Below are 115,343 nucleotides of genomic sequence, written 5' to 3'. Positions count from 1 at the left end.
AATACGCCTGAGACGGCAGATTGCGCAACGGGCCGGGGCGAAAGCGGGCACAGGGCAGCATTTCCCGTGTGAGGCTCGGCACCCGGCGCGATCGGGCCGCATGAAGAAGAATGCCTTCGGCGCGCATTACCGGAAGAACCCCTTGTTGGATTCGCTCATCGCGAGAATCGCACCGCTGAGCAACTTCACCAGATTCTCGTTCGTGGCGTTGGCCGTGGCAAAACGCTGGGACAATCCCTGCACCTGCGTCTTGACGACACTTTCCTGCCCCATGAAACCGGTACGCCAGATTTCGAGTTGCTGGGTCGTCATCCGGGCTTTGCCGTTCTCGCCTTTGGGCAGCGACGTGATCATTGAGTCGATCGTGCCCGTATCGACCACGACAACGTAGTTGTCACTGCCCTCCGGCTGGGCTTTCACGCTGCCTTCCGGCAGGCCCAGATCCTTCGCCCACTTCTCGGCGTCTTCCTTGCTTCCGCCCTTGATATCACCGTCGCCATCTTCCTGCTTGGGCCAAAGCACGGCGTTCTTGCTCGGCAGCGAGTATTTCTCCTTGAGGGCCTGGAGCGCCTCCTCCAATTTACCGACGTCCAGATCGACTTCCTTGCCGTCCTTCTTGTTCTCGATCCATCCCGACAACTTCGAGATGATGTCGGCAAGCTCCTTGCTGAAGTCCAGATACTTCTTGGCCGCGTCGGCGAAGATCTTGAGGAACTCCTCCTTCATGTGGCCGATCACTTCGACGAGTTTGTCCCAAATCTGTCCGTCGGTTGGGGGCACATAGTCGTCGTCGCCCTTTGTTTTGTCGTCGTCTGCGTCGTCCTCCTTATTTTCGGGCGCGTCATTGTTATTGACGCCGGTCTTCGGCGCATCGTCCGCCGACTTTGTGCCTAACCCATCCGGATCGTTGCCCTTGCCAGCGCCGGGACGCTCGGTGAAGCGATCGACCAGCTGCTCCTTTAGCGCGTCCGGCACGGGAATATCGCTGCCTGCCAACCCTTTCAGGCGCGATCCCAGGTCGAGCGCGGCGATGCGCGCATCGTCTAGCGTCTCGTCGAGCGCAGCGGCAAGCACCCGGCCCTGTTTCAGATCGCTCATCGAATCGTCGACGCTTCGCAGCGCCGCACCCAACCGGTCCGCACTCTTGACGACCCCGGCGAGCAGGGACGCCATCGGCGACAGGTCATCGCTGGATTGCTGGCCCGGCGCATTGTTCTCCTTGCGGCCTTCCACGCCCGGGTCCTTGACGCTCGCCTCCTGGAACATGAGCCAGGGGACGAAACGGTCGCTCACACTTTCGGTCATTCATCCGTCCTTTGAGAATTGCCCTGTTTCAGGCACGCACGTTGCCCGCGATGGCGGATCCGGTGCCGGTCTTCGCTTGCGACACGGCGTCGCACACCTTGAGCATTTCTCGCGAGAGCGTGAGATCGATGTTCGCCTGCTCCTGCGAGTTGGTCGTGCCGTCACGGCTAAGCTGTGCGCCACTGTCGGCCAGCTTCTGATTCTGCTGCTCGAGCGCTGCGGCATATTGCGCAGTCCCGTTCATCATGTTGGCCAGCGGTCCTGCGACCATCGAGAAGATGCCGCCGACGGCGGCGTCGCTTCGTGCATTCAGATTCAACGCGTCAGGACCCGGTCCGTCCGGGATATCCGGCGGGGTCGCATTGCCGGATGTCGGCGATGGCGGAACACCGGGGGTATCGGGAACATCGTCGGACGCGTTCACGCGCGGCGGCGGCGCGGTGTCGAGGATATCGTCGGCGTCCATGCCCGGCGCACGCGTGCCCGGCAGTTGCCCGTCCGGCGTATTGGCTGTCGACGGCGCATCGGGCGAGGGTGTGACGGGCGGCGATGCTGGCGGCGTATCCGGCTTCGGCGACTGCATCTTCAGCGCGCTGCGCTCCTTGGACACCGCCGAGAAGTTCTTGAAGGCGCCAAAGCCGCCGAGCAGGCCCTGCGTGAGACCGGAGGAAATGCCCCCCCACATTTGCGCCTTGCCGGCCTCCTTGATGGCGTCGCTTCCCGCGATCACCGACTTCAAATTCACGTCCGCCATCTTGTTGCGCAATTCGATGCCGTTCTGGAACGACTTCTGGAAGAACTCGAAGAACTTGCCGAGCAGCACCACGTCCGCAGAAATCAGGCTGCCGTACTGCGACCCTCCGTCCTGGTTACCGGGTTTGTCCTTGGCATCGAGGCCCCTGAGCCAGTCGAGCGCACCGTCTCGGTCGGCATCGAGCGGTGGACTCAGCAACGATGGGCGGTATCCGCCGTCATCGTCCTCTTCGTCATCGAGGTATGGCGTGAAAACGTTGTGCAGCAGCGCCGGCGGTGGTGCGTCCTTCGCGTCAAGCGAGTCCAGCGGCGGTACGACGGGCTTGTGACTGACTTCGAGAATGTTCATGAGAGGGCTCCTTAAACGACAGCGCGCACGTTGTTCATCACGAAGCGCTGCGATTCCTGTGCGACGCGGCCCGCATCGGACATCTGAGTCACGAGATTCATGACAACGTCCTGTGTCGCCGCGAACTTGTCCGCCGACTGCTTCACCGAATCCGTGATCTTTTCCAGTGTGTCTTGCGACACCATCATGTCGGCAGCCGCATCCGACGCGTTTTTCGCATAGATGCCGGTGACCGTGCTGCCCGTGGCCTGCACCGTGGCGTTCGTCAGTTCTCCGGCCGTTACGATCTGGCGAAGGACGTTGGCGAGCATCTGGGCATTGCCTTCCTTCACGCCCAGCTTGGCGGCGGCCGCCGTCAGGTTCTGCGTCAGATACTTGCTGCCGGCCTTGCCGGCTTCGCGCAGCAAATCGGGCACGAGTTTCTTGACGACATCGCCCACCATCTGGCCGAGCATCTTGCCCATGTTGGTGGCAGCGGCCGCGCCTCCCACGGCGACCGTGACGGCAACGGCGGCAACCACCACGACCGCCGCGGCCACGACACCCACGATGTTGCCGATCAACTCGGCCGTATCCTTGGCGACGCCGAGTTCTTCGAGCATCGATCCGACGAAGCTGCCGATCTTTTCCGCCAGTGGCTGCACGACATGCGTCATCACCGGTTTGATCGCTTCACCGACCAAAGAGAAGCCGGTCGCAGCCCCCATGATCGAGTCCGCCATCAACCCGACGCCAATCACGGTCAGCGTGGTACTCATGCCGCCGGTGAACACTGCGCCGACCACGCCAACGACCGCCAGCACGGCGCCGAGAATCTTGCCGAAGATGCCGAAGATCTTGTTCATCTTCTCGGCCTTCTTCACTTGCTCCTCGTACTCCTCGTTCTTCTTGATCATGTCGGCTTCGCGCGCCTTGCGAATCTTCTCGAAGAACTTCATGTCCTCCTGGATGGCATCGTTCGCGGAATCGCCGAGCAACTTTGCAAGTTGCGCCATCAGGTAGATGAGGTTGGTCGTATTGTCGAGATGGTCTTTGCCGGAATTCTGGTTGAGCTGCCCGAACGGATGCTCGCTCAGGAATTTGTCGAGCAAGTCGTCGGCCTTCTTTACCGCGTCTTTTGCCGCGTCGTTCGCTTTGAGCGCATCCTGCTTTGCCGCGTCGTACTTGCCCTTGGCCGTGTCGTATTCGGACTGCGCCTTGTCGTACGCCTGCTTGGCCGCATCGTGCTCCGGTGTGCCGGGCGTGGTCGCATCGAGTGCGGCTTTCGCGGCGGCAAGCTTGTCTCTGGCGCTATCGAGCGATTTTTGCGCCTTGTCCAGGTTATCGGCTGCGGCCTCGTAGGCGGCGAGCGCGTCGTTCGCGTCGGCAACGGCGTCGTCGAACGCCTTCTGGCTCTCCTCGGCCAACGCCTGCTGCGCGGCGGCTCTCGCCTCGAGTTCCTTGAGACGGCCCTGAAGATCGGCCAGCGATGACTCGCCGAACAATGCCGTGATGCGACTGAGCAGATAGGTCAGCGTCACCCGTGTGTCCGTCGGTGGCGGCTTCAGGTCCGGGACATCGTCTAGCTTGTCGGACGTCCCGTCGCCTTTCCATGCCATGTTCTCGACAATTTTCTTGATCACCGAACCGAAGTCGAACTTTTCGACAACCGGCGGCTTGCCGGTACCGTCCGGACCGTTCGGACCCACGTCCCCTTCGGGCCCCGGCGCGGGCGGCGTGAGACCGTATTGCGAAACCGTCGACGTGTTCATGCTGCCTCCTTGTCGTCAGGTGTCCCTCCACTGCCTGAAGGGTCGGGCGAATCGCCGGCGCCCGATGCCTTCCGGTCATCGTCGCCAGGGCCGATCGCGTCGAGATACGCACGGGCTTTGGTGCGCAGGTCCGCATCGCAACTGCTCTCGCACACGAGCGAGAAACACTCGCGCGCCAGCGGCAGATTGCGCATCATCATCTGGCACTGCCCTGCGTAAAAGACCGGTCGATAATCATTCTTGCCGACAGCGAACGCCATCGCATAAAGATCGACCGCTTTTTGATACTCCTCCTTGAGCTGGCACACCGCCGCGAGTCCCACGATGTACTCGGGGTTGTAGAAGTCATAGATGCACAGGAAGCGGAAGAACGCTTCGGCCTGCGCCAACTGACCGTTGGTGTAGAAGTCGTAGGCATGCGCGTAAAGGCCGTCCATGGTTTCGCTCGGAATGCCATGAATAACCTTGAGACTCGCGCCGGCGATTACGGCATTCCAGATTGCGTTGGTGACGCGACCTTCGTCCGTGTCTGATTGCGTTGCCGCTTGTGTCATCGAATTACCTCCTTCCGATACCCGAAAACGGGTCAATCTTCTGTTTGCCAGCCGGGTGACTGGAATGAATGCGAGCCGGGACACCGCAGCACGACGGCACCCGTTCGCCGGACGTCCCCAGAAGGCCCGGTGCTCGCCCCGGGTGTGGTTGCCGGGACGGTTGCCCCTGGACGAAACCGCGCGCGCCTGCGAAAAGTCGGGCAGCCACGCCAGATGCCGAATCCACGGCTCCACGCTGCTCTCGCGCAGGCGCCGATATCCCTGATCGGCCAGGGTCGCCGCGTCCCGCGCCTCGGCAAGGGCCGCGTGGCGCTTGCGGCTCGCCCGCGCGTATTGCGGGTCGTTCGGAGAGAGGATCTCGAGCACCACCTGAATCTCGGTGAGCACCGCGTCGGCCTGCATCGCTCGCGCCTGACTGCGCTCGAACGCCGCCCGCGCGCGAGCGTGGGAGGCGAGCGAAACGCGGGCAGCGTCGCTAAGTCGCATACGGGCGATACGACGGCCGACACCGCACGACATACCGGTCGACAAGCGTTGCAACAAGCGCGGCGTCGACGGATCGGGAAACAGCTCGCGCTCGGCGGGAAGCGCGACGCCCTCGAGCGACGCGCGCTTCACGAGCTCCGCATATACCTCCTGCGCCATGACGCGCAGACATGCCCGCGCCGGCACGGCGTCGTCGCTGCCGGTCTCGTTCGCAGGCATGCCGACGTGATTTCCGGTCTCGTTGCCAACGGTATGCAGCCGCCAGAGATGGCGCATGTCCTCACGTTCCATCGTTCCTCCCGGGGGACTCTTCAAAGTGGGGACTGCGCCGTGTTGCTCGTCGTCATTGCCGGCATCCCGATAACTAGCATTTAAGCAACGCGTCCTTTGGGAGACTTCCAAAAAGCGTTCTATCGAATGTGGTCACCAATGCCGGGTTTCGTCCGTTCCTCACCCTGTGATTCCTGATGGGGGGCGATGACGCGTGAGGCCCCGTACGGCGGGCCTTGCGCGTTACCTTCGGCGTCGAAGCGCATGTCGCGCGCCATTTGCGCCGTTTCCTTTTCCATTCCCATGACGCCGTCGTTGTCTTTGTTCACGCCTTCATCTGTGCTAGGCGGACGATCGGCCTGCGTCGCGTCGACCGGCTCGCCCCATATTTCGGTGTCGGCGGTGTCGGCGGTGTCGGCGGTGTCGGCGGTGTCGCTGGCGTCGCTGGCGTCGCCGGCTTCGGCAGCATCGCCGACGTCGTGCATCCCTGCCCTTTCCACGTCTTCGAGCCAGACGAGCAGGCGCATGATGGCGTCGATCTCGTCGATGGACACGAACGTGTACCGACGGTGCGTGGCATACAGACGACGCGCGAGCGCCACGTCGCCGATCACCGGCACACCTTGCGACTCCGCGTAGCGGCGCACGGCGAGCGCCCGTGCGTTGGTCTCCATCACGGAGATGAATGGCATGACGACGAGGTCGGGCCGGAAGTAGATGCCCACGGCGATGTGGGTCGGATTGGCAATAATCAGCCGGGAGTCCCGAATGTCGGATTTCACGCCTTCGGAGAGCAACTCCGTGTGCATGGCGCGACGCCGTTGCTTGATCTCGGGGTTGCCGTCCGAGTCTTTGTGCTCGCGTTTGACTTCGTGTCGTTCCATGCGCTGCTCCCGTATGAACAGCCAGAACTCGACCATGGCGTCGAGCACCGCAATGGGGACCACGCAAACCAGCGCAATCCATACCAGCTTCGCCGTCAACGCAATCCAGGCGGCGGCCACGCCCGCCGGACTCATGTGAATCTGCGCGAACAGCAAGCCTTTGCCAGTGCTCCACAACGCCACGGTGATCGCGCCGAAGCTGAGCAGATAGAGCACCGACTTGAGCGCGTCCTTGAGCGTTCGCAGGCTGAAGATGCGCTTCATGCCCTGCAACGGATTGACCGCGCCGAGATTGAGCTTGAGCGCCTGACTCGCCCAGAGAAATCCGGTCTGAAGCAACGTGGGCAGCACCGCCGCCACGATGCACACGAGCAACACCGGCATGAACGCTTCGAGCCCGTGCTTGAACAACCTCACGGCAAACGCTTGAGGATTGGCGAACTGTCCGTCGGCCAGCACCTGGCGATACTCCTGCATCAGCCACAACAGTGGATCGGTCGAGAGCACGAAGAGCAGTCCGCCGAACACGAGCGTGACCATCGTCAATTCCTTGCTCTTGAACGACTGTCCCTTTTTTGCGGCATCGCGCAGCCGCTTTTGTGTCGGCTTCTCTGTTTTCTCCCCCATCGCGCCTAGGCTCCGGGTACGGAAGGGGAGAGCCAGCGAACCACGTCGTCCGGGCGCATGAAGAGCGCAACGATGGCGTCGGGCAGGGTGGCGGCGAAATAGATCAGCAGGATCGTGAAACCGATGAGACTCTTGATCGTCAGCGATAGCGCGAACGCATTGACCTGAGGCGCGAACCGCGAGAGCAGCCCCAATATGACTTCGGACAGGAACAGCGCGCCCACGACCGGCGCCGAGAGCGCAATGGCGTGTCCGACCAGCACGTCGAGGAACGCATGCACACGCGCCGCCGATAACGTGCACGCGCCGAACGGCGCACATACGCGGTAGCTTCGGGCGAGCACTTCGAGCAACAGCGTCATGCCGCCCAAGTGCAGATAGATCACCGCACCGAACCACTGAAAGAAGCCGGCCAGTTCCGACGTGTCGACACCGTTGGCCGGGTCGATCACGCTGCTGAGCGTGGCGCCGCGCTGGTTGTCGATGTACGCGCCCAGGGCGTGGAACACCCAGAACGGAAAGGCGACGGCCACCGCGATGACCAGTCCGATGGCGGCCTCGCGCAGCAACACGACCCAGACCGGCGCATCGAGCGCCAGCGGGGCGCCGTACGCGTATGGCCAGACACCGATCGCCATCCACATGGAGACCACCGTACGTACCACGCCGGCGAGCACATTGCCGTTGAGAATCGGCAGCAGGAACACCGACGGGGCCACGCGCGCGTATGCAATGGCGGTGGCCATGACGCCGTCGTGGTGCGCAAATACCAGCGACAGGTCCATCTCAGGCTTTGCCTGCCATGGCCAGCCGCATCATTTCCGCACCGAACGCCACGAGTGTCTCGCCGTACCAGTCGGCCAGCAGGAACAGACTCATGGACACCGCGAGCAACTTCAGACCGAACGGCAACGTCTGCTCCTGCACCTGTGTCACGGTCTGGAGCAGACCGATGGCGACGCCCACGAGCGTGGCCACCGCCACCGGCCCGGCCGAGAGAATCAGCACGAGGTAGAGCGCACGATTGCCCGCGAAAATCAGGTTATCCAGCACGACAGGTCCTCACGGCAGGTACTGGCGAACCAGCCCCTGCGACAGCAGCGACCACCCGTCCATCGCAACAAAGAGAATTAACTTGATCGGCACCGAGATCGTGACCGGGCTCATCATCATCATCCCGAGCGAGAGCAGCACGCTCGAGACCACCAGATCCACCACCACAAACGGCAAATAGAGGTAGAAGCCGATGGTGAACGCATTCTTGATCTCGGTGAGTGCGTACGCCGGGAGCAACGCGAAGATCGACGGCGCCGACGCGTCGACCGGCATGTCCGCGCTGTCGCGCGCCAGCTCCTGACGGGCGAAGAACTGCGTGAGTTGCGGGTCGGCGTACTTCACCAGATAGTCGCGGTACGGAGACAGCCCGTCGTCGAGAAAGCGTCGCACCGAATTCGGATCGGCAAAGTTGACGGGGCTCGCATGATAAGCGTCGAGGACAGCGGTCGCGATCGGCAACATCACGAATATCGAGATCAGCAGCGCAGCGCCGTTGAGCGTCATGTTGCTGGGCACTTGTTGCAAGCCCAGCGCATTACGCACCATCACGAACACGATGGAGAACTTGACGAAGCAGGTGCCCGACGCCACCAGAAAAGGCAGCAGCGTGAAGAAGCTCAGTATGCCGATGACCGGCATGTCACTCCACATGATCGGGCTCCTGCGCGCCTCGCGCGAGCGTCGCCTCAAGCAGCCACTCGGAGACTTCCACCCCGAGCCTGCCGTCGAGCTGAACGAGTTCGCCGCGTGCGAGCAACGTGTCGTTCACCCGCACTTCCACACGCTGCTCCGCACCGGCATGCAGCGGCAGCACGCGCGTGCGCCCCATTTGCTGCAATTCGGCGAGTGTCATCCGTTCGCGTTGCAGCACGAAGACGAGCTCCACGGGGAGCCGCTCGAAGGGCATCGTCATCGCCTGCGGAGCGGGTTCGCCGTAGCCTTCGCTGCGTGCGCCTCGCGCGGCGTGCTCGTAGCCGTCGTCCGGCAATGTATCGTCGACGTCGTCATGCAAATAGGTTTCCAGCATCGCATTCCCTTCTTCATGTTGATAAGCGCCGATCACCTGTCCGGCAACGCTCAACGTGCGTCGCAGGTCGCGCACGATCAGCACATCGCCTCGCCTGACGGTGCGTAGCGTCGCCAGACGCGCACGGCTGCGCCCGAGCTCCACGTTCATCCAGAAGCGCACGCCATGCAGATCGAGCGGCAAGTGGCTACGCACGTCCGGCACGCGTGTGAGCCACACGGGGCATTCGGCAGCGCGCACCTTGAGCAACATCGTTTCCGGCAGCGCGGCCCCGTCCACCGGGGCACTGACATCGAGTACGTCGTAACGCAGCTCCGGCATCGGCAAATGCAGCGGGTTGGCGGTGACCGCGAACAGGCGGGCGGCCAGTTGCTCGGAGTCGGCACTGCAAGCGAGCGACGCGAGTTCGTGCGCCACGCCTTCGAGCCACATCCCCGGCTCCACCCACCCTTGCCAGGTGTGCGCCGTGTCCTGCACCAGCATCCACGACCCCATGCGCGGCAAATATTCCAGCGACGCGTGCCAGCCACGCGCGCGCCAGGCCTGGGCCGCCGCATCCAGACGCGTCAGGTCATCATCGATACGACGCAGTTTGAGCATCACGACGCCTCGTCGGCGTTCTCACCCATCGATTCGATCGCCTTGACGGCATGCGGATCCATGCCCTGCGGCCCCCTTGGCAACGAGACACCGTCCGCCGCGCCCGGCAATGCCGCCGACAGACGTCGCTGCACGACGAGGTCCGACGCACCGAGCACAAAGCTACGGCGGCCGTCCGTCTGCACGACCTGAACGTTGACGAAATGCCCTCGTCCCCAACTGCCGAACGCGTAGCGCAGGCTCTCTCCCGCGCCCGGGGTCCGCGTAGCGCCTTCGTCTCTCGGCAGCAGCAGGTGTGCCGGCGACTGCGCACCCCGAGGCAGGCGTGGGGGCGCGCTTTGCGCCGGCCGATGCAGGGCGGGTCGTTGCGCGTTGGGCAGCGCAAGTCCGGGCATGCCGGACGGGCCCGGTTCGGCCATGCCATGGCGGCGTGGCCTGGACGCCTCGCTCTCCGGCATCGCCTGCGCGCTCCGTGCAGCGTCGGTCGCGGACGGGACCGTTTGTGCCTCCTTCGCGTTTGCCACGGCCTGCTCACCCGCGTGCGCCGCTGCGGACGGATCCGCCGTACCTCCGCCGGCGTCTCCGGGTCCTGACGGCGCCCCCGCTGCGTGTGCGTCCCCCGTGCGCGCCAGCGGGGGCGGCGATTCGCTCGCCTTCGCCGCGCGTCGCTCGGCGGCAATGCCCGCCTCGTCGCGCAAACGGCGCTCAATGCGCTCAACGCGCTCGGCTCGCTCAGCGTCTTCAGCAGCGCGCTTGCGCGACGAAGCCTCGCTGTCGTTGTCCGTTCGTGGCGCACCACGCCGCTCGTCGAACGACAGGGGCGCCGCGCGCTCCTGCGGCACGTGCATTAACCAGACGAGCGCTGCGTCGAGCGGCGTCTCGTGCTCACGGCGATCGGAATCGTGCTGGCGTCGGGCTTCGTCAACCCGATCGCGCATCGATTTTTCGTCGGACTGCTGCAAACCCGGCGCCGTCGGTCCGACCGACGCCGCTACCGTGACTGCTTCGCTCATGGGCCCCATGACTGACGCTCCTCAAGTTCACCACTCTCAACGAATGCCTGACGTTTGTGCGCTTCGCTGCGCAGCAGCTTCGCCAGACGTGTGTACTTCGTCTCCTTCCTCCACCAGCGGCGCCATTCGTTTTCCGCCAGATCCCGGTCGGTTGCGAGTTGCTCGCGCGACTCCGCCAGTGTCGTCAGCGTGACTTCGATGTCCCGCACCTGCTGTCGCAGCATCGACGTCGTGCGCATGCCGCCGCGCAGCCCCGCCATATCCGATTCGCACTGCGACGGCTTCGAAGACGCGATCAGTGCGAGGATCGCGTCGCGTTGCGACGCCAGCGCGGCATACCGGTCGGCGAGCGCCGTGTCCTGCACCGCGATGCTTTGCAATTCCCGCTCCTGCAATCGCTTCATCTGTGAGGACCCACGGCATAGACGTCTCGCCTCAACCCACGATTTCATAAAGCCTCTCCAGCGTTCGCTCCGCCGACGACCACTCCCCTCTCGCTTGCCGCAAGAAGGCGTCGATATGCGGCTTCGCTTCCATCGCGCGGTCGTCCTGCGCATTCGCGCCCGGGCGGTATTCGCCCAGATCCACGAGCGTCTGCAACGACTCGAGCCGCGCCAGACAAGCCCGTAACGCACCGGCGGCGCGCAGATGCTCCTCGCTCGAGACACGCGTTGCGACCCGGCTCACACTGCGCAGTACATCGATGGCCGGGTAGTGGTTGCGGTGAGCGAGTTGCGCGCTCAGATGAATGTGGCCATCGAGAATGGAGCGGATCTCTTCGGCCATCGGGTCGGGCATCTCCTCGTCTTCCATGAGCACGGTGTAGAAGGCCGTGATGCTGCCGTGCCTGGACGCACCGGCGCGCTCGAGCAATTGCGGCAGACTGGTGTAGACGGAGGCGGGCACGCCGGCGCGCATTGGCAACTCGCCGGTCGCGAGGGCGAGATCGCGACACGCGCGCACATAACGCGTGAGAGAATCGACGAAGAGCGCCACGCGGTGCCCCTGATCGCGGAAATGTTCGGCGACCGTGGTGGCGAGCAACGCGGCGTTGCGACGCGTGACCGCTGGCGCATCCGAGGTCGCGAAGATCACGACACAGCGGTGCGCGCCCGGCGACGCACGCAATTCGTCGACGATTTCCACCACTTCACGACCGCGCTCGCCGATCAGCGCGATGACGGTCGTGTCCACTTCCACGCCGGCCATCAGCGCACTCAGGAACGACGTCTTGCCGCACCCCGCCGGCGCGAAGATGCCCACACGCTGACCGATGCCACAGGGCATGAGCGCATCGATGGCACGCAAACCGGTATGCAGGCCCGTATCGACGCCGACACGGTTGTCGTAGGGCAATGCGGGGGCGAGCAGCACCCGCTCCGGCGTCGATGCACGCAATGGCGTCCGAGGTCGGCCGTCGATGCGGTCCACCACGCCGCCCCCCGCATCGAGCACCGCACCGCGCCATTCGTCGTGGGGACGACAGGTCGCCTGACGCCCCGTGGGCATCAGCGCCGAATCGCAGGACAATCCCTGCGTAGCGGCAAACAGACTGAGCACTGCACGGTCGTCGTGCACGGCGATGACTTGCGCCTGCCCGACGATGTGCGCGTCGCGCCACGTCCGGCGAATCTCGCAGATCTCGCCTATCGTCACGCCCGGAATGCACGCTTCCGCCGTATGCCCTGCGATACGCGAGATGAGCGACAGCTGCCGCACGAGCCGCGGTGGGCGCTTCAATGACTCCATGGCGTGTTCTTCCATATGGCTGCTTTCGGCGATGTCGGCGATGTCGATGTCTTCACCGTTCAGATCGTGCTGATGACGTTGACGGACACGCCGTCGACCAGTTCGCCGAACGACAGCACTTCCAGATCGCGGAACCGTGTCTCGGCCAGCTTCTTCACGAAGCGACGCACGTCCACCGAGGCGAGCAACACCACATCCTTGTGCGGACGTCCCGACCCGTCGAGCGCCAGCGCCACACGGTCGAGCAGCGACTCGGCATCCTTCGGGTCCATGTTCACGAACGCGCCGCCCGCCGTCTGACGAATCGAGCGGCGCACGCTCTCCTCGATCTCCGCGGACAACATGACGACGCGCAGTTCCCCGTTGCGCAGAAACTTGTTGCAGATGTAGCGGCCAAGCGCACCGCGCACGTGCTCGACAAGATTGAGCACGTCCTTTTCGCGGGGCGCCCACATGGCGAGCACTTCCATCACGAGTTTCATGTTGCGTACGGAAATGCGCTCCATGACCAGTCGCTGGAGGATTTCCGACACGCGCTGCAAGGCCACGTGACGCAGCACCTCCTTGACCAGATCGGGGTAGTGCTGCTCCACGAGATCGAGTAGCTTCTTCGTTTCCTGGATCCCAAAGAACTCGTTGACGTGGCGGGTGAGCAATACCGCCAGGCTCTGATACAACTCGTCGGCGGGCGCATGCGTCAGGTGACGCATTGCGGCGAGCGTCTCTCCCTGTTCCGGCGTCACCCACGCGCATCGGCCACGCTCCGGCCCCGAGAAGACGGGCTCGAAACCCAAAGACGCGATTTCACCGGTGTAGGCGTCGACACGCACGCGGTCGTAGAAGATGACGAACTCGTCGGCACGAACCTCGTTGATGTACACCGCCGCTCGCGAAGCGTTGAGCGCGGGCGATCCCTGCAACAACACTTCCGGCAGGTGCACGCCGAAGTCGGTGAAGAACTGACTGCGTACGCGCTGTGGGAAGTTCGCACCTTCGAACGCCGGCACCTGAGCCGAGGGAATCACGACCGCGAGCGGCGCGGTCGACGGCGCCACGTTGTCGAGATTGTCGATGGACGCCAGCGAGCTCTGGGCCTGCGGCCCGGCGCCGGGCTTCTTCCCCTTGCCGGAGGCGTCTGCGGCAGCACCGGCCTTGCTCGTTCTGCCATGCGATGCCGGCGCGGATTTGGCGAAGTAGCACGCCAGCGCCAGCAGACAGGACAGCAGCGTAAACGTGACGAACGGAAAACCCGGCAACGTGCCGATGATCAGCGTGAGCAGTGCGGTCGCACCGAGCACGAAGCGGTTGCCCATCAACTGGCTGATGATGGTGCGCCCCATGTTGTCGGCCTCGCCATTCACACGGGTGACGACGAAGCCCGCCGCGACCGAGATCAGCAGCGCGGGAATCTGGGCGACGAGGCCGTCGCCGATGGTGAGCGTCGTGTACGTCGTGAGTGCACCGCTGAGTTCCATGCCGCGCTGCGTCATGCCCACGATGATGCCGCCGATCAGATTGACGAAGATGATGACGATGCCCGCAATGGCATCGCCCTTGACGAACTTCATCGCGCCGTCGAATGAGCCGTACAACTGACTTTCTCGCTCCAGCACGCTGCGCCGCTCTCGCGCGCCGTCGTTGTCGAGCGTGCCGGCCTTCACGTCGGCATCGATGCTCATCTGCTTGCCCGGCATGCCGTCGAGCGAGAAACGCGCCGCGACTTCCGCCACACGCTCCGAACCCTTCGCAATCACGATGAACTGCACGATCGTGACGATGGCGAACACCACGAACCCGACCGCCAGACTGTCGCCTATCACGAACTGCCCGAACGAATCGATGATCTTGCCCGCGTCGGCGTCGATGAGAATGAGGCGCGTCGTACTGATCGACAAAGCCAGCCGGAACAGCGTGGTGATCAGCAGCATCGACGGGAACGACGAGAAGTTCAGGATCTTCTCGATGTGAAACGCCCCCAGAAACAGGAGTACGGAAATCGCGATGTTGATGCCGATGAGAAAGTCGACCAGATACGTCGGCAGCGGGATCACCAGCATGGCGATCACGCATGACATGAGAATCAGGATGACGATCTCGGGACGCCCCCGCAGATCGTTGAGCAACGCTGCGGGCATTACACGCTCCGACGATGCCGCGAAACGGGATCGGCTGCCGCAGCGCTGCTTTCTCGGGCATAGGCAGCCGTGCCCAGCTCGCGAAGTCCGGTGATGATGGCATCGCGATCCTCCTGGCTCTGCAATGGCTCGCCGGGCAACTTCTGACACGCGAACAGCAAGAGATTGAGTAGCTGGCTGTGTTCGCGAATCTCGCGCGTAATCGCGCCCACGCCCATGGTGTAGCGCAGCGATTCGTCCAGTGCCGTGGGGTCGGTCAGAACGACGAGCAGGAAATGCAGCCAGTCCTTCTCTTGCGAATTGAACGGCGCCGCCAGCGCACTGCCGCTCACGAGCAGCACGAAGCCATGTTCGAGCGTGCGCAGGCTGCGCAATGTCGTGAGACGCCCGAGCGACGACGCGAATTGCCCCGGCGTGCTGCTGGGGTCGTCGGCACGCATGTCGTCGACGATGGCCCCTTCCATGAAGTCGAGCACCTGTTCGCGCCGCTCGAAGCCGAAGCCCGAGATCCATGTCTGATAGATCTCGATATCCGGCGCTTCGGCCGTGAGAAAGCTTCGGTACGCCGCGCGCAGCAGATTCGGCGCAAATTCGAGCGTCATGGCGTGGCCGTAGAGTCGCGCCTTGATGGCGCAGTGCACGCCCGCCTTGCGCGCGCGAATCTCCTCGGGCGGGGCTGCCTCGGCCTGCGCGATGACGGTTTCGAGGGCAAGTTGCTGCGCGACACTGAGCAGGTGACGCTGCGTGTCGAGCGCCTGCAGGGCGAGCCAGCGGTCGCTGACGTCGTCAAACGCCTTGTGCAACAAACGCGTCAGTTCCTCGGGGGATACCCACGCCGCGCCGAGGATCTCGCGAATCTTGTTCGGGGCGTCCTCTTCGAGAATGTAGTCATAGCTCTGCGCCATGCCCCGGTTCTCTTCCTTGCGATTGGCGCGCAGACGGAATTGGGCCATGGCGGACGACATTTCGTCGCTCGACTCCGACGCGCGTCGAATATCGGCGACAGGCCCGCCGGTGATCAGGCGCTGCGGACCGTCGTCGTCGTCCGACGTTCGCGTGGCGCGCTGGCGGCCCGAATAGGTTTTGGCGGAGGCGTCGGAATATGACGATGGCGAGGGCCGGTGGACATTAAGATCTGGCACGGTCGACTCCCGTGTAGTGAGGGGTGGCATCGCCGGGGGCGAGCAACTCGGTGCCGGCTCCCGTCGACAACTGTGAGGGTTGTGCCTCGGCAGGCGCGTGCGCCGGCAGCGGGTCCGGCGCCTGGGCAGACGCATCGGGGGACACGTGGGACGGTGCCTGAGGGGGCGCTGCGGCCGCACCGGCGGCGGACACGTCCGAGGCCGGGTCGGCGACACGGTTCGTCGCGCCGTGCGTATCCAGCCCGGTAATGCGCCGCAGATCTTTCGGTACGTCCTGCGTCGGATAAGGCAGCGTCGCCAGGGTGTCGGCAGCGATATCGCTCGCATCGCGCATGAGCGGACCGTCGATCTCGCGTGGCTGAATCAGAAAGACGCGCACGTTGTTGTTCTGCGACGTGCTGTTGTAGCGAAAGACGCGTCCCAGCCAGGGAATGTCGCCGAGCAGCGGAATCTTCTTCTCGACCGTATCGCCGCTGTCGCGCGTATAACCGCCGATCAGCAGACTCTTGCCCTGCGGCACGCGTGCGATGGTGCTGATTCGTGTGCGCGACACCGTCGGCAGCACCGTGTACTTGCTGCTGTCGCCATCGGACTCCTTACCCGGCGCGCTCGTCCCGTCTTCGATGTTGAGCGTCATCTCGATTTCGTCGTGACCGGCAAAGCGCGGCCACACGCTGATCATGGTCCCGTACGTCACGCTGCGCAGGTCCGTCGTGCGCTCGCCTTCGAGCGGCACATAGAACGTCTGACTGCCGTCGAACAGCGCGGGAATGTTCTCTTGCGTGAGAATCACGGGACGCGATACGACCGTCGCCTGCCCGGTCGAGGCCATCGCCTGGATTTTGGCAAGGAAGCGCACGCCATCGAGCGTGCTGACGGGCGCGGTTGCATTGAGCAACACACCGAACTTCGAACCGATGCCGACGCCACCCGACCAGTCCACGCCCAGGGCATCGAGCGCTTCTTTGCGCACATCGATGATCCAGAGCGAGAGCTCGATGTGACGGCGCGGCGCATCGAGCCGGGACACGAGACGTCCCACCCGCTCGACCTGCTCGGCCGTGCCGCGCACGAGCAGGCTGTTGCCTGCGGTGTAGGGCTGCACGATGACCTGTCCGTGCCCCGGCGCCCGCTCCCCGGGCACGCCCGGCGACGTGGCAGGATTGAGCGCCGCCGGCGCACCCAGCCCCGGAATCGGCGGCGGCAATGCGCCGGCGTTGGGATTGGCAGCATGACGCGTGTCTTGCGGCGAGAGCGGCAGTTGCGTCGCGGGCGGTGTCACGCTGCCGGCACCGGCGCGCGACGATTGCACCAGTTGCGTAATGACCGACGCCATGCCGGGAATGACGATTTTCTCGTCGCGCATCTGATAGGTGCGATCGGACACGAATGCGTTATCCATGCGCACCACGCCGATCTGATCGGGGCCTGCCGCCGGAATATCGCTGACCATGACACGGTCGATCGAGCGCGACGCGGCGAGCACCAGGTCGACGAATACGGGCGGTCCCGAGACATAAAACACTTTGCTGCCGGACTCTCCGCGGATCGGATAGCGGCGGTCGTACAGCCCCGCGCTGCGCAGATACGACTCCAGATCGCCGAGCGACGAGTAGTTCATCGAGACGGTGGCATTGCGAATCTCGGAGGCGTCGTAGACGAAGATCGACTGGCCGTCGTGGTACCAGATCAGGCCCAGCTTCGTTGCCATCGATTCGAGTAGCGTGCGGGCATTGGACAGATCGAAGTCGCCCGAGACCTGTTTCTTCGCGGCAAGGTTGCTGACGATCACCGGACGACCCAGATAAGGCGACAGCGCCGCGAAGAACTCGCGCAGATTGTCGTTGCGCGCAACGTAGCCGCCACGCCCGGACTCGCCGGCCGGCAGCACGTTCGACGGCGCCTTTGGCGCTTTGGCCGGCGCCGCTGTCGGCACCGGCGTCGGTGCTGTTGGCGTGGGCGCCCGGACCTGAGGCGTGATCTGAGGCGGGACCTGCGGCGCAGGCGCGCTCGTGCCCGTGTTCGCCGGGTCCGCGCCCATGGGCCGTCCTTCGAGCGCCCCTGCCGACGACAGCGCCATGGCCCAGGACGCGACGGCGGCCTTCGACACGCCTGCTGCCGCCAGGGCGCAGGCGACGTAATACGCCCTGTTCATCGAGCCAGCGTTCGCAACGCACCGGCGGCACTGGTCGGCGACATGCCGATCAGTTCCTTGATTTCGGTGGAGAAGTGCGACGACGACGCGTAGCCGTTGCGCAGCGCGATCTCCGTAAAGCTGTCGTTGCCCTGGGCAACTTCCAGCATGGAACGCGCCATGCGCCAGTCGCGCAACGCGATTTTGGCGGATTCGCCGAGCGCGCCTCGGCACAGTCGCCGGAAGTGCGAATAGGACACACCGTATTTGGTGCACATGTGCCGCAACGTGCCACCGGTCGGTGCGCGTGTGAGCAAGAATCGGATCAGGTCGTAGGATTCGCAACGGCGCAGCATGTCGAGCATCGTGCGAAATCCCTCTCCGGGCGCAGCGATCTGGTTGAGGAACCACAATTCGCACTGGCGGCGGTCCGACCACGGCTCACGCACGGGCACCCGATGCAACGCAGGCACCGCAGTGCGTCGATAGTTGTCGTGCGGGTCCGTTCCCGTCGCATTCGCTTCGTCCATGAACGCCAGCAGCTTGACGAGCACATCGCAATGGATCCGGTGATAGTGCAGCGTACCGCCTCTGACGAGCAGATTGCCTTTGCTGACCATCAGCAAGCCGCAGTAGTTCGGTGGCAACTCCAGTCGCGCGGCGCTCGCGTTGCCGGTCGGTTGGAGTTCAAGCAAAAGACTTCGGGCAGACGGCGGCGAGCAGACGAACCACACGCCATCGCACGCCAATGCTCTCGCCTCGTTCGCGCCCAACGCCTGCGCGTCTTCCATGATTTGCATACTTCTCATCGCCACCTCGCTTCCCGCCGGCACCCGACGGCTCATCTGTTTCGCCACTGTGTGACGCCTGCACCCGACGCGGCTAACGCCGACTTCTCCGACATCGATCGACTTCCCGCCCAAGTTGGCCCTTGCAGGCGCCACGCATGCCCCACCAACCGTTCACTACACGCTCATTCGCCGTTGTCGACCATCTCTTGTGCGCGTTCCATCCATCCGTCGAACCACTCCAGCGTCAGGATCTTGTTGAAGAACTCGGGCCACTCCATGGGTTCGTCGTCACCCCGCTTGCCGCTGTCGTCGGGCTCCGGCGACGGGAATAGCGATGACGGCGGCGGGGGCGACGGAGTCGTCAGTGGATCGATGTCCAGCGCCGATGCCTCGTCCGACGGCATCTCCCTCACCCGCTGCGCCAGCGTCACGTATGGCATCCCTTCGTCGATGGCGTCGGGCAATCTCGTGGTGGGTCCCTCAATCGCGGTCGTCATCCTCACTCTCCGTTGCGAAATGGCTCGTCTTGCGGTGCGAGCGCGTCACCCGGCATTTCGGCTTGCCCCATGGCGCGCCCACCGGCGCTCACCTCATGCGCTTGCGTGTGCGAGCACCCGCTCAGTTCGTTCACGCGCTCGGTCAGCGACGACAACGACGCCGCGAGCAGATCGCGCAGGTCCTGCCTGGGTGCGCGCGGGTCGATATCGAGCGCGGCCTCGGCCCGCGCGACGTAATCCTGTGGGTCGTACTCGATGACGGCGTCGCCCCGCATCACCGAAATGCGCGCGTCTCTCGCCCGGAATTCGAGCGTCACCGGCATCTGTGCGACGGCGCTCACGCGCGCCAGAATTTCCTCGCGACGTGGCTTGAGCCGCAGCGGCAAGACGATAGTGATCGAGGTCGCGCTGCGCGGACCTGCAAGTGTCTGCACCGCATCGTCGAGCGCGGCGAGCAGCGCGTGCGGATGTTGCGATGCCGACGTCAGCACCTCGCGCACCTGCTCCGTCATGTCGCTGCGCCACTTGTCGCACAGGTGTTCGGTGCGCATCAGATGCGCCACCACATCTTCCAGCGCGGCTGCCAGGCCGTCCCGATACCCTTCGCGCATCGCCTGCAGGCGTTGCGCGTCCAGCACGCGCTGCGACTCGACGACGCGGCGCTTCGCCCAATGACGAATGTCGTCGTCGACACGTGCATGCATCACGCCGCGAACCAGTTGGGCCTGCGGAACGATCACCCCGTCAATGACCGGTGTCCGGGGGGGAATGGGGATGCTTCTTGGCATATTGCAGCGCGGTCACGAACAGTCGCACGTCGCGCGTATCGGGCACGTCTGCGGCGTACGAATCAATGGGAGGAAACAGCAAGGGCAAGCGCTGGCGCAGTGGCTCGCGCAGCGATGCCCCCAGCGCCATCAGACGCACGTACCCCTCGGCGAGCAGGTCCGCATGCGACGGTGGCACATCGGTGACCGACGGCTTGGCGTCGAGCACCGGCAGTTGGGTATAGGCGTATGCCCACGCGGGAAGCCGCAGCAACGCGGCACGTCGGCACAGACTCGCCTTGCGTGCCTGACATCCCATCAGATAGGCCACCTGTGGCAGTCGTCGCCAGTTCAGCACCCACGGGCGCTCCACGATCCCGATCTGATCGAGGGGCCAGTGACTGTCGAGCCGGAAGCCTTCCAGAAGCATCTCGTTGATGACCGCACGCTGGCGGGGCGACGAGAATTGCGCCGGGTAGACGAAGCGGGCCGCATGGATATAGGACGCCGGGTCGAACATCATCGTGCGCCAGCCCACCGCGATGGCGCTTTGCGACTCGTGCAGGCCGGGGGGGAGCTTCATCGACATGGTCAGCGCTCCTTGCCGTCGGACATGCCGGACATTGCAGATACGCCGGCGGGCCCGGACGCGCCAGCGGTATCGCCCCTACCGACGGTCCTGCCCGACCAGCCCGACGCGCGCACCTTCATGCCCACGCCGACGGCCGCGACGAAGCACGCGAATACGCCGATCACGACAAATGGCCAGATCGCGACGCCACTGTCCTCGGGCCGGGCGAGCGGCATCGGCGCTTGTGCCCCGAGCATGGCTGGCTGCTGCGACAACACGACAGAGATATTCTCGTAGCGCAGGTCCTCGACGCTGTTCTTCAGGAATCGCCGGATATCGTTGATGAGTTCGGTGCCGTTCGCACCACTCTGATAGACGACCACTGCCGAGATGTGCGGACTGCGCTTCGCAGGTTCGCCGTTTTGCCCATCGACGTCGTAGCTCACATGCACCCGCGCGGCAAGCACGCCCTGCATCAGGCGCACCGATTGCTCCAGACGCTGCTCGATCGCCGAATACAGGCGCGCGCGCTCGGCCCGGGGGGAGGCAACGAGCGAATCGGGCGGAAACATCTGCGCAATCTCCATGCGCGGGCGCGGCGGCAGATCGTAGGTCTTGAGCCAGTCGACCGCCTGCGGAAAATCCGCCGCATCTACCGTGATCGTGTAGCCCGCCTTCCCCCCGTCGATTTTCTCGGCCGCAATGTTGTGGCGCAGCAGTACGGCGGCCACTTCGTTGGCCTGCTGCTGGTCGAGCGCGCTTAGCAGCGTCTCGGCCTTGCGGCAGCCCGTCAGAAGCAGCACCACGACGAAGGGGAAGACGAAGCGCGACATCACCGCAGCAATGCCTCCACGGCGCCCACCGTTTTACGCGCTACGGTGGCCACGAACTGCACCCCGATACCGTAGTCGGCAAGTTTCGTCTGCAACTCGACGGCGCTGCCGACGTCGGTGACGTCGAAGTTGGCGGTGACGTTCGCGATGTCGGCACGCTGTGCCTCGAACCCGGCAGACATGGTGGACAGCGCGTTCACGACGCGCGACTCCAGCGACTGCCCGGCGCCGGGGTCGGCGGCAAGCACCGGTTCCGATGATTTGTACATCGCGGAGATCGACGACAACGAAGGATCAAATGACATGGCAACCTCGTTCGGAAACGCTCGATAACATTCGATAACGTTCGGTGTTGGGTAGCAAGCGACGGCGACGACGCAGGCCTCGTCAGTATTTGGAGACGACGCCCTGGACAGCGTCCTTGAGCGACTTGACGGTCCCGGACTGGGCGGCGCGCAATGAGGTATAAGCGGCCATGGCGGATTGGAATGTCGCCATCGAAGCAGAATCGGTCGGATCGTTCTTGACCGCTTCCAATGCGTCTTCCATGCGCTTTTTGAGCGTGTTGACGGGCTCGTTGAAGCCATACGAGATGAACTCGAGAAGCGTTGCGTCGTCCGGCAGGGGCGGCGGGGTATAGGGGGGCGGGGTCGACATGTGCGTCTGGTCTCCTGTCTTACTGTCGATTGATGAAGCGCCACTGGTGTGGCCCGTCTTTCACATACGCTGCTGTGCCGTACGCATACGATTGCTGGGCGGTCCAGTCGTCGCGCAGGTCGATGTTGAAATGCACCAGGCGTTTTCCCCAGCGCTTCTCGAACGTCTGCATGAAGCCGTAGAGCCGGCGTAGTTGAACGTCGTCGAGCTCGGTACTGATATGGAACGTCACGCCTTCGGGCGTATCGGTGCGAAGGAATGGCACCATCTGCCGCCTGAGCGCGTCTTCAGCCTCACCACTCGCTTCGCTCTCGTCGTGCAACGTGATGCTCACGCGCCTGGCGTAGGGAATCTTCTCCAGCAGCGACTCGCGAAACCGCGCCATGTCCGCTTCGGACAGGCCGTTCTTCTTGCGGTTGATCCACAACTCCGGGGACGCGGGGTCCTCCAGAGACAGCTTGAAATACAGCACGTCGGTGCGCGATGCGTCGATCCACTGGGTGATGCGTGCGTTCTCTTCGTCGAGCGCCATGAGCACCAGCCGTTCACGCTTGATGACCTCGGTGCCGAGCGCACGTGCGAGCGCATTGCGCTCCTCGCGGTTTTCGCTGAGGACATAGATGTGGCCGTCGTTGCCCGGCAGCACCGTGGCGCGCCCGCCGAGCGATTCGAGATAGTCGGCAACGCTTTGGGCCTGCCGCTGCGGGCCGGCTTGCCAGTAGTAGTACGCGCCGCCCACCAGCAGCATGAGGACCGTGCACGACACGAGCGTTCGCGTCCAGCGGCGTTGCCGTGCCGCGGGGCGGGTCACGTCGTCCAGTCGCGCATCGGCACACAGGCTGCGCTGCACGTCGTCCGACCAGGGTTCGTCGATACGCTTCACGCCGACCCGCACGTCGCCCATGCGGGCGATCTGCGACGCATCGATGGCGACCTCCGCTCCCGCCCCTTCATTGAGCACGCGAACGAAAAGTCCCTCACGTCCTCCCTCGTCGACGAGCACTTCGAAGTTGTCGCCGCCGTCGCCGTCCATCGGCACATAGATGGCGTTGGGCGGCATCTCGGTTTGCCAGCCACGATCGAAGGTCGGGTCGCTCGGGCCGACGACGAACAACGTCACACCGGGCGAGAGCGAGAATTCGCAGCCGCGCATCGGCCCGGTCAGCAGACGCAATACCGCGCCTGGGGGATGGCTGTCGATCTCTGCGGGTCGGGTGTCTGATTCCATCATCTCTTCGCGAGCGTGCGACGCCGGCCAGTCGTCAGACTCCGGCGTGGGTCGTCGTTCGCGCTCCTCAACAATGAATTCGTTGAGGTTGAGAATACCGACCGTCGATCAGCGATTCATGATGGGATTCTTCGCAACCGGATTGAGACCGATCAAGATTTGCGAATCACGTTGCGCTATCTCGCGGCGGGCGTTGGCGGCGTTGCGCCCGCCGTCGGCGCCGCCTGTCGGGCGAGCTCGCGATTCATCGCGTCGAGCTTGCCCTGTGCGGCCACGTCGCCCTGCGCGGCGGCCTTGCCGTACCACAACCGTGCGCGTTCGAGATCGGGGGTGACGACACCGTAACCACGTTCGTAATAACTCGCGACGATGTATTGCGACGGGAGGTCGCCACCGCGTGCCGCCTTCTCGTACCAGGTGAAGGCGGTCTTGTAGTCTCTGGGGACACCGCGTCCGATGAAGTACTCGTTCGCAATGGCGGCCTGCGCTTGCACATGGCCTTGTCGAGCCGCCTTTTCGTACCAGAGGTTTGCCTGAGGGATGGATTTGCCGACAACATAGCCGTCGTCGAACATCTTGGCGTAGACGTATTGCGCCTGCGTCATGCCCGCGCTCGCTGCACGTTCGAGCCAGTGCACCGCGCCGTCCGGATCCGCGTCTGCCCCCTCGCCGTTGAGCAGCATCATGGCGTAATCGAACTGTGCAAGTCGATTGCCTTGCTCGGCGGCGCGGCGGAATTCTTCGCGCGCTTGCGTCTGTTGCCCCGCTTCGTAGTGATGCACGGCCTGATCGGTGAGCGCCTGTGCAGGCGCCTGCGCGGCGGCAACGGCGTAGGGAATCGGCGCGCACGCCACGCCGCTGAGCACAAGCACGCTGCCGGCGAGCAAGCGGCGCACAGCGGGCGTCGTCGGAACGGGACTTCTCATGGGGCACCTCCGGGGGCGGACGTGCGCCTATTGTGCGCCAAATAAAAAGGCTCTGCCCTCAGGGCTGCCGGCGACGTGTCGCGCACGCCCGTCGATGGTCGTTCTCCCCAAAACGTTCCGCAGACAGACAAAAACCCCGGCGCGAGGCCGGGGCGTCTTCGTCTGTGTGCAGAATGGCTTACGGCTTAATGTACGCGTAGCCCTTTTGCTGCAAGCGCGTGAGCTCGACCACGCCGGACGGGGTGAAGTCCGCATCGAGCACGAACTGGTCCTTCTTCAGATTACGTTGCTTGAGCGTGATCTCGCACACCTCGAATTTCACGCCGCGCGCATGCAGCGCGGAGATCAGCGGGCCCACGGTGGCGGCGTCCTTGTAGCTCTCCATCAGAAAGTCGACACCCTGCGAATGTGCGACGACCACGACCTTGGTGTCCGGCGCGGTATCGAGCTGATTGCGAACGTTGCGCAATCCGGCAAGTGCCTGATGCTCCGCATCGTTGATGTGATACACGACCTTGTCTTCTGCGAATGCCGATGTCGCCGGCACGGCAAAAACGGTGAACAGAAATGCGGTCATCAGGCCGCGCAGCAGTGTCTTCATGTTGGAGTCCCCCTCTCGTTATTTCGGGTTTCGTGCCGGGTTTCGTGTCGGGTTAAGGTGTGCCAGCCGCATCATAGCGCGACGCGCGCTCTCACGCGCTGTTCGGCAGGACGCACGATCGATCGCCGCAGCCAGTTGCGTATTGATGCGTGGCGAGTCGTATCGTTGGGTGTCGATTCGTCCCTATTCGTCCCTATCGTCCCTGTTCGTCCCTGTTCTTGCCGATTCGGCACGCGATGCCTCAGACATCGGCGCGCGGATAGCCCTGCCGCAAATACCAGTCGAGCGAGGGACGCGCGTAGGCCGGCGGTAGGTCGGGCAGCATCGGGCCGCTCACGAGCATCGCCTCGTGCGACATGTATGGCGGCGGTGCGCACGGAGGCAATGCCGGGGGGATGTCTCCCGGCGGCGCATACGGCGGCGGCGGATCGCCCCACGCGGGCCCGGACTGCCCCTGCGTCACATGCATCGCAGGCGCGGGTGCGCCGGCCGGGGGCGCGCTGGGCGCAACGATTGCCACGCGCGCCCGAGCGCCACCGTGACATTCACAACGACGCAATCGCCTCACAGCAGCGATTTCCCGGTGAAATTCCCCATCGTGGACGCCCACGCGATACGGTATCTCCGTCGCGGCGGCACACGCCTCCCGGCGATTGGCGACGTGGTCCAACGAAAGCAGGCTCTCTCGCGATCCGACACGGCGCACGGCGCAAAGCCGGACGCCGGTCGGCAGATCGTGGGCCACTACTGCGGACGCTGAAATTCTTGTCATGACTTCTCCGAAAAATAAAAAACCCGCCAGATGCCTGATCTGGCGGGTTTGCACTTTCGGACATGCGGTCCGCGCACGCCGCCGCGATTGCGGCCAAAGTATCGAATCCGTCTCCTCTCGGGTTTCGTCCCAAGGCAATGGCACGGGCGCCGACACGGGCACGCGGGACTGCCGGCGCTCAGGCCGTGACTTCGGACCAGCAGTTCGGCGTCTCGTACAGACGCAGACGCACGAGGCGCAGGTCACGGCCGTAATGGGCGTCGAACACGTGGCTCAGTTTGTCGAACGCCGCCGCCGCGAGGTTTTCGACGGTCGGCACGCGATCGAACACCACGGTCTTGTGATCCGGCATCGTCTCGAGGAAGTTGCGCACGGCGGTGTCGCCCTCGTACACGAGAAACGCGTGGTCCCATACGGAGACAAGGTGCTCGTTCGCAAGCGCCTTGACGTCGGCGAAATCCATGACCATGCCGTTATCGGACGCGCCGCTCTCTCGGCTGACTTCGCCCGCGAGCGTAATTTCCAGCACATAGCGATGCCCATGCAGATTGCGGCACTGGCTTCGGTGATCGGGAATGCGGTGGCCCGCATCGAATTCGAGTTTCCGGGTAATCGTAATCACGGCAACGGCTCAGGGAATATTCAGGTATTTGTGCGTCTGCATCGACAGCGACCAGCGCGGATGCGACTTGCAGTAGTCGATCGCCAGCTTCGTATTGGTGTCCCGCAACGGGCCATCCATCGGCTGAAGATAGAAGTGCGTGAAGTCGAGGGTTTCGTAATCGGCCAGACGCTGACGATCCTGCGGCACCACGACTTTCAATTCGTCCCCGCGCTTGACGATCATCTCGGCATCGGCCTTGGGGCTCACGCACACCCAGTCGATCCCCTCGGGAATGACCTGCGTGCCGTTGGTTTCCACGGCGATGCGAAACCCCTCGGCATGCAGCGCGTCGATGAGCGGCGCATCGAGCTGGAGCAGCGGCTCGCCGCCCGTGCACACGACGAAGCGGTGCGCGCGATCGCTCTGCGGCCACAGCGCCGCGATCTGGGCGACCAGATCGGCCGGCGTGCGGTATTTGCCGCCGTTCTCGCCATCGGTGCCGACGAAATCCGTGTCGCAAAACTGGCACACGGCCCCAGCACGGTCCTCTTCGCGTCCCGTCCACAGGTTGCAGCCTGCAAACCGGCAAAACACGGCCGGGCGGCCAGCGTTCGCGCCCTCGCCCTGCAATGTGTAGAAGATTTCCTTTACCGCGTACGTCATGATGTTCTCGACTCTCTTGATGATGCTCTCGGCTGCGACGCCGGGCGACAGGATCAGACGGCGCCGCCCGTGCCACCTGCGCCGCCTGCGCCGTCATTGCCGCGCGCACGCCACTGCTCGTAGCCACGCTGACGCAACTGGCATGCCGGGCACTCGCCACACCCGTAGCCCCACGCATGCAGCACGCTGCGCTCGCCCAGATAGCATGTGTGCGTATCTTCGCGCACCGTCTCCACGAGCACGTCGCCCCCCAGATCCTGTGCCATCTGCCAGGTATCGGCCTTGTCGATCCACATCAGCGGCGTCTCGATGATGAAGCGCTGGTCCATGCCCAGATTGAGCGCCACCTGGAGCGCCTTCATCGTGTCGTCGCGGCAATCGGGATAGCCCGAAAAGTCCGTCTCGCACATGCCGCCGACCAGCACGCGCAGACCGCGACGATAGGCAATGGTCGCACCAATCGTCAGAAACAGCAGATTCCGGCCCGGCACGAACGTGTTCGGCAACTGGTTGGCCGCCATCGCGATCGTGGTTTCACGCGTGAGCGACGTCTCACTGATCTGGCCGAGAATCGACAAATCGATCATATGATCGTCGCCCAGGCGCGGCGCCCACTGCGCGAACCGTTCGCGCAGCTTGGCCAGCACATCGGTGCGGCACTCCAGCTCAACGCTGTGGCGCTGGCCGTAGTCGAAACCCAGCGTCTCGACGCGCGCATAGCGCGAGAGCGCCCATGCGAGGCAGGTAGTCGAATCCTGTCCACCGGAGAACAGAACCAGAGCGGAATCGGTGCTTGTCGTCATGATCATGCGCTAGCAGTATCGCCTTTGCCGTCAGGGCATTGAGCCATCAGGACGACAAGGGCCAGGGCACGCGCTTGCGGCTGCCGTCGGATACCAAGCGATTCGGGCCTGTCGGGCCCTCCGGGGCAACCCGCGTGCGGGATATGTCACGCGATTTTGAACCGCGTTGCCCCGCGTCGCTATCGCCGGGCCGTTATACCCATCATCGGGCAGCGTTTTCGTTCAAACGCAAAAAGGGCTTGCGATATGCGCAAGCCCTTCGAATTTGGTGGCCTGGGTCGGAATCGAACCAACGACACGCGGATTTTCAATCCGCTGCTCTACCAACTGAGCTACCGGGCCAAGAGAAAAGCGATTATAGAGACTGAATACGCTTTGCGCAAGCCCTTAATCGAAAAAATCTGCATGAAACGGTATGAATCAGCATCAACGTCGACATTCATGCGGCGCAGCGACGCGCCGTCGCGCGCCACACGTCCACGCCGTCAGGTCTTGCTCTTGGACAATTCCACGCCCAGTTGCTTGAGCTTGCGATACAAGTGCGTGCGCTCCAGCCCGGTCTTCTCGGCCACGCGCGTCATGCTGCCGTGCTCCTTGGCCAGATGGTAGGCGAAATAGGCACGCTCGAAGGCGTCGCGCGCTTCGCGCAACGGCACATCGAACGAAATGTCGGCCGACATGCCCGTGCCGGTCGCACCGCTCACGCCGTCTGCATCATTACCTCCGAGCGGCACATGATGTGAAGCCGCACCGTTGAGTCCCGTGCCCGGGTGGCGTGTTTCGCTCTCGCCGAACACGCCGGTATCGAGCGCCTCGTCGTCGCCATCGAAGGTGCTCGCCGCACCGCCGGACGCCTCGCGTTTTCCTCGCGCCAGCCCCTGCTCCACCGCCTGCAGCAGTTTTTGCAGGGCGATGGGCTTCTCCAGGAAGTTGAGCGCGCCGATCTTCGTGGCTTCCACGGCCGTATCGATCGTGGCGTGCCCCGACATCATGATCACAGGCATGGTCAGCAATTGCTGAGCCGCCCATTCCTTGAGCAAGGTCACGCCGTCGGTATCGGGCATCCAGATATCGAGCAGCACGAGATCGGGCGTGTGTGCGGCACGGAAGGCGCGCGCTTCCTGCGCGTTCTCCGCCACCTCCACGACATGCCCTTCGTCGCTCAGAATCTCCGAGAGCAGCTCCCGGATCCCCATTTCGTCATCCACCACCAAAATGGTTGCCATTTACGCTACCTTCGTGTGTTCTGCCGGCTTTGTGCGCGGCAGTTCCTGGTCGTCAGCCAATTGAGTAAACAAGATCGAAATCTGGGCACCTGCACTGCCTTCGCCCTCGGGCAAGGACCGATTGCGAATATCAATGCGCGCCTGATGCTCGTCGATGATCTTCTTGACCATCGCCAATCCGAGTCCGGTGCCCTTCGACTTGGTCGTCACGTACGGTTCGAAGGCGCGAGTCAGAATGCGTGCCGGGAAACCCGGCCCATTGTCCGTGATCGTCAGACGCACTGCCGTGCGCTTCGGTTCACCGGGCTGAACATCCGTTCCTGCGTATTCTACTGTCTTCGTTTCCACCGTGATAAGAGGGTTTTCGGTTCCGCCAACCGCATCTTGAGCATTCTGAAGCAGATTATGGATAACCTGACGCAATTGCGTCGAGTCTCCGCGAATCTCCGGCAGATCGGTATCGAGATAAGGCCGGATGGCGCCACGCCCTTCGTCCACCCCGTATAGCGTCAGCACTTCGCCGATCAATTCATTGAGTTGCAGCGGATGCATGATCGCCGGGGGCAGGCGCGCGTAGTCTCTGAAATCGTCGACCATGCGCTTCATCGCCGCCACTTGATTGACGATGGTCGTCGCGCCTTTTCGCAGCACCTCGGCCTCGGCCGGCGGCAACTTGTCCGAGAGCTTCATCTGCAAGCGCTCCGCCGAGAGCTGAATCGGCGTGAGCGGATTCTTGATCTCGTGCGCCAGACGCCGCGCCACTTCGGCCCACGCCACCGAGCGCTGCGCCGAAATGACATCGCTGATGTCGTCGAACACCACGACATAGCCACCGCCCGCGCGGGTCGGCACACCCGCTACAGCGACCATCGGCTCGGGCAGGTGCGAGCCGCGCACCAGCAACGTGACACCGTCCGTTTCGCCCGGCAGCGTCAGACCGATCTGCTGCTGCCAGTGGCCGCCCGGCCCGAGATCGGCATTCGCATCGCGATCGGCGAACGCGCGACGCAGCGTCTCACCGAACTCTACCAGCGCCGGAATATGGGCGGGGGAACGGTTGAGCTCTTGCTGAAAACTCTGCTTGAAGATGCGCTCGGCGCCGGCGTTGGCGGTCGTGAGCCGGAAGTCGCGATCGAACACGAACACGCCGGCCGTCAGACTCGACAGAATACTTTCCAGGTGGGCCTTCGAGCTTTCCAGCGCCAGTCGATTGCGCTCGACGTTGGCGCGCGCGTCGGACAATTGACGCGTCATCGCATTGAACGCCTGCGTAAGGAAGCCAAGTTCGTCGTTGGTGCGCACCTCGCCCTTGGGCGACAAGTCTCCCGCTGCCACTTCCTGCGTGCCGCGCGCGAGCAAAAACAGGGGGCGGGCGAGCTGACTGCCGAGCGCGAGCGCGAGCATCATCGCCACGAACGTTGCGAGGAACAGCGACAGCGTCAGCGTGCCGATGTACATCTTGCGCAACCCGGTGCGGCCGAGCGCCTTTTCCTGATATTCACGATACGCGTTCTGCACGGCTTCGGCGTTCTGCGCCAGATTCGCGGGCACCAGTTGCGTGACTTGCAGAAAGCGTTCGTCGTCCTGCAACGACGACGAATAGGTCGACGGAATCCGTATCACCACGCGCCAGCGCAGCTGATCGTGCCCCTCGTTCTTGTCGTAGCCTTCGCTGCCGCCTTCGATCGCGGTATAACCACGCGATTGCGTGCGTGCCTGACGCAACATGAGCGGCGTGGGCAAGTCCGGCACCAGCGCGTTGAAGTTGCCGGACGCGGACGCTAGCACACGACCGTTGCCGTCGACGATGGTCGCGTCCTGCAACCCGAACTGATCGCGCATGCGAAGCAGCGTAAGCGTGCCGCCCTTCTCACCGCTGGACGCAAGGTTATCGGCGACCAGTTGCGCCTTTGCGCTCAGATCCGACAGACCGTTGTTCAGAATGGCGCGGCCAAGTTCGAGGCCCGAATCCAGCGCGGTTTCCACGCGCACGTCGAACCATGACTCGATACTGCGCGAGACGAACTGCAACGACACGAGATAGATGATGCCGCCCGGCAGCACACCGACGAGCGCAAAGAAAATGGCGAGCTTTGCCAGCAGGCGCGTGCCGAAGCGCCGCTGACGCAACCGGACCAGAATGATCCAGACGAGCGCGCCAACGATGAACACGAAGATAATCGCCACGGCAATGTTCGCCGTGTAGAGCAGCGAATAGTAGCGATCGAAGAATTCGGTATTGGCCGACGCAAGCGCGAGCAGGCCGAACAGCCCGATGGCGACCAGCGCCATCGTGACGATCAACGTGCGAATGACGATGTGTTTGAGCAGGCCGCCGCCATTATTTGACACGGGCAGCTCCGGGCGGCACCGCCGCATTGAAGGCGAGCGGCAGCTTGCCGGGCGTTCGCGACGCGTCAGGCGACGCCGTTGCCGCCGCCGTGAGGCCCGCCAGACCGATGCCGAACGTCGAGCCCGGTGGCGCAATCGTCATGGACGCGGCAGCGCCCGACGATGCGGAAGCTGCTGAGGCAGCGGCCGACGCGGATGAAGCGGACGTAGCGGACGAAGCGGATGCGCCCGCCAGCGAGGTCGTCGGCAGATTCGCGGCAGCCGCCGGCTGAGACGGCGAGAAGAGGAAGCGCGCCCAGTCGGAGCTCAGGTTCCAGTCGCGATTGTTCACCGCGTCGATCTGGAACGGCTTGGGCATGAGCGCATTGTCCAGCCGCATCCGCACGGACGCCTGATACTGCGTGCCAGGCTTCACGACGCCCTTTTCGATCACGCGCCATCCGCTCACATTGCGCACGAGCGCCAGCGCATCGCGCAGTGAACCGAAGCCGAGTTGCAGCCCACCGCTGTTGCTGTTGCCGTTATTGCTCGAGACACGATACTGACGCGTGAGCGGCTGGAACCACAGCCGCACGCTTTGAGACGTATTCACGACCTTCTCGTCGAACCAGTACCAGCGCGAGCGCGTGAGTTCGAAGTCGGTCGTGAAATAAAGAGAGACGCCCCGATTGACGGCGTCCTCGAGACTGCTATTGAGCTCGAATGCAAAGCGCGCGTCGAGCGACCAACCGCCATCGGACGGTTCCAGCCGGGCTTCGCGCACCTGGATTTCGTTGTCGGCACGCGCGGGTGCCGCATAGCCGAGCGCAAGCGCGCACAGCAGCGGCAGCAGGCAGGCCAGTAGCCGTTGGGAGAAGGTCACCGTTTCTGGAAGCGAGCGTAGTAGAAACCGTCATGGGCGCCGCCAGGGGTCATTAGCAATTGCCCGGGAGCGTCCAATCGTACCGCATCTGGGCAAACACGTTCAAACCATTGCGCCTGCTGTTCGTTTTCCGATGGAAAGACGGAGCATGTCGCATAGATCAGCTCGCCGCCCACGGCCAGCGTGTCCCAGAGCGCGAGCAGGATTCGGCGCTGCTCTTCGACCAGCGCCGCGATGTCGGCCTCGCGACGCAACCAGCGAATGTCCGGATGACGGCGCACGATACCGGCTGCCGAGCACGGCACGTCCGCCAGAATGCGATCGAACGGCACGCCGTCCCAGCCGCCACCCGACCATTTCGACGGGTTGCCTGCATCGCCGATACGCACGTCCGCTTCGAGCCCCAGACGTTCGAGGTTTTCGTAGATGCGCGGCACTCGCGTGCGATCCGACTCCAGCGCCGTGACCTGAACGTCGGCCATCTCCAGCAGATGGCCGGTCTTGCCGCCCGGGGCTGCGCAGGCGTCGAGCACGCGCATGCCCGCGCGCGGATGTTCGCCGAGCACCAGCGGCGCGGCGAGCTGCGCACCCGCGTCCTGCACCGAGACCCAACCGTCTGCGAAGCCGGGCAGACGCTCCACCGGCACCGCCTGCTCGAGCCGCAGCGCCACCGGGCCAATCACCTCGGACGCCATGCCCGCTTGCGCCAGACTCGCCTGCATTGCCGCCACGCTGGTGCGACGGGTGTTCACACGCAGCGTCATCGGCCCGCGGCTGTCGCCCGCGGCAAGCAACGTCTCCCATTGGTCGGGATATGCCTCGCGCACGGCGTCGATCCACCAGACGGGATAATTCCAGCGCGCCTCGGGCTGTTTGGCGATCTGCGCCATCAGGTCCTGACGCTCGCGCAGGAAGCGGCGCAGCACCGCATTGGCAAGTCCCTTGGCGGCAGCCGTGCGGCGTTGCGCGGCAATCGCTTCGACCGCCTGATCGACGACGGTAAATTCGGTATAGGCCGCCCCTTCGGGGTCATCTTGCAGCAGCGCGAGCGCACACAGCAGAATGTCGCGCACGCGCGCTTGCAGGGCGGTTTTGACGAGCAGCGCGAGCAACGCACGGCTGCTGCCCAGACGCCGCACCGCGCGGTACGCGAGATCTTGTGAGGCAGCCCGCACGGTCGGAGCGCATTGTGTGGTGGCCTGCGCGAGCGCCTGTGGCAACGCAGTGCCCTTCTGAACGGACTCGAGGGCCTGCGCGGCGCGCTGAAGCGCGTAGGCCAGGGATTCGGTGGGCAGACTCGGTTGCGGCATGGGCTTCTACAAACAAACATGCCCGCACGACGGCGGGCATGGGAGGCTATCGGACGATCGTCGGGCCACAGGATAGCAGACTGACGACCCGGCTTTGCGAGCGTGGCTCGCTCGGTCGGCGAGCGTTGGCTTCGCAAGGAAGTCCGGTGACGCCAGTCCTGTTCAGGGCTTACTCGTAGCGCCCGGTGCGCGCCATTTCCATGAGGCGGGCGATACGCTCCTCGGTCGCCGGGTGGGTGCTGAAGAGATTCTGCAACCCGCCGGCGCGCAGCGGATTCATGATCATCATCTGCGCCGTGGCCGGGTGTTGCTCCGCCGTGTCGAACGGAATGCCCTGCGCGTAACGGTGAATCTTGTCGAGCGCCGCCGCGAGCGCCTGCGGATCGCCGGAGATTTGCGCACCGCCGCGATCCGCCTCGAACTCACGGGCACGCGAGATCGCCATCTGAATCAGCGATGCAGCCAGCGGCGCCAGAATCGCCACGGCAATGCTGGCGATCGGATTGGCCGGACGGCCGTTCTCGTCACGTCCGCCGAAGAACATGGCGAAGTTGGCGAGCGCCGAAATCGCACCGGCCATCGTGGCGGAAATCGTCGAAATCAGAATGTCACGGTGCTTCACATGCGCCAGTTCGTGCGCCATCACCCCGCGCAACTCGCGATCCGAGAGCACACGCAGGATACCGGTCGTTGCCGCGACGGCGGCATTTTCCGGATTGCGGCCGGTCGCGAAGGCGTTCGGGGCGTCCTCGTTGATCAGATACACCTTCGGCATGGGCAGCCCGGCACGCTGCGACAGCTCGCGCACCACGTTGTAGAACTGCGGCGCGCTGGTTTCGTCCACTTGCTGCGCGTTATACATGCGCAGCACCATCTTGTCCGAGAACCAGTACGAAAAGAAATTCATCGCGAGCGCAAACGCCAGCGCGAGCATCATGCCCTGCTTGCCGCCGATCATGCCGCCCACCACCATGAACAACGCGGTGATGGCCGCCATCAGCAGGGTGGTCTTCATCCAATTGAACATGGTGTTCTCCTCTGCAAAATCTTGATGACCTCAGGGAATCACGCACTTTGCGTGTCCTCGGGCGTTAGATGGCGTCGCATGGTGAAAATTCAACGTCCGCGGACTTCGGATTGGACTTTTTTCCGACGTTCAGCGCGATTCCATACGACTTCGATGGCGTTTTACGACATTTTCGCGCTGTTTTGGTGCCCGGAACCTGCATTTCCCAGCGCATTCACCCTGCCGCGCCGGACGTGAATACGTCGCCCTGTGCGAGCGCGAAGCCCGCGAGGAACTCACGCACCGGCAGGCGCTTGCCGCCCGGCTTCTGGCATTCGGTCACGCGTAGTGCGCCGTCACCGCATGCGATCACGATGGCGTCAGCGCTCACTTCCAGCACCGTGCCCGGGGCACTCCCGGGCCGACCGGCGACGGCGCTCGCGCGCCAGAGCTTCACGGGCGTGTCGTGGACGGTGCCCAGTGCCCCGGGGAACGGATCGAACGCCCGAACCTGTCGCGCCAGCGTTTGCGCCGGCTTGCCCCAGTCGAGCACCGCTTCGTGCTTGGCGATCTTTTCGGCGTACGTCACGCCGGCTTCCGGTTGTGCAACGCTCGGCAGATGGCCGTCGCGCGCCAGTTGGCGCAGCGCGTCGACGATCAGCTTGCCGCCCAGCGCCGCCATGCGGTCGTGTAGCGTCGACGTCGTATCTTCCGGGCCGATGGGCTGCGCTTCACGCAGGATCATCGCGCCGGTATCGAGGCCTGCGTCCATCTGCATGATGGTAATGCCGGTCTGCGCATCGCCGGCCTCGATGGCGCGATGGATCGGTGCAGCGCCACGCCAGCGCGGCAACAGCGAGCCGTGGATGTTGAGGCAGCCGTAACGCGGCAGATCGAGCACTTCCTGCGGCAGGATCAGGCCGTAGGCAGCCACGACCATGACATCGGGGGCCAACGCCCGCAGTTGCTCGATGGCCGCGGCGGCGTCTTCCGGATACTTGCCGTTCCGACGCAGCGACGGCGGCTGTGCGACCGGCATGCCGTGCGCCAGTGCGTAGCGCTTGACCGGGCTGGCCTGCAATTTCATGCCGCGTCCGGCAGGACGATCGGGTTGAGTGAGCACCAACTCAACAGAAAAGCCGGCGGCATCGATGGCGGCGAGCGCGGTTTGCGCGAATTCCGGCGTACCGGCAAAAACGATGCGAAGCGTCATGACGAACTTCCTCCTGCTGAACGCTTTAACTTATTTGACGGCAGACGGCACGAATGCGCGGAAGCGCTCGTTCGTATCGCCCGCACGGCCCCCCTGCCAGATCGGGTCCCAACCTTCGGGCACGGTAATCCGTGCATTGGCCTTGTCTAGCACGAGCAGCACGCCGCAGCGCGAGGCGTCCGCCAGACTCGGCAACTGCACCGGGCGGACGTCGATGAAATAGTCGAGCATGCCCCGCTCCGACTCACCCACATTGAACGAGCCGATGCAAGCGCTCGCTGCGGGGGAAGTTGCGCGCGGCACCTTCGCCAGCGCGTCGTGCAGCGCGGCAAACGGCGTGCGGTAGCTGCGCGCTTCGTTGATCCACGGCAACAGCAATGTCGACAGCGTGCCCCAGACGAACATCAGTCCGGCAAAGCCGAAAACGAGCGCGCCGAGCTCCCGGCGACGCACGATGGCGCCGACCCACAATCCTGCAATGACGACTGCGGCGAGCACCAGCCCGGGCGAGAACGGCAGCACGTAATCGAGCGGCAGCCATTTGCCGATCGGCCCGGCCGCGACATGTCCGTTACCCGTCAGCTGCAGGCCCCAGCGCACCCACAGGAACAGGCCGAGCACGCTCATGAGCACGAGCGCCACGCCCGACCATGCCTTCTCAAGCCATGACGGCAAACGCACGCCAGCGCCGAGCACGGCAATGGCGGGGAACAGCGACAACATATAGATATCGCGAATCGCCGACGAGACGACCAGCGTCAACACGAACAGCGCCACGTAGAGCCACAGCATGGCGAGTTCGGGCCGCTCGGTCACGAAGCGTCGCCCCCCGGCTTGCCGCCACTGCGCAACCATGGCGCCGAGCGCCAGCCATCCCGCAGGGAAGGTCAGTCCGAGCAGGCTCGTCACGTCGTTCCAGTACGACTTGCGCTCGCCGCCCAGATGCACGAAGCCAAAAAAGCGGCCGAAGTTGTTATCCCAGAACCATTCGATGAACAGCGGCTGCGACGCGTGCCAGAACAGCACCGGCCAGACGATCAGCCACGGCAGCGCGGCCAGCATCGCCCAGCCCAGCGCCGCCGCGTAGCGGCGCGTGCGGTACGCGGGCAGCATCAGCACGGCCAGCGCCGTGAGCGCCAGCACGCCAGGCACGAGAAGCCCCTTGCTCAGGAACGCGATACCGGCGCCCGTGCCGAACAGCAGCCCCCATTTGCGCGCGCAATTTTCGGATTTGGCCAGACGCGCCAGCGCCGCCAGGGCGAGCGCCGCCCCCGCGAGTTGAGGTATGTCCGCCGTCAGTTTGTGGATGTTCTCGATGGCCCCGAAGCTGCCGACCATGAGCATTGGGGCGAGCCAGTTGAAGGTGTCCCTGCCGTACAGGCGCTGGGCGAGACGGCCGACACAGAGGATCGCGACCACAAGCCACGCCAGCACGGCCAGTTGCGCACCCTGGAAGACGGGCAGCACGCCGGCAGTCAGTCGCGCGAAGATCGCGCCCGACCAATACATGACGGGCGGTTTCTCGACGAACGGGTCAGCGGCCACGCGCGGCACGATCAGATCGTTGCCGCGGAAAAAGTTGAGCACCATGCCGACGGAATACGGCTCGTCGGCTTTCCAGGGATCACGGTCGAACAGACCCGCGAGCACGAACGCGAAAAGCAGTGCGGCGCTCAGCCAGAAGAGCGTGCGGGTGCGAACCGACGACGAGGAGGACGAAGACGACGAAGTGGTGGCGATGGACATCTCGGCAGACAGTCGGGAGTTTGGCCCGACGGCAGACGTTCGAGACGCCCCGTCGCAGCGGCAGAAGGCGGGCCGTGGCCCGCGAGCGCTGCAAGTATAGAGGACTTTACCGGGCGCGCCCAAGCGTGGGCGTCCCCCCGCAGATCAGGCGCGTTCGGCCTGCTTCTTCATCTTCGCCTTGATGCGGTTGCGCTTGAGCGGCGAGAGGTACTCGACGAACACGCGGCCCTTGAGGTGATCCATCTCGTGCTGAATGCACACTGCGAGCAACTCGTCGGCGTCGATGACGAACTTCTCGCCGTTCTCGTTCAACGCTTCGACGCGCACACGATCGGCCCGCTCGACTTCGTCATAGATGCCGGGCACGGAGAGACAACCCTCTTCGTAGACCTTTTGCTCGTCACTGCGCCAGACGATCTTCGGGTTGATGAAGACGCGCAGTTCGTCGCGCGTTTCCGAGAGATCCATCACGATGACTTGCTCGTGGACGTCGACCTGCGTGGCTGCGAGGCCGATGCCGGGGGCGTCGTACATGGTCTCGGCCATGTCCTTGACGAGTTGACGGATCCGGTCGTCGACTTCGGCGACCGGTTTGGCCACTTTGTGCAGACGGGGATCGGGGTACTGAAGAATGGGTAGTAATGCCATGATGAAAACGGGAATTCGCCGCATTGCCTCCTGGGCGCACGCCACCGCACAATCTTGCGATGGCTGATGGGCACGGCGACGATCTCGCCACGTGCACGGCCTGCTCTGGCCCCCCGGTCAATGCTTACCGGATGATGAAAAATTTTAGCATAGCGCTCCCGCCCATGCTGGCGGCGCAAACCCCGCGGCGCACGCCTGACGCCCGTGCTGCGGGTGCCGCAGCCATCTCACCGGCGTCGACCGACGCGAACGAACCGGCCGCGCCGCATGAATCCACACGCCCGGACAGGCCGATCGGCGCATCTCCCGACGAGATCAGGGACTGGCTGCGGTTATGTCATGCGCCGGGAGTGCCGCCTGCGGCCGTGAGACGCCTGCTCGCAACGCTCGGGCCGCCCGGCGCCATCTTCGCCGCGTCGCGCGGCGTATTGACGGAGGTCGTGCCCCGCGAGGTCGTCTCGCGCCTGCTTGCGCGCACGTCGGCCGAACTGGAGACCCAGATCTCCTGCACCCTGGCCTGGGCCAGACAGCCGGGATGCACGGTGCTCACGCTGTCCGAGGCGGCGTACCCGCGGGCACTGCTCACCCTCGGCGACGCGCCGCCCATTCTCTATTGTCGGGGCGATGCCGCACTGATGAACCGTGCACAGGATGCGCGGGACGTCGCAAGCGGCACAGACAGCACGGGTGGCATGGGTGGCAGGGGCGACATTGGCGAAATGGCAGCGGCGCTCGTCGGTAGCCGCCGTGCCACGCCGCAGGGGCGCGAGAACGCCCGGCACTTTGCCCGCGTGCTGGGGGACGCGGGCGTCACTGTCGTGTCAGGCCTTGCCGCCGGCATCGACGCGGCCGCGCACGAAGGGGCACTGGAGACGGCGGGCCGAACCTGCGCGGTAATCGGCACCGGCGCGGACATCGTCTATCCATCCCGCCATCACGCGCTCGCCGAGCGCATTGCCGAGCGCGGCTTGCTGCTCTCGGCGTTCCCGCTGGGCACGCCACCCCGGCCGGAACACTTCCCGCGTCGTAACCGCCTCATTGCCGCGCTCGCCCGATGCACCGTCGTCATCGAGGCCACGACGCACTCCGGGTCGCTCATCACGGCGCGTCTGGCAGGGGAACTGGGGCGTGACGTGCTTGCCGTGCCGGGTTCGATCCACGCCCCGCAAAGCCGGGGCTGTCACGTGCTGATCCGGGACGGCGCCACGCTGGTGACGTCGCCCGAGGATGTCTTCGAGGCGATGGGTATCGCGGATGTCCCGGGTCGCCCCCGGCCGCAGTCCCCGGAAAAGACGGCGGACAGCCCGGCCCGACAGGGCGGCAGACGACGGCGCGGTGCGACCGGGCGCCGCGCTTCTGTCGCCGACACCATCACCGACACTGACACTGACACGACATCGGATCCGGGCGACGAGCCAATCCTTCGCGACCCCAGCCACGAGAACGCCCTCATTGCCCCGGATGTCCTCACCGCCACAAGATCCGCCCCCCCGGAACCCGCCTCAACGGCCGGGCCGCCGCAGGGCACCGCAGCGGTCCTGGAGGCGCTGGGGTATGATCCCGTCAACGCCGACACCCTCTGCGAGCGCTCCGGCCTTGGCATTGCTGCCGTGCTCTCGCAGCTAGGTGCGCTTGAACTCGACGGCCTCGTCGCCCGATTGCCGGGTGGCCGGTTCGCGCGGCTCGATCCCGGGCCGGCGCGCTAATCGGCAGGCGCGAGCCCCGCCCCCAATCCCGGATACCGACATCACCGACACCATGCCCGTTTTCGATCCCGTCGCCGACCGCTCCGCGCTTGCCGCTGCGCTGGCCGGCGGCAACACGCGCCTCGTGGCTTGCCTGTGCGCGGCGTGGTGCGGCACATGCCGCGAGTATGCGCAGACGTTCGAAGCGCTCGCGGCCAGGCATCCGGAGCTGTGTTTCGTCTGGGTGGATATCGAAACACATGCCGATTGGCTGGACGACCACGACATCGAGAATTTCCCGACACTGCTGGTGCAGGACGCCCGACAGTCGCCCGGCCAGGCGCGGTTCTTCGGGCCGGTGCTGCCGGCGATCGGGATTTTGGAGCGGATGCTCGACGCCGACGTGCTGGGCAATGCCGCGGTCGTCGCCCCGGCGCTGCGCGAGCATTTGCTGGCAGAGTGATTCCGCGAATCCCGGCTATCCTGACGCGCCGGACCCGCATCGGCCTCAGGCTGGTCCCGAGTCGGCCCCGCGTCGGCCCCACGTCGGCTCCATGTCGGAATCGCGCCGGTTCGATGCCGGACCGCCCTGCCCTACCGCCGACCGAACCTGCCGGGACCGGCGGCCGGCGGAGTCGGAAGCGCCACCGTGCCACGCCATGGCGCCGCCCGCGCCGCGCCGCGCCCGCGCTTGCCGCCGGCTTGCGACGCGCTTATGATGTGCCGCTTTCAGGCGCGCCTTGTGCCCGATCCGACGGCAACGCCGGATTGGCTATATGTTATAAAGCCAACGAATGTCGCCTGGCGACACCCCCTCAACATTACTTAACGTCATGTCAAAAGCTCTGATCATTGCCGAGAAACCGTCTGTCGCGAATGACATCGCGCGGGCGCTGGGCGGCTTTACCAAGCATGACGAGTACTTCGAGAGCGACGATTACGTCGTCTCGTCGGCGGTTGGCCACCTCGTCGAAATCGGCGCGCCGGAAGACTATGAAGTCAAACGCGGCAAGTGGAGCTTCGCCAACCTTCCCGTGATTCCCCCGCACTTCGACCTCAAGCCGATCGCCAAGAGCGAATCGCGCCTGAAGGTGCTGACCCGCCTGATCAAGCGCAAGGATGTCGACATCCTGATCAACGCCTGTGACGCGGGACGCGAAGGGGAGCTGATTTTCCGCCTGATCGCCCAGCATGCGAAGGCCAAGCAACCGGTCAAGCGTCTGTGGCTTCAGTCGATGACGCCGCAGTCGATTCGCGATGGCTTCAAGCGCCTGCGCAGCGACGACGACATGCTGCCGCTGGCGGATGCCGCACGCAGCCGTGCCGAGGCCGATTGGCTCGTCGGGATCAATGGCACCCGCGCCATGACCGCCTTCAACAGCAAGGGCGGCGGCTTCTTCCTGACGACGGTGGGTCGCGTGCAAACGCCGACGCTGTCGATCGTGGTCGAGCGTGAAGAGAAGATCCGCAAGTTCGTCTCGCGCGACTATTGGGAAGTCAAAGCCGAGTTCGTCGCCGCCGCCGGCTTCTATGAAGGCCGCTGGTTCGATCCGAACTTCAAGCGCAACGAGTTCGATCCCGAGCAGCGTGATTCGCGCCTCTGGAGCGTGGCGGCCGCCGAGTCGGTCGTCGCCGCCGTGCGCGGCAAACACGGGACGGTCACGGAAGAGTCGAAGCCGTCCAGCCAGCTCTCGCCGCTGCTGTTCGACCTGACCAGCCTGCAACGCGAGGCCAACAGCCGCTTCGGCTTCTCCGCGAAGAACACGCTCGGTCTGGCGCAGGCGCTGTACGAAAAACACAAGGTGCTCACGTACCCGCGTACCGATGCCCGCGCGCTGCCCGAAGACTACCTGGCCACCGTTAAAGAGACGATGGCCGTGCTCAAGGAAAGCAATAACTATCATCAGTTCGCCAACCAGATTCTGAACAAGGATTGGGTCAAGCCGAACAAGCGGATCTTCGACAACAGCAAGATCAGCGATCACTTCGCCATCATCCCGACGCTGCAAGCGCCGAAGAACCTCTCCGAGCCGGAACAGAAGCTTTACGACCTCGTGGTCAAGCGCTTCCTGGCAGTGTTCTTCCCCGCTGCCGAGTATCAGGTGACGACCCGCATCACGGAAGTGGTCGGCCATCACTTCAAGACCGAGGGCAAGGTGCTCGTGCAGGCCGGCTGGCTCGCCATCTATGGCAAGGAAGGCGCTGACGACGGCAAGGACGCGAAGGACACCAAGGAAGACCAGCCGAACCTCGTGCCGGTCGCCAAGGACGAAAAGGTCGGCGTGGACAAGGTGGCGGCCGTCGGCCTGCAGACCAAACCGCCCGCCCGCTACAGCGAAGCGACGCTGCTCTCCGCCATGGAAGGCGCGGGCAAGCTCGTCGAGGACGGTGAACTGCGCGAAGCCATGGCCGGCAAAGGTCTGGGCACCCCGGCCACGCGCGCGGCCATCATCGAAGGCCTGCTCACCGAAAAGTACCTCGTGCGCGAAGGCCGCGAGTTGCATCCGACGGCCAAGGCCTTCCAGTTGATGACGCTGTTGCGTGGTCTCGGCGTGGACGAGCTGACGCTGCCGGAACTCACGGGCGAATGGGAGGCCAAGCTGTCGCAAATCGAGCGCGGCGGCCTCAAGCGCGACGAGTTCATGCACGAAATCGCCCAAATGACGCAGACCATCGTCAAGCGCGCGAAAGAATACGACTCCGATACCATCCCGGGCGACTACGCGACGCTCAGCACGCCGTGTCCGCATTGCGGTGGCGTGGTCAAGGAGAACTATCGTCGTTTCGCCTGCACGAACTGCAACTTCTCGATCTCGAAGATTCCGGGCGGACGCCAGTTCGAAATCCCGGAAGTCGAAGAGCTCCTGACGAACAAGACGATCGGGCCGCTCTCGGGCTTTCGCAGCAAGATGGGCCGTCCGTTCTCGGCGATCATCAAGCTCTCGCCCGACGACGAAATGGGCTACAAGCTCGAATTCGACTTCGGTCAGGACAACGGCGACGAGGATGGCGAAGCCCCGGATTTCACGGGTCAGGAGCCGGTCGGCCATTGCCCGAAGTGCAACGGGCGCGTGTTCGAGCACGGCATGCGTTACGTCTGCGAGAACGCCGTGGCGAACCCGAAGACGTGCGACTTCACCTCGGGCAAGGTGATTCTTCAGCAGGAAATCTCGCGTGAGCAGATTCACAAGCTGCTCACCGAGGGCAAGACGGACCTGCTGACGAACTTCAAGTCCTCGCGTACCGGCCGCACGTTCAAGGCCTATCTCGCCAAGCAGAAGGACGGCAAGATCGGCTTCGAATTCGAGGCCAAGGCCCCGAAGAAGACGGCGGCAAAGCCCGGCGCAGACGCGGATGAGGGTGAGGAAAAGGCCGCACCGGCGCGCAAGACGGCGGCAAAGACCGCTGCCGCCAAGGCGCCGGCCAAGAAGGTCGCCGCCAAAAAGACGACGACGAAGGCCAAACCGGCGACCAAGTCGGCCAAGGCAGGCAAGTCGGACGACGCGCCGTTCGATGAGGACGACGCACCGTTCTGACGGTCCGACCAAATCGACTGGATCGACCGAATCGTCGCCTCAAAACATCGAGGCAATGAAAAACGGCCACTTCTTCATGGAAGTGGCCGTTTTGCCATCCGCCCTCCGGAACGTCAAACGGACGTCAAACGGGCATTTCCGTGTTCGACGTCGACGTGGCACCCGACGATGACGACGGCTTGGGCGGCACCCAGCGCTCGGCCGCCGAAATGCTCTCGTTCTGACGGAAATACTCGACCGTCAGATCGATGAAGCCACGCGTCTTCGCCGACAGGTACTTGCGGCTCGGGTAGACGAGCGAGACGTCGATCGGCGTCTGCGAATAATTACGCATGAGCGCAACGAGATCGCCGTCGCGCACATCATTGCCCACGAGATACGACGGCAGGAACGCAATGCCGTGGCCCAGCAACACCGACTGGCGCAACAGCGCCGTGTTGTTGCAGATGAGCTTGTTCTGCACACGAACGCGAACTTCGCCGTCAGGTCCGGCAAACACGCGATCGTCGCTCCAGAACTCGCTCGGCAGGCCCAGCACGCCATGTTCGCCGAGCTCCTGCGGCGTCACCGGCTCGCCGTGCTCGGCAATGTAGGCGGGCGAAGCGCAAAGCATCACGCGGGTCTCGGCCAGTACGCGCGAGATCAGGCTTTCGCTATTGATCATGCGCGTGAGGAGAATCCCGCAGTCGTAACCCTCTTCCACCAGATCGACGGCACGGTCGGTCAGCGTGAGGTCCACCACCACCTTCGGATGCAGTTCCTGATACTTCTTGACGAGCGGCGCGAGGTTGCGCACCCCGAACGAGACGGGGGCAACGACTTTGAGCGTTCCCTTGGGATCGCGAGACGCGCTCGAGATCAGCGCATCGGCCTCGTCGACTTCATCGATGATCTGCCGACAGCGCTCCAGATACACCTGACCGGCGCCGGTCAGCGACAGGCTGCGCGTGGTGCGATTGAGCAAGCGAACGCCGAGATGCGATTCGAGTTCCGCGACGTGCCGCGTCACCACGGCGGCAGACAGGTCCATCTGTGCGGCGGTCCGGGCAAAACTCCCGTTGTCGGCCACTTTGACGAAAACGCGCATCGATTGCAGACGGTCCATGTTGTTTCCAATCGTGATGTGCCGCGTCGTTCCGGCAAAAACGAGTATGGGCGGACCGGCTACGTACCGGCACTGCGGATACCCGCGGACACCGGTCGGACCGCCGTCCCGGCGGTTCCGGGGCGAGCCTCGCGCGTGCCGCCAGGGCTGTCGACACGGCGGGGGACTTCAATTAGGCGCTAGCTTACCGTAGGCCACGAAAATTTGCCTGCCGCGGCAACGATTTTGACGCACGGCTGCCGTGTCGCATGCGCGCGGCAACGCACAAATTCGCCGTCGACGGCGAGTTTTGCGCAATGACACAACGCCTCGTGCCGCCCTCACGCTGCATGCATGCCGCGCGCCGGGTGTTTGACGCAGGTCACGACACGCCGTTCGCGGCGCGGATACAGTCGAATATCACTGACTGTTACACGCCTCGTCATGAATCCCATCCCTATTTTGCCGACGCCTTGCGCCAACGCGCCGGACGATCCGCATGCCGGTCAAACCTGCCAGGGCTGCACGTCACACGCCCCCCGCACATTAGGAAATCACCGCGCCCCGTCAGCATCCAACACGCACGCTGGCGCCACCGCACCCCGCATCCAGCCCGGCGCTCTGCCCATCGACGCGCGGCTACTCAGCCGTTACGACATCAACGGCCCACGCTATACGTCGTATCCCACGGCACTCCAGTTTCGCGACGACTTCGGCGCAAGCGACTACGCACGCGCCGCCGCGCAATCCAAACGCACCGGCAAGCCGGTTTCGCTATACCTGCACGTGCCGTTCTGCGACACGGTGTGCTTCTACTGCGCGTGCACCAAGATCGTCACGAACAACCGCGCGCACGCCGACGCCTACGTAAAACGCCTTCACGCCGAGATCGCGAGGCAAGCGTCGCTGCTTGGCGCGGGCCGCTCGCTCGCGCAGATGCACTGGGGCGGCGGCACCCCGACCTTTCTGTCGCTCGAACAGATCGCGTCGCTCATCGACGCCATCGGTCGTCAGTTCGTCATGTCGCGCGACGACAGCGCCGAATACGCCATCGAGATCGATCCGCGCAGCGCGGGCCCCGCGTCGATCCGTGCGCTGCGCGCGCTCGGCTTCAATCGCCTGTCGATCGGCGTCCAGGATTTCGATCCGCGCGTCCAGGAGGCCATTCACCGCGTGCAGCCACGCGGACTGGTCGAGACAACGCTCGACGCGGCGCGCAGTTGCGGGTTCAAGTCGGTGAATTTCGATCTGATCTATGGATTGCCGCATCAAACGCCCGAATCGTTCTCCAACACCCTCGACGCCGTGATCGAGATGGCGCCCGAGCGCTTGTCGGTGTTCAGCTACGCGCACTTGCCGCAGCAGTTCAAGATGCAACGGTGCCTGCCCGACACGCTGCCGGACGGACCGCAAAAAACCGCGCTGCTCCAGACGATCGTCGCGCGGCTCACGGCCGCCGGTTATGTCTACATCGGCATGGATCACTTTGCGCGCCCCGACGACGAACTCGCCCTCGCTCAGGCGGCCGGTACGCTGCATCGCAATTTCCAGGGCTACAGCACGCGCGCCGATTGCGATCTCATCGGTGTCGGCATGTCGGCCATCGGACGTATCGGCGACAGCTATGCCCAAAACGCCAAGACACTGAAAACGTATTACGACGCCATCGACGCGGGCGGTCTCGCCATTACGCGCGGCGTGCGGCTCAGCGAGGACGACCACATCCGGCGCGACGTCATCTCACGCCTGATGTGCCATATGGCGCTCGACTTCAGCACCATCGAGCAGGCGCACGACATCGACTTCGTCGCGTACTTTGCGAACGAGTTGGGGGAATTGGCCGATCTGGTGGCAGACGGCCTCGTCGCCCTCGATGCGCATGGCCTGCGCGTCCTGCCGCCCGGACGGTTGCTGGTGCGTGTCGTCGCGCAGGTATTCGACGCCTATCGTCGCAGTGCGGCCAACGCGCGGTGCGCAAAGGTCATGTGACCGGACGACGGGACCATGACGACGGGACGACAACGCGTCGCCATGAAAGCAAACGCCCGGTGGGGTCACTTCAGTCCCCACCGGGCGTTTTTCATTCCCGACGTCATCGACGGGCGGTCCACAGGGATCGACGCCTCATCGATAACGTCGTCGAACCTCCATCAACAGCAGCGCCCGCCGCTCTTGCCACCGTAGCGCGCTTCCTGCCTTTCGCGGAAAAACGCTTCGTAGCTCATGACCGGCTGATCCGGGTGCGTGGCCTGCATATGCGCCACATACGTGTCGTAATCGGGCAGACCGACCATCAGACGCATGGCCTGCCCCAGATACCGTCCGACCTTGCCGACTTCATCGAGCATGCGTGACTCCTGTGAGCGTTTGCTGCATGCGGCGCGTCAGACGCGCTGACCCGCGGGCATCGGCTCGAACGGCGTTTCCTTGGCCGTCGGCTTGTTGTTGCGGCGTGCGACGAGGATCGTGCGCAAACCGAACACGGCGACCGCCACCACGACGAACATGAACACACCGGCGAGCGTGGCGTCCACGTAGTCGTTGAACACGATCTGCTGCATCTGTGCCGCCGACTTGGCCGGTGCGAGCAGCTTGCCGTCCGCGAGCGCCGTCTGATACTTCGCCGCGTGCGCAAGGAAGCCGACCTTCGGATCCGGATCAAACATCTTCTGCCAGCCAGCCGTAAGCGTGCAGGCGAGCAACCACAGCGTGGGCAGGATGGTGACCCAGGCGAAGCGCTCGCGCTTGAGCTTGAAGAGCACGCAGGTCGCCAGAATCAGCGCAATCGCGGCAAGCATCTGGTTCGAGATACCGAACAGCGGCCACAGCGTATTGATACCGCCCAACGGATCGACCACGCCCTGGTACAGGAAGTAGCCCCACGCCGCCACGCACAGCGCGGTGGCAATCAGGTTGGCGGGCAACGACTCGGTGCGCTTGAGCGACGGCACGAACGTGCCCAGCAGATCCTGCAGCATGAAGCGCCCGGCGCGCGTGCCTGCGTCAACAGCGGTCAGGATGAACAGCGCTTCGAACAGAATCGCGAAGTGATACCAGAACGCCATCATCGCCTCGCCCCCCACGACCTGGTGAAGGATGTGCGCCATACCGACAGCGAGCGTCGGTGCACCGCCGGCACGCGAGATGATCGTGTTCTCCCCGACGGCGCGCGCCGTGGCGCTCAGCACGTCCGGCGTGATCGTGAAGCCCCAGCCGGAGACGACTTGCGCCACCGCTTCCGGCGTCGTGCCGATTACAGCGGCCGGGCTGTTCATGGCGAAGTACACGCCCGGGTCGATCACGGACGCCGCAACCAGCGCCATGATGGCCACGAACGACTCCATCAGCATGCCGCCGTAGCCGATGAAGCGCGCGTTGACTTCGTTATCGAGCAGCTTGGGCGTGGTGCCCGACGAGATCAGTGCATGGAAGCCTGAGACGGCGCCGCACGCAATCGTGATGAAGAGGAACGGGAACAACTTGCCCGACCAGACCGGACCGCTGCCGTCGACGAACTGCGTGAGCGCAGGCATCTTCAGCTCGGGCGCGACCACCAGAATACCGATGGCCAGCGCGAGAATCGTGCCGATCTTCAGGAAGGTCGACAGATAGTCGCGCGGCGCGAGGAGCAGCCACACCGGCAGCACCGACGCCACGAAGCCATAGCCGATCAGCATCCACGTGAGCTGTTTGCCGTCGAACGTGAACAGCGGCGCCAGCGTGGCGCTGTCGTGCACGCTCTGACCGAAGTAGATCGCGGCCATGAGCATCACGAAGCCGATGATCGACACTTCGCCGATGCGACCCGGACGAATGAAGCGCGTGTAGACGCCCATGAACAGCGCGATCGGAATCGTCAGTCCGACGGTAAACGTCCCCCACGGCGATCCCGTGAGCGCCTTGACCACGATCAGCGCCAGCACGGCGAGGATGATGATCATGATGAGGAACGCCCCGAACAAGGCAATCACCCCGGGGACCATGCCCAGCTCGGCCTTCACGAGGTCACCCAGCGAGCGGCCGTCGCGACGCGTGGAGATGAACAGCACCATGAAGTCCTGCACGGCGCCGGCAAATACCACGCCGGCGAGAATCCACAGCATGCCGGGCAGATAGCCCATCTGCGCGGCGAGCACGGGTCCCACCAGCGGCCCTGCGCCGGCAATGGCCGCGAAGTGGTGACCGAACAACACATAACGATTGGTCGGCACATAGTCCAGACCGTCGTTATGACGCCATGCCGGCGTCATGCGTGTGCCGTCGAGCTGGGCCACGCGCGTCGCAATGAACTTGCTGTAGAAACGATAGGCGATCAGATAAACGCAGATGGCTGCGATTACGATCCAGAGTGCGCTGACGGTTTCGCCGCGCGATAGAGCTACCGTGCCGAGCGCGCACGCGCCGACGACGGCCACCGCTGCCCAGGGCAGTTGTTGCCAGATGCGATTCATTGTCTCTCCTCGGAACTGCCTGCTTAAGGCAGCAACCCGGGACGGCGCCGTTGCAGCACTATCCCGCCTCTTGGTGTGACGCCGTGTGAGCGTCGCGGACCCGCCGTTTTTTCCGTCACGCGGGCGTCAAGCACCGCCCCGCGTTCGTTTTGCGTACGTCATGGGTCCGTTTTTTCATCCTGAATCGCGGCAGACCATGAGGTCACGACACCGCCCGGCGGCCGACGCGTTACACTGCGCAGCCCCGGCCACGATTCGGCGTGTAGTATTGGCGTTTGCCCGCCGTGCCACAAGCGCGGAACTACGCAGGTCCACTACGTGTTATTACGTAGAACAAGTCCTCAAAACCAGCGAAACGCGGCATTGCAGGGTTTCCGAATGCCATGAATCTCCGACAGAAATTTTTCGTCCTCTCGCTGCTGCCGGTCGCATTGGCGATGATCGCCATCGCGCTTGCCGTACGACATCAAGGTAACGAGCTTTCGCGCGCGCAGCACGAAGCCGTAGAGACCACATCGCTGGCCAACAAGCGGGCCGAGCTGCTGCATTACGTCGGCCTCGCGCGCAACGCCATCGAACCGCTGTACAACGGTCCCGACACACCCGCCGCCCGTGAAGCGGCGCTCGCCACCCTCGCGCGCATGGAGTTCGGCAAGGACGGCTACTTCTTCGTCTACGATCTCGACGGTCGCAGCCTCATGCACCCGCGACAGCCCGAACTCGTTGGCCACAATCTGTGGTCCCTCAAGGACGAATCTGGCGCGCCCACCATTCAGCGTCTGATCGCCGCGGCGCGCGGTGGTGGCGGCTACGTCCAGTACGCCTGGGAGAAGCCATCGCTTCAGCAGATGACGCCGAAGCTCGGCTACGTTATCGCGCTTCCCCGCTGGAACTGGATGATCGGCACGGGCATTTATCTCGACGACGTGCAAACGACGCTGCGCGCCTCCGACGAGCGCGCCCAGTCGAACATCGACCGCACACTGATATGGATCACGCTCATCGCCTCGTCCTGCCTGGCCATCGTTGGCCTGTGCGGACTGGTCGTGAACATTACCGAGCTCAAGACAGCCGACGCGAAGCTGCGTCAGCTGGCCCGACAGGTGGTCGAGTCGCAGGAACTGGAGCGGTCACGCATCTCGCGCGAATTGCACGACGGCATCAGTCAGCTCCTCGTATCCGTCAAGCTGCTGCTCGAATCCGCGTCGATGCGTCTGCCGGGCTCACCGGCTGCCGCCAGCACCACCCTGGGCGTCGCCATCGAGCGCCTGAACGGCACGCTCGGCGAAGTGCGACGCATCTCGCAGGCATTGCGCCCGGCCATGCTCGATGATCTGGGCCTCGCCGCGGCCATCGATCAACTCGCACGGGAATTCGGCTCGCACGCCGGCCTGCCGGTCGAGATGAATGTCGAAGGCGAGGCTCCGGCGCTCGACGACAACATCAAGACGATGCTCTATCGCATTGCTCAGGAAGCCCTCACGAACATCGAGCGCCATGCGCATGCCTCGCGCGTGTCCATTCTGCTCATTTTCAAATCCGACGGCATTCACCTGTCGATCGCCGACGACGGACGGGGGTTCGATGTCACCGACGTGCATCACGACCCGCGCCACGGGATTGGCTTGCGCAACATGCGCGAACGTCTCGACGCCGTGGGTGGCGCACTCGGCATTCAATCGTGGCCCGGCCTCACGACCATCAGTGCGTGGGTGCCGCTCACCCAAGCCGCCGTGAAAGCGGTGCTTCGCGCAACTTCCCGCAAATGACGCACACTCACCCCATTCGACTCCTGCTGATCGACGATCATCCGCTCGTGCGCGACGGACTGCGCGCCCGGTTCGACGCCTCCCCCAATTTGCAGGTCGTGGGCGAGGCAGGCAACGCGGATGAAGCGCTCACGCGCGCCAAAACGTCTTCGCCCGATCTCGCGCTCATGGACATCAGCATGCGCGGCACGAATGGCATCGAGCTGACGGCGCAGTTTCGTGACCAGTTTCCGCATATCGCGGTGCTGATCCTCTCGATGCACGACAACGCGGAATATGTGCGCCAGGCAGTGCGCGCCGGCGCACGGGGCTACGTGCTCAAGGATGCACCGGCCCACGAAATCGTGACCGCCATCGAACGGGTCGCACGGGGCGAGGCGTATTACAGCGCCGCCATTGCGGCGCGTGTCGTGCAGGCATCCACCTCGCACGCGCCCATCGATTCACTCACGCCGCGCGAGCGTGAAATCCTTACACGTATCGCGCAGGGTCTCGCGAACAAGCAGATCGCGACGGAAATGGACCTCTCGGTGCGCACCGTCGAAACCCATCGACTCAACATCAAGCGCAAGCTCGGCATCGAAGGGCAAGCGGAACTGATCAAGTTTGCGGTGGAGAACCGACTGTAGGACCTCAGGTGTTTCGTCGCTCCTCTACTGATGAAACGGGTTGTACACCTCAGCCCCGGTACTGGAAAAATCCTTCACATTGCGCGTCACGACGACGAGTTTATGCACCAGCGCGGTCGCAGCAATGAGTTTGTCGATGGGATCTTGTCGCTGCGGCACGCGCATCCTCGCCCACGCATCGCAAATGCGTAAATCGATCGGAAGGATTCTCTCAAGAAAGTCGCCTCGCACCGTCTCCACCCAGTTGTCCAATAACGTTGCCTGACGCAAGTCGTTGCGATAGCGCAGCAACAACGCGCCACGCCGCAATTCCCCGAGGGTGACCACGGAGACGAAGCGAGGAATGGCACAACGTGTCGTGTCGCGAAGAAATCGTTGTACACCGACATCACCGCCCCCCTGCTTTCGGCACTCGCTGATCACGTTTGTGTCGAGCAAATACATTCGGTCGGGGGTCTCGTCAATTTGTCCGCTCGAAATCGCTGTCCAGCCCGACATTGGGGAAGTTCAGTATGGCGTCCCCAATGTCGATGAATCTCGGCGCCCGAGCGAAATCGCTCAGCACCCTCAGGACTTCCTCCTCGGGCGTCATGCCGGCCTTCGCCGCCCGCGACTCGATCGAGCGCATCAATTGCTCGTCGATTCCTTCGATCAACATCATGTGCATGCGCATCTCCTTCGTGCAAAAACATAAGCTGTCGTCCGAAACGAACATGCGAACGACGAGAGAAATGCTAGCACCGGAGGACTTTCGAAAACCGGCAGAGGCCTTGCCCCGTCTGCCTTTCGGAAGGTTCACAAGACAATAAAAAATCCCGCCGGGGGATTCCCCGGCGGGATCGTGACGTGCACGCCAACGACACGCGATCAGCGCGCCATCATTGCACCATCGGACAGTTCACGGCGTCCTCAGGACTTCAGGCGTCGCTCGATGTCCGCCTTCGTGTCGAGCAGCGCCTGCGGCAGGTGATGCTTGAGCGTCTCGAACAACTCGGCGTGAAGCTTGAGTTCTTCATGCCACGACGCGTCGTCCATCGACGTCACGTCGTCGAACTGCGCCGGGGTAAACGACAGTCCGTTCCAGTTCAGATCGTCGTAACGCGGTGTGATGCCGAACGCGTTTTCCACGCCCTGTGCCGTGCCGTCGATCCGGCCGAGCATCCATGCCAGCACGCGCATGTTTTCCCCGAATCCCGGCCACACGAACTTGCCGTCCGCGCCCTTGCGGAACCAGTTCACGCAGTAAATCTTCGGCAACGTTGCGCCTGTCTTTTCGAGATGCGCGCCGGTATCGAGCCAGTGCTGGAAGTAGTCCGCCATGTTGTAGCCGCAGAACGGCAGCATCGCGAACGGGTCGCGTCGCACCACGCCCTGCTGGCCGGCCGCCGCAGCGGTCGTCTCCGAGCCCATGGTCGCGGCCATGTAGACGCCTTCGGTCCAGTCACGGGCTTCCGTGACCAGCGGCACGGTAGTCGAGCGGCGGCCACCGAAGATGAACGCGTCGATCGCCACGCCTGCGGGATTCTCCCAGTCGGCATCGATGGACGGGCATTGCGACGCCGGCGCCGTGAAGCGCGAGTTCGGATGCGCTGCCTTGCGGCCCGTCTCCTTGGCGATCTCCGGCGTCCAGTCCTTGCCCTGCCAGTCGATCAGGTGAGCGGGCGGCGTATCGGTCAGTCCTTCCCACCACACATCGCCGTCGTCGGTGAGCGCAACGTTCGTGAAGATCACGTTCTCGCCGAGCGTGGCCAGGGCGTTCGGGTTCGTCTTCTGGCTGGTGCCCGGCGCCACGCCGAAGAAACCGGCTTCCGGGTTGATCGCATACAGACGGCCGTCCTTGCCCGGCTTGATCCAGGCGATGTCGTCGCCGATGGTCTCGACCTTCCAGCCTTCGAAGCCCTTCGGCGGAATCAGCATCGCGAAGTTCGTCTTGCCGCAGGCCGACGGGAACGCCGCCGCAACGTGGTACTTCTTGCCCTGCGGCGAGGTCACGCCAAGGATCAGCATGTGCTCTGCGAGCCAGCCTTCGTCGCGCCCCATCTTCGACGCGATGCGCAGCGCAAAGCATTTCTTGCCCAGCAAGGCGTTGCCGCCATAGCCCGAGCCGTAGCTCCAGATCTCGCGCGTTTCCGGGAAGTGAACGATGTACTTCGTGTTGTTGCACGGCCAGGCCACGTCCTTCTCACCTGCGCCGAGCGGCTTGCCGACGGTGTGCACGCACGGCACGAACTCGCCGTTATCGCCCAGCACGTCATACACGGCACGCCCCATGCGCGTCATGATGCGCATGTTCACTGCCACGTACGGCGTATCGGACAACTCCACGCCGATGTGCGCGATCGGCGAGCCAAGCGGCCCCATCGAGAACGGCACGACATACATCGTGCGCCCGCGCATGCAGCCCTGAAACAGGCCGTCGAGCGTCGTGCGCATCTCGGCCGGATCGATCCAGTGATTGGTCGGGCCGGCGTCTTCGCGCTTCTCGCTACAGATAAACGTGCGGTCTTCCACGCGCGCGACGTCCGACGGATCGGACAGCGCGAGGAACGAATTCGGACGCTTGGCGGGATTGAGCCGCTTCATCGTACCGGCGGCGACCATCTGCTCGCACAGGCGGTCGTATTCCTCCTGCGAGCCGTCGCACCAGACGACACGCTCGGGCTGAGTGATCGCCGCGATGTGCGAGACCCAGTCGATCAGCTTGCGATGACGCACCCAGCCGGGCAGATCACGCGTTGCGACATTGGACGAGGAAGAGGCGTTGAGCGCGTTGGCGCTCAGACTAGCTTGGGTCATGGGGGTTGTCTCCATGCAGAGTCGAGAAATCGAAGCGGACGTTCACGCGCCGGTGGGTGCGAACACCGGTCGTCCTTTTTTGCTGGCACCTGGGGAGCGACCCACGGGACACCTGGCGTTGCCGGGCAGTCCGTTCGGTTGGGGATACCGCACGGACCTCACTGCCCCGGCACTTGCCGGCGGCACATCGCGTCGACGTCACGCATGCGCACGCAGGCCCGGGCCGCGAGAAATACGGAACGTGGCGCCTGCCGGACGCGTCGACTGACACGCGCCGCGGCGCACGCGGGAAGGCAGAAGGCAACACGCGCACCGATACGTGCGCATCAAGCGTCTCGCTCACCAGATCCGACTTGCTTTTGCGGGGCGGGTTCGATTTTTTGCCATCGTGTTGAGGCGGTTTCGCCATGGTTGCCAGGACACCTGCCATACTATGCAAAACGAGGCGTCAGCATACCACCGCGCAAATTGCGCCGGTGCTGCGTCGCAACAAGGCCGGCGAAGGGTTCGCCTGCGGGATCTCCCTTTGACGCCGTCCATGTCAACGACCAGTACGCCCGCCCGCCGCGGCGGCCTCCGACTATTGTTACGTCGACGCAGCACCCACGGGTTGCGCGCCGATTCGATTACGTTTTGCCATGAAAATTGCCATTCTCGACGACTATCAGGACGCCGTTCGCAAGCTCGACTGCTTTTCGCTTCTCGCAGGTCATGACGTCAAGGTCTTCAACAATACGGTGAAGGGCGTCGGACAACTCGCCGCCCGTGTCGGCGAAGCCGAAGTGCTCGTTCTGGTGCGCGAGCGCACCGCCATCACCGCCCAACTCATCGACAAGCTGCCACGCCTGCGCGTCATCAGCCAGACGGGCCGCGCCGGCAATCACATCGATATCGACGCCTGTACCGCGCGCGGCGTGGCGGTGCTCGAAGGCGTGGGCTCGCCCATCGCCCCGGCCGAGCTAACGTGGGCGCTGATCATGGCCGCCCAGCGCCGGATTCCGCAATACGTCGCCAGCCTCAAGCACGGCGCCTGGCAACAATCGGGCCTCAAGTCGTCGAGCATGCCGCCGAATTTCGGGCTGGGTCAGGTATTGCGCGGCCAGACGCTCGGTCTCTGGGGTTACGGCAAGATCGGCCGTCTTGTCGCCGGTTACGGCAAGGCGTTCGGCATGGAAGTCATGGTGTGGGGACGGGACGGGTCGCGCGATGCGGCCGCCGCTGACGGCCTGCGTGTGGCGAACAGCAAGGAAGAACTGTTCACGCAAAGCGATGTGCTCTCGCTTCACCTGCGCCTGAACGACGAGACGCGTCACCTCGTCAAACTCGAAGATCTGCTGCAAATGAAGCCGACCGCGCTGTTCGTGAACACGAGCCGGGCCGAGCTGGTCGAAGAGAACGCGCTGATCACGGCGCTCAATCGCGGACGCCCCGGCATGGCCGCCATCGACGTGTTCGAGAGCGAGCCGATCCTGCAAGGCAATCCGCTGCTGCGTCTGGAGAACTGTGTCTGCACGCCGCACATCGGGTATGTCGAGCGCGAGAGCTACGAACTTTATTTCCGCGTGGCGTTCGAGAACATCGTCAACTTCCTGAACGGCGACCGCTCCCACGTGGCGAACCCGGCCGCATTGCTCGGTTTCGGCCGCTGATTTGCATCGCCGACTTGCGTCGTTGATTCTCACGGTGCACGGTGCACTGCACTCTGTGAAACTGCGGATCGCCCACCCCATGGCGATCCGCCGGTCATGTACTCCGCCGCTCGGTTGACGAGGGAAATCGACGAGAAGGCCGTCAGATCAACCGACGAGCGGCGACTTCAGCGAATCCAGATGCCGCAAGAACGTCTCGCCATCTTTGCTTCCCAGCGCATGGGCGGGCCCCATTCGCTCGGGCCGCGTGTAATCCCAGCTTGAAATCGGTACGGGCTCGGACGGCTGCACATACAGCCGGTCCTGCCCCGCGTGGTGCTGCGTGAAGATCTGCGCACGCGGATAACGCCGCGTGACCAGCACCAGCACTTGTCCCGGCGTGGCATCGAGCGCGTCGACCGGCACGTTATCGACCATCCCGCCATCGAGCACGGCCCGGCCGTCCCGCCGCAAAATCGGCGTGAATGGCGGCGTGCAGGACGATTGCAGCATCAGGTCGGCCAGTTCGTCTGTGGTCCGGCAATCCTGCGCACGTACGAATTCGGGACGAAAACCGAGGCTGCGGGCAAGCGTCGGATGCAGTGTGCGACGCCAGTGCTTATCGATGTTGTAAGCGACGAGTCCGGCCGCCGTCGCCGTGCGGGGTCCGAGCCAGCGCGGGATATGCGACACGCCCACGCGAATCTCCGGGCCGGCGGCGAGCTTGTCGAGCTGACCGTCGTAGATGTCGAGCAGTGCCTGCCGATAGATACGATAGTGCGGAAACACGCGCTCGCCGCGCAGCAGGTTGCCCCAGTAGGCATTCTTGCGATTCCCGGCGAGCACCTGCCGGTAGTAATCCATCACCCAGCCGGATTCCCGCATGTGCAGCATGCACGCGGTCGCCGCCCCGGCTGAAATGCCGGTAATCACGCGCGGACGTAGCGGCACCTCGCGCGTGACCCGCTCCCAGAATCCCGCTTGCCACCAGCAGCGGTTGCCGCCACCGGCAAATACGATCTGATCGAACATCGGTTCCCCCGACAGGCAATGGTCCCGTTACAGCAGCGCGTAAGTCGTCGTCGCATGCACGGCCATCTTGCCGGACGCATCGAATATCTCGATCTCGCCGAATACCAGATTCTTGCCGCGACGCAGAATCCGCGCGATCACGCGCAGATCGCCATCCGTGACGGGACGCATGAATTGGGTGTTGAGCGTGACCGTCGTCATCGGCTGGAAGCCGCCGAGCGCGGCGGACAATGCCACGACCATGGCCGTATCGGCGACGGCCATGAATACCTGTCCGCAGATCACGCCGCCGCCATGTTTGAACGCCGCATCGAAGGGCAATCGCAACTCGCTCTGCTCGGACCCAACGGCCTCGACCTGCAAATTCAGTTGCCGCACCCAAGGCGATACGAGTTCTTCGAGCATCTTCTGCGCTTGCACCAGCTCCATTGTGTCCGGCCTCCATTGCCACTGTCGTTATCGTGACGCCGATGATAGCCGCAAAACACCAGCGCCACCCGGGCAAGGGGTGGCGCTGGGGACGATGAAACGGCAGGCGGCCACAGGAGCCGCAAGAGGCTTATCCGTTCGTCTTTTCCTGATGGATACGCTGGCTCTGCTGGTTCTCCTTGTGCGCAATACCGGCTTGCTCGCCCGCGCTCACATGGCCATTGCCGGCGGCCTTGGCCTCGGCCGCATCGACATGCGCCTGTCCCTTCTCGAGACTGCCGACCTGCCTGTTATTCAACGTACCGGCCGCCTGCCCCTGGGCGATGCGTTTCTCCTGATTCACGTTGCGCTGCACGTCGGCCTGCATGCGCTCGGAGGACTTCGTCGTCGGGTTCGCCACGCGATCGTTGTGCTTGAGCTGATCGATCTTCGCGCTTTCCTTGTTCTGCGCCTGGGCGATGCGCGCCTTTTGGGCAGCGGTGTCGCCGGTCTTGTCGGCGTGGGCCTCCATCCTGTCGATCTTTGATTCGCCCTTTTCGAGGCTCGACGCTTCCTTGGTCGTCAGCTGACCGCTCTTCAGACCGTTCTCGATACGTTGCTGCTGATGAACATCGCGCGACGTTTGCGCAGCGGTGCCCTGAGCGAAAGCCTGCGAGGCGAACACACCGCCGAGGGCCACGGTCACAGCGCTCAGAATCAGAGTTTTACGAACGTTCATGGTGAAATCCTTATGCCTTTATGCCTTGCGGCGTTTGCGCTTCGTCGAGATTGACGGGGGGACGGGGGGACGGGGCCCGCCGGCGGGATTGCCGGCGATTTGCTGCGTCCTTATGCGGATTAACGACGCCCGCGAACGCCGCGCCGACAGCCGTCGTGTAACGCGGCAGTCCGAAAAGTAACGGCTTGTAATCCGGGCGACAGGGCGGCTTTGCACTATGTCCATGAAATCGTTGGGACACCCGCAGACAGGGTCGTAACGATTTGATACAGTGGTGCCCATTTGGCCGGCACACCGACTCGTCTCCCAACCGTCTCCTGCTTCGGCGGAGTCAAAGGCGTGCCACTCCGTTACCTGTCAGCCCCCTTACGCGAACAAGCGAGTCAAGAAGGAGCCTTCACCATGCAGAGCACCAGAGACGATCTCGGCAAACTGATCCTGCGTCTAACCCTCGGTATCCTGCTGCTGTTTCACGGCGTCAGCAAAGTCATCAACGGTGTCGGCTTCATCGAGGGCATGATCACGTCGCACGGTCTGCCGTCGTTTCTCGCCTACGGCGCCTACCTGGGCGAAGTGCTCGCCCCGGTCCTGCTGATTCTCGGCGTGCTCACCCGTCTGGGCGGCCTGCTCGTGGTCGGCAACATGATCGTGGCCTTCGGTCTGGTTCACCTGAGCCAACTGGGCGACCTGTCGAAGACCGGCGGCTGGGCGCTGGAGCTGCAAGGCTTCTACCTGTTCACCGGCCTGTGCGTGATTCTCTTCGGCGCGGGGCGTTACAGCGTATCGGGCGGACGCGGCGCCTGGGACTGATCGGCAACGCACACCACGCGCTCGCCCGAAGCGAAACGCATGGGAACCGGGCGACGCGCGAGCTGTCTCGCGTGTCGCCCTGACGGCCCGCCCCTGCCAAACCTGTCGACGGATTGGCCAAGGGCGGGCCGAGTCGTTTCGGAATGTTGCGAACGCGGGCGCTGGTAACGCCAGGTAATACAGCCGTTGCACTTTGCAACGTCTCAGGCGCGCTGATGACTTACTCTGAAACTGCCAATTCCGGCAGTATCGATAGGAGTCAATACCATGCGCAAACTGAAGATCGCCGCCGCGTCGGCCATCGTTGCCGCCACCGCGATGTTCGGTGTCGCCCATGCCGCCGACACCCCTGCGCCGGCCACCGGAGCGCACGCCGCCATGCACCACATGCGCGGCGACCACGGCCCCTGGGGCCTGGGCAACATCAGCAAGCTGCACGACCAATTGAAGCTCAACGCGCAACAGGAGCAGGCCTGGCAACAGGCGGTGGCAACGTCGAAGCAGAATCACGAAGCCATGCGCAAGAACGGCGAGCAGTTCCGCCAGATGATCGCGCAGACGAAGGACCAGCAAGTCCTCGATCTGGCCGGCATGCGCGCCGCGCGCGAGAAGGTGTTCGATCAGAACCGCCAGCTTCGCAGCCAGACCGAAGACGCATGGTTGAACGTGTATAACGGCCTGAACAACGATCAGAAGACGATCGTGAGCAACGCCATCAAGGCACGCTGGACCAAGATGAAGGCGTGGCACGAAAAGGCGATGCAGCGTCGCGACTCGATGCACAAGGGAGCGCCCGCACCCGCACCGTCTCCGGCACCGGCCCCCGCCGGTCAGGCGCAATAGGCACCATAAGGCACCCGTAAAGCACCATAAGCGCGAGACCAGCGCCGCCGGGCACGACCGCCCGGCATGTTGTGGGACGCCCGCCCCCCTTCACCGGGGCCGGGCGTTTTTTTGCGTCAGGTCTCGCTCCAGATCCGCAGCAGGTTGTGGTAACACCCGACGAGCGTGCGCCGCGCCGTCTCGTCCGCATCGGTCGAATTCAGGCGCTGAATGGCATTGTCCATGTCGAAGAGCAACGTGCGCTGCGTGTCGTCGCGCACCAGACTCTGCACCCAGAAAAAGCAGCCGACGCGCACACCGCGCGTGATCGGGTTCACGCGATGCAGACTCGTTGCGGGATAGAGCGCCATGTCGCCGGCCGCGAGCTTGACCGCGTGCGCGCCGTACTGGTCTTCGATGACGAGCTCCCCGCCGTCGTACTCATCCGGCGAGGCGAGAAACAGCGTCGCGGAGATGTCGGTACGAATGCGCATGCCGCTGCCCGGTTGCAGTCGGATCGCGCCATCCACATGGTTGCCGAAGTGCATGCCTTCGCCATAGCGATTGAACATCGGCGCATAGACCTTGTTGGGCAGCGCCGCGCTGATGAAGCGTGGATGGCGCTCCAGCGCGCCGAGGACGACGTCGCCCAGCTCGTGCGCAATCGGCGAGCGCTCGTCGATCTGCTGGTTCTGTTTGACGGGCGCGCCCTGATAACCCGCCGTAGCGAGCCCGTCGACCCAGGCGTCGCCGGCAGCATCGAGCTTTGCGCGGACCCAACGCACCTGATCGGCGCTCAGGACATTCGGAATTTGGAGCAGCATTGGCGGCGTCCTTCGAGGAAAGGCACGAGGCGCGAACCCGGCGGATTCCCCGCATGCGGTGATCCGACCGTCTCGCGCCCCGTATTGTGCGTCATTTCATGCAGGCCCACGCTCAGAACCGGTACGTGCCCGTGAGCAACGCCGTGCGTCCGATGCCGGGGGTGGCGCGCCCGCCGTCGGACTGAATCAGCCCGTCCCAGTAGGTCTTGTTAAAGACATTGAGCAGATTGAAGCGGATGTCGTACTTGGGCTGATGGTAGGCCACGGTGGCGTCCCAGCGCGTGTAGCCACCCACGCGGATCAGGTTCGTGTTGGCCGCGTAGCGCATCGACATGTAGTTCATGCCACCGCCGACCTCCCAGTGGCCCAGCGTGTACGTCGACCAAAGCGTGAGCGAGTGACGTGGCGTATTGGCGAGCACGTTGCCCTGCGTTCCGTCGTTCGCCTGCAAGACCTGCGAGTTCAGGAACATGTAGCCGCCCATGACCTGCCAGTTCGACGTGAGATGCCCGGTGGCGCTCAGCTCCGCGCCGCGAATGCGAACCTTGCCCGCGTTGGTGTACTCGCCCGTCGTGCCGGTCTGCGTACGCGCATTGCGCTTCGTCACCTGAAAGAGCGCGGTGTTGATCGACAGGTTGTCGTCGAACAGATTCCACTTGCTGCCCACTTCGAACGACTCGTTCGTCTCCGGTGCCAGCGCTTGCGTGTTGTTGGTCACCGTCAGCGCTTCGAGCGACGGATTGAACGATGTTCCGTAGGAGAAGTAGTACGACTGCGCTTCGCTCGGCTGATAGATGAGTCCGGTGCGCACACTCGTGTAGTTGACGGTCTGCGTCGAGTACCCCGGCGCGCTGATGCTGTTCGAGAGCTGCGCCTTGTAGCGATCCCAGCGCAGGCCACCCACGACTTTCCAGTGCTTGTTGAGCTCGATCGTGTCGTTCGCGTAAAACGCCACGGTTTCGGCCGAACCCTGCGCAAAGTTACCGGTGGACGTCGTGACGTTCGGCAAATTCGCGTAGTACGCCGTGCTGCTGGCCGGAATCCAGCCGAGAAATCCTGACGACTGCCCCGCGCCCGTGCGCAGATATGTCTGGTTCTCGTAGGTGTCGCGCCCGAACTCGGCCCCGGCGATCAGCGTGTGTTTGAGCGGCCCCGTGTCGAACGTCTTCACGATGTCGGTCTGGTTGAACAATGCCGTGTCGGTGATCTGACGATCATGGCTTTGCAACTGCACGAAGAGCTGATCGAGCGAATACGACGGAAGGCCCGCCGTCGGCCCCGTGGGCAAGGTGGTGAAACCGCCCTTGCCGTTGGCAATGCCCACTGCGTGCGCCGACGTTTCGATGGCGTCGATCACGTAACGGCTGTAGTTCGTCTGATTCGTGATCTTCAGGCTGTCGTCGACCTTGTGTTCGATCTTCGCGGTGAAGCTCATGACGTCCTGCACGGTGCGATCGGTCGTCAGGCCGTAGAACTGGTTTTTCGAGATCGGCAACGGGTTGCCACTGAAGCCGACGGTACCGTAGTCCGCCATGTCGCGGTTGTGCTGGATCAGCGCGGAGAGCGTGATTTGCGTGGGTGTGCCGATACCCAGCTTGAGCGTTGGCGCCACGCCCCAGTCCTGGTTGTACATGACGTCGCGCGTCGTGTGGATGTCCTGCGCGAAGCCATTGATCCGGAATGCCGCCGTGTCCGAGAGCGGGCGACTGAAGTCGAACGAACCGCGATACCGGTCGTTCGTGCCAATGGTGCCCGACACTTCGTTGAGCGGCTTGAGGTTGGCCTGCTTGCTCACCTGATTGATGACGCCGCCGGTCGAGCCACGCCCGAAGAGCATCGACGACGGGCCTTCGAGCACCTCGATGGCATCGAGATCGAACGTGTCGCGATAGTACTGACCACGGTCGCGAAAGCCGTCGAGATAGATGTCGGTGCGCGCGTTGAACCCTCGCAGGTTGATGTTGTTGCCGATCTGACCGCCCTCCGCGCCGCCGAGCGTGATGGCGGGCGAGTTGCGCAGTGCATCCGCAAACGTCGTCGCACCCTGCGCCTGCATCACCGCCTTGTCGATGACAGTCACCGACTGCGGAATGTCACGGATGGCCGTGGGCACCTTGGCGCCGACGGTGGACACGTCGCGCTGGTACTCCTCACGGATCGATGCGCCGGAGACCTCGGTCTGCGGCAAGGCGGCTGCCGGGCTGGCGGGGGTGGCGGCAGCAGTCGTCGCGGTGACGGGCGCAGTCGAATCGACGTTGGGTGCGGCGCTTTGCGCCATCGCGGGCGTAGCGTAGGTAAGGGTAAGCGGCGCGGCGAAGAGCGCCATCATCGCCAGAGCCAGCGGCTTGCGTTGCATCATGATGAGTTTGGGACGGGGTGAACCGCGTTTGAGCGAATAGGTGAGTCAGCAAGTGAGCGGGCGATCGACAGACGCGACACCCACGGCAAGCGATTTGGGGTGCGAATATAAATAGGAATGATTTTCATTACAAGACGGCTGCGTGACGGTAACTTGCTGAATTCCCAAGACTTTCTGTAATACGCCGTAACACGACAGCACCAGATCGGTGCGGATCGCCAGTAAGGCAATGAAAGCATTCGGTTTGATTTGTCGACATCGGATCGCTATTGCCCGGCATCGACGCGGAAAATTGCGGGTTTTCCCTAGGAGCGAAGATGCAACGGTGACGCGGTTTTCCGTCTCCATGGCCGATTGATGCGTGGTTCGCCGGTTTCAGCAGGCGATATCGAAGGATCCCGGCAAGTCGAAAAGCCGTTGTGACGGTCATATCGATATGACCTCGGCATCGCTATCCAAAGTCGGATCGCTTATTGGCGGGGAGACGAGGCGTCGCGATACAAATCGAGACGGCGCAACGCGCCGAACGCCCAGCGCCCAACGCTTCCTCACTTCGATGCCTTCGCCCATGACTCGCCAGCCTGACTTCACCGACGCCCCCGTTCACACCAGCGCCGCCAATACGGTCCTGCCACGCCCGGCACGCCGCCATTTCCTGGCGCGTGTGGGCACCGCCATGCTGGCTGGCGGCGTGGTCAACGCCTTCGGCGTCGGCGCAGCGCTCACGTCGAGCGGACATGCGCGCGCGGCCAATGCGCCGCTCACGCTGCGTATCGGCTATCAGAAGTCGTCGACATTGATCGTGCTCGCCAAAGCGCGCGGCACGCTTGCGCAGGCGCTTGCACCGCTGAACGTCTCGCTCACCTGGCACGAGTTCACCAGCGGATTGCCGTTGCTCGAAGCGCTCAACGTGGGCAGCATCGACTTCTCGGCAGACGTTGCGGACACCGTGCCCGTGTTCGCGCAGGCAGCCGGTGCACGCATCGCCTACGTCGCACGCGAGACACCGTCGCCCGATGCCGAGGCGATTCTCGTGCCGCAAAATTCGCCGATCAAGACGCTGGCCGATCTGAAGGGCAAGCGTGTGGCCGTCACCAAGGGCGCCGGTGTGCATTATTTGCTCATCGCGGCGCTGCAAAGCGTCGGGCTACGAATCACCGACGTGCAACCCGCCTATCTGACACCCGCCGACGGGCGCGCCGCCTTCGCGAGCGGCAATGTCGACGCCTGGGTAACGTGGGACCCCTTCGTGGCAAGCGTGGAGCGTCAGGACAAGGTGCGCACGCTGACCACGGCGCGCGGCCTGGCAGGCTATCAGCGCTACTACCTCGCCACGCCCGCCTTCGCGCGAGATCACGACGCCGTGTTGCGCGAGGTCTATCGTGTGCTGCGCGAGACCGGTCAGTGGGTACGCACCAACCCGCGTGAAGCGGCCGTGCAACTCGCACCGGTGTGGGGGCTGGACACCGCCACCGTCGAGGCCGCGAACAGGCGTCGCAGCTACGACGTGCAGCCGGTCGTGCGCGAGGCCATTGCCGAGCAGCAGCGCATTGCCGACGTCTTCACGCAAGCGGGATTGTTGCCCAAACGCGTCGATGCGGCCGATGCGGCGATCTGGCAAGCGCCGGCATGACGCAAGCGATGCATTTCCCTACGGGTCATCACGGATGATTTTTGAAGGTATTTCCGACGAATTTCATACTCCTGTTTATACTTCGGTATGTAATACCTAAAGCATTCGGCCGAAGCCCCCCGGAACGGCCTTGGCGTCGCCAGCGAGGCCGCAAGTCCGACCCCGGTGGCAGCAGCGTGCGCTGCCAGGGCGCTTCGGACGCGTCGGTCTGACGCGATGACATCATAAAATTCGCAGCACCGGCGAGCGCCCAAGCGGGCTCGCCGGTTTTTGCTTATTTGCCGTCCAGGGACAATGCAAGCCAACAGATCGCTCTACCTGCTCGGACCGATGCGGGTCGAACAAGGCAAACAGGCCTGCGCCGTGAAGTACACCAAAGCGCGCGGCCTGCTCGCCTATCTCGCCCTGCAACCGGGCTATCACACACGCGGTGCGCTGGCTGACCTGTTCTGGCCCGACGAAGACGCTCAGGGCGGTCGCGACAAACTCAAGCGCATGCTGTTCCACCTGCGCGACACCCTCGGCGACGAACTCTTCGAATCCGACCGTCAGGTGGTGCGGCTTCGCCCGGAGACCGGCCTCTGGATCGACGCCCACATCTTCGCCAGCATGATCGAGCAGGCCAACCGCACGCTCGACGCCGTCACCGGGCTGGACCTCGCCGCACATCTGCAGCATCTGGCCGACGCCGTCGCGCTCTATCAGGGCCCATTCCTGCATGGGTTGTCCGTGCGCGACACGCCGGATCTCGAACAGTGGATCGAGCTGCAACGCGACGAATATCAGCGCCGCCGGGTCTTCGGCGAGCGCTTGCTCGCCGACGGTTATGCACGGCTTGGCGACCTCGACCAGGCGCTCGCGCACGCCCGCCAGCTCGTGGCCCTCGCGCCGTTCGACGAAGCCGGCTGGCATTGCCTGATTGCGCTGCTGCTGCGCGCCGGGCGTCGCGACGACGCCGAGACCGAATATCGCCGACTGTGCGACATCCTGCACGAAGAACTCGGCGAGTTGCCGGGCGAGGCGCTCACGCAATTGCTCGAGACGCCGCCCGCACGCATGGAGCAACGCGCGACCGGTCCGGAACGTCGCCAGATCACGGTCGTAGCCATTGAACTGGCGCCGACCGGCGTCGACGACCCCGATCAGCTCGTCGCCATGATGCGCCCGCCCCTCGTGCAGTGCGAAACGATTCTGCGGCAATCGTGGGGCTACACGTTGCGAACGCCCACCGGTGGCTTGCTCGGCTACTTCGGCTATCCGACCGCCCTCGAAGGCGCCGGACGTCACGCCGTCGAAGCCGCGATGCGCTGCGTGCAGGCGAGCACCGTACGCGTAGGCATCGGCGTGGGCGTTCACACCGGCCTCGTCATCAGTTCGGCCGCCGACGACAGTCCCGACACCGGCGGGCGCGTGTCGCGCTCGGCCACGCAGTTGGCCGACGTGGCGCTGCCCGGTGAAGTCGTGATCTGCGACTCAACGCAGCGCCTCATCGGCGTTGCCATTGCGACCACGCCGCACGGCACGGTGCGCGAGCGTCACGGCAATCGCGAAATTCCGGTCTTTCGCGTCAACGCCGATCCCACGCCCGAGCGACGTTCGCGCCGACGTGCCGCCATGCTTTTCGGGCGCGACGCCGCCCTCGCCGAACTCGCCGCCGCCCATTCGGCGATGCGCGACGCCAGCACCGGGCATGGCGTGCTCGCGCTGGTAATCGGCGAAGCGGGCATTGGCAAGACCGCGCTCATTCGTCATTTCGTCGAGGCGCGCGGACTGCGCTCGATCGACCTCGCCTGCGCGCAAGACGGCGCGGGCACGCCGTTCCACCCGATTGCGCGCTGGCTGCGTTCGCAGTCCGCGGTGGAAGCGTCGCAGCTTCCCCAACCCGCGTTGCTCGCGCATCGTCGCTTGCGCGCACTGTTCGATATGCATGCCGAAGGGAATGTGCCGCACGCGTGGAAGCAGGCCGTACTCAACGAAGCGCCGACCCTGCTCGCCTCGCTGCTGCCCGACGGTGGTGTCATCACGCTCGACGATGCGCATTGGGCCGATCCGTCCACGCAGGAGCTGCTTGCCGTCATGGCGGAGAACGCGCCGGGCGGTCGCCTGCTGATCGTGGGCGCTCGTCCGGAGTTCGAACTGCCATGGCGTCACACCGTGGGCTTGCGACGTATCGATCTCGCCCCGCTCGACGCCGGCGCGGCCGCCTCCATCGTGCGGGCCGCGACGCCGCGCGTCGCCCTGCCGGCGGCAACGCGCGAGCGCATCGTGCATCTGGCCGAAGGCGTACCGCTGTTCCTTCAGGAACTCGCCCGAGCCACCGCCTCGCAACAAGGCGGGCGCAGTGCCGTCGCCTCCATGCCGATGCCCGCGAGCCTTCAGGAACTGATGATGGCGCGTATCGACGCGGCGGGCAGCGCCAAACCGGTGGCGCACTTCGCCTCGTGCCTCGGTCACGAATTCCATGCCGAATTGCTGGCGGCCGCGAGCGGTCGTTCGATGGCACTGGTCGAACGCGCACTCGACACGCTCGTCGCCTGCGCGCTCGTACAGCGTCAGGATCTGGGTCGCTACGTCTTCCGTCACGCCCTGTTGCACAAGGCCGCCTACGATGCGCAACCGCAGGAACGCCGCCAGGACGCGCATCGCCGCATTGCGCTCGCGATGCGCGACCACGAGTCCGTAAAGACCGAACCGGAAGTGCTCGCCTGGCACTTCCGTCAGGCCGACGAACCGGATGCCGCCATCGAGCACTACCGTCTCGCGGGCGAATATGCGACCGGGCGCCAGGCGTTTCGCGAAGCTTGCGCCCACTACCAGAGCGCCCTCGACGTGCTGCGGCAAACCGGCACCAGCGCTCAGACGGCGCCGCGCGAGCTGCAATTGCGCATGGCGATGGGCGTGCCGCTCATCTCGCTGCACGGTTATGGATCGGAGCCGGCGCGCCACAACTTCGAGACGGCACTGGCGCTCGCACAACCGATGGGCGACGACATCACCCTCTTCCCCGTCTACTGGGGGCTGTGGCTCGGCTCCAGCTCGTGGAGCGACTTCGAGCGCAGCATCGAACTGGCGCGCAAGCTCATCCTCATCGCCGAACAGGCGGGCTCGTCGCCGCTGCTCGCGCATGCGTATTACGCGCTGGGCAACAGTCTGTGCTGCCACGGCGATTTCGGCGGTGCGATCACGGCGCTGGAAGCCGGTCTCGCCCACTATCGTCCCGAGCATGCCGACACCGGCCTGGGCGAAGACGCCCGAATCACCGGCCTGTCGTTTCTCTCCTGGGCGTACTGGTTCACGGGTCGGCACGACGCGTCACTCGCCGCCAGCGAAGCCGCACTCGCGCTGGGACGTCAGCAAGGCCGCCGCTACTCCTTCGCGTTCGCTCTGGTGTTTGCGGCGATGTTGCGGCGCCTGCGTCGCGAAATCGCAGCCGCCGAAGCGCTGGCGAGCGAAGCGACCGAAGTGGCCTCGGAGACCGGTGTCGCGCTGTGGGCGCTCGCCGGACAGACGATCCGGGGCTGGGCGCTCGCCTCGCGCGGCGACGTGAACGGACTGGAGCGCATCACCGATAGCGTGGGACGTCTGAGCGAAATCATGGGAGGCGTCGAAGGCATGTTCTTCGGCCTGCTCGTCGAAGCCTGCGCAGGCACGGGCGATATCGCACTCGGTTTGCATGCCGCAGAGCGCGGCGCGCATTTGTCGGCACGACGCAACGACGGTCACTGGCAGGCCGAGTTCCTGCGCCAGAAGGGCGACTTTCTCAGAGCGGGGCACCATCCGAGCGATGCTGTGCGACCGTGGCTCGAACACGCCTTGCAGGTGGCACGGGCACAGGCGTCGCCGATGCTCACGCTGCGCGCCGCGCACAGCCTGCTGCGTCTGGGCGGGGACAATACCCCGGATTCGCTGAGTGACGCCGAGTGCATGGCAGTGCTGCGTGACGCGCTTGACGCCCTCCAGGGCGGTGAGACGCTCGCGGACGTGCAGGAGGCGCGCGCCACGCTGGCCGAGGTGGCCGCACGTCACACGCCAGCGGCACGCTACGGAAGCTGAAGGCGGCGCGCGCACGCTTGCCGCTGGTCGTTGATATCGGCCAAGTCGTGGCATATGCGCGCCCCCTTCAAGCCTTGCGAATAGCCGCTATCAGGCACGTCGTATGTCCGCGCTGCGCCTCGCCGCTATATTGAAGCGACCGGCTCCCCCAGGCCGACACTCCGAATCCGACATGCCCATCGTTCCCCTGCCCTCGTCGAGCGCGGAACTCGCGCCGCTGGGCGCTTCGCCCGCGTCACATGCCCGTTCCACGACTTCCGGGACTCGCCCGGGCATGCCCTGCGCTGCGCCGATCACGTCGCGCGAGGTGGTCGTCTCAGGAACGGTAAAGCGCCGTCACTCGTTCGATCTGTGCGCCCTCATGCGTTTGCCGACGCAACTGACCGGCCCGCTCGACGTCGTCTGCCTGTCTGGACGTAAGGTGCGCACCGCCAGCGAATACAAGGGCGTGCGACTGAGCGCGTTGCTCGACATCGCGCAACTGCGTCTGCCGCATGCCCGCGACTTCGCACGGGCTTACGTCCTGGCGCAGGCAGCCGACGGCTATACCGTCATGTTTTCGTGGCACGAGCTCTACAACACGCCGATTGGCGTCGGCGCGCTGGTGGTCTATGAGCGCGACGGGCAGCCGCTGGGTGACGACGAAGGGGGCATCGGCCTAATTTCGACGTGCGACCTGCGGGTGGCGCTGCGGCAGGTGCGCGCGCTCAAGCGGCTTACCGTCCACCTAGCAGAACCGTCAGGTCTCTGACACCCTCCGCGCCTGCCATGCGCCGCCTACACTGGCGGCACTTTTCTTGCGGCAGCGCGAACCATGACGGCACCATCCCGTAAGCCCCCCGCGACGAACACAGCGCCAACCGGCCACTGGCGCATGCCCCCCGAATGGCACCCTCACGCCGCCTGCTGGATGGCATGGCCCGGCAAGACCGTGATCGACGGCGCCCGACGACAGCACGTGCTCGGCGAACTGGCGCGTATCGCACATGCCATCGCGTTGTTCGAACCGGTGCATGTCGCCGTCGATCCGGCCTGTCTGGACGAAGCGCATCGCGCCCTGCCCGCGAATGCCTCCCTTTATCCCATGCCTGTCGATGACCACTGGATGCGCGACACCGGCCCGACGTTTCTGCTCGACGATGCGCTTTGCGCGCACGCGTTATGTTGGAACTTCAACGGTTGGGGAGGGACAGCGAGTCAGGTCATTGACGCCGACGTGCACGTGGCCGCGCGGGTCGCAAGTGCGATCGGCGCGCACACCCCCATGGGTTGCTGCGCAGCGCCCATCGTGGCTGAGGGCGGATCGCTGCTCGTCGACGGCGAAGGCACGCTGATCGTGACCGAAACCTCCATCCTCAACGAGAATCGCAATCCGGGCCTGACGCGTTGCGAGGCGGAGGCGGTCTTTCGTCACTGGTTGGGCGTGACACATACGGTCTGGTTGCCCGGATCGAAGCTCGACGCGATCACCGACGGACACGTCGACGGCATTGCCAGCTTCGTGCGGCCGGGCACACTGCTCGTCACCGGCGCGCACGGCGACGACGAGTGGGCGCGTGAGGCACGCGAGAATCTGCGCGCCCTGCTCCTGGCGCGCGACGCCAAAGGGCGTCACTTCGACATTGGCCTGCTGCGCGCGCCGGACTTCGACGCCCTGCCCGACGAACTCGCGCACGACGCCGACTTCGCGCCGGAATATGTCAATTTCTACCTGCCGAACGGGGGTGTGGTGATGGCCTCCTTTGGCGATGCGGTGGCCGACACGCATGCGCGCAACGTCGTGCAACAGGCATTCCCCATGCGACGCGTCGTGCAATTGCCGCTGCGCGCCATTGCGACACGCGCAGGCGGCATCCATTGCTGCACGCAGCAGCAGCCGGCGGCCGTGCTGTCGTAATACGTTAGCCAGCCGTCGTGCGACGTTTGCGCGCGGGCGATGTTGTTGTCGCTGTCGTCGCTGTCGTCACTGTCTCCGGCTTCACGGCGGCGGATTTTTTTGACACCGCCCGCGCCACACCCGAAGTTTTCGCTTTCGGTGTCGCCTGCGCCGTCGGTTTCAACGCCTTCGGCGCCTTCGTCACTTTCGTCACTTTCGTCACCTTCGTCGTCTTACTCGCTGCGACGGCGCCCTCACCCGTCGCTTTGCGTGCAGCGCGCTTCGGCGCTGCGACCTTCGCTCCGGCACCCTTGCCGCGCGGCACGGGCGCGGCATTCCCGCCAAGTTGCGATCGCACACGTTGCTGCATGTCGGCGATATCCGAATCGAGAATGAGACGCCCGCGCAGCTTGCCGTTCATGCGCTTGATGTACGTACGCGCTTCCTGCATGTGAAAGTGCATCAGCTCGCGCACGCGCTCGGCGTCGCCCGCGCGCGCGGCGTCGGTAATTTCGCGATGGATGTTGACGTTGGCCGTGCCGAACTTCTCATGCTCGCGTCGCGGCGTTTCGTTGCCGAACACGATTAACTGACGAATCATCTCGTTGACGAGTTCGCAGGTAAATCTCAGGAAGCTGTTCGGATTGGCGGCCGCAAGAATGTCGTGGAAGTCGACGTCGGCCTGACGCTGGCGCAGCAATTCGCGTCGGTCGTGCGAGGCCGGACTGCAACACGTCATATTGTTTTCCAGCGCAGCGAAATCCGCTTCGGTCAGATGCGGCACGGCCCCCGCAGCCAGTTCGGGCTCGAGCAACTGACGCACCGTATAGATGTCGTCGATGCTCACCTCCTTGAAAAAGAGATAGTTCTGCATGAGCTGGAACGTGCGATCGAGCGGCACTTCCACGACCATGCCGCCGCCGGACGGTCCAGTGCTCACCTTGATGAGCCCCTGCACTTCGAGCGACTTGAGCGCCTCGCGAATCGTGCTCTTCGAGACACCGAACATCTGTTGTAACTCGACCTCGCGCGGCAGCCGATCGCCCGGCAGAAGATTGCCCTCCGTGATCAGACGCTTGATGGCTTCCGCGACCAGATCGCCGCGCTTTTGTTGTTTGATTTCCAACGGCTCTCGCACCGTTTGTGCATCCAATGCCATGTGGCGCCTCAGAAGTCGGTTCACACTCGAATCGCATGTCGTCGCCCGGAATCCCCCGGATTCGCCCGAAAGCCGGGTCGTCGGCCGATCGTCGCGGCTCGCGTCATCTCGGAATTTTTTCCGATTGACACGAAAAAACATTATACCTACGATCAAATCCATCCTATTTATCATAATAAATATGACGGATAGGAATAAGGCCCCGGACGTTGCAAGTCGTTGCTGTGCAGTCACTGCCTCTGGTCGCTTCTTCAGGTCACTGACCATCAGTGGGTAATTGGGTAACGCGTTGCACGTTTTCACCCCATGAACGATTGCTCCCATGCATGGAGACCAAATTGAATCGTCGTGAACTGTTGAAGCTCGCCGCTGCGGCGTCTCTGCCTGGCTCCCTTTTCTCCGCTCGCGACGTGTTCGCGCAAGGCGCCGGGGCAATCCAACTCGCCTGCCCGGTGCCGATGTCGGGACCGTTTGCCGCCAACGGCAAGTTCGCCGACCTCGGCATGAAGCTCATCGTCGAGCAATACGGCAAGGTGCTCGGCCGCCCGCTCGCCTACACCACGCTCGACACCGAGGGTAAACCTGCAACCGCCATCCGTCGCGTGCAGGAAATCGCTCAGCAAAAGGGCGCCCGCTTCTTCGCGGGCGGCATTCTGTCCTCGGAAGCGCTGGCAATGGGCAAGGAAGCCGAGAAGGCCGGCGGCATCTTCATCACCACGGCAGGCGCAGACGAAATCACCGGCAAGGATTGCAACGCCGCCACGTTCCGCTGGTCGGTGCCGACCTTCGGTGCGATCGAACAGACGGTGCGTCCGCTCATCGAATCGATGCCGAAGGCCAAGCGCTGGTACACGATCACGCCGCAATATGTCTTCGGCGAAGGATTGCTCAATGCCGCGAAGAATATCTTCAAGGAAAAGGGTATCGAGCACGTCGGCAACAGCTATCACTCGCTCACGGAAAAGGAATTCTCGGGCTACCTCACCAACGCCGCCGCCGCCAAGCCGGATGTGCTGCTGATCCTGAACTTCGGTTCGCAATCGTCCGACACGCTGCGCCAGGCGGTGAGTTTCGGCATGAAGAAGAACTGCACCATTCTCATGGCATGGGCCTCGGGTCTGGAGCAATTCGAAACGCTTGGCGCCGATCTGTGCGACGGCGTGTATTTCGGGGCGCAGTACTGGCACGCCGTTGCGTCGCCGCTCAACCTCGATCTGGTCAAACGCACGCAGGACCGCTTCAAGCAGAACCCGAACTATAGCCTTGCCGGCTCGTACATCTGCACCAAACTCATGCTCGACGGCATGGTCAAGGCAGGCAGCGCCGATCCGAAGGCGGTCGTCGCGGCAATGGAAGGCATGAAGTACGACGGTCTGACAGGACCGGAAGAGATCCGCAAGGGCGATCACCAGGTGCTCAAGAACTACTACCTGCTCAAGGGCAAGGCGAAGTCGAAGATGAAAAACGCCGACGACTACGCCGACATTGTCAGCGCCGGAAAATCGTTCCTGCCGCTCGACAAGACCGAGTGCAAGATGGCCTGATGCCGTTATTCGCCGTGACTGGCCGTCATCGACAGCCATGTGAAGCTCGCACGCCCCTTCGTGAGTCGTGCACCACATGCGGCCCGGTGACGGTCGTCTGAAGCGGTCTGAAGTCTGTCGCTCGCGGGGACACGTCAAACGGTCCCCGCATGTGTCGTCTGCGCTGCGCTGCGAAAGCAGGGCGGCGCAAGGTGTTCCACGTCTGCACCAAAGCTCTCCGGGACGCGCATGAACGTCTACTTGCTACAAGTCATCAACGGCGTCGGGATCGGGATGTTGTACTTCCTGCTCGCCGTCGGTTTATCGATCATCTTCGGTCTGCTGCGCTTCGTGAACTTTGCGCACGGCGCCTTCTATCTTCTCGGCGCGTACTTCTGCTATCAGGCGCTGCAATGGGGGATGTCGTTCTGGCTTGCCCTCATCGTGTGCCCGATCGTGGTGGGTGCACTCGCGTGGATCGCCGAGAAGGTGCTGCTCTCGCATATCTACGAGAAAGCGCACGAGTTCCACATTCTCGTCACGGTCGGACTCGCGCTCGTCGTGCAGGAATTGGTCATCATCGTCTGGGGGCCGCTGGGCGATAACGTCGCCGTGCCGGAAGCCCTCGACGGTGTGGTGATGTGGGGCAGTTTCATCTATCCGAAATACCGCCTGTTCCTCATTGGCTTTACCGCGGTCTTTGCCGCGGTCCTCTGGTGGCTGCTCGAAGGCACACGCCTGGGCAGCGCCATACGCGCCGGGAGCGAGTCCTCGGAAATGGTGTCGCTGCTCGGCATCAACGTGTTTCGCGTGTTCAGCTTTGCATTCGCACTGGGGGCCGGCACCGCGGCGCTGGCTGGCGTGCTGGCCGCACCGGTGCGTGGTGTCGAACCTTTCATGGGTATCGAAGCGCTCGGAATCGCCTTCGTGGTGGTCGTGATCGGCGGCATGGGCAGCTTTGCCGGCGCACTCGTGGGCGGGCTCGTCATCGGCATCGTGCAAAGCCTGATGAGCACGATCTGGCCGGAAGGCGCGCGACTGATGATTTACGTGGCGATGGCGGCCGTGCTGCTCATGCGTCCGCACGGCCTGCTCGGGAGGGGATGATGCTGGTACGTTACCGTTTTTGGCTGCTTGCTGCCGCCGTCACACTGGTCCTGCCCGTCACGCTCTCGTCGGGCACGCTCGCGACCGAAGTGCTCGTCTATGCGCTGGCCGTGCTCGGCTGCAACCTGCTGCTGGGCTACACCGGACTGTTGTCGTTCGGGCAGGGCATCTTCTTCGGGCTGGGCAGCTATACGCTGGGCATCATGCTCACGCGCTGGTCGTTGCCGATGCCCGTGGCCATTCTCGCGTCCATCGTCCTGGGCGCGGCCATTGCCGCCATCGTCGGCAGCTTCGCGATCCGGCAAAAGGGCACTTACTTCGTGATGCTCACGCTCGCCTGCGCGCAAATGTTCTATTTCTTCGCCTACACCGCGACGGACTGGACCGGCGGCGACAACGGCCTGCTCGACATCCCGCGCAAGTCGCTCACGCTCGGCGGCAAGACGCTCGTGGCGCTCGAGACGCCGTGGCAGTACTACACCTTCGTCGCCATCGTCTTCCTCATCGTCTTCGCGCTGCTGCTGCGTGTGGCCGATTCGGTCTTCGGACGTACGCTCCTCGCCATTCGCGACAACGAAACGCGCGCGGCCGCCATCGGCTATCACGTGAAGACGTTCAAGCTGGTGGCGTTCGCGATTTCCGGCGCGGTCACGGCGCTGGCCGGGGCGCTGCATGCGTTGATGACGGGCATTGCGCCGCTCTCGAACATCGAGTACCACACGAGTGAAATGATCCTCGTCATGACGGTCATCGGGGGCACGGGCAACCTGTTCGCCTCGGTGCTGGGCGCCGCGTTCTACGTGCTCGCGGCCGACTGGCTCTCGACGCTCTGGCCGCGCTGGCTGTTGCTGCTGGGACTGCTGCTCATCGCGGTGAGCCTGTTCATGCATCGTGGGCTGTGGGGTGTGGGCGAGACCCTGTGGCGCCGCATCGCCGGCAAGCGCAACGCGCGCGACGGCAAACTGAATCCGCAGGGCACTCAGGGAGACCCGACATGAGCGACGCTCTCATCGAAGCCTCGGGCATCGTCAAGCGCTACGGCAAGTTCACGGCGCTGCATGGCGTCGATCTGCGCGTGGCGCCGCGAACGGTGCACTCCGTCATCGGCCCGAACGGCGCGGGCAAGACGACGCTATTCCACATGCTGACCGGTACCGTGCCGGTCTCCGGCGGGCGCATCATGTTCGACGGCCATGACGTCACCACCGAGGCGGACTATCGCCGTGTGCAACGCGGCATCGCCCGCTCGTTTCAGGTCACGGCCCTGTTTCAGAACCTGTCGGTGCGCGAGAACCTTCGACTCGCCGCGCTGGGCGTCACGCCGCGTCGCGCGCTCTCGTGCTGGCGCAAGGCGGACGGCCCGCGCGCCTGCGCCGCCATCGTCGACGACGTGCTCGCGCGCCTGGCCCTCACGCGTCATGCCGACACCGCAGCGGGGTCGCTCTCGCACGGCCAGCAACGGCGTCTCGAAGTCGGCATGGCGCTCGCCGCACGTCCCAAGGCGATCTTTCTGGACGAGCCGACCTCCGGCATGGGCATCGACGATCTCGACGACATGAAGCAACTGATCCGGGGGCTGCGCGACGACCATACCGTCGTCCTCATCGAGCACAACATGAACATCGTGATGGACATTTCCGACACGATCACCGTGATGCAACAGGGCCGCGTACTCGTCGAAGGCAAGCCGGACGCCATTCGCGCCGACGACCGCGTGCGCGCCGCCTACCTCGGCAACATGATCACCGGAGGCCGCGCATGATTCTCGACGTCGCAGGCGTTCACAGCTATTACGGCAAGAGCCACATCCTGCAAGGCGTATCGCTGAGCATCGGCGACGGTGAACTCGTCACGCTGCTCGGTCGCAACGGTGCGGGCAAGTCGACCACGCTCAAGACCATCGCGGGCGTGGTCTCGCCCAAGGCGGGCACCATCACTTTCATGGGGCAGCCGGTCGCCGGCATGGCCGCACATCGCATTGCAGCGCGCGGCGTGTGTTTCGTGCCGGAGCATCGCGGCATCTTCAAGCTGCTCACCGTCGAAGAGAATCTGAAGCTTGCCGCGCGCCGCGATTCGCCGTGGCAGCTCGCCGATATCTACCGCATCTTTCCGCGTTTGCAGGAGCGCCGCAAGAATGGCGGCGCGCAGCTCTCCGGCGGAGAGCAGCAGATGCTCGCGATCGGCCGCGCGCTGATGAATCACCCGCGCCTGCTCATGCTCGACGAACCGGTCGAAGGGCTCGCGCCGGTCATCGTCGAGGAGATCGTGGCGCAGCTCAAGCTCATCAAGCAGGCCGGCGTGGCGATCCTGCTCGTCGAACAGAATCTGGAAGTCTGCACGCAACTGGCCGACCGGCATTACATCGTCGAGCAGGGCGTGATCGTGTATGGCGCGGACAACGCCGCGTTTCTCGCCGACGAGGTCGTCAAGGACCGCTATCTCGGTGTGGGCGTGGCGTAGCCCGCCGGTGGTCTTGCGGCGCGCTCCCCCCGACTTCGCCGCTGGCCGTAACTCTCAAGGATGGGTACAACATGGAACGTCTCGATCAACCGGTTGCCGCAGTGCGCATCGACGGTGCGCGTCTGTGGGACAGCCTGATGCAACTCGCGCAAATCGGTGCGACGGACAAGGGCGGCGTCTGCCGTCTCGCACTGACGGACCTCGATCGCCAGGGTCGCGACCTGTTCGTGGCATGGGCGAAGGAAATCGGCTGCTCGGTGCGCATCGACGCCATCGGCAACATTTTCGCGCGCCGCGCCGGGCGCAATGACACGTTGCCCCCCGTCATGACCGGCAGCCATATCGACACGCAGCCCACCGGCGGCAAGTTCGACGGCAACTATGGCGTGCTCGCCGGACTGGAAGTGCTGCGTACGCTCAACGATAACCAGATCGTGACGGAGGCGCCGCTGGAAGTCGCCGTGTGGACGAACGAGGAGGGCTCGCGCTTCGTGCCGGTAATGATGGGCTCGGGCGTCTACGCAGGCGCCTTTACGCTCGAACACGCGCTCGCCCAGAAGGACCATGACGGCGTGAGTGTGGCCGAAGCGCTGGGCAGCATCGGCTATGCCGGAAAGACGTCGGCCGTCGGGCAACCGGGCGCGGTCGGCGCGTACTTCGAAGCGCACATCGAACAGGGGCCGGTGCTCGAAGCCCATGACAAGACGATCGGCGTGGTGCAGGGCGCGCTCGGCCAGCGCTGGTACGACGTGACCATCACCGGCATGGAAGCGCACGCCGGCCCCACGCCGATGGAGTTGCGTCGCGACGCGCTGCTGGCCGCCGCACAACTGATTCAGGCCGTGAACCGCATCGCCTGCGAGCACGCGCCGCATGCACGCGGCACTGTCGGCTGGGTCGACAACTATCCGAACTCGCGCAACGTCATTCCCGGACGCGTGAAACTCTCCGTCGACCTGCGCGCGGCCGACGACGCGACACTCGACGCACTGAACGCCAAGCTGCGCGCCGAATGCGCGGCATTGAGCACCCGGGGCATCGACGTCGCCATCGAGCAGGTCGTGTACTTCCCGCCGCAGCCGTTCGCCCCGGAGCTTGTCGATGCGATCCGCACCGGCGCGCAGACGCTCGGCTATTCGTCCATGGACGCGATCAGCGGCGCGGGGCACGACGCGGTGTACCTCGCGCGCGTTGCGCCGACGGCGATGATCTTCGTGCCGTGCAAGGACGGCATCAGCCACAACGAAATCGAAGACGCCGATCCGGCACATCTGGAAGCCGGTTGCAACGTGCTGTTGCAGGCCATGCTGCAGCGCGCCGGAGGTGCCGCATGAAAGTCATGATCGCGCGGATGAATCACGAGACGAACACGTTCTCGCCGGTCCCCACGCCGCTCGAAGCGTTCGGCAATCAAGGGCCGACCTACGACGCCGACGCGTATCGCGACAACAAGGGCATGCGCACGGCGATGGCCGCGTTCATCGATCTGGCCGAAGCGGCAGGAGCGCAGATGGTGACGCCGGTCTCGGCGAGCGCCAACCCCAGCGGGCCGGTGGCAGCGAGCGCGTACGACGCGCTGTGCCGCCGTATCGTCGACGCGGCGACCGGCGTGGACGCCATTCTGCTCGACCTGCACGGTGCGATGGTCGCCGAGAACAGCGACGACGGCGAAGGCGATCTGCTCGAACGTGTGCGTGCGGCGGCACCCGACACTCCGATTGCCGTGGCGCTGGATCTGCACGCCAACGTCACGCAGAAGATTGTGCGCAACGCCGACATCGTGGTCGGCTTCAAGACCTATCCGCACGTGGACATGTACGAGACGGGCGAACATGCCGGACGTCTGTTGTTCGAGATGCTGGCGGGCAAACGTCGCCCGACGGTCGTGTGGCGACAACCGCCGTTGATGGTGCACTCACTGCGCAGCACGAGCCATGGCGGGGCGATGAAGCGGGCGCTGGACGCCGCGCGGCGCGCTGAGGCCGAGGCAGGCGTGGCGGCGGTATCGGTATTCTCCGGCTTCTCGCTCGCGGACATTCCCGCGCCTTGCCTCAGTGTCGTGGTGACGGCGGAGGACGGTGCGCAGGGCGTCGCACGGGCACAGGCCGTGGCCGATCGCATCGCCGCGCAGGCGTGGGACGAGCGCGACGGCTTCGTCTATCGCAGCGCACCGCTTGCCGAATCGATTGCGGAGGCAAAACGGCTGTCCGAGCTGGCGGAGAGCGCCGACAAGCCGGTACTGCTGCTCGATCACAGCGACAACTGCATGTCGGGCGGCACGTGCGACACGATGGACGTGCTCGAAGCGGCGCTCGCAGGCGGACTGACGGGTATCGGCGTTGGACCGCTGTGCGATCCGGAAGCCGTGGCGACGCTGATCGCGGCAGGCGAGGGCGCCGAGCTCACGCTGGCGGTAGGCAACAAACGTCCCCTCACGCAGTTGGGCATCGCCAAGACGCCGCCGGTGCTGACCGGCATCGTGCGCAAGATCAGCGATGGCGAGTACATCGTGACGGGGCCGACGTACACGGGTCAGCGTTGCTACATGGGGCGCACCGTGCTGTTCGACATCGGCCCGGCGCGTATCGTCGTGACGGAACGCACGCACGAGCCGTGGGATCACGGCGTGTTCACCTGCGTGGGGCTCGATCCGCGCAGCGAGCGGTTCCTGTTGCTCAAATCGCGCATGTACTGCCGTCCGGTGTTCGTGCCGATCTCGGCCGGACTGGTGGAATGCGACAGCAACGGCGTGACAAGCTCGAATTACGCACTGTTCCCGTTCTCGAGAGTGAATCGTCCGGTGTATCCGCTGGATCGGGAAGTGACGTTCGGAGAATGAGTCGTGATGGCGGGCCGTCCGGCTCGCCACCTGTCAACCTTGTCAGGTGATGCGGGACGGATTGCGTCCTAAGCTACGTGGGACGTCCCGGAAACGGCCCACGGCGTGCATCAGCGGGACGTCGCTCGACGGAGCGACCCATGCGATGCTTTTCCACATGCCTTCGTGTGCTGCTGACTGGCTGGCTGCTGGCACACATTTTCCCCGCGTGGGCGCTTAGCGGTGCAGACGTTGCTTACCTGATTAACCAACGGTATCAATCCGCCCCATCGAAGTGCTTCGTCAATAGTCCGGTGCAGGAGTGCTCCGGTGTACTCATGCGCGTGCCGCCATCCGTGAGTGGTGACTTTTGGGCACTCAGCCCTCAGGAGTCGGAGGCGGGCGTCGCGCACTTCGACTATGTCAGGCGCGACATAGAGACGTCGCGGCTGGATAGCTCCGTTGGATTTATCCTCGCGGATCGTCCAAGCGCCGCAGGCAACGGACAGCCTTACGAACTGCTTTGCGGATGCCCGCCGCCGGGGAGCATCGGCGGACCGCCTTGCGATGACTGTCCGGGACAACTGAACCGCGTGGGCGTCAGTCCGTGGGATACGGCTGCACCGGAAGCTCTCGCGGTGCAGGCCATTTTTTACGACGTTGGGAACGGCGGCCAGCTATCCACCGCATTGGAATACCAACGGGGGTATTACGACAGGAGCAAACGATGGTTGCCGGTGCTTCGCGTCGCCTTCGGCCCACAGGGGACTACCGCATTCGGCTACGACGAGCGCGATCAACTCGATTACGGATTCACGACGGTCGAAAATCTGAATACGCGTTATGCGGATACACGCCATGTGTGTCCGGACGGCAGGGCTGGATACGCCTGTGACGGTGTGGTGATTCGCGTAACTGGATGGGGGACGACCTTTCACTCGTGGAATCCGAGTCCCGGCTCCGTCGCATCGAACGGCGTTCCATTCTCATACATTAGAGCCGACGCCCATGTAGATAGGCTCTACTGGCACACCAACGACGCGGGCATGATTTTGCGTGAGTTCGGCGCACCGACAGAACACCCATCAATCATGCGGTGCATTTACGCCGAAGATACGGGTACGGGAGCGCGAGATCGTTGTTACGACGACTATCCACAATTGTGCAATGCGATGGGTATCACGTCCATCGCAGCATACATCGCGCATCACAAACCTTATGTGCATTGCGCATTCGACATAGACCCAGCGTCATTCCAATTGAGCCTAGACGTTCGTCCGCGCATTCCCCCCGGTCACCCATGGCCATGGAACGAAGCAATCGTCGCACTCTGGCCTCAGGACGTACCGCTCCAGATCGGTATCGAAGCTTTTTTCTACATGAACGGTGAGGTGGGCGGTGCGCAGTTTGTGCAGCGCGACTACATGGCCATCACCGGGCACTTCATGCCCATCGTGTCCGTCGACCTAAAAGCCGCGAACGGTCGCATCTTCACTTATGACCCCGCAGTTCAGTCGTTCTCATTGATGCCCGCCGAAGGGCTGCCTCCAGTTCCAATGAACCCGCGAGACATTCCGGAGTAACGGCACCGTCGCACGAATGGCCGGAACGCGGGCCATGACGGCGTCGTCGCTGTCGTTTTCATGACCACAACACGCCTGAACATCGACGGGCACGAGAACCCGCTGAATCCGTCGGCCAGGCCTCGTGTCCCCAAATGCAAACGCCACGCTTCCCTGCGTGGCGTTTACTCGTTTAAGCGACAAGGCAGGGGATCCGGCGAAGGCGCGGATCCCGAAGCATCACTCGTCCAGCACCTTATTACCCGTTTCTTCGAACATCGATACGGCGATGAGCGACACGACGACGCACGCGATCATGTACCACGCCGGGGCCATCTTGTTGCCGGTCACGCGAATCAGCCAGCCCGCGACGAGCTGCGCCGTGCCGCCGAACACCGACACCGAAATCGCATACGCGCTCGACATGTAGCCCGCGCGCAAATGCTTCGGGAAGTTCTCGGGCATCAGCGCATAGGCCGGCGCCGACCCCATCGTGTAGCAGAACATCAGCACGATCAGTGCGGCGAGCACGACCGGCAGCGACGGGTAGTGCGTCATGATCCAGAACGCCGGATACAACAGCACGATCAGCGCCACACGCCCGAACATCGTGAGCGGCTTGCGCTTGCCCATCCTGTCCGACCACGCGCCGTAAATCGGGCACATCACCAACGAGATCGTGCTCGCTGCCACGCCCGCGAGCATCGACATCTTCGGCGGCAGCCCCAGATACTGAATGCAGTACGTCGGCATGTAATACATCATCACGTACGTCGACACCGACATGCCCGCGATCGAGAAGATCGTGAGGAACCAGTTGCGCACGTACAGACCCCGCTTCGGATCGTCGCGACCCGCCACGGCCTTCGCCTTCGGCGGTTCTTCCTGAATGTGACGACGCAGATAGATACCGACCGGTGCGATCAGCGTGCCGAGCAGGAACGGAATGCGCCAGCCCCAGCTATGCATCGTGTCGTCCGAGAGCAGAAAGCCGAGGCTTGCCGCCAGACCCGAGCCGAGCAGGGCAGCCGCGCCCTGACTGGCCAGTTGCCAGCTCGCGCGAAAACCGCGACTCTTCGCGCCGCCCACTTCCAGCAGCGTGGCCGTAGCCGCGCCGAACTCGCCGCCCTGCGCGAAGCCCTGCAGCAGACGTGCACTCACGATCAGCAGCGGGGCAGCCAGACCGATCTGGGCGTACGTCGGCGCCAGACCGATGGCCGCCGAACCGATCGCCATGAGCAAAATGGTCAGCGTGAGCGCAGGCTTGCGTCCGGCCCGGTCGGCGTAACGGCCGAGCACGATACCCCCGAGCGGGCGCATCACGAAGCCCACCGCAAACACGGCGAACGCGAGCAGCGACGACGTGATGGGATCGTCCGCCGGGAAAAACTGCTTGCCGATCGTCAGCGCAAAGTAGCTGTAGACCGTGAAGTCGAAGAACTCCAGCAGGTTGCCGATCACAGCGGCAAAAACGATCTTGCGTTGCTGCGACGACGACATCGGGGAGATCTGCGTCGGCTGTGCGCCGTCGACCGGATACGATTGCGTGGCGAGACTCATGCGCGGTCCTTGGCGAGAAAGCGTTCGACCAGACGCGTCCAGAAGGCCGCACCGATGGTCAGATTGTCGTCATTGAAGTCGTACTTGGCGTTGTGCAGCATCGGCTTGCCCTCGCCATTGCCCAGACGAATGAAGCAGCCAGGCACTTTTTGCAGGTAGTACGCGAAATCCTCGCTGCCCGCGATGGGCGGGAAGGGCGAGATGATGTGCTCGGCACCCACCAGTTCTTGCGCAACCTCACGGGCAAATTCGGTTTCGGCTTCGCTGTTCACCAGCACCGGATAGCCCCGGATGTACTCGATGTCGGCGCTCGCGCCATAGCCCTCGGTATGCGACTTGACCAGCGCGCAAATGCGCTCCTCGAGCGTGGCACGCACCTTCGCGGAGAACGACCGTACGCTCATCTCCAGCGTGGCGTCTTCCGGAATCACGTTCGGCGCAAATCCCGCGTGGAAGGTGCCGACAGTCACCACGGCGGCTTCGGTCGGATCGATGTTGCGCGCAACCACGGTTTGCAGCGCCATCACGAGGCTGCTGCCGATCATCACCGGATCGATGGCCAGATGCGGCCGTGCCGCATGGCCGCCGCGGCCGTGGATGCGGACCTTGACGGTATCGCACGCGGCCATGAGCGGACCGGCACGGAAACCGAACGTGCCCGTGGCGACGCCCGGATGGTTGTGCAGACCGAAAATCGCATCGCATGGGAAACGCTCGAACAGGCCGTCGGCAATCATCTGCTCCGCGCCGCTGTTCGAACCGGCTTCTTCCGCCGGCTGGAAAATCAGATTGACGGTGCCGTCGAAGTTACGTGTCTTTGCGAGTTGCTGCGCCGCGCCCAGCAGCACGGTGGTGTGACCGTCGTGACCGCAGGCGTGCATCTTGCCGTCATGCACGCTGGCGTAGGCCAGACCGGTTTGTTCGTGGATCGGCAGCGCGTCCATGTCGGCACGCACGCCAACCGTGCGCGCGCTCGTGCCCGCGGTGAGCGAGGCCACCACGCCGTGACCGCCGACGTTGCGCGTGACCCGATACCCCCAGCTTTCGAGCTTGTCCGCCACGTAACGCGACGTGTCGACCTCCTCGTACGACAGCTCGGGGTGTTGGTGGATGTGGTGGCGAATGTCGGCCAACTGCTCGCGCGCGTCGGCCAGATCGCTCACCTCGCAATAGCGAATCTCGCTCATCGAGGACTCCTCTCTTTTTGAATAACGCGGAGTATTGCACCGACGAAATTTCGCACCCATGACGCAAAGCACGTCAAAATGTTGCTTTCAAGGCAACGTTTGTGTGAACCGGACGGTCTGCACGCTTTCTGTCTCGCCAGCAAAAACCGGCACCGATTCAACGAGTTAGCAATGCGCGACTTAGCGCCGTCGCTGCGGTGCGCGACAGTATGGCTGCGACATGTCCGACCGGCGCGATCGTGCGAACGCAATAGTGAAATCAATGATGACCAGCGATGCATGGATGGACGACATCGGCGAGCGTCCGCTCAGGTACCTCGCCGAAATTGCCGCAATGGGCGGTGTGCGTATGGCGGCAGAATCGCTCGGGGTGAATCCTTCCGTGGTCAGCCGACAGGTCGCCGCACTGGAGCGGCGGCTGCGCTTTCCCCTTATCGAGCGACGTGGGCGCAACGTGATCGTCACCGAAATCGGTCAGGTGCTCATCGACTATTACCGTGACGGTCAGCGCCGCCAGCGAGACCTGTCGGCGCGGCTGGAGGAATACCGGCATCTCAAGCGCGGACGCGTGGCCATCGGTGTCGGCGAAGGGTTCATCGGGCGGTTGATCGCCCAGGCGTTGCAGCGCTTCTCGATGAGCTATCCCGACATCCTCGTCGAGATCCGGTCCGGCCCGACGCCCACGGTGCTCTCGCTCGTGCGCGACGACGTGGTCGACATCGGCCTGTGCGCCCGCTCCGAGGACGATCCCGCCATGCGCATTCATCCGTTTGCGGCCAAGGCGCTGTGCGCCGTGGTGGCGCCCACACACCGGTTCGCGGCGATGACGAGCGTGCCGCCCTCGGAACTGGTGCACGAGCGGCTCATCTTCATGACCGAGGAACACGGCGTACAGCACTTCGTGCACTCGGTGCTCGACACGGCGCGTCTGAACGTGATTCCCGCCTATCGGGTCGATCTGTTCAACACCGCGCAGACGCTCGCCGCGGCCGGGCTCGGCGTGGCGTTCATGTCGGCGATTACCGCGCGGCGCGGCATTGAACTCGGTGAACTGGTGGCCGTGCCGATCGATCATCCGATCGCCGCCGGGTTCTCCAGCCAGATGATGACGCGCGTGGGACGCCGCCTCTCGCCCGCCGCAGACCACCTGTGGAAGCAACTCGCGCAAAGTCTGGCGAAACGCTGAGTCCCCTGTAATAGACCCCTGCGATAGGGCCGAATGGGCCGCATGCAGAAATCGCCCCCGTAGATGGCGTATGATCGGCCGGGTGTTGGACAAGCCCGCCTGATGCATCGATGACGACTGACTCGAACCAACCTGCCCACCGGCGACTGCGCGCACGCTTCGTCGCGATTTCCTGGCGAGATCTCGCCGTCTCCTTCGGCCCGGTGGTCCTTGTAGCCATCGCCGCTATCTGGCTCGCCGTATGGCTCGTGCAGCCGGCCCCGCCGCGCACCATCACGCTGAGCGCCGGCCCCGAGGGCAGCTCGTTCTGGAGCGCGGCGCAACGCTACAAGACCATCCTCGCGCGCGATGGCATCACGCTCAACGTGCTGTCATCGGAGGGCTCGCGTCAAAACGTCGAGCGTCTTGCGAACGACAACGAGAACGTGGACCTCGGCCTCGTGCAAGGCGGCGTGTCGCAGGGCCTGGACATTGACGGCCTCGTCTCGCTCGGCAGCATGTTTTATGCACCGATCTCGGTGTTCTATCGCGGCGAGCGCGTCACCAAACTCTCCGATTTCACCGGCAAGCGCATCGCCATCGGCCGGGAAGGCAGCGGCGCACGTGCCCTCGCGCTCACCTTGCTCAAGGCCAACGGCATCGAGCCCGGCGGCCCGACGAAGCTCACGGCCTACGACGGGCAGGAGGCTGCACAGGCCCTGATCGACGGCCGTGTCGACGCCGCCATGCTCACTGGCGACACGGCGACCGGCCCGACGATGGGCAAGCTCATTCGCACGCCCGGCATCCGCCTGATGGACTTCGCGCAGGCAGACGCCTACACGCGGCGCTTCACCTACCTCAATCAGTTGACGCTGCCGCGCGGCGTCTTCGATCTCGGCCGCAATCTGCCCGCGCAACCGGTGCACGTCATCAGCCCGACCGTCGAGCTCGTGGCGCGCGAAAGCCTGCATCCGGCGCTCTCCGATCTGCTGATCGAAGCAGCACGCGAAGTCCACGGCAAGGCGAATCTGATGCAACGCGCCGGGGAGTTCCCCTCCGCGCAAGTGCACGAATTCCCGATCTCCGACGACGCTGCGCGTTACTACAAGTCGGGCAAGGGCTTCCTTTACCGGCATCTGCCGTTCTGGATCGCCAGCCTCGCCGACCGCATCGTCGTGCTGCTCGTGCCGATCATCGTGGTGTTGATCCCGGCGTTCCGGCTGGTGCCGTCGCTCTATAGCTGGCGTGTGAAGTCTCGTCTGTACCGCTGGTACGGCGGACTCATCGCGCTGGAGCGCGAAGCGTTGGCGGACGACGCCCACACCGAGTATCAAAATCTGCGCGAACGGCTCGACACCATCGAGGCCGCCGTCAACCGGCTGAAGATTCCGCTCGCGTACGCCGACCAGTTCTACGTGCTGCGAGAACACATCAGTTTCGTGCGCCAGCGCCTCGACGCCATGAGCGTCGCGCCCGCCTCGTCGGGCGGCGATGCCGCGCAGCGCGCGGGCGGTGTACCGGCTTCGCCCGGCAAAGCGGAAGACGACGTCGAAGCAGCAGGGAAGGCGACGGACACGAGGCGCGCATGAGTCTCCCATCAAAGAATTACTTATGCATTTCATAACCAGCACCAGCTTTTCTTATAAAGGAGAGCGGCGCACACTGCTGTCAGTCACGGACCGTTTGTGTGCCCATTTGTGCGGCCCATTTGTGCGGCCCGTTGTGAAAACTGAAAAACCCACGCTCGTGCGCCACCGTATGTCGTCGTCCAACACCCCGCATTCGTCCTCTTCCGCCGCGCAAGCGCCACGCCGTGTCGGCACCGACCTTGCGCGACATGCATGCACGGTGCGCCCGGTGCGTGACGACGACCTGCCCGCCATCACCGCGATCTACGCGCATCACGTACGCAACGGCTCCGCGTCATTCGAAGAGATTCCGCCGGACGAGGCGGAGATGCGCGCGCGATGCGCAAAGGTGCTCGACGCGAGTCTGCCGTATCTGGTCGCGGAGCGCGACGGCCGGGTGCTGGGCTACGCATACGCCACGCATTACCGGCCCCGCTCGGCTTATCGGTTCACGCTGGAAGACTCGGTGTACATCGCGCCCGACGCCATCGGGCAGGGCGTGGGGCGCGCATTGTTGCTCACGCTCATCGCGCGCTGCGAAGGCGGTCCGTGGCGGCAACTGATCGCCAACGTGGGCGACAGCGGCAATCAGGCATCCCTCGCGCTGCACACCGCATGCGGCTTCCAGCACGCGGGCATGCTCAAATCCGTTGGCTTCAAGTTCGGCCGCTGGGTCGACACCGTTCTCATGCAACGCGCGCTCAACGCCGGCGACACCACGCTGCCCGAGTAAGCGGCGCACTCAAAACGGCGAAGCGCGGTCCAGTTCCTTGTAATGACGGAAGATGCCCGTGGTGTTGAACGGGATACGCCGGGACGATGCCAGATACGCCGCGACAAGCGGCTCGCCGGCCACGGCGTCGCGCACCGCCTGACAGCGCGGGAACGCTTTCGCGAAGCCGGACATGGCACGCGGAAACGCGTAGCGCAGTCCCTCGATCACCTGAAACAGCGACAGGTCGGCGTACGACATGGCGCCTTCCGACAGCCATCCGCCCGCCTGGGGATTGTTCGCGAGCACGCGCTCGAAGTAGCCGAAGAACTTGGGCAACCGATAGTCGATCAGGTCCGCCGTGCGCTTGCGCGCTTCGGCCTTCTGATTGCTGTAATAGAGCCGGCTGGCGATGGGATGATGACCGTCGTGAACCTCAGCCACCAGATCGGCAATCGTCAGCTGCAGCTGATTGACCCAGCGTCGCGCGCGGGGCGTTTCTCCGACAAGGCCGAGCAATGGCCCGAGATACGCGAGGATATTCGCCGTCTGGCCGATCAGCTCGTCGCCCGAGGCATGACGGATACGCAGAAACGGCGGGGCGAAGGGCGGGTCCATGCACGCGGGATCGTCCATGGTGTGCAGAAGACCGTCCATGCCCTGACCGGGTTCGTCACCCTGCACGATCTCCACATACGGTGTACCGGCGGCCTCGAAGGCGAGGCGGACAAACTCGCCGCGGCCTTGCAGGCCCGGCCAATAGAACAGCTCGAAGGTCATGCACCCTCCTCAGGCTCAGGAAACGCCTGGCTGCATCTCCACGCGATTCTTGCCCTGTTGCTTGGCGCGATACAGCGCCAGATCCGCCGACTCGATCAACGACGTCGACGCCATGTGTGTGCGCGGCACCAGCGCCGCACCACCCAGACTGATCGTCACATGCCGGCCGTTGGCCGACCCGACGTGCGGAATCGCCATCGCTTCGATCTGCGCGCGCACCTTCTCCGCAATCGCCGCCGCCCCGCTGGCCGACGTATTGGGCAGCACCATCACGAACTCCTCGCCGCCGAAGCGCGCGGCGAGATCCGCGGGACGCGCCGCCGCTTCCGCCATCGTGCGCGCCACGCGGCGCAGCACGTCGTCGCCCGCAATGTGGCCGTACGTGTCGTTGTAAATCTTGAAGTTGTCGACGTCGATCATCAAGAGCGCCATTTCGCGCTGCTCACGAAGCGCCCGTCGCCATTCCGCGCCGAAATACTCGTCGAAGTAACGACGGTTGGCCAGCCCCGTGAGGCCATCGGAATGCGTGAGCCGCTGCAACTCCAGATTGGTCTCGAGCAATTGCTGCTGACTCTCGCGCAATGCGCGGTATGCCTCGTCGCGTTGCAGCAGGTTCATATACGACCGGGAGTGGTACCGAATGCGCGCGACCAGCTCGATGGTGTCGGGCAGCTTGACCAGATAGTCATTGGCCCCGGCCGCGAACGCCTCTCGCTTGATCGTCGGCTCTTCTTTCGTCGAGAGCACGATGATCGGGATGTCACGCGTGAGCGGACTGGCGCGATACTGACGCACGAGCGAGAGACCGTCGGTGCCCGGCATGACGAGATCCTGAAGGATGACGGTCGGTCGTGTCTGTTCGGCAACGCGCAAGGCATCGTCCGGATTCGCACAGTAGTGAAAATCGATGTTCGGCTCGCCGCTCAGAGCGCGCCGGATCGCTTCGCCGACCATGGCCTGATCGTCGACGAGCAACACCATCGCCGACGATTCGCTCAGGCTGCTCTGCGAGCCGATCGGTTGCGGGTCTGGCCTGGGTTGGCGCGGAATTGTCGTCATTGTTGTTTTTCCCTCTCCTTTTGACTCTGCTGCGCTGTCCGATTACAGCGTGCCGAACAAGGTCACCAATTGTGGCGCGATATTGGGCAGCGGCAGAATCCGAGACGCGGCGCCAGCCTCGGCCGCCGCTTTCGGCATGCCGTACACCGCACTCGTCGCTCGATCCTGTGCAATGGTAATGAAGCCCTGTGTGCGCATCGCGCCAAGCCCTGCGGCGCCGTCGCGCCCCATTCCGGTCAAGAGCACGCCCACCGCGCGCGATCGCCAGTTCTCGGCAACGCTGCGCAGAAATACGTCGATGGACGGACGATACACCGCATCGCGAGGTTCGTCGGTAAAAACACAGCGCCCGCTCAGGTCGACCCGTAAATGTCGATTGCCGCCCGCGAGCAGCACCACACCGGCCGCCGGGCGCTCGCCCGCCTCCACCAATCTCACCGAAAGCGGCGTCTGCTGATCGAGCCATGTCGCCATGCCCGGCGCGAAGGCGTCGTCGACATGCTGTACGACGATCACGCCGGCGCTGAAGTTCTCGGGCAGCCGCCCCAGCAGCGTCGCCAGCGCGGCCGGACCGCCGGCGGACGCGCCGATGGCGACTAACGCATCGGTGTTGCCGGCGGCACGCGGCACGAACGCCGGTTGCGGCGCACTCGCGTCGGCATGCTGCGCCGCAACGGCCTCGATCTTCGCGAGCAACGACGACGCCGGACGCGCCAGATGCGCGCCGCCCAGCACCGGCGTATCGACGGCGTCCACCGCACCCGCCCCCATGGCGTCGAACACGAGGCTGGCGTGATGGCCCACATCGGACGTCACGATCAGAATCGGACACGGCGTGCGCCGCATGATCTCGCGCGTGGCCGCCACGCCATCCATCACGGGCATGACGAGATCCATCAACACCAGATCGGGCGGCACGGGGGAACACATTCGCACGGCTTGCTCGCCGTCGTGCGCAACCCATGCGACATCAAAGCCCGGTCGCTGTGCCAGCGTACGTCGCAACGCTTCCACCGCAATGACCGAATCGTTCACGATCCCGATTCTCATGACCCCGACTCCCCGATGAGATCCACAACAGCGCGCAACAGCGCGTCGTCGTGGAAGCTGCCCTTCGCGAGGTAATAGTCGGCGCCCGCATCGAGTCCGCGTTGTCGATCTTCCTCGCGATCTTTATAGGAAACGATCATGACCGGCAATTCCGCCGTGCGCGCGTCGCGCTTGATCAGGGTCACCAGTTCGATGCCGTCCATGCGCGGCATGTCGACATCGGTGATCACCATGTCGAACGTTTCGCTTCGCACTGCGTTCCAGCCATCCATGCCATCGACGGCCACACTCACGTCGTAGCCGCGCGCGGCGAGCAACTTGCGCTCAAGTTCGCGCACGGTCAGCGAATCGTCGACGACCAGCACGCGCTTGCGTGCACGCCCGCCCGATGGCGTGGCGCGCATCGGTAACCGGTCGAGCGCCCCCATCTCGACCGCCTTGGCGATCGATCGCACCAGATCGGCCGTATCGATGATAAGCAGCGGTGAGCCGTCTTCCGCGAGCGCGCCGGCGGCAATATTGGGCAGCTTGCCCAGGCGCGCATCGAGCGGTTGCACGACGAGCATGCGCTCGCCGAGGAATTTGTCGACGGCCAGCCCGTAGCGCGCGTCGCCCTCACCGAACACCACGACGGGCTGATCGCCCGCAAGCCCCGCAGGCGCGGTGCCGCACAGCACTTGCTGCGCGCTCACGAGGCCGATCTGCTTGCCGTCCAGCGTGAAATGCGGGCGCCCTTCGAGCATGTCGATGCGTTCCTGCGGCAACGCCAGCGTACGCGACAAGTTCGCGAGCGGCAGTGCGTAAGGTTCACCGGCGACTTCGACGAGCAGGCTGCGCACCACCGAGAGCGTCAGCGGCAATTGCAGCGTGACCTTGGCGCCACGCCCCGGCGTGTGCTCGATACGTACCGTGCCGCGCACCGTCGCCACCATCGCCCGCACCGCATCGAGGCCGACGCCACGACCCGAGACGTCCGTCACCGTGTCGCGCAGCGTGAAGCCCGGCAGCATCAGGAATTCGAGCAGTTCGTTGTCGTCGAGTCGTCCGGCGGTTTGCGCCGTCACCAGCCCGCGCCGGACCACGGTCTCGCGTACGCGTTCGATGTCGATTCCTGCACCGTCGTCGGCCACGCTGACCAGAAGCAAACCCGCGCTGTGGCGCGCAGTGAGCGTGATGACGCCTTCGCCCGGCTTGCCTGCCGCCGCACGCACCGGCGCACTCTCCAATCCGTGGTCGACAGCATTGCGCAGCAGATGCCCCAGCGGCGCTTCGAGCTGATCGAGAATGTCCCGATCGACCTGTGTGTCGGCGCCGCGAATTTCGAGTCGCGCCGGCTTGCCGAGCGAGCGCCCGAGGTCGCGCACCATGCGCGCGAAGCCGCCGAGCCGATCGTCGATGGGGCGCATGCGGCACGCGAGGGCTTCGTCGTACAAGCGCTGCGACAGTTGCGTCGAGCGACGGTCGAAGTCGTCGAGCTCGTGGATCTGCTGCGCGAGCAACTGACTTCCCCCGCCGAGCGCACGGCGCAGATCGGCCAGCGCCGCGAGCAATACCTGACGGTCTTCGCCCGAGCGATCGGCCCCCTGCGCCAGTGCCGAGCTCACGCGGTCGAGCGCGTCGCCCGCGTCGTGCTGATGCCGCTTGAGGCGCTGCAACGACTGCGCGAAGGGCTGCGACCAGCGCGACGCCACCAGGGCCTCGCTCGATAGTCGCAACAGCCGGTCGAGGTTATCTGCGGAAACGCGCAACGCCCGCGATGTATTGTCGGTGGCGTCGTTTGTCGGTATGCCGTAGCTGGCGTAGTCGAACGCGCTCGGTTCTTCTGCCAACGCGCCGTGCGACTCTCCCTTCGACGTATCGCCCACTCGCGAGGCAAGCGTTTGCGTGAATGCGGTGACGAAGGCATCGATTTCGGTCTTGCCCGCACCCTGCGCCCACTCAGGATCGCGCCCCGGCGGATGCGCCAGGCGCATGAGCAGGTCCACGCCTTGCAACAGGCGATCGATGACCGGCACGTCAAGCGCGAGCGCGCCGCCCTGAGCAGCGACGAAGGCGTCTTCCAGCACGTGAGCGAGCGACACCCCCGCCTCGACCCCGACGATGCGCGCCGCCCCCTTGAGCGAATGCGCGGCCCGCATGCAGGCTTCGAGTTGCGACGCGTCGTTCGGCGCACGTTCGAGCGCCAGCAGCCCGTCGCCGAGCACCTGTGCCTGCGTCTCCGTCTCCATGCGGAACAGGTCGAGCAGCGTGGCGTTGCGCAGATCGTCGCTCATGCGAGGCCCCTGTCGAACGCGGCGCCCACACGCAGCGGATCGAGCACCCCGACGACATGCTCGCGCCAGGGCAAGACGGCGACGGCAAAGCCATCGGACGCGCCGAGCGCCGTCGCGGGCACGGCACCCAACGCCGTGCTGGCCGGGGTGACGGTCCCATAGACTTCGGTCACCGGAAACGCGCTCAAGTGCTGCCCGTGGCGTAACGCAAGCAGACGTGCGGTGCTCGCGCGCAACGTGTTGGACGGCGTGCCCTGCGTTTGCGGCGCCGGTTGTACGCCGAGCAGTTCGCCCAGCGACAGACAAGGCACGAGCGCGCCGCGCAAATTGACCAGCCCGAGCAACGCGCGCTGACGATGTCCTGGCACCGTGTGCCAGGCGCGCATGGGCGTTACCTCTTCGATGGCGGATGCGGGCAACGCCAGCCATTCGTCGGCCAGACGAAAGAGCAACAACGACTGACTACGCATCACGTTCTGATCGACGCGCGCAGCACGCCAGGGGGCAGGGTCGACGGGCGCCACCGGTAACCGGTCGAGCAATTCCGCGGCCTGCCTGTGCAAGGCGTTGTCGTTTGGTTTTGCTGCCTGCGAGGAGATGGGGGCGACGTTGCCAGCCATGACACCGGCCTCAGGCGCCAATTCGCGATCGGTCATCGATGTCGGGTTCCGTGACGTTGCATCGGGTCATGCGTTTCGGAGGACGCCATTGCGTTGCCGGCGCGCTCGGCACGCGCCATCAGGCGGCGTGCGCCCGATACGTCGCCGCGCGCATCGAGCAAGGCTGCGCAGTGCACGAGCGCTTCATAATGCGTCGGATCCAGATACAGCGCACGTCGATAGTGGATGAGCGCACTCTGCGCATCGCTACGCGCGTCTTCGACCAGCCCGAGCAGGTACTCGGCCTGCGCGTTGGCGCGATCGGCCGCCAGCACGGCACGGCACAGGGCAACGGCCCGCTCGAAGTCGCCCGCGTCGGCCGCAGCACGCGCCTGCGCCAACGGGACGTCAATCTCAGCCTTCGCCATGGCGCCGACAGACGAGACGACGGACGGGGCAAGCGGCGATTCGCCCGCCGGCGCGACCCGCAGCGAATCGGTCGCGGGTCGCGTCGGTAGCGTGGGAGGTGCGGGACGAGTCGGCGGTACGAAGGTCCGCGCGGGTATGCCGTGCGCCGACGGTGTCGCATCGGTCGAAGGCGCCGCCTGAATCACGTCGCGCGCCGGTACAGCCACGCGGAACGAGAACGCCTGCGCATGTCCGGTCGGGGCGAGGCCGTTGCTCGTCAGCGTTCCGCCTTCGGCGGGCCCGGCAAAAAGCGTTGCGCCCATGCGCATGAGCCGTTCCAGCGCGGCGATGGCCCGACGTTGTCCGTCGCGGTCGAAATAGATCAGCACATTGCGAAAGAAAACGAAATCAAATGTGCCCAGCCGATCCACGAGCGACGGATCGAACAGATTGCCGGCATGCCAGCGCACCTGCGTACGCAGCGCGCCGATGACGCGGTAGTTGTCTTCCTCGGAGGTGAAATAGCGCTCGCGGAACAGCAGCGTGTCCGGCGCGCCCCGAAATGAATTTCGGCCATACAGCCCCTCTCGGGCCACTGCGAGCGCGCGTTCGCTGATGTCGACGGCATCGATGGTGAAATCGTTCGCGCCGAATCCCGCATCGAACATCGCCATCGCCATCGAATAGGGCTCTTCGCCGGTCGAGCATGGCAAGCTCAGCAGCCGCAACGGCTGCCGTTCGCTCGCGGTGCCGCGACGCGCGGTCCGCGCCTCCCGCGCCATCCTGCCAAGTGTCGTGAAGGCTTCGCGATGCCGGAAGAACCATGTCTCCGGCACCACGACCGCTTCGATCAATGCCTGAAGCTCGTGCGATGATTGTTGCACGCGCTGCCAATATCGCGAGTACGGCGGGGCGTCCTGCATATCCGGCGACAACGCGGCAAGGCGCGCACGCACGGCCCGCTCGATGGCGTGGACGCCGAGCGTCTCGGCGTCGATCCCTGTCGTGTCGCGCAACAGGCGTTCGATGTCAGGCACGTGGGTCATGTCGACGCCCCCGTTGCATTGCCCTCGTGCGCGCCCGGCACATCGCGCACATCGTGCGCATCGGTCACATCATCCGCCAAGGCGTCGCGTGCAGCGTCGAACAACATGGCGCGCGCTTCGTCGCTCAGCAATTGTTCGACGCGCACCCACTGCACGAGGCCCTCTTCGGTGTCCAGTACCGGACCGAGGTAACGCCCTTCGGGAAGATCGACACCACTCGAGCTGAATGCGTCTGCGTTCGCCCGAAGGGTGTCGGTGGCGCGCTCGACCAGCACGCCAAGGCGGCGGGCATTCGGTCCGGGCGCCGGGTAATGCACGAGCACCAGCCGCGTCGAGCGGCGCTCAGGCGCGCCCAGCCCCGTGGCAAGGCGCGTCAGATCGATGACGGGCACGGACTCGCCGCGATAGCTGAAGGCGCCCGCGACCCACGCCGGTGCGGATGGCAGACGCTTGAGCGCGAGCCACGGCAACACCTCGGCCACGTGACTGGCTTCGATGACGTAATGATCGGTCGCGATGGCGAAACGCAGGAACAGCATGTCGAAGTCCGCGATGAGCAATGGACGACAACCGTGTCGGTAACGCGACGTACGGGTGTCGTTGTTGGTTCGATATTGCGTCGATATTGCGTCGATATCGGTTCGTTGTTGGTGTCGGTTATGACGCCAGCCCCGCGGGCGCAAGCGCCTGCACCTTGAAGCGCGACACCCCGCTCTTGAGCCCGTTGGCCACGTGATTGAGCTCTTCGATGGCCTGACTCGACTGCTGCAACGACTCGGCCGTCTGTTGCGCGGCCTCGGAGAGTTGCACCAGCGCCTGATTGATCTGCTCCGCGCCGGTGGCCTGCGCCTGCATGCCTTCGTTGACGACCTGGAAGCGCGGCGGCAGCGTTTGCACCTGCGAAATGATCTGGGCGAGTTGATCGCCGACCTGTCGCATTTCGTCCATGCCGCGGCGTACCTCCTCGGCGAACTTGTCCATGCCCATCACCCCTGCGGACACCGCCGACTGGATCTCCTTGATCATCTGTTCGATGTCGTAGGTCGCCACTGCGGTCTGGTCGGCCAGCCGGCGAATCTCCGTGGCCACCACGGCGAAGCCGCGACCGTACTCACCGGCTTTTTCGGCTTCGATGGCCGCATTGAGCGAGAGCAGATTGGTCTGATCGGCTACCTTCGTGATCGTGGTTACGACCTGATTGATGTTGCCCGCCTTCTCGTTGAGGATGCCGAGCTTGCCATTGACCGAGCCGGCCGCTTCCACCACGTGTCGCATGGCGTCCTCCATGCGCGTGAGGCCGACGTGTCCCGTGCCCGCCAGCGTTGCCGCATGCTCGGCCACCCCCGCGACTTCGGTCATGGTGCGGGCCAGATCGCGCGACGTGGCGAAAATCTCGCGCGACGTGGCGCCGATCTCGGTGGTGGTGGCCGCCGTCTCCGATGCCGTGGCCTGCTGCTGGCGCGACGTCGCGGCAATCTCGGTCACGGACGTCGTGACTTGCAGCGCCGACTTCTGCGCCTGCCCCACAAGCCCCGTCAACTCGTCCGTCATGCGATTGAAACCCGATTCCAGCGCGCCGAATTCGTCGCGCCGCGCCAGATTCAGCCGCCGGGTCAAATCGCCCGAGCGCATGACTTCCAGAATCTGCATCACGCTCGCGAGCGGCACGCTGATCGCACGGAAGAGCAACCACCCGGCGAGCACGGCAACGGCAAGCGCCACGACCAGCGTAATGAGCAGCGTGGCCTTGGCGGCCGTCACGGCTTCGCTGATGTTGTGCGTCGCTTCATCCGAGTATGTCTTGTTGGTGTCGACCAGACGCTGAATCGCCGCTCGCCCGCGCCCCCATTCCGGATAGAGTTGCTCGGTCAGCATGGCGCGGGCGGCGGGCATCTGCCCGTCCACCACGAGCTTGAGGACCTGTGTGCTGATGCGCCCGTACTGATTGCGTATGCCGCGCACTTCGTCGTATTGAATGCGGTCGATGGGGCGGTTGACGGTCGTGCCGTAATCCTTGACCCAGCCGTCGATGCGGGCGTCGGCCGCGCGCAAGGCGTCGAGGTCGACCGCGCGGGTCTTGTCGTTGTCGTCGATTGCGACGACCTGCTGAAGCAACTGGTAACTCTCGAACCACGCCCCGCGCAGCATCGTGCTGTAGTAGAGGCCCGGCGCGGAGTCGTCTTCCACACTGCGCGTCTCGGCTTCGATGGCGGACAACCGGGTGTAGGCGATGCCCGCCATGAGGGCCATCAAGGCAAGGATCAGGCCAAAACTGGCCAGAATGCGATGTCGGATCGACCAGTGTTTCACGCCGCGCTCCCGTTCGGGTTCATGCCCGGCGCCGGAAGGGTCGACGCGGGCCTTTTGAGGTTACGCCGATTCTATTACAGCGGCCCGACCGGGCAACGTCGGTCAGGCCCTGTATTTGGGTTTATTTCTGATTCGTCGCACACTCCCGGTCACGGTCCAGCCCCGGGAGTCCCGCGGTCCGACGGTTGCGATCGGACGGCAGGACGGTCGGCCCCGGGCGTCGACCATCGAGCGTCGGCCACCCGCGTTCGGCGTGAAGCGCTCAGCGGGTCAGTTCGCGCAAGGCATCCGCTGTCATGGGCGCGAGCGCGAGCGGGGCGGCAGCGGACGTGAGCGCGCGCAGCGACGCGGCATTGTCCGGGGAGATGCTGCCATCGGGCAGGTAGAGGTTGTTTTCGAAGCCGATGCGCGCGTGGCCGCCGTACAACACCGCCGCGAGCGCACACTCCGCCTCGCGCGGACCGAAGGCGCACATGGCCCAGGGCGTCGCACCCGACGCCTCGCCCAGCGCGTCAGCGCCGGTCTGCCACGCGCTCAGGAACGGCAGCAGGTCGGACGGCGAGGACAACTGGCCCTTGCTGTAACGCCCCAGCACGAACAACACCCAGTGGCGACCGGGACGAATCGCACCGCTCGCGCGCAAGCGCCAGTAATGCGCCACGTCTTCGGTGTCGTAGAGGATGTACTGCGCAGTGACGTTTTCCCGCCAGAGCCAACCGAAGAACGCCTGCGCTGCGGGCGCATGGGTGGCGTCGGGCAATATTTCGCGCAGGGCGACCGAGATTGCCTCGGGACGCAAGGCCTGCACCGTCGCGATCTGCTGCGCCGGGGCGTAGATGCCGACGGCCTCCGTCGTGACCTGCAACACCAGTTCGTCGCCAACGGCGCGGCGCACGGCGGCAATGCCCGCGGCGTAATCGGACACTTCGAGGCTGTGCGTGCCATCGGCCTTGCGCACGTGCAGGTGGATCATGGCAGTGCCCACCTCCAGACACGCTTTGGCGCATGCGCCCAACTCGTCGGGCGTCATCGGCAACGCCGGGTGATCGGCGTGCGTGCGGCGCGCGCCGTTCGGGGCGACGGCCAGTGCGTAGGCCCGGGTCATGCCACCCCTCCGACCTTCACGCCGGTCACGTCCGCCACCGACAGCGCCAGGCGCTCGACGATGCGATCGATGTCGTCCGGCTGACAGATGAAGGGCGGGGCGATCAGCGCATGGTCGCCGTGCACGCCGTCGACCGTGCCGCCCATCGGATAGATCAGCAGACCCCGCTCCTTGGCCGCCGCCTTCAAACGGGCGTGCGTCTTGTCCTGCGTCGGCAGCGTCTGTTTGGTCTCACGATCGGCAACGAATTCGACGCCCACGAACAGGCCACGGCCGCGCACGTCGCCCACGTTCGGGTGATCGGCGAAGACCTCGCGCAAACGGGCACGCAACTGTTCGCCGCGCGCCTTCACGTTCTCGAGCAGGTTGTCTTCGGCAATCGTGCGCTGCACGGCCAGCGCCGCCGCACACGCCATGGCATGCCCGAGATAGGTATGCCCGTGCTGGAAGAATCCGGAGCCACCGACCACGGCGTCGAAGATCTTGTCCGAGCAGAGCATCGCGCCAATCGGCTGATAACCCGCGCCGAGTCCCTTCGCGATGACGAGAATGTCCGGTGTCACACCGTCTTCCTCGCAGGCGAACAAATAACCGGTGCGACCCATGCCCGACATCACCTCGTCGAGCAGCAACAGCACGCCGTACTTGTCGCACACGGCACGGATGCGCTTGAAGTAGTCGCCCACCGGCGGCACGGCGCCTGCCGTCGCGCCGACCACGGTTTCCGCAACGAACGCGATGACGTTGTCGCCGCCCAGTTCGAGGATCTTCGCTTCGAGTTCGTCCGCCAGACGCTGTACGTATGCAGCGTCGCTTTCGCCGTCCAGACGCTCGCGATAGGCGAAGCACGGCGAGACGTGATGGGCCGGCACCAGCAACGGCAGGAACGGCTCGCGTCGCCATGCGTTACCGCCAATGGCCAGCGCACCGAGCGTGTTGCCGTGATAGCTCTGGCGCCGCGCAATGAAGTACTGACGCTGCGGCTGGCCAATCTCGACGAAATACTGGCGCGCGAGCTTGAGCGCCGCTTCCACGCCTTCGGAGCCACCGCTCACGAAGTACACATGATTCAGATCGCCCGGGGCGCTCGCGGCGAGCGTGTCCGCCAGATGCTCGGCGACTTCCGTGGTGAAGAACGACGTATGCGCATAGGCCAATTGTGCGGCTTGTTGCTGCATGGCCTCGATCACGCGCGGATGTCCATGGCCCAGGCAGGAGACGGCCGCACCGCCGCAAGCGTCCAGATAACGCTTGCCGTTGCTGTCGATCAACTCGATTCCCTGACCGCCGACGGCGACGGGCAACGTCTGGCGCGGATTGCGGTGAAACACATGAGTCATGCCTGAACCTCTGACGAAAAGATGCTGCGAGACCGTAACGGAGTGTCTTATGGATGTCGCTCAGTGTAGGCGTATCCCACGCGCTTTGCAACATATGTTTCAGTCGGTTTGACAACGCAACACTTCGCGCAATCCATTACCACACCCGATGTTTCACCGCAGCCCACGTCTTCCGGGGAAACCGCGTGCGTGTGTGGCGCATTTCATGCAACAATCGTTACATTCTTTCGCCGCCGTGTTGCCATCCCCCAATGACACAAGCCCCAGCGCTGCCGCAGACGCTCGACCAACTCAACACCTTGTTGCGCGAGCGCTACCCTCAGCTCAGTCCGCAATTTCAGGCGGGCGCGCGCTTTCTTCTGGACCATCCGCAACGGGTGCCGATCAGTTCGATGCGCGCGATCGCGGCGGAGGCGGGCGTGCAACCGGCCACCTTCGTGCGGCTCGCGCAGCATCTCGGTTTCGACGGATGGCACGGACTTCGCGAGTTGTTTCTGGAGTCGATCCGTCTCGGGCCGCAACCGTATGCCAGCCGTGCAAGACAAGTGATTCGGGAGGGCGACGCCGCGCGCATGGTGCCCGAGATGTTCCGCGTGCAGCACAACAATCTCGACCTGACGGAAGCGGGCGCGCATGCGTCGCTGGGCGCCGCCGTCGATCTGCTTGCGAATGCGGGCACCGTCCACGTCGCGGGTTTTCGCGCCTGCTTTCCCATCGCCTTCACGTTTCAGTACGTCTACCGACTGTTCCGCCCGACGGTCCACCTGATTCGCGGTGAAGCGGGCACGCTGGAGATGGAGTTGCGGGCGCTGTCCGCGCGGGACGTGGTGGTTGTCATCAGCTTCGCGCCTTATTCGAACGAAGCGTTGATCGTCGCGCGTGCTGCGCGCGCGGCGGGCGCACGCGTGCTCGCCCTGACGGACTCGACCGTCTCCCCGCTGGCGCTCGATGCGGACGTGACGGTGCTGTTCTCGCACGAGAGCCCGTCGTTCTTCCCGTCGATCACGGCAGGTATCGCCGTCGTCGAAACGCTTGTCGAGATGTTGCTCGCGCGCAAGGGCCGTGGCGCCGTGCGTGCGCTGGCGCTAGCAGAGGACCAGCTTCACGGCACGGGGGCCTACGTCACCCCCGGCAGCCAAGGCGGTCCGACGAGCGGCCCCGGCCCGCGAGTCAAACCGGACGCGTGAGCGTTGTCGCGTCTGAGGCGTTGCGGCGCAAGGCCACGGCAAGCGCTGCACTGCCCGCGATCAACGCGGCAGTGAATATCGCCAGGGCCGCCGGCATGCCGAATCGGTCGGCCAGCCATCCGCTCGAGACCACGGGCACGGAAAAACCGAAATACGCGAAAAGAAAGTAGCCTGCCGCCGCACGGGCGCGCAGCGACGGCGCGACGGCGGCATTGACGGCCGCCAGTCCGCCCAGATAGGTGAAGCCGTAGCACGCCGAGCTGGCAATGATCGCGCCCGCAAGCAGCGCAGGCAGGTTGACGTACACCACGCCCAGCGCCAGCACGACGAAGCCGAGCGGCACCAGCACGAGCCCCACACGCACGGCACGCACCGGTGCCATGCGCCGCGCGGCGGGCTGAAACAGCAACCCCGTCGAAACGACGAAGAACGTCGCGAAGCCTGCCCACGCGGCGTGTCCGTGCGCGGCGAGCGCCGACGGCACCACCCCGATGACCACGCCGACCGCCGCCCAGGCAAGCAGGATCGCCACGCCCAGCGGCGCCGTGCCGGGCGCGAGTACCGGCCAGCGCAGCCACGGCACGTTCGGATGGCGGGCGGGCGCAGGCAACGCCGCCACAGCCAGGGCGGCGACGAACGCGAAGGGCAGATACGCCCACAGGCTCCACGGCGGCAGCGTCGACGGCGCGACAATCAGACACATGCCCGTGACGAGGGCGCCAGTGCCGAAACCGAGGGACGTGGCGGCTGCCACCAACGCGGCGCCACGCGTCGCGGCGTCTTCGCGCGCACCGTATAGCTCCGTCATGAACGCAGTGCCACTGCCCGCGACGAGCCCCGTTGCCAGTCCGTAACAGGCACGCGCGCCGCCCAAGGCAAGCAGCGTCGGCCAGCGCAACGTCAGCCATGTGCCGACCAGCCCCAACAACAATGCAGCCACCAACGGCAAACGACGTCCGACGCGATCCGAGAGCCCCGCGAGAAACAGCAACCCGGGCACGAGTGCGCCGACGTAACACGCGAACGCCAGCGCCTGCGCGCCCGCGCCATGGCCACTGGCCGCCGCGTAGTGCGGCACCAGCGGCGCCTGAAGATTGACGCAGAACGTCACAAGGAAAAGCTGGATGGCGAGCAGGGCGATAGCCCGACGGGAGGACTGACGATTCATTGAGGACATGGCGTTAAGGACACAGGACAGGCGCAGGGGCACAGCTCGGCTCCCAGTATTGTCAGCCCGCCAATCCAGTGCAATTATTGAATTGTCCTGATAACAATTCCTCTCGTCCGTCTGGCGCCATGGCTGCTCCCGCCCGTTACCTCGATCATGTCGAACGTCTTGCCGACGCCATTGCCCGCGGCGATCTCGCCTCTGGCGCCCGACTGCCGCCGCAGCGCGATTACGCCGACAGGTATGGACTCGCGACCTCCACTGTCACGCGCATCTACGCCGAACTCGCGCGGCGTGGACTCGCCGTGGGCGAAGTGGGGCGCGGCACCTTCGTTCGCTCGCCGGCTGTCGGCGCCGCCGCTGCCTTCGCGCAGTGGGCCCCGGCGCCGGGGGCAATAGACGGCGTCGACCTGGCATTTAACTATCCGATCTTGCCCGAGCAGACCGAAACGTTGCGCCAGTCGTTGCGCGACATGGCCGCTGGCGGCGATCTGAGCGCCTGGCTCGCACATACACCGCACGACGGTCATCCGTCCGATCGGCGCGCGGCAGCGCAATGGCTCGCGCGCCGCGATGGCGTCGCCTTCTCGCCCGAGCTGGCCGCCTCGCTGGTAATCTGCGCCGGCGGCCAGCATGCGCTCGACGTTCTGCAACTGGCGCTGTGCCGGGCGGGCGAACCGGTCGCCGTCGAAGCGCTGACGTATCCCGGCTGGAAGGCGCTCGCGGCGATGCGCGACGTGCCGCTCACGGCCATCGCCATGAACGACGGCGGCCTCGATCCGCTGGTGCTGGACAAGCTTTGCCGGACCGACGCCGGACGCGGCCATGCGGGACGGATTCGCGTCGTCTACACGATGCCCACGCTGCATAACCCGCTGGGCTGCGTCATGCCGCTCGCGCAACGCATGGCGCTGGTCGAAGTCGCCAGACGGCACGATCTCCTGCTGATCGACGACAGTGCCTACGGCTTCCTCGTGCCGGACGCCCCGACGCCCCTGCGCCTGCTCGCTCCCGAGCGCACGTTCGAAGTGTGCAGCCTCTCGAAACCGGCCGCGCCCGGGCTACGTATCGCCTATCTCGTTGCACCGCCGGCCTGGCTGTCGCGGGTGCATGCGGCAATGCGGGCCAGCGTCTGGAGCGCTGCGCCGTTGATGGCGCAACTGGCCACCCGCTGGCTGGGCGACGGCACGATCGACCAATGGATCGTTCGCAAGCGGATGATGGCGGCGCAGCGGCAGGCCATCGCCCGCCAATGTCTGGCGGGCTGTGGCTCGACGGGCTACGACGGCGCCTTTCACCGGCTGGTGCCGGTGCCCGCGCCGCTGCGCTGCGACGACGTCGTTGCAGCGCTTCAGGCGCGCGGCATTGCCGTGACCCCGGTCGATGCGTTCGCCGCGCCCGGGCAAGCCGCGCCATCGGCGATTCGGGTGGCGTTCGGCTCGCCGGGCGACGACGCCACGCTGCGCGCCGCGCTGACACAGGTCGCAGACGTCATGGCTACCCTGAGTCGTCCGTGATTTGCCCGCCATCCCGCGATGCTTCCGGAACACCCGGTGACGACCCTGTGACGGTGCCCCGAGATGACGCCGCTGCCGGTTTCTTTTATGATCGACGTGCTTCCTGCGGCCTTGGCCGGACATGACGTCCCGCCGGGGCATCGCGCAGGCTTCGTCCCCTGTCGACAATATCAAGGACTCCGAATGTCGCTTATCCGCTCCTCTCGCGCCCGCTCGATGGTGCTCGGCACGGCGCTCGTCATCGGCGCCAGCGTGGCCGCACCGGCCTTCGCCGCGTCGAACCTTTCGTTCATGAGCAACTCGCCGCTGGCCTATATGCGCAAGGCCGACAACGAGTCGTTCGCCAAGGCTGCCGGCGCCGTGCTGTCCAACAAGCAGGACAACGAAACCACCGAGTGGACCAACAAGGGCACGGGCAACCCCGTAGCCATCGCGGCACAGCTCACACCGACCAATACCCAGAAGGACGGCGAGAAGACCTGCCGCGATCTGGTGGTGCTGCTGACCGCCAAGGGCCAGGAAGTCACGCTCAAGCTGCCCGCCTGCAAGGCAAACGAAAAGGCCCGTTGGGAATTGCAGAAGCGCGGTACGCCGTAAGTCGCGAGCGCCCTGGCGCGCGACGGTCGCGACCATTGCGACGATCGCGACGCCGGACAAAAAAATCGCCGGTTCCGAGACCTCGGACCGGCGATTTTCCATTGTCGCGCCTGATGACGCGTCTGATGACGAAAGAGGGACCGACGTCGCTTCAGGCAGCCACGGTTTTCCTGTGCCCCTCGACGTCCGGCAACATGACCGTCACGATCCCGAGCAACGGCAGGAACGCGCACACGTGATAGACGAAATCGATGCTCGTCGAGTCGGCCAACTGGCCCAGCACGGCAGCGCCCACACCGCCCATGCCGAATGCGAAACCGAAGAACAACCCGGACACCGTACCGACCTTACCCGGCATCAGCTCCTGCGCGTAGACCAGAATGGCGGAGAACGCCGACGCCAGAATCAGCCCGATCAGTACCGTCAGAATGCCGGTCCAGAACAGATCGGCGTACGGCAGTATCAGCGTGAACGGCGCAGCGCCGAGGATCGATCCCCAGATCACATACTTGCGACCAATCTTGTCGCCCAGGGGGCCACCGATCATCGTGCCTGCCGCAACGGCGAACAGGAAGACGAACAGATGCACCTGCGCGCTTTGCACCGACACGTGGAACTTGCTGATCAGATAGAACGTGAAGTAGCTGCTGATGCTCGCGAGATAGAAGTACTTCGAGAAGATCAGCACCAGCAAGATACCGATGGCGAACAGCACCTTGCCCTGCGAGAGCTGATGCGCCCCCCCCCGGCGCGCTGCGGGCTTGCCCTTGCTCGCCGCACGTTGCACGGCGTACCACCGGCTCACCTGGTACAGCACGACGATCGCCACGAGTGCCGCCACCGAGAACCACGCCACGCTGCCACGGCCGTTCGGGACAATGATCAAGGCGGCGAGTAACGGACCGAGCGACGAGCCCACGTTCCCACCCACCTGAAAGAACGATTGCGCCATGCCATGGCGTCCGCCCGAGGCCATGCGGGCTACGCGCGACGATTCCGGATGAAACACCGACGACCCCATGCCCACGAGCGCAGCCGCCACGAGCAGCATGCCGAAGTTGGGCGCGACGGCCAGCAGCAGCAGCCCCACGAGCGTGAAGCCCATGCCGACCGGCAGCGAGTACGGCTTCGGATGTTTATCGGTGTAAAGCCCCACGACCGGCTGCAACAGCGATGCCGTGATCTGGTACGTGAGCGTAATGAGACCAACCTGCCCGAAGCTCAGATTGAAGCCGGACTTGAGCAATGGGTAGATGGCCAGGATCAACGACTGAATCATGTCGTTGAGCAAGTGGGAGAAGCTGATCGCAGACAGCACGCGGAACGCCGTGCCCTGCGCGGCCGGTGGCGTGGCACCGGAGAGGGACGTAGCAGGTTGACTCGACATGGGACGGGTGATTTGACATCAAAGGCTTGGGAAAACGTGGGCTTGCCGGGGGTCTTTTTGCCATCGTTGCGCGTTCTTTTGCGCCGTGTTTGCGTCGTCTTTGCGCCATCTGGCAGACCTATGCAAGAAAGTTGGGATTAATCCCAATTTCCGCCGGAAAGTTAATGAGTGAAGTGTAGAGCATGCGTAAATCGCCGTTACGCCAAGTTTTGTCGCGATTACGCCATCCGAGTGCCACGCAGGATGCGGCTAGGCCGCTGCCTCGCCTGAGGTCGGACGATCGTCCGACGGCCGTCTCGCGCATCACTGGCACGCGCCCTTCACGCCCGTCTGCCGGGCGTTGTGCGGGTTTATCGGGGGTCGGACGCCGTCGGGTATTCGTGTAGAGTCATCTGACGGGTTGCGTCGTGCAGCACCGCAGTCCACGTGGGACCCTCCGCTTTCTTGGTTGGCAGCAAACATGATTCAACACTCCAGAGTCGTGCAGTGGCTGGTGACCGGACTCGTCGTGGCGGTCACGCTCGCTGTCGTCCTGTTTCTGGGTTGGCTGCGCATTTATCACATGTCGCAATCGATCCTCCAGGAGGAGGCCGAGCGCCAGCGCAACGCCCTCGAACGCATCGTCGCGCAAGCCGAGAACACGCTGCGCGGCGCATCCCCATGGGTCGGCCGCTCGTGCAGCGAGGTCAGCACCTCGCTTCAGGCCACCGGCACCCTCAGCCCCTACTTCCGCTCCATCTGGCTCGTCTCGCGCGGGCAACTCTATTGCTCATCCGTCATTCGCTCCAGCGCGGCGCTGAACATGCCGCTGCCGGCGGATCTGGTGCCCATGCTCACGGGCACGCGCGCGTTGCTGGTGAGCAGCACGCCGTATGTGCGGGATATGCCGGCGCTGGCGCTTTACGTGCCGACGTCCGCTACCGATGGCGTGCTCGGCTTCGTCGACGGCATCTATCTCACGGAGACGTTACATAGCGTCAAGACGAGCGACCTGGCGTGGACGGCCATGACCGTCGGCAACGTCTCGCTCACCTCAGAAGGTCCGAAACTGGAATCGGCGGGCATCGCAACGCGCGGTGCACAGGTATCGCTCACGTCGCGATACTTCACGACGTCGCTTGCGGGCAGTCCGTCGTTGATGCAATCGCTCGCGACCCAACAGGCGCCGATCTTCCTGGCGTTCGGCGGCATCGTGGCGTTCCTGCTCGGCGTCATGACGTTCCGCCATCTCGGCCCGGCCCAGTTCATGAAGCGGCAGATTGCCCACGGCATCAAGCGCAATGAATTCAAGGTGTACTACCAGCCGGTCATGGAACTCGCCACCGGCCGATGTGCGGGCGCCGAGGCGCTGATGCGCTGGCATCACCCCGTGGCCGGTCTGGTACGACCCGACGCCTTCATTCCGATTGCCGAAGACAATGGCCTGATCATCGATCTCACGCGCGCCTTGCTGCGTCAGATTCGTAACGACGTGGCCAGGGGCGCATTGCCGCAGGGGTTTCATATCGGCATCAATCTCGCCGAACGGCACTTGCGGGACACCACGATCCTCCATGACATCGAGCGTTACTACGGCGCGTTGAACGATACCTATCCGATGGTCGCCGAAATCACCGAGCGTTACGTGATTCGCGACACGGCCGCCGCACGTAACGTGATGGCCGAGTTGCAACGGCGTGGCATCGAGACGGCGCTGGACGACTTCGGCGCCGAGAACAATTCCATTGGCTATCTGAAGCGCTACGACTTCAACTATCTGAAGATCGACAAGGAATTCCTGCCGGTGACCGAAGACGACGTGGTCACGCGCAATATCTGCGATTCCATCATCCATCTGGCCGAGCGGCTGGACATGACGATCGTGGCGGAAGGGGTCGAAAATGAGATGCAGGCCAATTACCTGCGTGGGCGCAACGTCACTTATGCACAGGGATACCTGTTTGCGCGGCCCATCGCCTTCGACGAACTCGTGCAATTCGCCATTGCGCACGCGGGCACCGGACTGACGGCCGTGAAGACGCCTGCGACGATGTCGCCACTCGCTTGCGCGACGTCTCTCCTATCCGGCACGTCACCTACGTCGCTCACGCCCCGCAAGGCGGGTTGAGACCTTGCGCCCCGACAGGGCAAGGCTTACGACGGCGGAAATACAGAGCGCCGGCCCAGTGAAGTCACCGGTCCAGCGCCTGATCCGACAAGACCACGGTCGTGTCAAAAGACCAACTGCGGCATGTTACTGCGTGGTGCGGGCGCAGCGGCCGCCCGCGTGCTGTCTCGCATTTCGGCTCGCAGCAACCATAATCGCTGCGCAACGAAACGTCTGAAGCGCATTTCACCCGCGGAGAAAGAGATTTGCATCTGATGTCGCTTGCCGTTGGGCAATGTGCGAACCAGACGATAGTATCGAGCCCCGTCAACCGTTTCCTTGATATTCCTGACGCGCATCATTTCACCCCGTTTCTGTTGTGTCAGGTGAGTGGGCACTTCGGTAAACGTCGCATTCCCGGTCAGTTCGCTTCAGACCGGAGAATTTCAGGCCTGAAGCAATACGAACCGGCTTTGGGGGGGCATGCGGCAAATTCAATGTAGAGGAGAAACGTCCCCCATTCGTCCCCCAAACGGACGTACGAAGCGCACTTCGTTGGTGCGCCGCAACAGTTTCCCGTCCAGCCTTTATATTCGCTGGGTCGCCCGCCCTCTACAATGCGGCCACCTGACGCGTTTGATCGAAAAAATCATTATGGTTTCCGAACCTTTTTCAATGACGGACGGCGCTTTGCGCAACGACACTGGCGACGCCCTGCAAGTGAGCGGTTCGCTGTGGCTGCATCGCGGCACGTCGTCGCTTGGCGGACAAGCCCGGATCGCCCTGCTCGAACATATTGCTTCGCATGGCTCCATCACGGCCGCTGCCAAGGCGGCGGGCATGAGCTACAAGGCCGCCTGGGACGCCGTCGACGCCATGAACCAGCTCGCGGGCGAGCCGCTGGTCGCGCGCAGCACGGGCGGGCGTGGCGGAGGCGGTACGCGTCTTACCGCCCGTGGCACGAAGCTGGTCGCCGCGTTTCGGGCCGTCGAAGCGGCACAACGGCAGTTTCTCGCGCGTGTGGCGAACGATCTGGAGCACTTCGACGAACAGTGGCCGGTCATCTCCCGGCTCGGCCTTCAGACCAGTGCGCGCAACCAGTTGCACGGAACGATCACCGCAATTCGGCGCAGCGGCGTGAACGACGAAGTGACGTTGACGCTGCCCGGCGGCGAGGCGATCACGGCGTCGCTCACCCACCACAGCACCCAGTCGCTCGGGCTGGCGCTCGGCGGTGACGCGTTCGCCCTCATCAAGGCGCCGTGGATCGAGATGGCGCGCGGCGCGGATCTGGCCGGCCTGCCGACGGCCAATCGTCTGGCGGGCACGGTGGAAGGCGTCGCCGACGAAGGCGGTCAGGCGGAAGTGATTCTGGCACTGCCGGGCGGCAGTCGTCTCGCGGCAGTGATGCCGCACGAGACGCTGGCGGCACGCGGGTTGACGGCAGGGGTGGGGGCAACAGCCGCCTTTGCGGCCGCCAGCGTGATCGTCGGGGTGATGGCCTGAGCAAGGGACGGTCTGACACGCGTCGCCAACGCAAGCGACGTCAGACCGTCCGCAACGTCACATCGCCGGGGTTTCGCAGTTCGTCACGGGCTGACGCCGGGCGTCGCGGCGGTCGAGCCGCAAGCTCAGCAATGCCACACTCGCCCCGGCGAGCGGCACGAGCGCCGCCACCCAGGGCACGGCCGTCAGGCCGGGGCCGTGCTCGATGACGAAGCCGCCCAGCCACGCGCCGATGGCGTTTCCGAGATTGAACGCCGCGATATTGAAGCTCGACGCCAGACTCTCGCCCGCGCCGGAAGCCTTCTCCATCACCCAGAGTTGCAGCGGCGCGACCGTCGCAAAGGCTGTCGCGCCCAGCAGGGCCACGAACACGACGGCCGCCCAGTGCGAGTGCAGCGCGAAGGTCATCGCCCCAAGTACGACCGACAGCGCGAGCAGACTACCCAACACGGTCGGCACCACGCGACGGTCCGCGAGTTTGCCGCCGAGCAAATTGCCCACGACCAGGCCGCCGCCGAAGATCAGCAGAATCGGCGAGACCGCTCCTTCGGAGAAGCCCGTCACTTCGGTGAGCAGCGGCGCAATGTACGTGAACACCCCGAACACCCCCACCCAGCCCAATACCGTCGTCAGCAAGCCCAGCAATACGGGGCGACGCGCCAGTGCACGTATGTCCGCACGCCAGTCACCGGCGTCCTTGGGCGCCGCAATCTTCGGGACGAAACCGGCAATCACGAGCCAGGCGAGGGCGCCAATCAGCGTGACTGCCCAGAAACTGGCGCGCCATCCGAAGTGCTGGCCCAGCCAGGTGCCGAACGGCACGCCGAGAATGTTGGCGACCGTCAGCCCCGTGAACATGACGGCGATGGCCGACGCGCGGCGCTCGCGCGACACGAGGCCGGTCGCCACCACCGACCCGACGCCGAAGAACGTGCCATGCGCGAAGGACGTCAGTACGCGCGCGGCCATCAGTGCGCCGTAGCTCGGAGCGAGCGCACAAGCGGCGTTGCCGACGGTGAAGATCGCCATGAGCACGAGCAGCACCGTCTTGCGCGGCCACCGGGCCGTGGCGGTCGTCATGATCGGGGCACCGACCACGACACCCAGCGCGTAGCCGGAAATGAGCAGGCCCGCTGCGGCGATCGACACGCCGAAATCGGCGCCGACGTTAAGCAGCAAGCCCATGATGACAAACTCCGTCACACCGATGCCGAAGGCACCGGCGGTGAGGGCATAAAGCGCGATAGGCACGGAACACTCCTGTCTGAATGGGGGGACGGCGCACCGGCGGCTAACGCACGGTTATCCGGAGGCGAGTCGATGTGCGGAATATAGACGGCCCTGTATTGATGAAATAGACTGCGCAAAGGAAAATCATTTGTGACTTGAAGTCACAAGAAGCGCCGCGCTCGGCGCGACGAACCGGCGGATGTCATGACATTCGCCGCCTCGGCCAAAGCGGGCGCGCACAGCAGAGATCTCGGAAAACTTCAGATGGGTCGACAGGACGTCAACCGCTCGGGCGATATGGAAGTCTTCGCCCGCGTGGTGGAACTTGGTGGCTTTTCGGCGGCAGCGCGTGCATTGCACATGACGCCTTCGGCCGTCAGCAAGCTGGTCGCGCGGCTTGAAGCGCGGCTCGGCGCCCGTCTTTTCAACCGCTCCACACGACGTCTGCAACTCACGCCCGAAGGCACCGCGTTCCACGAACGAACGCTACGCGTGCTCGCCGATATCGACGCCGCAGAACGCGAGGCGGCCGCGGGCGCCGTGCCGCGCGGGCTGTTGCGCGTGAATTCGAGCGTCCCGATCGGCACGCTCTATCTGTTGCCGGTCATCCCGGCATTTCTGGCGACGTATCCCGAGATACGCCTCGATCTGACGCTCACGGATACCGTCGTCGACCTGCTCTCTCAACGCGCCGATGTCGCCGTGCGCGCAGGTCCGTTGCGCGACTCTCGGCTCGTCGCACGCAAGCTGGGGGAGAGTCGTGTGCACGTGGTGGCCTCGCCCGACTATCTCGCACGCAGTGCCCCGTTGCGTACGCCGGCGGATCTCATACGGCACAACGTCATGGCGTTCAATTTCGAGCGTCATATCGAAGGCCTGCCGTTTCGCGACGGTGCTGGCGGCGTCACCCTGTACCCGCCCGCAGGCAACGTGCTGACGAGCGACGGCGAGACCATGCGCCGTCTCGCCCTTCAGGGCGTGGGGCTGGCCCGTCACTCCCGATATCACGTGGATGCCGATCTGCGGGAGGGACGTCTCGTGCCAGTGCTCGAAGACTACAACCCCGGCGATCTCGAGCCGGTGCATGCCGTGTATGTCGGGCAGGGCGGCCACTTGCCCGCCCGCGTGCGGGCATTTCTCGACTTTCTCGTGGACAACGTTCACCTGCCCTGTTGAGCAACGCGCCGCTACGTGCGGTACTCACACACGCCTGCGCCCACGATGCGACCAGGCAAAGAGTGGCCATGCCAGCGCAGCACAAACCAGACCGCCCGCCCACACCAGCCCCCATCCGCCCAACGACAACAACAGCGGAATCGTCAGCGGCGTCAGGAACATCGTGAGGAAGACGCCCGTGTTGCCGATGCCGAGCGCCGTGCCCGCGCGCGACGCGCCGGCCCGCGTCGCGAGTTCGGTGAAGGCCACGCCGTGCCAGGCAGATGCGATCACACCGCCCGCGATCAACAGCGCGACCATCAGCGGCGTGCCATGGGCGAGCCAATCGGCGCGCAGCGAGAGCAGCGCGACGAGCAATCCCAACGTTGCGAAGACGACGCCCACGGCAATCGTGCACGCGCGCAGATAGGCAGGGCGGTTGCGACGTTTGTCCGTGTAACGGCCGCTCCACACCCGGGTCATCGCGGCGCCCGCCTGCACGGCGCCCAATGTCAGCGAAATCGTCAGCACGCTCGCATGCGCAAAGTCATGCAGAAACACCGTGCCGAACGTGACGACCGCCACCTGCGGCATGACGAGCACGGCCATGCCCAACGCCGTGCTCAATAGTCGCGCATCGCGCAGCGGCGAGTAGGACGCGCCATGAGGCACATTGGCAGCAGCGCCGGCGCCACGCGTTGTGTCGTGCGGTTCCTCCGGGGGTTCGAGCAACCACAGCCATGCCATGCCCGCCGCAGCAACGCACGCCACGGCAAGTCCGACGAACACGGCGCCAAAGCCGAAATGCAGCGCGGTGCCCGGCAGCGCCAGCGCGCCGATGCCGCTGCCCATCGGTACCGCGCACTGCCGCACGCTCATCGCCAGCCCGCGCTCGCCGTCATGAAACCAACGCATGACTGCACGACCGCTCGACCCGTTCACGCTGCCGCCGAGCACCCCGATGGCCAGCATGCCGGCGGCGAGCATCGGCATCGACGGAATGGCATGTGCCGTCGGCACGACCCACAGACCCAGTCCCAATAGCGCCGCCGCCGTCACCAGCAACCCGACGAGCAGCACGCGCCGGTCGCCCCAGCGATCCGTCAGCATGCCCCAAGGCAATTCGGAAACGGCGATTCCCAGACCGATCATGCCAAGCACTATGCCCAGGTCGCCGGTCCCCAGGGCATAGTCGCTTCGCATCTGCACGGCCGTAGCAGGGATACCGCCCATGGCTGCCGCAAAGCTGCCGTTGGCCGCAACGCCTACGCCGAGGACCTTCCAGCGATGGCGACGGCCGGGGGCTGCGACGGGGCGACGCAGCGCGGGCGATGCCACCGCCGCGCAAGCCGAAGACGTGGGGGAACCGGCGGAACCGGCAGGACTAGGGCTCGCCGCAGTGTTCGCTGGGGCGGAAGGCACGGGACACAGACGTTCGTTCATGACACAGTGCGCGGCCTGTTGGGCGCGCGTCTCAGAGCAAGGGAATCGGAAGTCTCCTGTCTCGCTTGACGCAGTTGCGTGGCGATCAGGACACCATGCTCCGCATGCTACGGATGTACAATCCATCGGAAAAGCGGGAAAATTCGATGACTTGCATCGTGTTTTCCGAATCAACTACGGTGAAGGCCAAATTCATGCGCGACACCGTGGAATGCCTCCGACGAGAGCCGTCATGAACGCCCGCGCCTTCGACCTGACACAGCTACGTACCTTTATCGCCATTCACGACGCCGGCAGCATTTCGGCCGCCGCCGAGCAGATCTTTCTGTCGCAGTCGAGCGTCAGCGAACAACTCAAGAAGCTCGAAGCGCGCGCCGGACAACCGTTGCTGGTGCGCTCGCGAAAAGGGATGCGTCCAACGCCGGCGGGCACGCGCCTGATGACCTATGCGCGTCAGATCGCGGCATTGTCGGAAGCGGCGTTCGAGGATTTGCAGGGCGTGTTGCTCGACGGCGAGTTGCGCATCGCCATCACGGACTACTACCGTCCACAAGATGTCGGCCGCGTGCTCAAGCGCTTTACAAGCCTGTACCCGCGCCTGCGGCTTCACGTGAGCGCCATGCAGAGCTCGCAGATCGAGCGCACGGCCCTGACCGGCGAGCACTTCGACGTCGGGCTCGCGTTGCGTCTGTTGAATGAGGAGGTCAGCGCCAGTGATGAGGTCACCGGCGAGCGCACGTCGGCCACGCTAGTGCGCCGCGAGCGTCTCGTGTGGGCGATGTCCGCCACGTCGTCCGAGCCGCTCGACATGCCGTTGCCGCTGATCACGCTGCCGCGTCCGTGCGCCCTGCAAACGCTCGTGGTCAACGTGCTTGAGCGGCACAAGATCCCGTATCGCGTTTCGCATTCGGCGGCGGGTGTCGCGGGCATGCAACTGGCGCTCGGCGCGGGGCTGGGTATTTCGTGCCTGAACGAATCGGCGCTCACCCCCGATCTGGTCGTCTGCCCGACGTCGCTCGGTTTGCCTCCCCTGCCACGCGCGGAATTTCATCTGTTGCCGGGGCACGCCGACGAGACCGACCTGATCCGCCATGCGCGCAATGCGCTATTGCGACTCTTCGCGTGATACCTTTGCCGCTGATCTCGTTTTCGTCCGCATATTGCGGTTGCCGTCATGCCGGAAGCCACGCCCAATCAACCGATTCGTCTGAATTTCAACACCCGCCGCGCGCTGTTGTTCGCGCTGACCGCCGAGCGTCTGTCGGCGTTCTACGAGCATGGTCAGTGGATGACGGACAAGCAGGGCGCAACGCTTGCGCAGATGTGGCTGTCGCGCTCGAAGCTGCAATTGCCGCTGGACGAACGACGCCTGCTCTCCACGCTGAGCGACGACTTCGCCCGCGAGCTCGCGGGTACGCTCTCACGCGAAGCGGGCCTCTATACGGCGCATGAAATGACCGAATCGCTCGACGCGGACTACGCGTACGCATCCGCGGTGGCGCAGGACTTGCTGGAAGACTGCACGCGACGCCTAGTGGAAGCGGGCATCACGGAATAACGCCGCGCGGTGCGGCAGGCCGAGGCAAGATCACCGATCGGTCGTCAGGCATGCCGCATGACGATCTGCCCGCGCCAACGAGCGCGACACTCCGCCCATGACGAAAAACGGGACTCAGGCCGCGATGCCGCGCTCCTGAACGAGCACCCACGGTGCGACGACCACGGCCCACAATTCGGGCGTGCGCGCGGCGAAATCGGCGGCCTGTTCCGCCTGCATGCGTTGCACCATGCCTGAGGTCAACCATTGTGTGACGGTGGCCTTGTCGTCGTTCGCGACGGCCTCGGCGACCGACACGAGGTCGACCCCGGGCGAGACGAACAGCAGAACCCCGCGTGCGAAAAACGATTCCAGATCCTTCCAGTCGATCTTGGCAGTTTCGCCCAGCAGGCGCAGATAGACATCGCTGGGTTGCGTATCGGCGCCCGTGTTGGCAGGCTTGGCGGAATCGGTGGGTTTGGAGGAATCCATGAGGGGCGTGGGGATGTGCGAATTGCGAAAACCCGCATTGTAATGCGCCCCGGCGAGCGTGACGGTGGTAGCATCGGAACCCCGCGTGTGGGCCGGTGTCGCAGTGACATGGCATGGCCGCCGCGTGGTGGCTAACGTTTTACCGAGGAACCGCATGTCCAAACAAAAAACCGACCCCAAGCTGGAACAAGCGCTGACGCGCGGCGATCTCGCCATGCGCCAGATCAACTCTGCACGTGCGACCGCGTTGCTGCGCGCGCTGGGCGAGATGATCGTGGCAGCGTCGGCGACGATCGGCGTCGAAGCGGTGGTAGACGTGCCGAATGGCGACAAGGTCTACGATCCGGAAGATGGCGTGTGGCCGCAGGCGCTCGTGCTGTCGTTCGACGGCCCCATCGAAGAAGCCGAAGAAGAAGAGCTGCGCACCGTGCAGCTGATCGCCGACAAGCACCCCGAGACGTTCCAAGTCGTATGGCATCGCGCCGACGGCAAGATGGGCCGCCACGAGGCGCGCCCGCTGGCCATGGTCGCATTCCTGACCGACGTCGAAGTGCCCTGGCTCGACGACGACGCCTGAGCGTCGCGCCCATAAAGCGGCGACATCGCCGCTGCGCGCGCCTCGACGCTGAAGCAAGATTCCCGCCGCCCGTGGCATACGCCCGGGCGGCGGTGTCGTTTACGTCAACGAAGGACGCTTCATCGACTTCATCCGCTTGCCCCGTCGGTCAGGTTGCGCCGGCGCGGCGACGCCAGACGGCGACAATCAGCCCTATTGCGATGAATGCCGCACCTAACGTACCCGAGAGATTGAGTGTGTCGCCGAAAATCCAGAACCCGAACAACGTGGCAAATAGTGGATCGCTCGTCTCGATAATCTGTACCGTGCTTGCCTGCCCGCTGGCAATCCCGAAAAGCCACACCAATTGCGGAAATCGGGCGCCAATCCTGAACCACTTCGAAAGAAAGATGAACAACGCGTAACCGCATCCGCCCGCAAGCGCCAGCAAGATGCCCATTGCCGTTCCGGTAGCGCCGGTGTCGGAGAGACACAACGTCTGGCAAGCGTCACCACCTCGATACGTAGTTCGCGTCTGCACATACATAATACGGAGACCAGCAAGAACGCACCGAGACACTTC

99 protein-coding genes, 1 tRNA gene and 2 pseudogenes (1 of these 102 cut by a window edge) are annotated in these 115,343 nt (G+C 64.5%); 33 read left to right on the top strand and 69 right to left on the bottom strand.

Features of this window, described 5'->3' with window-relative positions; translation table 11 throughout:
• From UC34_RS00995 to def, 39 genes and pseudogenes are all read right to left on the bottom strand, one after another.
• Positions 1-61: the start of a hypothetical protein gene (locus UC34_RS00995; protein WP_167370627.1), read on the bottom strand. 407 nt of this gene lie to the left of the window's left edge; 61 of the gene's 468 nt are visible here — the first part of the coding sequence; it begins with the start codon at positions 59-61; its stop codon lies beyond the left edge, outside the window.
• A 65-nt stretch (positions 62-126) separates the two neighbouring features.
• On the bottom strand, positions 127-1,305 hold the full coding sequence (locus tag UC34_RS00990) for an IpaD/SipD/SspD family type III secretion system needle tip protein (protein ID WP_044453310.1): 1,179 nt from the start codon (positions 1,303-1,305) through the stop codon (positions 127-129).
• Positions 1,306-1,333: 28 nt separating this feature from the next.
• On the bottom strand, positions 1,334-2,407 hold the full coding sequence (locus UC34_RS00985) for a hypothetical protein (protein ID WP_044453309.1): 1,074 nt from the start codon (positions 2,405-2,407) through the stop codon (positions 1,334-1,336).
• Positions 2,408-2,418: 11 nt separating this feature from the next.
• Positions 2,419-4,158, bottom strand: coding sequence for a type III secretion system translocon subunit SseC family protein (gene sctE / locus UC34_RS00980; RefSeq protein WP_052810855.1), 1,740 nt, complete (start codon positions 4,156-4,158; stop codon positions 2,419-2,421).
• Positions 4,155-5,489, bottom strand: coding sequence for a type III secretion system translocator chaperone SicA (gene sicA, locus UC34_RS26035; protein ID WP_269466319.1), 1,335 nt, complete (start codon positions 5,487-5,489; stop codon positions 4,155-4,157). Before sicA ends, sctE begins: the two co-directional genes overlap by 4 nt.
• Positions 5,490-5,608: 119 nt before the next feature.
• On the bottom strand, positions 5,609-6,979 hold the full coding sequence (locus tag UC34_RS00970; protein WP_063389804.1) for an EscU/YscU/HrcU family type III secretion system export apparatus switch protein: 1,371 nt from the start codon (positions 6,977-6,979) through the stop codon (positions 5,609-5,611).
• A gap of 5 nt (positions 6,980-6,984) precedes the next feature.
• On the bottom strand, positions 6,985-7,764 hold the full coding sequence (gene sctT, locus UC34_RS00965; protein ID WP_044453306.1) for a type III secretion system export apparatus subunit SctT: 780 nt from the start codon (positions 7,762-7,764) through the stop codon (positions 6,985-6,987).
• Position 7,765: 1 nt separating this feature from the next.
• Positions 7,766-8,032: an EscS/YscS/HrcS family type III secretion system export apparatus protein gene (locus UC34_RS00960; RefSeq protein WP_269466318.1), complete on the bottom strand. Its 267-nt coding sequence runs from the start codon at positions 8,030-8,032 to the stop codon at positions 7,766-7,768.
• A 9-nt stretch (positions 8,033-8,041) separates the two neighbouring features.
• Positions 8,042-8,686 (bottom strand): EscR/YscR/HrcR family type III secretion system export apparatus protein, encoded by a 645-nt coding sequence (locus tag UC34_RS00955; protein WP_044453305.1) that lies wholly within the window; start codon positions 8,684-8,686, stop codon positions 8,042-8,044.
• Entirely contained in the window at positions 8,676-9,662 is a 987-nt protein-coding gene (sctQ, locus tag UC34_RS00950; protein ID WP_044453304.1) for a type III secretion system cytoplasmic ring protein SctQ, read from the bottom strand. Before sctQ ends, UC34_RS00955 begins: the two co-directional genes overlap by 11 nt.
• Positions 9,662-10,684 carry a SpaN/EivJ family type III secretion system needle length determinant gene (locus tag UC34_RS00945; RefSeq protein WP_044453303.1) on the bottom strand — a complete coding sequence of 341 codons (1,023 nt, stop codon included), beginning with the start codon at positions 10,682-10,684 and terminating at the stop codon, positions 9,662-9,664. Before UC34_RS00945 ends, sctQ begins: the two co-directional genes overlap by 1 nt.
• Positions 10,672-11,055 (bottom strand): hypothetical protein, encoded by a 384-nt coding sequence (locus UC34_RS00940; protein ID WP_167370626.1) that lies wholly within the window; start codon positions 11,053-11,055, stop codon positions 10,672-10,674. The genes UC34_RS00945 and UC34_RS00940 overlap by 13 nt, the downstream gene beginning before the upstream one ends.
• Positions 11,056-11,110: 55 nt before the next feature.
• A complete protein-coding gene (locus UC34_RS00935; protein WP_044457585.1) occupies positions 11,111-12,424 on the bottom strand; it encodes a FliI/YscN family ATPase in 1,314 nt (437 codons plus the stop codon).
• A 59-nt stretch (positions 12,425-12,483) separates the two neighbouring features.
• On the bottom strand, positions 12,484-14,559 hold the full coding sequence (locus tag UC34_RS00930; RefSeq protein ID WP_044453301.1) for an EscV/YscV/HrcV family type III secretion system export apparatus protein: 2,076 nt from the start codon (positions 14,557-14,559) through the stop codon (positions 12,484-12,486).
• Positions 14,559-15,701 (bottom strand): type III secretion system gatekeeper subunit SctW, encoded by a 1,143-nt coding sequence (gene sctW / locus UC34_RS00925; RefSeq protein WP_072617423.1) that lies wholly within the window; start codon positions 15,699-15,701, stop codon positions 14,559-14,561. The genes UC34_RS00930 and sctW overlap by 1 nt, the downstream gene beginning before the upstream one ends.
• The gene (gene sctC, locus UC34_RS00920) at positions 15,688-17,856 is read right to left on the bottom strand and encodes a type III secretion system outer membrane ring subunit SctC (RefSeq protein ID WP_052810853.1); all 2,169 of its coding nucleotides are present in this window, start codon (positions 17,854-17,856) and stop codon (positions 15,688-15,690) included. The genes sctW and sctC overlap by 14 nt, the downstream gene beginning before the upstream one ends.
• Positions 17,853-18,644: a helix-turn-helix domain-containing protein gene (locus UC34_RS00915; RefSeq protein WP_218919552.1), complete on the bottom strand. Its 792-nt coding sequence runs from the start codon at positions 18,642-18,644 to the stop codon at positions 17,853-17,855. Before UC34_RS00915 ends, sctC begins: the two co-directional genes overlap by 4 nt.
• A gap of 164 nt (positions 18,645-18,808) precedes the next feature.
• Positions 18,809-19,123, bottom strand: coding sequence for a hypothetical protein (locus UC34_RS00910; protein WP_044453300.1), 315 nt, complete (start codon positions 19,121-19,123; stop codon positions 18,809-18,811).
• 2 nt (positions 19,124-19,125) lie between these two features.
• Positions 19,126-19,911: a hypothetical protein gene (locus UC34_RS00905; RefSeq protein ID WP_157122956.1), complete on the bottom strand. Its 786-nt coding sequence runs from the start codon at positions 19,909-19,911 to the stop codon at positions 19,126-19,128.
• Positions 19,868-20,479, bottom strand: a complete 612-nt coding sequence (locus tag UC34_RS00900) for a type III secretion apparatus protein OrgA/MxiK (RefSeq protein WP_052810851.1) — start codon at positions 20,477-20,479, stop codon at positions 19,868-19,870. Before UC34_RS00900 ends, UC34_RS00905 begins: the two co-directional genes overlap by 44 nt.
• A 2-nt stretch (positions 20,480-20,481) precedes the next feature.
• Entirely contained in the window at positions 20,482-21,294 is an 813-nt protein-coding gene (locus UC34_RS00895) for an EscJ/YscJ/HrcJ family type III secretion inner membrane ring protein (RefSeq protein ID WP_063389803.1), read from the bottom strand.
• Positions 21,294-21,599, bottom strand: a complete 306-nt coding sequence (gene sctI, locus UC34_RS00890; protein WP_044453298.1) for a type III secretion system inner rod subunit SctI — start codon at positions 21,597-21,599, stop codon at positions 21,294-21,296. Before sctI ends, UC34_RS00895 begins: the two co-directional genes overlap by 1 nt.
• A gap of 82 nt (positions 21,600-21,681) precedes the next feature.
• On the bottom strand, positions 21,682-21,951 hold the full coding sequence (sctF, locus tag UC34_RS00885; RefSeq protein ID WP_044453297.1) for a type III secretion system needle filament subunit SctF: 270 nt from the start codon (positions 21,949-21,951) through the stop codon (positions 21,682-21,684).
• Positions 21,952-21,970: 19 nt separating this feature from the next.
• Positions 21,971-23,182: a PrgH/EprH family type III secretion apparatus protein gene (locus UC34_RS00880; RefSeq protein ID WP_044453296.1), complete on the bottom strand. Its 1,212-nt coding sequence runs from the start codon at positions 23,180-23,182 to the stop codon at positions 21,971-21,973.
• A 173-nt stretch (positions 23,183-23,355) separates the two neighbouring features.
• The gene (locus UC34_RS00875; RefSeq protein WP_044453295.1) at positions 23,356-24,105 is read right to left on the bottom strand and encodes a tetratricopeptide repeat protein; all 750 of its coding nucleotides are present in this window, start codon (positions 24,103-24,105) and stop codon (positions 23,356-23,358) included.
• A gap of 178 nt (positions 24,106-24,283) precedes the next feature.
• Positions 24,284-24,706: a DsrE family protein gene (locus tag UC34_RS00870; protein WP_044453294.1), complete on the bottom strand. Its 423-nt coding sequence runs from the start codon at positions 24,704-24,706 to the stop codon at positions 24,284-24,286.
• A 241-nt stretch (positions 24,707-24,947) separates the two neighbouring features.
• Positions 24,948-25,226: a hypothetical protein gene (locus UC34_RS00865; RefSeq protein WP_157122954.1), complete on the bottom strand. Its 279-nt coding sequence runs from the start codon at positions 25,224-25,226 to the stop codon at positions 24,948-24,950.
• A gap of 430 nt (positions 25,227-25,656) precedes the next feature.
• On the bottom strand, positions 25,657-26,097 hold the full coding sequence (gene queD, locus UC34_RS00860) for a 6-carboxytetrahydropterin synthase QueD (protein ID WP_418303957.1): 441 nt from the start codon (positions 26,095-26,097) through the stop codon (positions 25,657-25,659).
• 12 nt (positions 26,098-26,109) lie between these two features.
• A complete protein-coding gene (gene queE / locus UC34_RS00855) occupies positions 26,110-26,745 on the bottom strand; it encodes a 7-carboxy-7-deazaguanine synthase (RefSeq protein ID WP_044453291.1) in 636 nt (211 codons plus the stop codon).
• A 53-nt stretch (positions 26,746-26,798) separates the two neighbouring features.
• Positions 26,799-27,554, bottom strand: coding sequence for a 7-cyano-7-deazaguanine synthase QueC (gene queC / locus UC34_RS00850; RefSeq protein WP_044453290.1), 756 nt, complete (start codon positions 27,552-27,554; stop codon positions 26,799-26,801).
• 260 nt (positions 27,555-27,814) lie between these two features.
• Positions 27,815-27,890, bottom strand: a tRNA-Phe gene (locus UC34_RS00845).
• A gap of 143 nt (positions 27,891-28,033) precedes the next feature.
• Complete coding sequence (locus tag UC34_RS00840) at positions 28,034-28,774, bottom strand: response regulator (RefSeq protein WP_044453289.1); 741 nt, start codon at positions 28,772-28,774, stop codon at positions 28,034-28,036.
• Positions 28,775-31,153, bottom strand: coding sequence for a sensor histidine kinase (locus UC34_RS00835; protein ID WP_044453288.1), 2,379 nt, complete (start codon positions 31,151-31,153; stop codon positions 28,775-28,777).
• A 235-nt stretch (positions 31,154-31,388) separates the two neighbouring features.
• Positions 31,389-31,988, bottom strand: a pseudogene (locus UC34_RS00830) (DUF4390 domain-containing protein); the annotation flags it as partial.
• Positions 31,985-33,298: a 16S rRNA (cytosine(967)-C(5))-methyltransferase RsmB gene (gene rsmB, locus UC34_RS00825; RefSeq protein WP_044453287.1), complete on the bottom strand. Its 1,314-nt coding sequence runs from the start codon at positions 33,296-33,298 to the stop codon at positions 31,985-31,987. The pseudogene UC34_RS00830 and the gene rsmB, both read right to left, overlap by 4 nt.
• Before the next feature lie 169 nt (positions 33,299-33,467).
• The gene (gene htpX / locus UC34_RS00820) at positions 33,468-34,325 is read right to left on the bottom strand and encodes a zinc metalloprotease HtpX (protein ID WP_044453286.1); all 858 of its coding nucleotides are present in this window, start codon (positions 34,323-34,325) and stop codon (positions 33,468-33,470) included.
• A 214-nt stretch (positions 34,326-34,539) separates the two neighbouring features.
• The gene (gene fmt, locus UC34_RS00815) at positions 34,540-35,517 is read right to left on the bottom strand and encodes a methionyl-tRNA formyltransferase (protein WP_044453285.1); all 978 of its coding nucleotides are present in this window, start codon (positions 35,515-35,517) and stop codon (positions 34,540-34,542) included.
• A gap of 30 nt (positions 35,518-35,547) precedes the next feature.
• A complete protein-coding gene (locus UC34_RS00810; protein ID WP_052810850.1) occupies positions 35,548-37,263 on the bottom strand; it encodes an ArnT family glycosyltransferase in 1,716 nt (571 codons plus the stop codon).
• 144 nt (positions 37,264-37,407) lie between these two features.
• A complete protein-coding gene (def, locus tag UC34_RS00805; RefSeq protein WP_044457577.1) occupies positions 37,408-37,911 on the bottom strand; it encodes a peptide deformylase in 504 nt (167 codons plus the stop codon).
• Positions 37,912-38,042: 131 nt separating this feature from the next.
• On the opposite strand from def, the gene dprA reads away from it, so the two are divergent.
• From dprA to UC34_RS00790, 3 genes are all read left to right on the top strand, one after another.
• Positions 38,043-39,617: a DNA-processing protein DprA gene (gene dprA, locus UC34_RS00800; protein WP_167370625.1), complete on the top strand. Its 1,575-nt coding sequence runs from the start codon at positions 38,043-38,045 to the stop codon at positions 39,615-39,617.
• A gap of 52 nt (positions 39,618-39,669) precedes the next feature.
• Positions 39,670-40,059 (top strand): thioredoxin family protein, encoded by a 390-nt coding sequence (locus UC34_RS00795; RefSeq protein WP_044453284.1) that lies wholly within the window; start codon positions 39,670-39,672, stop codon positions 40,057-40,059.
• Between the two features lie 370 nt (positions 40,060-40,429).
• Positions 40,430-43,132: a DNA topoisomerase III gene (locus UC34_RS00790; protein ID WP_044453283.1), complete on the top strand. Its 2,703-nt coding sequence runs from the start codon at positions 40,430-40,432 to the stop codon at positions 43,130-43,132.
• 124 nt (positions 43,133-43,256) lie between these two features.
• On the opposite strand, the gene UC34_RS00785 is transcribed toward UC34_RS00790, so the two are convergent.
• On the bottom strand, positions 43,257-44,237 hold the full coding sequence (locus tag UC34_RS00785; RefSeq protein ID WP_044453282.1) for a LysR family transcriptional regulator: 981 nt from the start codon (positions 44,235-44,237) through the stop codon (positions 43,257-43,259).
• 333 nt (positions 44,238-44,570) lie between these two features.
• Here UC34_RS00785 and hemN point away from each other — a divergent pair, with 333 nt between their 5' ends.
• On the top strand, positions 44,571-46,205 hold the full coding sequence (hemN, locus tag UC34_RS00780) for an oxygen-independent coproporphyrinogen III oxidase (RefSeq protein WP_237165207.1): 1,635 nt from the start codon (positions 44,571-44,573) through the stop codon (positions 46,203-46,205).
• A 161-nt stretch (positions 46,206-46,366) separates the two neighbouring features.
• Here hemN and UC34_RS00775 read toward each other — a convergent pair whose 3' ends face one another.
• Complete coding sequence (locus UC34_RS00775; RefSeq protein ID WP_044453281.1) at positions 46,367-46,564, bottom strand: YbdD/YjiX family protein; 198 nt, start codon at positions 46,562-46,564, stop codon at positions 46,367-46,369.
• A 36-nt stretch (positions 46,565-46,600) separates the two neighbouring features.
• On the bottom strand, positions 46,601-48,667 hold the full coding sequence (locus tag UC34_RS00770) for a carbon starvation CstA family protein (RefSeq protein WP_044453280.1): 2,067 nt from the start codon (positions 48,665-48,667) through the stop codon (positions 46,601-46,603).
• Positions 48,668-49,050: 383 nt separating this feature from the next.
• On the opposite strand from UC34_RS00770, the gene UC34_RS00765 reads away from it, so the two are divergent.
• Positions 49,051-50,436, top strand: a complete 1,386-nt coding sequence (locus UC34_RS00765; protein WP_044453279.1) for a cache domain-containing protein — start codon at positions 49,051-49,053, stop codon at positions 50,434-50,436.
• A complete protein-coding gene (locus UC34_RS00760) occupies positions 50,433-51,065 on the top strand; it encodes a response regulator (RefSeq protein ID WP_044453278.1) in 633 nt (210 codons plus the stop codon). The genes UC34_RS00765 and UC34_RS00760 overlap by 4 nt, the downstream gene beginning before the upstream one ends.
• A 24-nt stretch (positions 51,066-51,089) precedes the next feature.
• Here UC34_RS00760 and UC34_RS00755 read toward each other — a convergent pair whose 3' ends face one another.
• The 3 genes from UC34_RS00755 to UC34_RS00745 all read right to left on the bottom strand — a co-directional run bounded on the left by UC34_RS00755 (position 51,090) and on the right by UC34_RS00745 (position 53,861).
• Complete coding sequence (locus tag UC34_RS00755) at positions 51,090-51,509, bottom strand: type II toxin-antitoxin system VapC family toxin (protein ID WP_044453277.1); 420 nt, start codon at positions 51,507-51,509, stop codon at positions 51,090-51,092.
• A gap of 16 nt (positions 51,510-51,525) precedes the next feature.
• Positions 51,526-51,726, bottom strand: coding sequence for a hypothetical protein (locus UC34_RS00750; protein ID WP_157122952.1), 201 nt, complete (start codon positions 51,724-51,726; stop codon positions 51,526-51,528).
• Positions 51,727-51,974: 248 nt separating this feature from the next.
• Positions 51,975-53,861, bottom strand: coding sequence for a phosphoenolpyruvate carboxykinase (GTP) (locus tag UC34_RS00745; protein ID WP_237165206.1), 1,887 nt, complete (start codon positions 53,859-53,861; stop codon positions 51,975-51,977).
• Positions 53,862-54,499: 638 nt separating this feature from the next.
• Between UC34_RS00745 and UC34_RS00740 the strand changes: the two genes are divergently transcribed.
• A complete protein-coding gene (locus UC34_RS00740) occupies positions 54,500-55,510 on the top strand; it encodes a D-2-hydroxyacid dehydrogenase family protein (RefSeq protein ID WP_044453275.1) in 1,011 nt (336 codons plus the stop codon).
• 147 nt (positions 55,511-55,657) lie between these two features.
• Here UC34_RS00740 and UC34_RS00735 read toward each other — a convergent pair whose 3' ends face one another.
• From UC34_RS00735 to UC34_RS00725, 3 genes are all read right to left on the bottom strand, one after another.
• Positions 55,658-56,521, bottom strand: coding sequence for a patatin-like phospholipase family protein (locus UC34_RS00735; protein ID WP_044453274.1), 864 nt, complete (start codon positions 56,519-56,521; stop codon positions 55,658-55,660).
• Between the two features lie 27 nt (positions 56,522-56,548).
• Entirely contained in the window at positions 56,549-56,950 is a 402-nt protein-coding gene (locus tag UC34_RS00730) for a PaaI family thioesterase (RefSeq protein ID WP_044453273.1), read from the bottom strand.
• Between the two features lie 130 nt (positions 56,951-57,080).
• The gene (locus tag UC34_RS00725; protein WP_044453272.1) at positions 57,081-57,668 is read right to left on the bottom strand and encodes a hypothetical protein; all 588 of its coding nucleotides are present in this window, start codon (positions 57,666-57,668) and stop codon (positions 57,081-57,083) included.
• Positions 57,669-58,070: 402 nt separating this feature from the next.
• Here UC34_RS00725 and UC34_RS00720 point away from each other — a divergent pair, with 402 nt between their 5' ends.
• On the top strand, positions 58,071-58,478 hold the full coding sequence (locus UC34_RS00720; RefSeq protein ID WP_044453271.1) for a DoxX family protein: 408 nt from the start codon (positions 58,071-58,073) through the stop codon (positions 58,476-58,478).
• Positions 58,479-58,745: 267 nt separating this feature from the next.
• Positions 58,746-59,321: a Spy/CpxP family protein refolding chaperone gene (locus UC34_RS00715; protein ID WP_044453270.1), complete on the top strand. Its 576-nt coding sequence runs from the start codon at positions 58,746-58,748 to the stop codon at positions 59,319-59,321.
• A gap of 116 nt (positions 59,322-59,437) precedes the next feature.
• Here the strand turns inward: UC34_RS00715 and UC34_RS00710 are convergent, their stop codons facing one another.
• Together UC34_RS00710 and UC34_RS00705 are read right to left on the bottom strand one after the other, a co-directional pair.
• Entirely contained in the window at positions 59,438-60,124 is a 687-nt protein-coding gene (locus UC34_RS00710; RefSeq protein WP_044453269.1) for a Fe2+-dependent dioxygenase, read from the bottom strand.
• Positions 60,125-60,236: 112 nt separating this feature from the next.
• Positions 60,237-62,483, bottom strand: a complete 2,247-nt coding sequence (locus UC34_RS00705) for a TonB-dependent receptor (RefSeq protein ID WP_044453268.1) — start codon at positions 62,481-62,483, stop codon at positions 60,237-60,239.
• 676 nt (positions 62,484-63,159) lie between these two features.
• Between UC34_RS00705 and UC34_RS00700 the strand changes: the two genes are divergently transcribed.
• The 4 genes from UC34_RS00700 (at position 63,160) to UC34_RS00685 (ending at position 70,066) form a co-directional block, all read left to right on the top strand.
• Positions 63,160-64,116 carry an aliphatic sulfonate ABC transporter substrate-binding protein gene (locus tag UC34_RS00700; RefSeq protein WP_044457573.1) on the top strand — a complete coding sequence of 319 codons (957 nt, stop codon included), beginning with the start codon at positions 63,160-63,162 and terminating at the stop codon, positions 64,114-64,116.
• A 294-nt stretch (positions 64,117-64,410) separates the two neighbouring features.
• On the top strand, positions 64,411-68,169 hold the full coding sequence (locus tag UC34_RS00695; RefSeq protein WP_044453267.1) for a BTAD domain-containing putative transcriptional regulator: 3,759 nt from the start codon (positions 64,411-64,413) through the stop codon (positions 68,167-68,169).
• 172 nt (positions 68,170-68,341) lie between these two features.
• Positions 68,342-68,920, top strand: a complete 579-nt coding sequence (locus tag UC34_RS00690; protein WP_167370624.1) for a molybdopterin-dependent oxidoreductase — start codon at positions 68,342-68,344, stop codon at positions 68,918-68,920.
• A 123-nt stretch (positions 68,921-69,043) separates the two neighbouring features.
• The gene (locus UC34_RS00685) at positions 69,044-70,066 is read left to right on the top strand and encodes an agmatine deiminase family protein (RefSeq protein ID WP_167370623.1); all 1,023 of its coding nucleotides are present in this window, start codon (positions 69,044-69,046) and stop codon (positions 70,064-70,066) included.
• 316 nt (positions 70,067-70,382) lie between these two features.
• Here UC34_RS00685 and UC34_RS00680 read toward each other — a convergent pair.
• Positions 70,383-71,204 (bottom strand): annotated as a pseudogene (locus tag UC34_RS00680) (FadR/GntR family transcriptional regulator); the annotation flags it as partial.
• Positions 71,205-71,542: 338 nt separating this feature from the next.
• Between UC34_RS00680 and UC34_RS00675 the strand changes: the two are divergent.
• The 8 genes from UC34_RS00675 to UC34_RS00640 all read left to right on the top strand — a co-directional run bounded on the left by UC34_RS00675 (position 71,543) and on the right by UC34_RS00640 (position 80,695).
• Positions 71,543-72,748, top strand: coding sequence for an ABC transporter substrate-binding protein (locus UC34_RS00675; RefSeq protein ID WP_044457572.1), 1,206 nt, complete (start codon positions 71,543-71,545; stop codon positions 72,746-72,748).
• Positions 72,749-72,976: 228 nt separating this feature from the next.
• The gene (locus UC34_RS00670) at positions 72,977-73,834 is read left to right on the top strand and encodes a branched-chain amino acid ABC transporter permease (RefSeq protein WP_044453263.1); all 858 of its coding nucleotides are present in this window, start codon (positions 72,977-72,979) and stop codon (positions 73,832-73,834) included.
• Positions 73,834-74,832 (top strand): branched-chain amino acid ABC transporter permease, encoded by a 999-nt coding sequence (locus tag UC34_RS00665; protein ID WP_044457571.1) that lies wholly within the window; start codon positions 73,834-73,836, stop codon positions 74,830-74,832. Before UC34_RS00670 ends, UC34_RS00665 begins: the two co-directional genes overlap by 1 nt.
• A complete protein-coding gene (locus tag UC34_RS00660) occupies positions 74,829-75,596 on the top strand; it encodes an ABC transporter ATP-binding protein (RefSeq protein WP_044453262.1) in 768 nt (255 codons plus the stop codon). The genes UC34_RS00665 and UC34_RS00660 overlap by 4 nt, the downstream gene beginning before the upstream one ends.
• Complete coding sequence (locus UC34_RS00655) at positions 75,593-76,294, top strand: ABC transporter ATP-binding protein (protein WP_044453261.1); 702 nt, start codon at positions 75,593-75,595, stop codon at positions 76,292-76,294. Before UC34_RS00660 ends, UC34_RS00655 begins: the two co-directional genes overlap by 4 nt.
• Before the next feature lie 71 nt (positions 76,295-76,365).
• Positions 76,366-77,628, top strand: coding sequence for a Zn-dependent hydrolase (locus tag UC34_RS00650; protein WP_044453260.1), 1,263 nt, complete (start codon positions 76,366-76,368; stop codon positions 77,626-77,628).
• Positions 77,625-79,133 carry a M81 family metallopeptidase gene (locus UC34_RS00645; RefSeq protein WP_044453259.1) on the top strand — a complete coding sequence of 503 codons (1,509 nt, stop codon included), beginning with the start codon at positions 77,625-77,627 and terminating at the stop codon, positions 79,131-79,133. Before UC34_RS00650 ends, UC34_RS00645 begins: the two co-directional genes overlap by 4 nt.
• Positions 79,134-79,273: 140 nt before the next feature.
• Positions 79,274-80,695, top strand: coding sequence for a hypothetical protein (locus tag UC34_RS00640; protein ID WP_157122948.1), 1,422 nt, complete (start codon positions 79,274-79,276; stop codon positions 80,693-80,695).
• A gap of 219 nt (positions 80,696-80,914) precedes the next feature.
• On the opposite strand, the gene UC34_RS00635 is transcribed toward UC34_RS00640, so the two are convergent.
• Together UC34_RS00635 and UC34_RS00630 are read right to left on the bottom strand one after the other, a co-directional pair.
• Positions 80,915-82,234, bottom strand: coding sequence for an MFS transporter (locus UC34_RS00635; RefSeq protein WP_218919551.1), 1,320 nt, complete (start codon positions 82,232-82,234; stop codon positions 80,915-80,917).
• Entirely contained in the window at positions 82,231-83,421 is a 1,191-nt protein-coding gene (locus tag UC34_RS00630) for a M20 aminoacylase family protein (protein WP_044453257.1), read from the bottom strand. The genes UC34_RS00635 and UC34_RS00630 overlap by 4 nt, the downstream gene beginning before the upstream one ends.
• Before the next feature lie 262 nt (positions 83,422-83,683).
• Between UC34_RS00630 and UC34_RS00625 the strand changes: the two genes are divergently transcribed.
• From UC34_RS00625 to UC34_RS00615, 3 genes are all read left to right on the top strand, one after another.
• A complete protein-coding gene (locus UC34_RS00625; protein ID WP_237165204.1) occupies positions 83,684-84,607 on the top strand; it encodes a LysR family transcriptional regulator in 924 nt (307 codons plus the stop codon).
• Positions 84,608-84,717: 110 nt separating this feature from the next.
• Positions 84,718-86,178: a TAXI family TRAP transporter solute-binding subunit gene (locus tag UC34_RS00620; RefSeq protein ID WP_044453256.1), complete on the top strand. Its 1,461-nt coding sequence runs from the start codon at positions 84,718-84,720 to the stop codon at positions 86,176-86,178.
• A gap of 169 nt (positions 86,179-86,347) precedes the next feature.
• The gene (locus UC34_RS00615) at positions 86,348-86,950 is read left to right on the top strand and encodes a GNAT family N-acetyltransferase (protein ID WP_084070270.1); all 603 of its coding nucleotides are present in this window, start codon (positions 86,348-86,350) and stop codon (positions 86,948-86,950) included.
• A gap of 9 nt (positions 86,951-86,959) precedes the next feature.
• Here the strand turns inward: UC34_RS00615 and UC34_RS00610 are convergent, their stop codons facing one another.
• From UC34_RS00610 to UC34_RS00565, 10 genes are all read right to left on the bottom strand, one after another.
• Positions 86,960-87,709: a glutathione S-transferase gene (locus UC34_RS00610; RefSeq protein WP_044453255.1), complete on the bottom strand. Its 750-nt coding sequence runs from the start codon at positions 87,707-87,709 to the stop codon at positions 86,960-86,962.
• Positions 87,710-87,724: 15 nt separating this feature from the next.
• A complete protein-coding gene (locus UC34_RS00605) occupies positions 87,725-88,690 on the bottom strand; it encodes a diguanylate cyclase (protein WP_044457567.1) in 966 nt (321 codons plus the stop codon).
• A 120-nt stretch (positions 88,691-88,810) separates the two neighbouring features.
• Positions 88,811-89,818, bottom strand: a complete 1,008-nt coding sequence (gene cheB / locus UC34_RS00600) for a chemotaxis response regulator protein-glutamate methylesterase (RefSeq protein WP_044453254.1) — start codon at positions 89,816-89,818, stop codon at positions 88,811-88,813.
• The gene (locus UC34_RS00595; protein ID WP_044453253.1) at positions 89,815-92,091 is read right to left on the bottom strand and encodes a hybrid sensor histidine kinase/response regulator; all 2,277 of its coding nucleotides are present in this window, start codon (positions 92,089-92,091) and stop codon (positions 89,815-89,817) included. The genes cheB and UC34_RS00595 overlap by 4 nt, the downstream gene beginning before the upstream one ends.
• Complete coding sequence (locus UC34_RS00590; protein WP_052810847.1) at positions 92,088-92,747, bottom strand: chemotaxis protein CheW; 660 nt, start codon at positions 92,745-92,747, stop codon at positions 92,088-92,090. The genes UC34_RS00595 and UC34_RS00590 overlap by 4 nt, the downstream gene beginning before the upstream one ends.
• Positions 92,744-94,144 (bottom strand): CheR family methyltransferase, encoded by a 1,401-nt coding sequence (locus tag UC34_RS00585; RefSeq protein WP_052810846.1) that lies wholly within the window; start codon positions 94,142-94,144, stop codon positions 92,744-92,746. The genes UC34_RS00590 and UC34_RS00585 overlap by 4 nt, the downstream gene beginning before the upstream one ends.
• Positions 94,141-94,683 carry a chemotaxis protein CheW gene (locus tag UC34_RS00580; protein WP_084070943.1) on the bottom strand — a complete coding sequence of 181 codons (543 nt, stop codon included), beginning with the start codon at positions 94,681-94,683 and terminating at the stop codon, positions 94,141-94,143. Before UC34_RS00580 ends, UC34_RS00585 begins: the two co-directional genes overlap by 4 nt.
• Before the next feature lie 118 nt (positions 94,684-94,801).
• The gene (locus UC34_RS00575; RefSeq protein WP_044453252.1) at positions 94,802-96,454 is read right to left on the bottom strand and encodes a methyl-accepting chemotaxis protein; all 1,653 of its coding nucleotides are present in this window, start codon (positions 96,452-96,454) and stop codon (positions 94,802-94,804) included.
• Positions 96,455-96,716: 262 nt separating this feature from the next.
• Entirely contained in the window at positions 96,717-97,559 is an 843-nt protein-coding gene (locus UC34_RS00570) for a beta-keto acid cleavage family enzyme (RefSeq protein ID WP_044453251.1), read from the bottom strand.
• Positions 97,556-98,899 carry an aspartate aminotransferase family protein gene (locus UC34_RS00565; RefSeq protein ID WP_044453250.1) on the bottom strand — a complete coding sequence of 448 codons (1,344 nt, stop codon included), beginning with the start codon at positions 98,897-98,899 and terminating at the stop codon, positions 97,556-97,558. The genes UC34_RS00570 and UC34_RS00565 overlap by 4 nt, the downstream gene beginning before the upstream one ends.
• A gap of 251 nt (positions 98,900-99,150) precedes the next feature.
• Between UC34_RS00565 and UC34_RS00560 the strand changes: the two genes are divergently transcribed.
• Positions 99,151-100,086 (top strand): MurR/RpiR family transcriptional regulator, encoded by a 936-nt coding sequence (locus tag UC34_RS00560; RefSeq protein WP_044453249.1) that lies wholly within the window; start codon positions 99,151-99,153, stop codon positions 100,084-100,086.
• Here the strand turns inward: UC34_RS00560 and UC34_RS00555 are convergent.
• Positions 100,070-101,254, bottom strand: coding sequence for an MFS transporter (locus tag UC34_RS00555; protein WP_044453248.1), 1,185 nt, complete (start codon positions 101,252-101,254; stop codon positions 100,070-100,072). The genes UC34_RS00560 and UC34_RS00555 overlap by 17 nt on opposite strands.
• A gap of 128 nt (positions 101,255-101,382) precedes the next feature.
• Between UC34_RS00555 and UC34_RS00550 the strand changes: the two genes are divergently transcribed.
• Positions 101,383-102,771, top strand: a complete 1,389-nt coding sequence (locus UC34_RS00550; protein WP_044453247.1) for an aminotransferase-like domain-containing protein — start codon at positions 101,383-101,385, stop codon at positions 102,769-102,771.
• Positions 102,772-102,954: 183 nt separating this feature from the next.
• Positions 102,955-103,368: a hypothetical protein gene (locus UC34_RS00545; RefSeq protein WP_044453246.1), complete on the top strand. Its 414-nt coding sequence runs from the start codon at positions 102,955-102,957 to the stop codon at positions 103,366-103,368.
• Between the two features lie 151 nt (positions 103,369-103,519).
• Here the strand turns inward: UC34_RS00545 and UC34_RS00540 are convergent, their stop codons facing one another.
• A complete protein-coding gene (locus UC34_RS00540) occupies positions 103,520-104,755 on the bottom strand; it encodes an MFS transporter (protein ID WP_044453245.1) in 1,236 nt (411 codons plus the stop codon).
• Between the two features lie 460 nt (positions 104,756-105,215).
• On the opposite strand from UC34_RS00540, the gene UC34_RS00535 reads away from it, so the two are divergent.
• On the top strand, positions 105,216-106,862 hold the full coding sequence (locus UC34_RS00535; protein WP_044453244.1) for an EAL domain-containing protein: 1,647 nt from the start codon (positions 105,216-105,218) through the stop codon (positions 106,860-106,862).
• Between the two features lie 654 nt (positions 106,863-107,516).
• Entirely contained in the window at positions 107,517-108,347 is an 831-nt protein-coding gene (locus tag UC34_RS00530) for a TOBE domain-containing protein (RefSeq protein ID WP_044453243.1), read from the top strand.
• A gap of 57 nt (positions 108,348-108,404) precedes the next feature.
• Here the strand turns inward: UC34_RS00530 and UC34_RS00525 are convergent, their stop codons facing one another.
• A complete protein-coding gene (locus UC34_RS00525; RefSeq protein WP_044453242.1) occupies positions 108,405-109,598 on the bottom strand; it encodes an MFS transporter in 1,194 nt (397 codons plus the stop codon).
• A gap of 243 nt (positions 109,599-109,841) precedes the next feature.
• Here UC34_RS00525 and UC34_RS00520 point away from each other — a divergent pair, with 243 nt between their 5' ends.
• Entirely contained in the window at positions 109,842-110,753 is a 912-nt protein-coding gene (locus UC34_RS00520) for a LysR family transcriptional regulator (protein WP_044453241.1), read from the top strand.
• Positions 110,754-110,777: 24 nt separating this feature from the next.
• On the opposite strand, the gene UC34_RS00515 is transcribed toward UC34_RS00520, so the two are convergent.
• Positions 110,778-112,175 carry an MFS transporter gene (locus tag UC34_RS00515; RefSeq protein ID WP_084070266.1) on the bottom strand — a complete coding sequence of 466 codons (1,398 nt, stop codon included), beginning with the start codon at positions 112,173-112,175 and terminating at the stop codon, positions 110,778-110,780.
• 232 nt (positions 112,176-112,407) lie between these two features.
• On the opposite strand from UC34_RS00515, the gene UC34_RS00510 reads away from it, so the two are divergent.
• Entirely contained in the window at positions 112,408-113,301 is an 894-nt protein-coding gene (locus UC34_RS00510) for a LysR family transcriptional regulator (RefSeq protein WP_044453239.1), read from the top strand.
• A 48-nt stretch (positions 113,302-113,349) separates the two neighbouring features.
• Positions 113,350-113,733: a hypothetical protein gene (locus UC34_RS00505; RefSeq protein WP_044453238.1), complete on the top strand. Its 384-nt coding sequence runs from the start codon at positions 113,350-113,352 to the stop codon at positions 113,731-113,733.
• 114 nt (positions 113,734-113,847) lie between these two features.
• Here UC34_RS00505 and UC34_RS00500 read toward each other — a convergent pair whose 3' ends face one another.
• Positions 113,848-114,204 (bottom strand): DUF2288 domain-containing protein, encoded by a 357-nt coding sequence (locus UC34_RS00500; protein ID WP_044453237.1) that lies wholly within the window; start codon positions 114,202-114,204, stop codon positions 113,848-113,850.
• A gap of 154 nt (positions 114,205-114,358) precedes the next feature.
• On the opposite strand from UC34_RS00500, the gene UC34_RS00495 reads away from it, so the two are divergent.
• The gene (locus tag UC34_RS00495) at positions 114,359-114,781 is read left to right on the top strand and encodes a hypothetical protein (protein ID WP_044453236.1); all 423 of its coding nucleotides are present in this window, start codon (positions 114,359-114,361) and stop codon (positions 114,779-114,781) included.
• A gap of 148 nt (positions 114,782-114,929) precedes the next feature.
• Here the strand turns inward: UC34_RS00495 and UC34_RS25705 are convergent, their stop codons facing one another.
• Complete coding sequence (locus tag UC34_RS25705) at positions 114,930-115,220, bottom strand: EamA family transporter (RefSeq protein WP_044453235.1); 291 nt, start codon at positions 115,218-115,220, stop codon at positions 114,930-114,932.
• Between the last annotated feature and the right edge of the window lie 123 nt (positions 115,221-115,343).

Origin of the sequence: Pandoraea vervacti, from assembly GCF_000934605.2 — a bacterium.
Lineage (GTDB): Bacteria > Pseudomonadota > Gammaproteobacteria > Burkholderiales > Burkholderiaceae > Pandoraea > Pandoraea vervacti.
The sequence above is the reverse complement of the archived record's forward strand: the minus strand, read 5'-3'. Positions and strand labels throughout refer to the sequence as shown.

Bases quoted from the DNA above. Each gene is read 5' to 3' on its own strand.
- def (WP_044457577.1), bottom strand. From the start codon at position 37,911: ATGGCATTACTACCCATTCTTCAGTACCCCGATCCCCGTCTGCACAAA.
- UC34_RS00660 (WP_044453262.1), top strand. From the start codon at position 74,829: ATGAGCGACGCTCTCATCGAAGCCTCGGGCATCGTCAAGCGCTACGGC.
- sctE (WP_052810855.1), bottom strand. From the start codon at position 4,158: ATGAACACGTCGACGGTTTCGCAATACGGTCTCACGCCGCCCGCGCCG.
- UC34_RS00790 (WP_044453283.1), top strand. From the start codon at position 40,430: ATGTCAAAAGCTCTGATCATTGCCGAGAAACCGTCTGTCGCGAATGAC.
- UC34_RS00495 (WP_044453236.1), top strand. From the start codon at position 114,359: ATGTCCAAACAAAAAACCGACCCCAAGCTGGAACAAGCGCTGACGCGC.
- UC34_RS00570 (WP_044453251.1), bottom strand. From the start codon at position 97,559: ATGACCCGGGCCTACGCACTGGCCGTCGCCCCGAACGGCGCGCGCCGC.
- dprA (WP_167370625.1), top strand. From the start codon at position 38,043: ATGATGAAAAATTTTAGCATAGCGCTCCCGCCCATGCTGGCGGCGCAA.
- UC34_RS00590 (WP_052810847.1), bottom strand. From the start codon at position 92,747: ATGACCGATCGCGAATTGGCGCCTGAGGCCGGTGTCATGGCTGGCAAC.
- UC34_RS00740 (WP_044453275.1), top strand. From the start codon at position 54,500: ATGAAAATTGCCATTCTCGACGACTATCAGGACGCCGTTCGCAAGCTC.
- sctI (WP_044453298.1), bottom strand. From the start codon at position 21,599: ATGTCATTTGATCCTTCGTTGTCGTCGATCTCCGCGATGTACAAATCA.
- UC34_RS00545 (WP_044453246.1), top strand. From the start codon at position 102,955: ATGTCGCTTATCCGCTCCTCTCGCGCCCGCTCGATGGTGCTCGGCACG.
- UC34_RS00985 (WP_044453309.1), bottom strand. From the start codon at position 2,407: ATGAACATTCTCGAAGTCAGTCACAAGCCCGTCGTACCGCCGCTGGAC.
- hemN (WP_237165207.1), top strand. From the start codon at position 44,571: ATGCCGCGCGCCGGGTGTTTGACGCAGGTCACGACACGCCGTTCGCGG.
- UC34_RS00690 (WP_167370624.1), top strand. From the start codon at position 68,342: ATGCCCATCGTTCCCCTGCCCTCGTCGAGCGCGGAACTCGCGCCGCTG.
- fmt (WP_044453285.1), bottom strand. From the start codon at position 35,517: ATGACGCTTCGCATCGTTTTTGCCGGTACGCCGGAATTCGCGCAAACC.
- UC34_RS00560 (WP_044453249.1), top strand. From the start codon at position 99,151: ATGACACAAGCCCCAGCGCTGCCGCAGACGCTCGACCAACTCAACACC.
- UC34_RS00605 (WP_044457567.1), bottom strand. From the start codon at position 88,690: ATGGTGTTGCTCGTCGACGATCAGGCCATGGTCGGCGAAGCGATCCGG.
- UC34_RS00640 (WP_157122948.1), top strand. From the start codon at position 79,274: ATGCGATGCTTTTCCACATGCCTTCGTGTGCTGCTGACTGGCTGGCTG.
- UC34_RS00530 (WP_044453243.1), top strand. From the start codon at position 107,517: ATGACGGACGGCGCTTTGCGCAACGACACTGGCGACGCCCTGCAAGTG.
- UC34_RS00620 (WP_044453256.1), top strand. From the start codon at position 84,718: ATGACGACTGACTCGAACCAACCTGCCCACCGGCGACTGCGCGCACGC.
- UC34_RS00905 (WP_157122956.1), bottom strand. From the start codon at position 19,911: ATGCCAAGAAGCATCCCCATTCCCCCCCGGACACCGGTCATTGACGGG.
- UC34_RS00720 (WP_044453271.1), top strand. From the start codon at position 58,071: ATGCAGAGCACCAGAGACGATCTCGGCAAACTGATCCTGCGTCTAACC.
- UC34_RS00505 (WP_044453238.1), top strand. From the start codon at position 113,350: ATGCCGGAAGCCACGCCCAATCAACCGATTCGTCTGAATTTCAACACC.
- UC34_RS00555 (WP_044453248.1), bottom strand. From the start codon at position 101,254: ATGAATCGTCAGTCCTCCCGTCGGGCTATCGCCCTGCTCGCCATCCAG.
- UC34_RS00930 (WP_044453301.1), bottom strand. From the start codon at position 14,559: ATGCCCGCAGCGTTGCTCAACGATCTGCGGGGGCGTCCCGAGATCGTC.
- UC34_RS00875 (WP_044453295.1), bottom strand. From the start codon at position 24,105: ATGAGAAGTCCCGTTCCGACGACGCCCGCTGTGCGCCGCTTGCTCGCC.
- sicA (WP_269466319.1), bottom strand. From the start codon at position 5,489: ATGGAACGTGAGGACATGCGCCATCTCTGGCGGCTGCATACCGTTGGC.
- UC34_RS25705 (WP_044453235.1), bottom strand. From the start codon at position 115,220: ATGGGCATCTTGCTGGCGCTTGCGGGCGGATGCGGTTACGCGTTGTTC.
- htpX (WP_044453286.1), bottom strand. From the start codon at position 34,325: ATGTTCAATTGGATGAAGACCACCCTGCTGATGGCGGCCATCACCGCG.
- sctC (WP_052810853.1), bottom strand. From the start codon at position 17,856: ATGAACAGGGCGTATTACGTCGCCTGCGCCCTGGCGGCAGCAGGCGTG.
- UC34_RS00650 (WP_044453260.1), top strand. From the start codon at position 76,366: ATGGAACGTCTCGATCAACCGGTTGCCGCAGTGCGCATCGACGGTGCG.
- UC34_RS00765 (WP_044453279.1), top strand. From the start codon at position 49,051: ATGAATCTCCGACAGAAATTTTTCGTCCTCTCGCTGCTGCCGGTCGCA.
- sctT (WP_044453306.1), bottom strand. From the start codon at position 7,764: ATGGACCTGTCGCTGGTATTTGCGCACCACGACGGCGTCATGGCCACC.
- UC34_RS00510 (WP_044453239.1), top strand. From the start codon at position 112,408: ATGAACGCCCGCGCCTTCGACCTGACACAGCTACGTACCTTTATCGCC.
- UC34_RS00695 (WP_044453267.1), top strand. From the start codon at position 64,411: ATGCAAGCCAACAGATCGCTCTACCTGCTCGGACCGATGCGGGTCGAA.
- UC34_RS00880 (WP_044453296.1), bottom strand. From the start codon at position 23,182: ATGATGGAATCAGACACCCGACCCGCAGAGATCGACAGCCATCCCCCA.
- UC34_RS00915 (WP_218919552.1), bottom strand. From the start codon at position 18,644: ATGAGAAGTATGCAAATCATGGAAGACGCGCAGGCGTTGGGCGCGAAC.
- UC34_RS00990 (WP_044453310.1), bottom strand. From the start codon at position 1,305: ATGACCGAAAGTGTGAGCGACCGTTTCGTCCCCTGGCTCATGTTCCAG.
- UC34_RS00970 (WP_063389804.1), bottom strand. From the start codon at position 6,979: ATGGGGGAGAAAACAGAGAAGCCGACACAAAAGCGGCTGCGCGATGCC.
- UC34_RS00755 (WP_044453277.1), bottom strand. From the start codon at position 51,509: ATGTATTTGCTCGACACAAACGTGATCAGCGAGTGCCGAAAGCAGGGG.
- sctF (WP_044453297.1), bottom strand. From the start codon at position 21,951: ATGTCGACCCCGCCCCCCTATACCCCGCCGCCCCTGCCGGACGACGCA.
- UC34_RS00550 (WP_044453247.1), top strand. From the start codon at position 101,383: ATGGCTGCTCCCGCCCGTTACCTCGATCATGTCGAACGTCTTGCCGAC.
- UC34_RS00895 (WP_063389803.1), bottom strand. From the start codon at position 21,294: ATGTCGCGCTTCGTCTTCCCCTTCGTCGTGGTGCTGCTTCTGACGGGC.
- UC34_RS00775 (WP_044453281.1), bottom strand. From the start codon at position 46,564: ATGCTCGATGAAGTCGGCAAGGTCGGACGGTATCTGGGGCAGGCCATG.
- UC34_RS00535 (WP_044453244.1), top strand. From the start codon at position 105,216: ATGATTCAACACTCCAGAGTCGTGCAGTGGCTGGTGACCGGACTCGTC.
- UC34_RS00730 (WP_044453273.1), bottom strand. From the start codon at position 56,950: ATGGAGCTGGTGCAAGCGCAGAAGATGCTCGAAGAACTCGTATCGCCT.
- UC34_RS00710 (WP_044453269.1), bottom strand. From the start codon at position 60,124: ATGCTGCTCCAAATTCCGAATGTCCTGAGCGCCGATCAGGTGCGTTGG.
- UC34_RS00635 (WP_218919551.1), bottom strand. From the start codon at position 82,234: ATGAGTCTCGCCACGCAATCGTATCCGGTCGACGGCGCACAGCCGACG.
- UC34_RS00540 (WP_044453245.1), bottom strand. From the start codon at position 104,755: ATGTCGAGTCAACCTGCTACGTCCCTCTCCGGTGCCACGCCACCGGCC.
- UC34_RS00595 (WP_044453253.1), bottom strand. From the start codon at position 92,091: ATGAGCGACGATCTGCGCAACGCCACGCTGCTCGACCTGTTCCGCATG.
- UC34_RS00705 (WP_044453268.1), bottom strand. From the start codon at position 62,483: ATGATGCAACGCAAGCCGCTGGCTCTGGCGATGATGGCGCTCTTCGCC.
- UC34_RS00725 (WP_044453272.1), bottom strand. From the start codon at position 57,668: ATGAACGTTCGTAAAACTCTGATTCTGAGCGCTGTGACCGTGGCCCTC.
- UC34_RS00645 (WP_044453259.1), top strand. From the start codon at position 77,625: ATGAAAGTCATGATCGCGCGGATGAATCACGAGACGAACACGTTCTCG.
- UC34_RS00565 (WP_044453250.1), bottom strand. From the start codon at position 98,899: ATGACTCATGTGTTTCACCGCAATCCGCGCCAGACGTTGCCCGTCGCC.
- UC34_RS00955 (WP_044453305.1), bottom strand. From the start codon at position 8,686: ATGTGGAGTGACATGCCGGTCATCGGCATACTGAGCTTCTTCACGCTG.
- UC34_RS00935 (WP_044457585.1), bottom strand. From the start codon at position 12,424: ATGGAGTCATTGAAGCGCCCACCGCGGCTCGTGCGGCAGCTGTCGCTC.
- UC34_RS00655 (WP_044453261.1), top strand. From the start codon at position 75,593: ATGATTCTCGACGTCGCAGGCGTTCACAGCTATTACGGCAAGAGCCAC.
- UC34_RS00685 (WP_167370623.1), top strand. From the start codon at position 69,044: ATGCCCCCCGAATGGCACCCTCACGCCGCCTGCTGGATGGCATGGCCC.
- rsmB (WP_044453287.1), bottom strand. From the start codon at position 33,298: ATGCCGCAACCGAGTCTGCCCACCGAATCCCTGGCCTACGCGCTTCAG.
- cheB (WP_044453254.1), bottom strand. From the start codon at position 89,818: ATGAGAATCGGGATCGTGAACGATTCGGTCATTGCGGTGGAAGCGTTG.
- UC34_RS00630 (WP_044453257.1), bottom strand. From the start codon at position 83,421: ATGAGCGAGATTCGCTATTGCGAGGTGAGCGATCTGGCCGACGCGCGC.
- UC34_RS00870 (WP_044453294.1), bottom strand. From the start codon at position 24,706: ATGAAGACACTGCTGCGCGGCCTGATGACCGCATTTCTGTTCACCGTT.
- UC34_RS00735 (WP_044453274.1), bottom strand. From the start codon at position 56,521: ATGTTCGATCAGATCGTATTTGCCGGTGGCGGCAACCGCTGCTGGTGG.
- UC34_RS00795 (WP_044453284.1), top strand. From the start codon at position 39,670: ATGCCCGTTTTCGATCCCGTCGCCGACCGCTCCGCGCTTGCCGCTGCG.
- queC (WP_044453290.1), bottom strand. From the start codon at position 27,554: ATGATCATGACGACAAGCACCGATTCCGCTCTGGTTCTGTTCTCCGGT.
- UC34_RS00785 (WP_044453282.1), bottom strand. From the start codon at position 44,237: ATGGACCGTCTGCAATCGATGCGCGTTTTCGTCAAAGTGGCCGACAAC.
- UC34_RS00615 (WP_084070270.1), top strand. From the start codon at position 86,348: ATGTCGTCGTCCAACACCCCGCATTCGTCCTCTTCCGCCGCGCAAGCG.
- UC34_RS00700 (WP_044457573.1), top strand. From the start codon at position 63,160: ATGCTGGCTGGCGGCGTGGTCAACGCCTTCGGCGTCGGCGCAGCGCTC.
- UC34_RS00945 (WP_044453303.1), bottom strand. From the start codon at position 10,684: ATGGGGCCCATGAGCGAAGCAGTCACGGTAGCGGCGTCGGTCGGACCG.
- UC34_RS00610 (WP_044453255.1), bottom strand. From the start codon at position 87,709: ATGACCTTCGAGCTGTTCTATTGGCCGGGCCTGCAAGGCCGCGGCGAG.
- UC34_RS00585 (WP_052810846.1), bottom strand. From the start codon at position 94,144: ATGACCCACGTGCCTGACATCGAACGCCTGTTGCGCGACACGACAGGG.
- UC34_RS00515 (WP_084070266.1), bottom strand. From the start codon at position 112,175: ATGAACGAACGTCTGTGTCCCGTGCCTTCCGCCCCAGCGAACACTGCG.
- UC34_RS00520 (WP_044453241.1), top strand. From the start codon at position 109,842: ATGGGTCGACAGGACGTCAACCGCTCGGGCGATATGGAAGTCTTCGCC.
- UC34_RS00910 (WP_044453300.1), bottom strand. From the start codon at position 19,123: ATGACGACCGCGATTGAGGGACCCACCACGAGATTGCCCGACGCCATC.
- UC34_RS00625 (WP_237165204.1), top strand. From the start codon at position 83,684: ATGATGACCAGCGATGCATGGATGGACGACATCGGCGAGCGTCCGCTC.
- UC34_RS00500 (WP_044453237.1), bottom strand. From the start codon at position 114,204: ATGGATTCCTCCAAACCCACCGATTCCGCCAAGCCTGCCAACACGGGC.
- sctQ (WP_044453304.1), bottom strand. From the start codon at position 9,662: ATGCTCAAACTGCGTCGTATCGATGATGACCTGACGCGTCTGGATGCG.
- UC34_RS00715 (WP_044453270.1), top strand. From the start codon at position 58,746: ATGCGCAAACTGAAGATCGCCGCCGCGTCGGCCATCGTTGCCGCCACC.
- UC34_RS00665 (WP_044457571.1), top strand. From the start codon at position 73,834: ATGCTGGTACGTTACCGTTTTTGGCTGCTTGCTGCCGCCGTCACACTG.
- UC34_RS00810 (WP_052810850.1), bottom strand. From the start codon at position 37,263: ATGTCCATCGCCACCACTTCGTCGTCTTCGTCCTCCTCGTCGTCGGTT.
- UC34_RS00760 (WP_044453278.1), top strand. From the start codon at position 50,433: ATGACGCACACTCACCCCATTCGACTCCTGCTGATCGACGATCATCCG.
- UC34_RS00770 (WP_044453280.1), bottom strand. From the start codon at position 48,667: ATGAATCGCATCTGGCAACAACTGCCCTGGGCAGCGGTGGCCGTCGTC.
- UC34_RS00670 (WP_044453263.1), top strand. From the start codon at position 72,977: ATGAACGTCTACTTGCTACAAGTCATCAACGGCGTCGGGATCGGGATG.
- UC34_RS00580 (WP_084070943.1), bottom strand. From the start codon at position 94,683: ATGCTGTTCCTGCGTTTCGCCATCGCGACCGATCATTACGTCATCGAA.
- UC34_RS00840 (WP_044453289.1), bottom strand. From the start codon at position 28,774: ATGGCAACCATTTTGGTGGTGGATGACGAAATGGGGATCCGGGAGCTG.
- UC34_RS00835 (WP_044453288.1), bottom strand. From the start codon at position 31,153: ATGCGGCGGTGCCGCCCGGAGCTGCCCGTGTCAAATAATGGCGGCGGC.
- UC34_RS00900 (WP_052810851.1), bottom strand. From the start codon at position 20,479: ATGTCGATGAAGCTCCCCCCCGGCCTGCACGAGTCGCAAAGCGCCATC.
- UC34_RS00745 (WP_237165206.1), bottom strand. From the start codon at position 53,861: ATGACCCAAGCTAGTCTGAGCGCCAACGCGCTCAACGCCTCTTCCTCG.
- queE (WP_044453291.1), bottom strand. From the start codon at position 26,745: ATGACGTACGCGGTAAAGGAAATCTTCTACACATTGCAGGGCGAGGGC.
- UC34_RS00750 (WP_157122952.1), bottom strand. From the start codon at position 51,726: ATGATGTTGATCGAAGGAATCGACGAGCAATTGATGCGCTCGATCGAG.